Raw genomic sequence first — 112,177 nt, forward strand, 5'->3', positions numbered from 1 at the left:
CCGACCGGTCGCCTTTTGCGCGACGCCAAGCTCTACGAGATCGGCGCAGGCACCAGCGAAATCCGCCGCTGGCTGATCGGCCGCGAGATGATGGCGGAGAGCATTTGATAGCTCCTAGGCCGCGTGCACTTTCGTCGAAGCAGCATCGATGCGTCGCTTGGCCGCTTCGGCAAGCGTATCGGAAACCCATTGATTGATGGACTTTCCATCGCTGGCGGCTGCTCTGCCCAGCAAAGCGTGGATTTCAGGTGTCGTGCGCAATGCGAGCTTTCCAGAATAAGGCTTTCGAGGCGCCAGCCCACGTTCGTTGCAAAAAGCCAGATAATCATCGACGCTTTCATGAAACGCCTTGACCAGGTCTTCGGCATTTTCAGCTTCGAACGTAACGATATCCGGGATACCGATGATCCTGCCGTGAAAGACCATGTCGTCATCGTCAAATTCGATCGACCCCGAATAGCCCTGATAAGGTTTCATGGCTGCACTCCTACGTTCTGTAAAAACTCTCGAACAGCACGAACCGCCCATCGTCTCGTGTCCGGAGATGGATGCGGTCGATGAACGAACAATGTCTGCCCGTTCATGTCGAATCGCACTCGCGAGCCGCTTCCTTTGCTCATTTCCGCACCTACCGAAGAAAGAAGGGACTCGATATCTCGCCACTTGATCGAACCGCTGACAGGCTCCGAGAAAACGGCAACCAATGTTTTGCGGTTTCTTCCATTCATCGTCAGACCCTTGCTACCGTGATTGGCACCCTGCAAACTGACAGCAGGAGCATTAGCGGGGCCCGACTCGTCGCCCATCCAGTGGACCAACTTCCACCGGTATCTTAGTATCAAATATTGATATCAATACAGGTATTGTCAATGCCCGTCATCAACTCGAAGATTTCCACATCCTCCGACGCCTTCAAGGCGAATGCCGACCTCATGCGCGAACTTGTCGAGCAGATGCGCGACAAGGCCGAGGAAATCGCGCTCGGCGGCTCGGAAGAGGCGCGCGAGCGGCATGTGTCGCGCGGAAAGCTCCTGCCGCGTGACAGGCTGGCGCAGTTGCTGGACACCGGCGCGCCATTTCTCGAGATCGGGCAGTTCGCCGCGAACGACATATATGGCGGCGATATCGCCTCTGCGGGGCTGATCGCCGGGATCGGGCGGATCGAGGGGCGCGAGGTGATGGTGGTCGTCAACGACGCGACCGTGAAGGGCGGCACTTATTACCCGCTGACGGTGAAGAAGCATCTGCGCGCGCAGGAAATCGCGATCGAGAACAATCTGCCCTGCGTCTATCTCGTCGATTCCGGCGGCGCGAACCTGCCCAATCAGGACGAGGTGTTTCCCGATAAGGAACATTTCGGCCGGATTTTCTACAATCAGGCGAACATGTCGGCGGCCGCCATTCCGCAGATCGCCTGCGTGATGGGGTCGTGCACGGCGGGCGGGGCTTATGTGCCGGCGATGTCGGACGAGACCGTCATGGTCAAAAATCAGGCGACGATCTTTCTCGGCGGCCCGCCGCTGGTGAAGGCGGCGACGGGTGAAGTCGTCTCGGCCGAAGACCTCGGCGGCGCGGACCTTCACACGCGCGAATCCGGCGTTGCCGACCATTATGCGGTCGACGATGCGCATGCGCTCGCAATCGTGCGACGGATCGTCAGAAACCTCAATCGGAAGAAGGACATCGGGCTCGACACTCGCGAGGTTCTACCGCCGGTTCATGCGCCGGAGGAAATCTACGGCATCGTTCCGCAGGATACGCGCCAGCCATACGACGTGCGCGAGATCATCGCCCGCGTCGTGGATGGTTCCGAGTTCGACGAGTTCAAGGCGAATTACGGCACGACGCTGGTCACCGGCTTCGCGCATCTTTACGGCATGCCGGTCGGCATCATCGCCAATAATGGCGTGCTGTTCTCCGAAAGCGCGCAGAAAGGTGCGCATTTCATCGAACTGTGCTGCCAGCGCAAAATTCCGCTGGTCTTCCTCCAGAACATCACCGGCTTCATGGTGGGGCGCAAATACGAGGCGGGCGGCATCGCCAAGGACGGCGCAAAGCTCGTCACGGCCGTCGCCACGGCCAAGGTGCCGAAGGTGACCATGATCATCGGCGGCTCATTCGGCGCGGGCAATTACGGCATGTGCGGGCGCGCATATTCGCCGCGCTTTTTGTGGATGTGGCCGAATGCGCGCATCTCCGTCATGGGCGGCGAGCAGGCCGCGACCGTGCTTTCCATCGTCAAGCGCGAGGGCATCGAGCGGCGCGGCGGCACATGGAGTGCGGAGGAGGAAGCCGCGTTCAAGAAGCCCATTCTCGACAAGTTCGAGACGGAGGGTCACCCGCTCTATTCGTCCGCGCGGCTTTGGGACGACGGCATCATCGACCCGGCGCGCACCCGCGAAGTGCTTGCGCTGTCTCTTTCGGCCGCGCTCAACGCACCGACCCCCGACACGAAATTCGGCGTCTTCCGTATGTGACGGATTTTTTTGCGGAACCGGAACGCCGGCCATCCGTTCTGCACTGGCATGGACTCATTGTCAGCCCGTGCAGGGTGCCGTTCGGCATCGCAGGGGAGCCGACGCATAGCCGTGGGCTTGAATTTTTCATTGCTCACCGGGGCCGGCAATGTACCGCATCATTCTTTCCGCGATCATCCTCCTGATCGGAATTTCACTCGCAGGTCAGGGCGCGTGGCTCGCCTCGCTGGGCGGGTCCTGGTTCTACGTCATCATGGGCGTCGGGCTGATCATATCGGCCGGACTCCTGTGGGACCGCCGGCCGACGGGCCTCTCCGTCTATGCGCTGACGCTGCTTTTGACCCTTGGCTGGGCGCTTTGGGAATCCGGCTTCGACTGGTGGGCGCTTTCGGCGCGCGGCAGCCTGCTGGTCGCGCTCGGCGTGCTGCTTCTCCTGCCGCCCATGGTGCGCGCCATGCACCCGCCCGGCCTGCCGCAGGCCGTCTACGGTCCGAACAGCGCGACGCTCGCCTTCGCGCTTCTCATCAGCGGTCTGGTTGCAGCCGGTTCGATCTGGTTGGAGCCGCGCGATCAGGACGGCACGTTCTCCGCCCAGCAGATGGCGGGTCTTGCGGTCAATGAAAGCACTGTCGACGAGGGAGAATGGGTCGCCTATGGCCGCACCGCCGCTGGACAACGCTATTCGCCGCTGACGGACATAAATCCGCAAAACGTCGCCGACCTGGAAGTTGCCTGGACCTATCAGACCGGCGAAATTCGTAGCGGCGCAGACCCCGAAGAGACGACCTATCAGGTCACGCCGCTCGTCGTTCAGGACATGATGTATATCTGCACGCCGTTCGGCACGGTCATTGCGCTCGATCCGGTGACGGGTCAGGAACGGTGGCGGTTCGATCCGCAGCTCCAGCAACCACCGACGCCGACGACGCAGCACATGACATGTCGCGGCGTTTCCTATTTCGACGGGACGGATCTGGTCGCGGTTGCCGAAGAGCAGACCGAGGTTGCGCCCGCGCCACCCGCCACGGAAGGCGGCGAGCCGGCAGCGGACGCGGACACCGCAACAGACGAGACCGCTCAGGAGCCCGTTGTCGCCGACGAGGTCGCGCCTGCCGAAGAACGCCCGGCACTGTCCAACGACGAGCGGCTGGCGCTGAGCGTCGAATCCGTCACTCGGCAGGCTGCCGGCGTCGCGCAGAACGTGGTGACCGGCGAAGCGGAAGCAGGTGCGGAAAATCCGACCGTCACGCGCGAGGAGGATGGGTACGTCAATCAGGACGCTGCGTGCCTGCGCCGCATTTTTGCACCAACATCCGACGGTCGCCTGATTTCTCTCAGCGCCGAGACCGGCGAAATCTGCGCCGGATTCGGCGGTGAGGACGGCACCATCAATCTGTGGGCGAACATGCCGAATGTGACGCCCGGCTCGACCTATACGACATCGCCGCCGGTCGTGACGTCGTCCGTCATCATCGTGGGCGGTGCGGTCAACGACAACGATTCCACCACATCGCCCTCGGGCGTCATTCGTGGTTACGACATCTGGACGGGCGAACTCGTCTGGAACTTCGATTCCAAGAACCCCGACGCGACCCAGCCGATCGCCGAGGGCGAGACCTATATGGAAAACTCGCCCAACATGTGGAGCATTGCGAGCTACGATCCCGATCTCGACCTCGTCTACCTGCCGATGGGCAATGAATCGCCGGACCAGTACGGTGCGGATCGCGGCGAGGAAACGGAGCGGTTTTCATCGTCGGTGACCGCACTCAACGCGTCGACCGGCGAAGTCGCATGGGTGTTCCAGACCGTTCATCACGACCTTTGGGACTATGACGTTCCCGCGCAGCCCGCGCTGATCGACCTGACCATCGACGGCGAGACCGTGCCCGCTCTGGTGCAGCCGACCAAGCAGGGCGACATCTTCGTGCTAAACCGCGAAACCGGCGAGGCGGTTCATGCCGTCGCAGAAGAACCGGCGCCGCAAGGTGCTCTTGGCGACGATTGGACCGCGCCGACGCAGCCGCATTCCTCGGTCAGCTTCCGGCCCGAAGCGCTGCGTGAAAGCGACATGTGGGGTGCAACGCCGATCGATCAGGCCGCGTGCCGCATCGCCTATCGCCAGATGCGCTACGAGGGCGCTTTCACGCCGCCCTCCGAGGAAGGCACGATCGTCTATCCGGGAAATTTCGGCGTGTTCAATTGGGGTTCGGTCGCGGTCGATCCCGAGCGGCAGCTTCTCTTCGGCATGCCGGTCTATCTGGCCTTCACCACCACGATGGTCCCGCGTGAGGACGAGGAGACGCGCGTCGTCACCGACGAAGGCGGTCCTGTCTTCAACGAGAATTTCGGCGCGCCCTATGCCGCGAAGATGGGACCGTTCCTGTCTCCGATCGGACTTCCGTGCCAGCAGCCAGCCTGGGGATATATCGCGGCCGTCGACCTGACGAGCGGCGAGACGATCTACAAGCGGGTCAACGGCACGGTGCGCGATCTGTCGCCCGTTCCCCTACCCCTCAAGATGGGCGTGCCGGGAATCGGCGGACCGATCGTGACGAAGGGCGGCGTGGCGTTTCTTTCCGGAACGCTCGATTATTTCGTGCGTGCCTACGACCTCCAGACCGGTGTCGAAATCTGGCAGGACCGCTTGCCCGCAGGTGGTCAGGCGACGCCCTCGACCTATCGCGGCGCGGACGGCAACCAGTATCTCGTCGTCGTCGCAGGCGGCCACGGCTCCACCGGCACGAGGGCCGGCGACTACATCATCGCATACCGGTTGGGCGCCGGCTCCACTGCTCAATGACGTGACGCCTCCTTTCGGGACAGCTATAAGGCGGCGAGGTTTCGGCTTCGCCGCCTTACAGAGCATGATGCAGCCAAGTGGAATCACTTGGCGTCGCAGACATGTGGCAAAATAAGAGTTGGACCATGATGTCGCCCGAAAACCGGTCCCCACTTTTCGGCATCATGGTCTAGATTCGGAGGGTTCATGTTCACGAAAATCCTGATCGCCAATCGCGGCGAGATTGCTTGCCGCGTCATCGAGACAGCGCGGCGCATGGGCATTGCGACGGTCGCGGTCCATTCCGACGCGGACCGCAATGCGCGGCACGTCGCGATGGCGGACGACGCGGTTCATATCGGCGCATCGCCGGTTGGCGAAAGCTACCTCGTCGGCGCGCGGATCATCGAGGCGGCGAAAGAGACCGGCGCGCAGGCGATCCATCCGGGCTACGGGTTCCTGTCGGAAAATCCGGAGTTCGTTGATCAGGTCGAACGGGCTGGCCTCGTCTTCATCGGGCCATCGGCAGCTTCCATTCGCGCAATGGGCCTGAAGGACGCGGCCAAGCGGTTGATGGAAAAGGCCGGTGTGCCGGTCGTGCCAGGATATCACGGCGAAGCGCAGGAACTCGTCGTCCTGTCCTCCAAGGCACAGGAGATCGGCTTTCCGGTGCTGATCAAGGCGCGGGCGGGCGGCGGCGGCAAGGGCATGCGGCTCGTCGAGGACCAGGCGTCGTTTCCCGAAGCGCTGGCCGCAGCGAAGCGCGAGGCCAAGGGATCGTTCGGCGACGACCGGGTGCTGGTCGAAAAATACGTGTCCAAGCCGCGCCATATCGAGGTTCAGGTCTTCGGCGACAATCACGGCAATGTCGTCCATTTGTTCGAGCGCGACTGCTCGGCGCAGCGCCGTCACCAGAAGGTCATCGAGGAAGCCCCTGCCCCCGGCATGGATCAGGCGATGCGGGTGGCGATGACATCGGCGGCCGTCAAGGCGGCAAAGGCGATCCGCTATTCGGGCGCCGGAACGATCGAATTCATCGTCGATGCGTCCGACGGTCTGCGGCCCGACCGCTTCTGGTTCATGGAGATGAATACGCGGCTTCAGGTCGAGCATCCGGTGACCGAGATGATCACCGGCGTCGATCTGGTCGAGTGGCAATTGCGCGTCGCCGCCGGTGAAGCGGTTCCGATGCGCCAGGAGGAGATCGGCATCGAGGGGCATGCCGTGGAGGCGCGGCTTTACGCGGAAGATGCGAGCCGCGATTTTCTGCCGGCGATCGGCACGCTTCATCATCTGAAATTTCCCGAGCGGCTTCACGCGCCGGCCGAGTTGAGGATCGATACCGGCGTGCGCGCTGGCGACACGATCAGCCCCTTTTACGATCCGATGATCGCCAAGGTGGTCGTGCATGCGAAGGACCGGCAAACGGCGTTGACGGGCCTGGTCGAGGCGCTCGACGCCACGCAGGTCGCCGGCTCCATCGTCAATGCAAGGTTCCTGGCGGCGCTCGCATCCGATGCGGACTTCGCCGCCGGCAATCTCGACACCGGGCTGATCGGGCGCAAGCAGACCGAACTGACGCGCCCCGACAAAGCGAGCCCGCGCGCCGCAGCCATCGCCGCGCTCGCCGCTGCGGGGGCGCCTGCAAAGGTGAGCGGCGACCCGTGGTCGGAACTGGTCGGCTATGGGCATTTCGGCGGCCTTGCAAAATCCGTGCGCCTTCAGGCCGGCGAGAACACGCTTTGCGCCAGCGTCACCGCCCGCCCGGAAGGGCGTTACGAGACGGACATCGATGGCGAGCGCTTCGTGCTTTCCGAGGCTGATCGTGCGCGAGCTGCGCTCTGGAAGGGCCATGTCACCGTGTTCGACGAGGCCGGCAGCCATGATTTCATGCTCGACGACCCATTCGCCCGGGCCGAAGACGCGGCAGGCGGCGGCGATGCCTTGCGCGCGCCGATGCCCGGCCTCGTCAAGATGGTGCGCGCGAAAAGCGGCGAAGAGGTGCGCAAGGGGCAGGCCCTGCTGGTGCTCGAAGCGATGAAGATGGAACACACCATCGCCGCGCCGCATGACGGCATCGTCGCCGAGATCGTCGAGGAAGGCGCGCAGGTCACGGACGGCACCGTGCTCGTGCGGTTCGAGGAAACGGCGGCGATGACCGAGCCGGCCTGATCATCCGCAAATGTGATCGCCTCCGCTCCGTCTTCTCGGGAACGTGTGGAATTCATCGTCCGTTATTGCCGGTGACTTCAACGGAGGATTACCATGCGCACTCTTGTCCTGACGGCGTCAGCCGTCGCTCTGTCCTGTTCGTTTGCGTTCGCGCAGACGCCCCCGCCTCCGCCGCCTGACGCCGGCCCCACCGCAGAGGATCCGGGCGGTCCGCCTCCGCCGCCACCAGGCGAAGACATGCCTGAATCGGAGCTCGATGCGGGCGGCGACGGCGGTCCCGGCCATGAAGCACGAGGCGGCGGTCCGCGTCATGAGATGCGCGGCGGTCCCGGTCCCCGCCATCACATGAGACCTGGAGGACCGCGCGGCGGGCCGGGCTGGCGCGCGATGCGTGCGGGCCCCGAATTCAAGGTCGAGATCGATGAGGATGGCGGCGTGAAGGTCGAGGTCAAGTGCGGCGTGCGCGAGGAAGCGCGCGGCTGCGCGGACATCACCATGGAACTGCTCGATCGCGCCCTCGGCAACTGATCGACCGCTGTCATCGCTGAACGAAAAAGGGCCGCTGCATATTGCAACGGCCCTTTTTCATCGCTTCCCTGTATATGGCCCGGCGGGTTTTCCCGCTCTGTCGCCGAAAATCAGATCAGTGGGTGGTCATCCATTCGCGCGCCTCGCGCAGCGCCTTGGCAATGTCGCCCTTGGACATGGAGGCCGAAAGCTCCTGCCGCACGAGTACCGCACGGTTGCTGCCCTTGATGGCGGCGATGTTGAACCACTTGTGCGCGGCGACGACGTCGACGTCGCAATCGCGACCGGTCGCATACATCATGCCGAGTTCGAAGAGAATGTCGGCCTGGGCGGTGGAGCCGATGCCGGCTTCGATCATTTCGTAGCGTGCCATTTCAAGTCCCCTGTTTCGTCCCGAGAGCCGGATTTTTCCGTGCCGCTCTTGTTGCCGTGTGATGCTTCGAGAATGCCGGGGAGGCTTGAATCTGCCGTAAAAAGGCGTGCTTAACGAGCTTCAAACAAAGCTCAAATTTTCCGTAAACGAGGCAATTCGTTAAGCATGGAAAGCCCGCAACTGCGCGGGCGTTTAGAGAACTTCAAGACAATTGCCACATTTCATTTTTACCGCGCGCTAACCACGATGCAGGGTCGCGAATGTGCGATGTCGATAAAAGACGCCTCGCCGTTGTGAATTTCTCTTGGCCGAACGTGCAACCGCCCACTTTTCAGCGGGTCAAAACTCGTTTACGTTTACGTCTGCGTAAGCTTTCGGGGCACGCTTTTGGGAGGAAGCAATGAAAGTTCAGTTTTGGGCGGCGCTTGCCGTCTCGGCTCTCGTCACCGCACCGGCATTCGCCGCCGAGCCGATCGTGGGCATGTGGAAACGCGGCAACGGCACCATGATCGAGTTCGCGCCCTGCTCGGCCGGTTTCTGCGGCACCGTGCGCTCCGGCGAATATAACGGTCAGGCGATCGGGACGATGGCGGGATCGGGCGGCACTTATGAAGGCACGGTCAATGTGCTCGACGAAGGCAAGACCTACAGGGGCAAGGCAACCGTCAACGGCAACGCCATGAAGATGAGCGGCTGCGTGATGGGCGGTCTGATCTGCCGAGGCGAGGATCTGGCGCGCCAGTAGCGGCCTCTTTCGTTTCGCCTTTTCGAGGCCCGGCTGTGTTGCCGGGCCTTTTCTTTTGGCCACAGCTGCCCGGAGCATTCCCCGTGCCATTTACCGGCCGTTAACCTGGATGAAGCCCCGATGAACACGCGTCTCAGGACGCGTTCAGCGCCAGCCTGCCATGATCCGGCCAACATTCGAAACGGCAAGGGGCGCGGATATGTTGGCACGCAGGTTCTCAATCGTCTGTCTGATGGTGATGCTGTTTGGGATGGGCCTGTCTGTCCTCGTCGCCGAGGCAAGCCGACCGGCGCGCGGCCTCGACGTCAATGCGCCATCCACCTGCCTTTTCAAGCCATCGACCCTTTGCGACGAGAACACCCGGTTCTGAGAAAGGAGCTTCGCCATGTCCCGTCATGCCTTCACACCGAAACATTCGATCGGCATGGCGTTGCGCGCGCTTTTGCTTGCCATGGCGCTCACCCTTCCATTCGGATACGCGACACAGGGCGAAGCGGGCGGCCAGGTGTTCATCGAGGACGCATCGAGCCAGGGCGGCGGCATCGGCTTCGTGCTCCTGATGAGCCTTCAGCGCGCCTGAGCCGGCGAAAAGTCGAGTTTCGCAAGGCCGGCCCGTCTCGCAACCGACATCAAGACTCTCTATAATGGGTCATGGAAAAGAGAATCTACCCGACCGCCATCGAACATGTTTCGAGCCCCCCGCCCTTTTCGCCGAAAAGCTTCACCGATGCCGGCGAGGCGATCGCGGAACTGAAGGCGCTTTATCAGCGCAACACGCAGTTCCTGCGCGACAGCTTCGCCAGCCTTGCCGAGAGCGAGAGCGACCACAAGCGTTTCCGCGCCTACTATCCCGAAGTCGGCGTCACGACCTCGTCCTTCTCGCTGGTCGACAGCCGCCTTGCCTACGGGCATATGCCCCAGCCGGGACACTACACCACGACGATCACCCGGCCCGATCTGTTCGAGAGCTATCTCACCGATCAGCTTACGCTTTTGATGAAAAATCACGGCGTGCCGATCATCGTCGGCGAATCCGAAACGCCGATCCCGCTGCATTTCGCCTTTCTGGAGGGCACCTATGTCGAGGCGGCCGTCGCGGACCGGATCAAGCGGCCGCTGCGCGATCTGTTCGACGTGCCGGATTTGAACGCGACCGACGATCACATCGCCAACGGCACCTATGAGCCGCTGGCCGGCGACCCGATGCCGCTTGCGCCGTTTACCGCACAACGCATCGACTATTCGCTGCACCGCATGACGCATTACACGGCGACGAGCCCGCAGCATTTCCAGAACTACGTGCTGTTCACGAACTACCAGTTCTATATCGACGAGTTTTGCGTGCATGCGCGCAAGCTGATGGCCGATGGCGGCGGCGGGTACGAGAGTTTCGTCGAGCCGGGCAATGTCATTACGAAAGCCGGCGAGACCATGCCGCATGACGGTACGACGCCGACGCGCATGCCGCAGATGCCCGCCTATCACCTGACCAGAAAAGGCCATGGCGGCATCACCATGGTCAATATCGGCGTGGGTCCGTCCAACGCCAAGACGATCACCGACCATGTCGCCGTCCTTCGCCCGCATGCCTGGCTGATGCTGGGCCATTGTGCGGGTCTGCGCAACACGCAGGCGCTGGGCGATTACGTGCTGGCGCATGCCTATGTGCGCGAGGACCACGTTCTTGACGACGATCTGCCGGTCTGGGTGCCGATCCCGGCGCTGGCGGAGATTCAGGTCGCGTTGCAGGAAGCGGTCGCCGAAGTTACCGGGCTTTCGGGCTATGAGTTGAAACGGATCATGCGCACGGGCACCGTCGCCACGATCGACAACCGCAACTGGGAACTGCGCGAGCAGCGCGGACCGGTGCAGCGTCTGTCGCAAAGCCGCGCCATCGCGCTCGACATGGAATCGGCCACGATCGCAGCGAATGGCTTCCGCTTTCGTGTGCCCTACGGCACCTTGCTGTGCGTCTCCGACAAGCCGCTGCATGGCGAACTGAAGCTGCCGGGCATGGCGACGGAGTTCTACAAGACGCAGGTCGCCCAGCATCTGACGATCGGCATCCGCGCGCTGGAAAAGCTGGCGGAAATGGCGCCCGACCGGCTCCATTCGCGCAAGCTGCGCAGTTTCTCCGAGACGGCGTTTCAGTAAACCGGATGCGGAAGGCGTGGCCCATTCTGCTGCGTCTGGCGGCATTGGCAGGCGTGGCGGCGCTGGCCGGGGCGCTCAGCTTCGGCTATCTGGGCTGGTTCCACCCCGCTTTCGACTCGTTCTCGCATTTCCGTCTCCATCTGGCCGCGCTGCTGCTCGTCGCGGTCCTGCCGCTTGCCGTGCTGCGCTATTGGCCCGAAGCGGTCTTCGCGATGGTTCTCGCCATCGGTGCGATCGGCAGCACCGTGGATTTTGCCGAAGACGACGCAGCGATAGCCGGAATCGACATGCGTTCGACGCCGGTTTTCCGGCTGTTCCACCTCAATTTGAGGTTCGACAACGATCGCCCCGACCTCGTTTTGTCGGCGATCGGCGCGCATCGGCCCGACGTGATCACCTTCACAGAAGCGTCGATCGAGTGGCGCGAATGGCTCGAAGTGCTGGAAGGCGCCTATCCCTATCAGGTCATCTGCCCGCCCCCCTCGCGTATCGGCGGCGTCGCGATCCTGTCGCGGCGGCCGTTTCTGTCGGAAAGTGCCGAGGCATGCAGCGATCGCGGCTCCTTCGCGCGCGTCGATATCGACTTTGCCGGCCGGCCCGCCAGCGTCATCGCTATGCATCTGGGCTGGCCGTGGCCGTTCGGTCAGCAAAGCCATTTCGAACGCATCGCGCACGATCTGTCAGTCCTGTCGGACAGGACAATTCTTGCCGGCGATTTCAACGCCGTGCCATGGAGCCAAACGGTCAGGCAAATCGCCGATATGGGCCATTTTCAGGTGCTGCGCGGCATAGGGCCGACATGGCTGCATCGAAGCCTGCCCGATGCCTGGCTTCCATGGGTTGGATTGCCGATCGATCAGGTAATGGTCAAGGACGGTATCCGGGTTGAAGGCGCGCGGACGCTGGATGCCGTCGGCTCCGACCATCTGCCTATCCTCGTCGAGTTCTCCGTCGACGCTGCGCCACAGAGCCAAAGCGTCGAGTTCGCATTGCGAAACTAGAACTGGATCGCGCGCTTGAACGCCGGGCGTTCCGTCAGCCGCGCCACATAGGCGCTGATCGCATTGCTCTCCTTCAGCCCCGGCGCACCGAAACTCATCGTCCAGGCGAGCATGGCGCCCATATAGACGTCCGCCGCAGAAAACCGATCGCCCACTAGATATGTGCGGCCGGCAAGCCCCGTTTCGACCGTCCGCAGGGCATCGTCGTAACTGCCCCACCCGACCGAGACCTTCGGCAAGGGTTCGGCATCCTTGCGCATCATCTTTTCGAGCAGTGCGGGTTCGAACACGGAGCCGCCGAAGAACAGCCAGCGATAATAGGTTCCGCGCTCGGGGCTGCCGGGCGCCGGCGCGAGCCCGGTATCGGGATAGGCATCGGCAAGCCACGCACAGATCGCAGCCGATTCCGTGAGCACCGTGCCGTCCGGCAGGACGATGGTGGGAACCTTGCCCATGGGATTGACGGCGACCAGCCTCGGGTCACGCTCGCCGTTCGGGCCGAAATCCACATGGACGATCTCGTAATCGGCTTCGACCTCTTCCAGCATCCAGCGAACTGTGGAGGCGCGGCTTTTCGGATTGTAGAAGAACTTCAGTCGATCGGACATGGTGCGATCCTTTTGACGCGGCTGTGACCCGAACTCGCCAAAAGGAGCCTATCGCAACCACGGCGACAGGCAACTCGCAATACCGTCCTGCCGCCAGTCTCCTGACAGCAGGCCGGCCAAACATTACATGTTCGGATAGACCGGCCCTTCGCCGCCTTGCGGGGGAACCCAGTTGATGTTCTGGTTCGGGTCCTTGATGTCGCAGGTCTTGCAGTGGACGCAGTTCTGCGCGTTGATCACGAACCGGGCATCCGGTTCGGTGTGGGAAACCTCGCCGCCCTTGGTCGGCGAAGCGGGGCCGCCTGCCAGACCGTTGCCGTCCGCATCGACCCATTCGTAGACGCCTGCCGGGCAGTAGCGCGTCGAGGGACCGGAAAACACCATGTATTCGGAGCGCTTCTGCAACTCCATGTCCTTCACCTGAAGGTGGACCGGCTGGTCTTCCTCGTGATTGGTGTTGGACAGGAAGACCGAGGACAGGCGATCGAAGGTCAGGACGCCGTCGGGCTTCGGGTACGCGATTGGCTGGTGCTTGTCGGCAGGCTCCAGCGAGGCGGCGTCGGTCTTGCCGTGCTTCAGCGTGCCGAAAAAGGAGAGACCAAAGAGCTGGTTCGTCCACATGTCGAGCCCGCCGAGCCCGACGCCGATCCAGGTTCCGAACCGCGACCAGAGCGGCTTGACGTTGCGCACGCGCTTCAGATCGTGGCCTATATCGCCGTCGCGCCATTGCGCCTCATACGCGCTCAGTTCGTCGGCCGAACGGCCCTCGGCGAGCGCTGCGGCGGCCGTTTCGGCGGCAAGCATGCCGGACAGCACGGCGTTGTGCGAGCCCTTGATGCGCGGCACGTTGACGAAACCGGCCGAACAGCCGATCAGCGCGCCGCCGGGGAAGACCAGCTTCGGCACGGATTGATAGCCGCCCTCGGTGATCGCGCGCGCGCCATAAGAGACGCGCTTGGCGCCTTCGAACGTGTCGGCGATCGCCGGATGCGTCTTGAAGCGCTGGAACTCCTCGAAGGGGGAGAGATAGGGGTTCTTGTAGTTCAAATGGACGACGAAGCCGACGGCGACCTGATTGTCTTCCAGATGGTAGAGGAACGAACCGCCGCCGGTGTTCGACTTCAACGGCCAGCCGAAGGAATGCTGGACCAGGCCGGGCTTGTGCTTTTCCGGCGCGACTTGCCAGAGTTCTTTCAGGCCGATGCCGAATTTCTGCGGCTGCGAATCCTTTGCGAGGTCGAATCTCTCGATCAGCTTCTTGGCAAGCGAACCGCGCACGCCCTCGCCGATCAGCACATATTTGCCCATCAGCGCCATGCCGGGTGCATAGGCCGGACCATGGCTGCCATCACGCTCGACGCCCATGTCGCCGGTGACGACGCCGGTGACCGCGCCCTCCTCATTGTAGATGAGATCGGCGGCGGCGAAGCCGGGGTAAACTTCGACGCCGAGCGCCTCGGCGTGGCCGGCAAGCCAGCGGCACACATTGCCGAGCGAAACGGCGTAGTTGCCGTGATTGTTCATCAAGGGCGGCATGAAAATATTGGGGATGCGCACCGAGCCCGCCGGCCCCAGGAGCAGGAACTGGTCGTCCGTGACGGGCGTCTTGAACGGATGATCGCTTTCCGAGCGCCAGTCCGGCAGGAGCCGATCGATGCCGATCGGATCGACGACAGCGCCCGACAGGATATGCGCGCCGACTTCGGCACCCTTTTCCAGAACGACGACCGAAAGGTCGGGATTGAGCTGTTTCAGGCGGATCGAGGCGGCAAGGCCGGCAGGTCCGGCGCCGACGATCACGACGTCGAATTCCATGCTCTCGCGTTCAACTTCACTCATATGCGTCTCCCACCCGCTTGCTTCATGCTGGCTTGCGGCCGCCGGCGCGGCCTTCAATCGATACTGCCGTGCTTATCGCATCGGTTTCCCGTGCGAAACCTCAACTCGAGCGCACACCACGATTGCGGACCAGATTTATATTCCGTTGACGTAAACGTCAAATATAGAGGTGCTTGGCCATGTGGCAATGCACCGATATAGAAGGGCATGGCCGACACGATCAACCTGCGCGAACTTCTGCTTTTCTACGCCGACAGCGGCGTGGACGATGCGCTGACCGACGCGCCGGTGGACAAGTTTTTGCCGGTCGAAGCCCCCGCCCGGCCCGCGACATCGCAAGCCTCGCAAGAGCCTGCGGCACGGATGGATCGCCCTTCATCCAAAACCGCCGCCCCTGCTCCGACCCCGGCAAGGCCGCAAACGACCGTCCCGGATGAAGGCCAGAGCGAGCGCGCGCGGCTGCTGGCGCGTGAAACCGGTTCATTGGACGAGCTGCGTGCATGCCTCGAACAGTTCGATGGCTGCAATCTCAAATTCACCGCGAAGAGCCTCGTCTTCGGCGACGGGAACCCCGAAGCCGACATCATGCTGGTCGGCGAGGCGCCGGGACGCGACGAGGATATCGAGGGACTTCCCTTCGTCGGGCGCTCGGGGCAGTTGCTCGACCGGATGCTGACTGCGATCGAACTCGACCGGACGCAAGCCTACATCACGAACGTCATTCCCTGGCGACCGCCCGGCAATCGGACGCCGACCCCGATCGAAACGGAAATCTGCCGCCCGTTCATCGAGCGGCAGATCGAACTGGTGAAACCGAAGGTGTTGGTCGCGCTCGGCGGGCCGTCATCGAAAATCCTGCTCGGCACGAGCGACGGCATCATGCGGTTGCGCGGGTCTTGGAAGGAACACGAGACGCCTGCCGGGGTCAAAATTCCAACGATGCCGCTCCTGCATCCGGCCTATCTTCTGCGCAACCCCGCGCACAAGAAGCTTGCATGGCGCGACCTTCTGGAAATCAAGGCACGGCTGCACCAGCTACGCGGCGATCTGCCGTCCACCGCGTAGCGCGCCAAACTGAAGCGTAGCGAAGCCGGCGACCGCGAGCGCCTGTGCGACGATGAACGCCGTGCCCAGAAGGTTGGGCTCGACGAGCCGCGACAGCAAAAGCGCGAAGCTCGCCACGACCCATGCTCCGTTGATGAGGACGATCTCGCGCAGCCATCCGACCGGAATGACGGGCTTGCGAGCCATCACCACCAGAAACGCCGCGATGGGCAGAAGCGCGATGCCGGCCCAAAAGATCAGCCCCTCCGGCAAGCTCAGAAGGGTGGACAAATAGCCCGCAGCGAAGATCGTCGGCACGGCGGCGGCGACGCCCATGGCGGCATCGGCTTGCAGGACCCTCCGAAGAAATGGCGTGTTTTCGATCGACATGTTCTTTTCCTTTCGTTGACAGCTTGCTTCGATGCGTCAACGAATGCCGCAAGCCGTGCATCCGCGCGATTACCTCGCAGGTAATGGCCGCGCATAAAGTGTGGAGCCAGATTGAGGCATGCAGACACAGATTGCCGTCTCGTCGTTCAGCGACCTTTTGAAGGAATGGCGTTCCCGCCGCCGCATCAGCCAGCTCGATCTGGCGCTCGAGGCCGAGATTTCGCAGCGCCATTTGAGTTTCATGGAGAGCGGGCGGGCAAAGCCTTCGCGTGAAATGGTGCTGCGTCTTGCCGAAGGGCTCGACATGCCGCTCCGCCGTCGCAACCAGATGCTTCTCGCGGCCGGCTTCGCGCCCGGTTTCACCGAGCGCAAGCTGGACGATACCGCGCTCGCGCCTGCCATGCTGGCAGTCGAACAGGTGCTGAAGGGACATGAGCCGAACCCGGCGATTGCGGTGGACAGGCAGTGGAATCTCATTGCCGGCAATCGTGCGATCGGTCCGTTTCTCGCCGGCGTGGAAGACGCCGAACTTCTCAAACCACCCGTGAACGTGCTGCGGCTCAGCCTCCATCCCAGGGGGCTTGCGCCGCGCATCCGCAATCTGGGCCCATGGCGCGCGCATCTGCTCGACCGTTTGCATCGGCAGGTCGAGACATCGGGCGACGAGGGACTGGAGCGGTTGCTGGGTGAATTATCGGCTTATCCCGGGCAGCCCGGTATTTCGAAATCGAGGCCGCATGAGGGACAGGACATCGCGGTGCCGCTTCAGATTTCTATCGACGGTGAGGTTCTGTCGTTTATCTCCACGATCACCGTCTTCGGCACGCCGCTCGACATATCTTTATCGGAGCTGGCGATCGAATCCTTCTTTCCCGCAGATGCCGCTACACGCGCGATCCTGCAGCGGATGGTCAGGACGGCGGCGTGACCTTGCGGGCCTTGCCGCGCTGCAGGCCGAGCCGTTGCTCGCGCCAGATGATGAACAGGCCCGCGCCGATGACGATCGTCCCGCCGACCAGCGTATAGATCGTCGGCACGTCTCCGAAGGCGAAATATCCAACCAGAATGGCAAGCATCATCGAGGTGTATTCGAACGGCGCGATCGTCGACAGCGGCGCGTGGCGATAGCTTTCCGTCATCAAAATCTGGCCGACGCCGCCGCAGATGCCCGCACCGACGAGGCAGGCCGTCTGCATCGGCGACAGCGCGATCCAGCCGAACGGAATGGTTCCGAGCGCCGCGACGGTGGAGGTGAGCGAGAACCACAGGACGATCGTCGCCGTCCTTTCCGAATGCACGAGCCGGCGCACGAGGAGCATCGCGATTGCGGACACGGCGGCCGCGAGAAGCGCGGCCGTCACACCGAGCGCCTGGTCGCTCTCAAGCCCCGCGCCGCTGGTGAAAAGCGTCAGGTTCGGCCATGAGATGATGATGACGCCGACAAGTCCAACGATGACGGCGCTCCAGCGATAGAGCCGCACGACCTCGCCGACGAAAACCGCGGAGAACAGGACGACGAGAAGCGGCTGGGCATAGTTCAACGTAATCGCTTCGGGCAGCGGCAGACGGGTGAGCGCGAAGAAGCCGAGGCCCATCGACGTCACGCCGACCAGTCCGCGCAATATGTGGCTGACCGGCCGCGACGTGTGCAACGCGGTTCGCAATTCGCGCCGCCATGCAAGCAGGATGAAGATGGGCAAAAGGGCAAAGGCAGAGCGAAAGAACACGATCTCGCCCGCCGGGACGCGGCCTGCCGCCTTGATGAGCGAAGCCATGCCGACAAAGGCGGCGACCGAGACGACCTTGAACATGATCCCCGTCAGCGGATTTCGATCCGCGTAAAGGGCGTCCTGCTCGTCTTCGGTCATAGCATTCGTCGCTACGGCAAGCCGTAACCCTTCCTCCGCTCGAATCGCAATCGCTTACCGGGTTAGCCTATTTCGCGGCCTGAATCGCCTGCCAGATGCGCTGTGGCGTAGCAGGCATTTCGATGTGGCCGATACCGTAGGCACGCCAGAGTGCGTCCGTCACCGCATTGAGGGCGGCGGGCGTCGAGCCGATCGTGCCCGCCTCGCCCGCACCTTTGATGCCGAGTGCATTGGTGGTGGACGGCACGTTGCGGGTTTCGAAATGGAAATTCGGAATGTCCCCGGCGCGCGGCACGGCATAATCCATGAAGCTTGCCGTGATCAACTGGCCGTCCTCGCCATAGACGGCCTCCTCGCACAGCGCCTGGCCGACGCCCTGCACCACGCCGCCATGGACCTGGCCGGCAAGAAGCATCGGATTCACCGTCGCGCCGAAATCGTCGACGATCGTGTAGCGCGTGATCTGCGTCTCGCCGGTCGCCGGATCGATCTCCACTTCACAGACATGGGTGCCGTTCGGATAGGTCGCCTCGTCCTGAACAAACTCCCCGACCCCCTTCAAATCGGATTCGTTTTTGGCAGCGCGCGCAATGCCAGCGAAGTCGATGACGCGGTCGGTGCCGACGATCCGCGCCGTCCCGTCGGCAAGCTCGATGTCTGCGGACGACGCTTCGAGTTCGTCGGCCGCAATGCGCTTCAGCTTATCGGCGAGGTCCTCCCCGGCGCGCGCGGCCGAGACGCCGCCGAGCGGAATGGAACGCGACCCGCCGGTGCCGCCGCCCTTTTCAAGCCTGTCCGTATCGCCCTGATGCACCTTGATCTTCGACGGATCGAGATTGAGCTTGTCGGCGACGAACTGCGCATAGGCCGTGGCGTGGCCCTGCCCGTTCGACTGGGTGCCGATCGAGAGCGTGACCGTGCCGTCCTTGCCAAGTTCGAGATGGGCGGGCTCGGAGCCTGCAAAGGCGCATGCCTCGACATAGGTGGCGATACCGACGCCGCGTATACGCCCGCGCGACTTCGCGTCTGCCGCGCGGGCCTCCAACCCGGACCAGTCGGCACGTTCGAGGGCGGCTGTCAGGTGGCCGTCGAACTCTCCGACATCGTATTTGCGGCCAGTCGGCGTCGTATAGGGGAACTGTTCGGGGCGGATGAAATTGCGGCGGCGGATTTCCGGCGTCGACAGCCTCATGTCGCGCGCGCATTGATCGACCAGCTTTTCCAACTGGAATGCGGCTTCGGGCCTGCCGGCGCCGCGATAGGCATCGACGGGCGTGGTGTTGGTGTAGACGCCGGTGATCTCGACATCCAGCGCGGCGATGTCGTAAACGCCCGTCGCCATGGTCGCGCCCACCCAGGGAATGAACGGCCCGACCTGCGAGCAATAGGCCCCGATATTGGCCTTGGTGTTCACGCGCAGCGCAAGAAACCGTCCGTCTGCGTCCATCGCCATTTCGGCGATCGCGACATTGTCGCGGCCATGCGCGTCGGCAAGGAAATGTTCGGTGCGGTCGCTCGTCCACCTCACCGGCACGCCGAGACGCTTTGCCGCTTCCAGCACCAGCGCATATTCGCGGTAGGTGAATATCTTGGTGCCGAATCCGCCGCCGACATCGGGCGTCACGACGCGAAGCTTCGCGTGATCGACCTTGAAGACCTGATCGCACAGGATGCGGCGCATGGAATGCACGCCCTGCGAGCCGGTCGTCAGAGTAAACCGGTCCTCGGCCTCAATCCATTCGCCGATCGCCGCGCGCGGCTCCATGTAGTTGGAGACGAGCCGATTGTTGCGAAACTCGATGCGCGAGACGTGAGCGGCCTTGGCGAATGCCGCTTCCGCCTTGTCCCGATCGCCCAGCAGATAGGTGAAGGCCGTGTTGGAGCCCCGCTCGTCCCACACCAGCGCGGCGTCGTCGGCAAGGGCGGCCTCGATGCCGGCGACCGGATCTTCGGCCTCGTAGTCGATCTCGATCAGGTCGGCGGCGTCCTGCGCCTGCGCGCGCGTCTCCGCGACGATGAACGCGACCGCGTCGCCCACATGGGACACGCGGCCGTCGCACAGGATGGGAATGTCGCGGGAGGGCGCACGCGTTCCGTCCGGCTGCTCCTGCATCCCCACCGTCTTCAAGGCGCCGAGATGAACGAGGTCGCTGCCCGTCAGGACGAGACGGACGCCGGGCGAAGCGAGCGCATCGTCAAGCGAGCCGATCGAGAACGACCCCTTCGGTATCGGCGAGCGGACGACATAGGAATGCAGTTCGCCTTCGCGCGTGATGTCGTCTGTATAGCGTCCCGCGCCCCTGATAAAGGCGTCGTCCTCGACGCGGCGGACCGATGCGCCCATACCGAATTTCGGCGTCATGACATTCATGGAAATATCCGGAGCTTTTTAAAGGATCGCCAATGAGCGGCGCGATGCGGCAGTGTTGTCGACGGCCGCCATCGTGTAAAGACCGGCCAGTCATTTTAAGCGGAGGGCATTGTTGGCGCTCCGCCAGATCAAGGGGCATGCCATGACCATCGACACCGGCAAGGTCTATCGTCTCGAAGATTATCGCGCGAGCGACTACCGGATCGACCGGACGACGCTTGCCTTCCGGCTCGATCCCGACCAGACGCGCGTCACGGCGACGCTCGACATCGCGCGCCGCGACGAGGCCGCGCTCGACGCGCCGCTGGTGCTCGACGGCGACGGGCTCAAGCTGATCTCGGTTTCGCTCGACGGCACGCAGCTTTCGCCCGATCGCTATCAGGCCTCGCCCGACGAACTGAAGCTTGAAGGACTACCGAAGGGCGCTTTCACCCTGACGGTCGAGACCGAACTCGCGCCGGCGGCCAATGGCGCGCTGATGGGACTTTATCTTTCGAACGGCGTCTACTGCACCCAGTGCGAAGCCGAGGGCTTTCGCCGCATCACCTATTTTCTCGACCGGCCGGACGTCATGTCCGTCTACACCGTGCGCGTCGAGGCACTGAGGGCCGCGGCTCCGATCCTGCTGTCCAATGGTAATCCGGTCGAAAGCGGCGACCTTGGCGATGGCTGGCACTACGCCGTCTGGCATGATCCGCATCCCAAGCCCTCTTACCTCTTCGCGCTGGTGGCCGGCGACCTGGGCCTTCTGTCGGATCGGTTCACGACACGGTCGGGGCGTGACGTCGCGCTCGGCATCTATGTCGAGCGCGGCAAGGAGGCGCGGACGCCCTATGCCATGGACGCCCTGAAACGCTCGATGATCTGGGACGAAGAGGTCTTCGGGTGCGAATATGATCTCGACGTTTTCAACATCGTCGCCGTGTCCGATTTCAACATGGGCGCGATGGAGAACAAGGGTCTCAACATCTTCAACGACAAATATGTCCTGGCCGACGAGGAAACCGCGACAGATGCCGATTTCTCCAACATCGAGGCAATCATCGCGCATGAATATTTTCATAATTGGACAGGCAACAGAATCACTTGCCGCGACTGGTTCCAGCTTTGCCTGAAGGAAGGGCTGACCGTTTTTCGCGACCATGAATTCTCGGCCGACATGCGCTCGCGCCCGGTCAAGCGCATCGCGGAAGTGCGCATCTTGAAGGCGTTGCAGTTTCCCGAGGACCAAGGCCCCCTCGCCCATCCGGTGCGGCCGCGCCGCTATCGCGAGATCAACAATTTCTACACGGCGACGGTCTATGAAAAGGGTTCGGAAGTCGTGCGCATGATCCGCACGATCCTCGGTGCGGATGTTTTCCGAAAGGGAATGGACCTTTATTTCGAGCGCCATGACGGCGACGCCGCCACGATCGAGGATTTCCTAAAGGTGTTCGAGGACGTGTCCGGGCGCGACCTGTCGCAGTTCGCGCTCTGGTATCATCAGGCCGGCACGCCGCATGTGAGCGTCTCGGCCGCCTTCGACGAGGCGCGCGGGGAACTGACGCTCGACATCGAGCAATCCGTGCCGCCGACACCTTTGGAAAGTCGCAAGCGGGTGATGTATATTCCGATCGCCTTCGGGCTCGTCGGAGCGAACGGTGCCGACATCGAAGCGGCGGCGGTGGAAGGTGCAGTCGTCGAGAACGGCGTGATCCATCTGAAGAAGCGCAAGCATAGTGTTCGCTTTTCCGGCCTGTCCGAACGGCCGGCCATTTCGCTCAATCGTGGTTTTTCCGCCCCCGTCACGCTGTCGTGCGAGCAGAGCATCGACGACCGGTTGTTCCTTGCCCGTCACGACAGCGACGAGGTCGCGCGCTGGCAGGCGCTGAATGGTCTTTTGACGGATCATTTGATCAAGGCGAGCAAGTCGCAGCAGGCGCGCAGCAATATCGCGCCCCGCCTTGCCGAGGTGCTTGGCGACATAGCCGGCGACGACACGCTGGAGCCGGCCTACCGGGCGCTGGCGCTGACCTTGCCCGGCGAGGCCGATATCGCACGCGAGATCGGCTCAGACATCGATCCGAACGCGATCCATATCGCGCGCAATGCGCTGATCGACACCATCGCCGCTGCAAATCGCGAGTCGTTTCAAGCGCTTTACGCACGTTTCGAAGAGAGTGATTCATTTTCGCCGGATGCGGAGAGCGCCGGACGGCGTGCCTTGCGAAACGTGCTGCTCGACTATGTTTCGGCGGCGGGGGCCACCCCTGACAGGGCGGCCGACCAATATCGAAACGCCACCAACATGACCGAACGTGCAGCGGCCCTTGCCGTGCTTGCCCATCGCTTCGCCAGGACGCAAGCCGCCACCGCCGCGCTCGCCGATTTCGAGAACCGCTACGGCAACGACCCGCTGGTGCTCGACAAATGGTTTCAGATCCAGGCGACGACACCTGGAGAGGGTGCATTGTCGAGAGTGTCCGAACTGATGAACCACAAGGGCTTTTCGATCGGCAATCCCAATCGCGTCCGCTCGCTCGTCGGCACCTTCGCAAGCGGCAACCAGACCGGCTTTCACCGCGCGGACGGAGCCGGCTATGCACTCGTCGCCGACGCGATCCTCGATGTGGAAAAGCGCAATCCGCAGCTTGCCGCACGGCTCGCCACGGCCTTCCGGTCATGGCGTTCGCTGGAGACGGGACGTCAGGCGCTGGCGCGCAAGGAACTGGAGCGGATTGCCGCCACGCACAACCTTTCGACCGATCTCAAGGACATCGTCGAACGCACTCTCGCCTGATTGTCGCCATCGACGCGTCAATAATTTATCAAGATTCGGCCTCACGCTCTAGACAGCGCGAATCAGCTCTGATTCCTTATAGACGATTCGGGAGTGCGGCGTTGCCGGATCGATTCGTCAAGTCGAAGGTTTGGAGAGCCATTCATGGCACTAACGGACGCGTGGGGCGCGACCGCAGGACAGTTCTTTGCCTGGCGCACGAAACCGCGCCGGCGCGAGGTCCGTCTTGCCGGACATGCGCGCTTCCTCGCCGCGCCGGCCTATCGGCGGTTGCTCGCCGCCGAACCTTATCTGCGCCGCTCGATCCCCACCCTGATCGTCTGCTTTCTGCTCCTGATCGCGGCCATGCGCGCCACGACGCTGATTTCGGATCGTGCCGAGCTGGAAGCGACGGCCAAGGGAATGCTCGGACTCAGCGCCAGCCAGATCTACCACGCCATGCGCACGAGCCACGGCGAAACGCCGCCCGATCCGCTCATCTCGGAAGCCGTGCTGCGTGATACGACCCGTCATTCCGTCATCGCCGACGAACAGGTTCTGATCATCACCGACGCCGATTTCCAGATCGTCGCGACGACCGGCCAGCAGCAACTCATCGGCCAGGCTCTCGACAATCTCATCACCGGCGGCCAGCCGCTCTATATGTTCGGGCAGCGGGCCGGCATCCAGGAAGTGACTGTCGGCGGCGGGACATGGTATGCAGCCGCCGAGCTTCTGGAGGGCCGTGTCGGCGCGGTGGTCACGCTGATTTCGCGCGATACGGTTCTGGAGGAATGGCGCAAGTCGCTGGCGCTCAACGTGACGCTGTTCGTGATCACGGCCGGAGTGCTGCTCCTCGTGCTTTACGCTTATTTCACGCAGGCCGCCCGCGCAGAGGCCGCCGACCGCATCTATGATGACGCCAAGATGCGCAACGAGATGGCGCTGACGCGCGGCCGCTGCGGCATCTGGGACTGGGATCTGGTGCGCGGGCGCATGCACTGGTCGCGCTCAATGTATGAGATGCTGGGCTACGAGCCGTGCGAGGGAATGCTCTCCTTCGGCTCGATCTCGCAGATCATCCATCCCGAGGACGGCGACCTGATGGCAATCGCCCAGCGCGTCGCCGAAGGTGAAACCGACCAGTTCGACCAGATTTTCCGCATGCGCCACGCCAATGGCGGCTGGGTGTGGATAAGGGCCAAGGCCCAGGTCAACGATCCGGACGCCGCCGACATCCACCTCGTCGGCATCGCCGTCGACATCACCGAGCAGCGCCATCTGGCCCAGCGCTCCGAAACGGCCGATCTGCGGCTGCGCACCGCGATCGAGAACATCAACGAATCCTTCGTGCTGTGGGACGCCAACCAGAACCTCGTGATGTGCAACTCGAAATTCCAGAAGGATCACGGCCTGTCGGACGCGGACATCTTTCCCGGCACCAGCCGCGACACGATCGAAAATCGCATGACGGCGTTCGCCTATGAGCGGAAACTTGCCAACGCGAACGGTCCGGCCGGCGGCGTGACCTATGAACGGCAATTGGCGGATGGGCGCTGGTTGCAGGTCAACGAACTGCGCACGCGCGATGGCGGCACGGTGGCGGTCGGCACCGACATCACGCCGATCAAGCAGAATCAGGAAAAGCTGGTCGATTCCGAACGCCGCCTGATGGCGACGATCCACGATTTGTCGCTTGCCCGCAAGGCCGAAGGCGAGCGCACGCGCGAACTGACCGAACTCAACCGCGAATACATGAAGGAAACCGAGCGCGCCGAGGCGGCCAACCGCGCCAAATCCGAATTCCTCGCCAACATGTCACACGAGCTGCGCACGCCGCTCAACGCGATCATCGGCTTTTCGGAACTGATGTCGACCAAGCTGTTCGGGCCGCTCGGGTCGGATAAATACGAGGAATACACCCGCGACATCCACGGTTCGGGCACCTATCTGCTGGGCGTCATCAATGACATTCTCGACATGTCGAAGATCGAGGCAGGCCAGTTCTCGATCGACCGCGAAGGCATCGAACTCAATCCGCTGATCGACGAGGCGGTCCGCGTCGTCGCTTTACAGGCCGCCAAGAAGCAGATCGCGCTCGAGACCGAGATTTCCGATACGATGGAGCTTTTCGCCGACCGCCGCGCCATCAAGCAGATCATGCTCAACCTTTTGTCGAACGCCGTGAAATTCACGGGCGAAGGCGGGCGTATCTCGATGCGCGCGCGCAAGATCGCCAATTCGGTCGTCATCAGCATCGACGATACCGGATGCGGCATTCCGAAAGATGCGCTGAAGAAGCTCGGCCGCCCATTCGAACAGGTACAGAACCAGTTCTCGAAAAACCATACCGGTTCGGGACTGGGGCTTGCGATCTCGCGTTCGCTCGCCGAGCTTCACGGCGGCGCGCTGAAAATCCGTTCCAGGGAAGGCGTCGGCACCATCGTGTCGGTCCGCATCCCCGCCCGCGAGCAGCTTGCGGTGAAGGTCGCCGCTTGATTTTGATTTGAGTGCAGTGGAGGTGGCGAGGCATGGATTCCTGTGACGAGCACAGGAATGACGGCGGAACGGTTAAAGCAGACCGTCAACATTGGTGATTTGCATCGCCGTCCTTGCAGTCGTCATTCCTGTGCTCGTCACAGGAATCCATGCCTCGACGGCACACCACACGCAACGCCGCCGATTCTCCCTAAGCCCGCACGATCTTTTTGAAATGCGCCGACACCGCCTTCGACGTCTCCTTCAAATGCGCTTCCAGCACTTTCAAATCCGGCAGGTCGGTCGTGCGCAGGAGAATATCGGCAAGGCCGGGAGGAACGTCGTCCGGCTCGAACGGGCCGGTGAGGGATAGTCGAAGTATCTGCGTCAGGCTGGTGTAGAGATCATGCGCGGAAACCAGTTCCTCGCGGATGTGGCCGTCGCAAAAATCAGACGACAGGTGCTGGAGCGTTTCGACGGTCGATGGTGAAAACCGCCCTTCGTCGATGCCGCCGGTAAGCGTGGCGACCTGCGCGATGAATTCCAGATCGATAAGCCCGCCGGGGACCAGCTTGACGTCCCATATGTCGCGCGGCGGCTTTTCCGTTTCGATGAGCTTTCGCATCTCGGCAGCGTCGTCGAACACCTTTGCGGCATCGCAGGGCGCAACAAGCACGGCCGCGATGTCATCGTCGACGCTTTTGGCCAGCGTCTCGTCGCCGGCGATCACGCGGGCGCGGGTCAACGCCATGTGCTCCCACGTCCACGCCTCCTGACGCTGATACTTGCGAAACGCCTCGACATGGGTTGCAACCGGCCCCTTGTTGCCCGACGGACGCAGTCGCAGGTCGAGTTCGTAGAGGACGCCTTCGGCGGTCGGCGCCGAGACGGCGGCGATCAGGCGCTGGGTCAGCCGCGAGAAATAGTGCGAAGGCGCGAGCGGCTTTTCGCCGTCCGATTCGTCGGCCTCGGCGTCATGCTCGTAAAGCAGGATGAGGTCGACATCCGACCCGGCGGTCAGTTCGCGGCTTCCGAGCTTTCCCATGCCGACGATGACCACGCGTCCGCCCAGCACGCGGCCGTGACGCTGGGCGAACTCGTCCTCCACCGCTTTCAACGCGACGCTTATCGCAAGATCGGCCAGATCGGAAAACGCCTTGCCGGCGCGGCGGTGGTCGATCGCGCCGGAGAGCAGGCGAATACCGATCAGGAATTTCTGCTCGGCGGCGAAGATGCGCAACCGGTCGAGCAGTTCCTCATGGAGTTCGACACCGGTGAGGAAGCCTTCCAGCCGCTCGGACAGATAAGCCTTGTTCGGCAGTTCGGACAAAAGGCCCGGATCGAGAAGACCGTCGAACACATGCGGGCGGCGGGTGATGATCTGCGCCAGACGCGGCGCAGCGCCCATGATCGTGGCAAGCAGCTTGAGCAGCGACGGGTTCGACTGGAAGAGCGAGAAAAGCTGAATGCCTGCCGGCAACCCCTTCAGGAATTCGTCGAAACGCAGGATCGCCTCGTCGGCGCGCTGTGTCTGCCCGAACGCTTCGAGAAGCGCAGGCGTCAGTTCCGTCAGGCGTTCCCGCGCCTCGGCCGATTGCGTCGCCCGGTAGCGACCGAAATGCCAGGTGCGGATCAGGCGTGCGATGTCGCTCGGGCGCTCGAAGCCGAGTTCCGACAGCGTCTGCATGGTATCGGGGTCGTCAACGTCGCCTGTGAAGACCAGATTTCCAACACCGCGCGACAATTCAGGGGCCGTCTCGAACAGGGCCGCGTAGTGGCTTTCGACGAGTTGAAGGGAAGCGCGGAAGGTCTGGGAGAACTCCGCCTCGTCCGTAAAGCCCATCATCAGCGCGATGCGTCGCAAGCCCTCGTCGTCTTCGGGCAAGGTATGCGACTGTTCGTCGGCGATCATCTGGATCGCATGCTCGACATCGCGCAGGAACCAGTATTGACGCGCAAGCGCGTCGCGGGCGTCCGTCGTGATCCACCCGCGCTCGGCGAGCGCGCCGAGCATCGCCACGGTCTGGCGGCCGCGCAACTCGCGGAACCTGCCGCCCGCGATCAATTGCTGCGTCTGCACGAAAAACTCGATCTCGCGAATGCCGCCGCGACCGAGCTTCACGTTATGGCCCTTGACCGCGATTTCGCCGTGGCCCTTATGCGCGTGGATCTGCCGCTTGATCGAGTGAACATCCGCGATCGCCGCGAAGTCCATATATTTGCGCCAGATGTAAGGGGTGAGCTCGGCGAGGAACGCCTCGCCCGCCTCGATGTCACCGGCAAGCGGACGCGCCTTGATCATCGCCGCGCGTTCCCAGTTCTGGCCGCGCCCTTCATAATAGTTCAGCGCCGCCTCCGTAGGGATCGCGAGCGGAGTCGAGCCCGGATCGGGACGCAGGCGAAGATCGGTGCGAAAGACATATCCGTGTTCGGTTCGATCCTGAAGGATCCGCACCAGACGCCGCGCGAGGCGGGAGAAAAGATCGGTCGCATCGAGCCGATCGAGGATCGCCGGCGCGTCCACATCGACGAACAGGATCAGGTCGATATCGGACGAAAAATTCAGCTCAAACGCGCCCAGCTTACCCATGCCGAGCACGACCAGCCCCGAACCGCGTCCCGGCGCGGCGCGGTCAGGCAGCTTGATCTTGCCCTTGTCGTGCGTTTCGACCAGCAGAAAATCGATCGCGGCCGCGATGCACGCATCGGCGAGCTTGCTCAAATGAACGACGGTGGATCGTGCGGATGCCCGCCCTGCCAGTTCCATGAAAGCCAAAAGCGCATGCGCTTCGCCCTTCAGGAGCCGCAGCGACCGCATCAGATCGCCTTCGCTGTCCGATCCTTGCGCGGCATCGCCGATGTCCGTGAGAATGTCCGCCAACCTGTCTTCGACGGATCGGTCGATCAGGTTCTGCAGAATATCCGGCCGCCGCCTTATGGCATCACGAAGGAAGGGGGAAAGATCGAAAGCCGCGCCTAGAAAAGCCTGCAACCCGTTATCGGCTGACACGAGATCGGCAAGGCCGGCACAGTCATCCTGCCGCGCCGTTTCGATGAAGTCGGCGACGAGTTCTGTCGCGTTGTCCGGCCGCAAGGGCGTCAGCGGTGCGTGGGCGAATTCTACCAGCGTTGTCGGACCTTGCGTATCGTCTTTGGTCATCAGCCTTGGGAATCGCCTGCCGGGAAAATCATCGACACGCATAATCCGGGGTTTTCACCCGAAAGTTCAAGTCTGCCGCCATGAAAGGTCATGACCGCCTTGGCAAGACTGAGACCGAGCCCCGAGCCAGGCTGTGTACGGCTTTGTTCCAGACGCACGAAACGCTCGGTCGCCCGCGAACGGTCCTGCTCGGATATGCCCGGCCCGGTGTCGGTGACGCGGATGGCAATCGTCGCGCCGTCGCGTGCCGCCGTCACCTTGACGACGGTCCCTTCGTTCGAACCTGCGGAATATTTGATCGCATTGTCGACAATGTTCGACAGGGCCTGACCGATCAGTTCGCGATTTCCGGTGATGGGAAATTCGTCCGGCGCGTCGGCGAAGAGCGTCACGCCCACTTCCTCGGCAGCCGGTTCGTAGAGCTCGACGACATCGGCGACGATCGCGGCCAGGTCGATCGCCTGCGTATGCTCGGCCGAATAGCCCGATTCCAGCCGGCTTATCATCAGGATCGCGTTGAACGTGCGGATCAGTTGATCGGATTCGGCGATCGTCGCCTCGAGCGCGCGACGGTGCTGGGGCTGATTGTCCTTTGCGAGCGCCGCCTCGGCCCGGTTGCGAAGGCGCGTGAGCGGCGTCTTCAGATCGTGCGCGATATTGTCCGAAACCTGTTTCAGCCCTTCGTTCAGGGCGGCGATGCGAGCCAGCATCTCGTTGAGGTTCTGCGATAGCCTGTCGAACTCGTCGCCGCCGCCGGTCACAGGAAGGCGCCGCGACAGGTCGCCCGCCATGATGCGCCGGCTTGCCTCCGAGATATTGTCGATGCGGCGCAGTGCCCGCCGTCCGACGAGGAACCAGATGACGAGCGCGCCAAACCCCATCATCCCGAACGCAACGGCAAGCGCGCGTCGGATGACATTTCCGAAGCGCTCCGGTTCGCCTAGGTCGCGTCCGACAAGCAGGATCATCTGGTTGGGCAGACGCATCACGATCGCCATCGCCATATGCGGCCCCTGCCGTGCGTCGGGCATGTCGCCTGAACGCGCATCGATTTCGCCATAGCGTTGATAGGCGAAGGGACGCTCGGTCCAGCCCTCAGTGGACAGGACGGCGGTTTCGATGCTTTCCACATTGCCGCCCAGGATCCGGCCCGTGGGATCGGCGATGGTGTAGAGATAAGCGCCGGGCTGGCGGGAACGGCCCTCCACCACACGCACCAACGTCGTCAGCCCGCCGCGCTGGTAAGCACGGCCAAGGCTTTGCACCTCTTCCGACACCGTATCCTGGATCTGGCTTTCCAGCATGCGCATCGTCAGCGAGCCCATATAGAAAACGAGGCCAAGCGCGCAGATCGCGAACAAAAGCAGATAAAGCGCGGAAAGCCGCGCCGCCGTGGTCTTCATCAGCGCCGAAACGGAGCTCAGCATCACGCCTTCAACATGTAGCCGGCGCCCCGGACCGTGTGGAGCACGGCGCTGTCGAAGCCCTTCTCGATCTTGGATCGCAAACGCGAGATGTGCACGTCGATGACGTTTGTCTGCGGATCGAAATGGTAGTCCCAGACATTTTCGAGCAGCATCGTGCGGGTCACGACCTGGCCCGTATGGCGCATCAGATATTCGAGAAGCCGAAACTCGCGCGGCTGGAGAACGATTTCCTTACCCGCCCTGCGTACGGAATGCGACAGTCTGTCGAGTTCAAGATCGCCGGCGCGATAGATCGTCTCGACGTCCTTGGTCCCACCGCGTCTCTTCAAAACCTCGACGCGCGCCAGAAGCTCGGAAAACGCGTAGGGCTTGGTCAGATAGTCATCGCCGCCGGCTCGAAGCCCCGTGACGCGATCGTCCACCTCCCCAAGTGCCGAAAGAATGAGGACCGGCGTGTCGTTGCCGCGTGCGCGCAGGCCGGCGACGACCGACAGGCCGTCGCGGCGCGGCAGCATGCGATCGACGACCAGCACATCGTAATCGCCCGAACTCGCCAACGCGAAGCCTGTCTCCCCGTCGGCCGCAAGATGCGCCTGATGGCCGGCTTCGTCGAATGCCTTTTCAAGATATTCGGCGGCTTCGCGATCGTCCTCGATGACCAGGAGTTTCATGTGGATGCCCATCCCTGAAAGAAAAGGCGACGGCAGGTATGGAGAACCCGCCGTCGCCGGAACCAGCCTTAGTTTGGATGCCTGCCGGCTCGTCGTCCAGTCACCCGCTCAAATCAGCGTCAGCCCTGCGCGATCGGCAATGCGACGAAGTGGTTCGCATTGTCGCGGTTGACCTGAAGCAGAACCGCGTTCCGACCGGCCTGTTCTGCCGACGCGACCGCCGTTTCGACATCCTGCTGCGAGTTCACCTCCTGGGAATTCACCGAGGCGATGACGTCGCCGGCCTGGATGCCACGTTCGGCGGCGGCGCTGTCGGGATCGACATTGGTGACCAGCAGCCCGGCACCGTCTTCGCTCGGCACGACCGTCAGGCCCAACCCGGCGAGCGAGACATCGCCCGACGGTGAGGTCTGCGACGGCGTGGCCGATGCGAGTTGTTCGTCGCCGGGCAAGGTGCCAAGCTCGACCTGCATCTCCTGTGTCGCGCCGTTGCGCCAGACATCGACCGTGACCGTGTCGCCGGGGGTCAGATTGCCGACAAGACGGGCAAGCTCACGCGGCGATGCGACCTGCTCGCCATTGACCGCAGTGACCACGTCACCCGCCTTGATACCTGCTGCAAGGGCCGGCCCATTGGCCTGCGCTTCGCTGATCAAGGCCCCCTTGGCACCATCGAGGCCAAGCGAATCGGCAATATCTTCCGTCACGGGCTGGATCTGAACGCCGAGCCAGCCGCGAACGACCGATCCATTGTCGATGAGGCTGGTCACAACGGATTCGGCGGTCGAGGACGGAATCGCAAAGGCAATGCCCACATTGCCGCCGGACGGCGAGAAGATCGCCGTGTTGATCCCGACGACTTCGCCGTTGAGATTGAAGGCAGGGCCGCCCGAATTGCCGCGGTTCACCGCAGCGTCGATCTGGAGGAAGTCGTCATAGGGGCCAGCGCCGATATCGCGTCCGCGCGCCGAGACGATGCCGGCCGTCACGCTGCCGCCGAGACCGAAGGGATTGCCGACGGCGACGACCCATTCGCCAACGCGCACCGCACTGTCGTCGGCGAAGGACACGTAGGTGAAGTCATGGTCCGCCTCATCGACCTTGAGGACGGCCAGATCGGTGCGCGGATCGGTGCCGACAAGGTTTGCGGGCAGTTCGGTCCCGTCATCGAGGACGACGGTAAACGAGGTGCCGCCCTGCACGACGTGATTGTTGGTGACGAGATAGCCATCCTTCGAAATGAAAAAGCCCGACCCCTGAGAGGTCGGCATCGCGCGCTGCGCGCGATCCTGCTGCCGCCCGCCGCGAGGGCCTTCCTGCCGGTCACCGCGGAACTCGCGGAAAAAGCGGTTCAGGGGATGATCGCGCGGCAGATCGTCGAAGCCGGGAATGCCCTGCTGACCGCCGAACTGGTTATCTGACACGGGAGCGACATCGGACGTGACGCGCACGGAGACGACGGCCGGCGAGACACGCTCGACGACATCTGCGAAGCCGGGGTTCTGCTGCGTCGTCTCGACGCGAACGGCATCGGCCCTGACGGGCAGCGTGCCACTGGCGATCGCGCCGAAACCGATCGCACCAGCGATCGCCAGGGACGCTGCCGTCGCGACGAGCCTACGCTTGCTCGTCTTGAGGGGAGAGTTGCGGGTGGTTTCCATTTTTGCAAACCCTTGTGGAATTTTTGCGGCGCGTGATTGCACCGTTCCCACAAGAGATAAGCGCCCTCACATTACGGCGCCATTTCCGACGAATGAAACTTTCGTAACGTTCAATCGGAGCGTTTCAGGATGGCATCGAGCTTGCGCGCTTCGGCATCGCTCAGCGCCGCGCCTGCCGTCCGCCGTCGCCGTGCCGACATGACCAGAACCGCCCCGCCGATGCCCAGCAAGAGAACCGGCGTGGCCCACAAAAGCGCGTTGCGCGCCGTGAAGGTCGGGCGCAGCAAAACGAATTCGCCATAGCGAGAAACGACATAGTCCATCACCGCCTCGTCGCTGTCACCCGCCACGATGCGCTCGCGTACCAGCACGCGCAGATCGCGGGCGAGTTCCGCATCCGAATCGTCGATCGACTGGTTCTGGCAGACCATGCAACGCAATTCCGCCGAGAGCGCACGGGCGCGCGCTTCAAGCGCGGGATCGTCCAGCATTTCGTTGGGCGCCATCGCGGCCTGCCCGGCCGTGACGGACAGGAGCATCAAGAACGCCGTGGCAAGCCTGACGATCATGTCGCCACCTCGACGGCACGGGCCGGTTTCGAGCGCTTCGCTGCGGGCGCGCCGACGCGCAAACGCCGGTCGAGCAGCGAAACGCCGCCCCCGACCATCATGAAGATGCAGCCGATCCAGATAAACAGCACCTGCGGCTTCCACCACGCCCGCACGACGATCCCGCCATCAGGTGCGCGGTCGCCGAGCGCCACGTAAAGCTGGCTGAAGCCGTGCGAGGTGATGCCGGCTTCCGTGGTCGGCATCTGGCGCGCGGGATAGAAGCGCTTGGAGGAAACGACCTCGCCCCGCTCCCTGCCCGACCTGTCGGAATAGGTGAAGCGCCCCTGTTCCTCGGTGAAGTTCGGTCCGTCGAAAGGAACCAGCCCGTCGAAACGCAGTTCGTAACCGGCGACATCGAGCGTATCGCCCGGCTGCATGACCGCAATGCGCTCCACTTCGAGCGTGCTGACGGCGACGATGCCAAGCGTGGTCAGACCGAGGCCCGCATGGGCAAGGGCCGTTCCGAAGACCGAGCGCGGAAGGCCGACGAAGCGCCTGAACATGACCGATGGCGACGCCTTGCCGATGCCGGCCTTCAAGGCAAGGTCCGTCAGCGCGCCGAAGACGAGCCAGAAGGCCACCGCCACGCCGAACGCCGCGACCACGCTGATCCGGTCGATCATGAACAGCGTGACGAGGCCGATCAGAAGCGCGAGCGCGAAGGCGACGAACAGGCGCTGGCTCGCCGCATAAAGATCGCCGCGCTTCCATGCCAAAAGCGGGCCGAACGGCACCGCCAGAAGAAGCGGCACGATCAGCGGGCCAAACGTCATATTGAAGAAAGGCGCCCCGACAGAGACCTTTTCGCCCGTGACTGCTTCAACGAGCAGCGGCCAGAGCGTGCCGATCAGCACGGTTGCGGCAGCGGTGGTCAGGAACAGATTGTTGAGGACGAGGCCGCCTTCGCGCGAGATCGGCTGGAACAGCCCGCCCGATGTCAGCGTCGATGCCCGGAACGCGAACAGAGCCAGCGAGCCGCCGATGAATACGATCAGGATCATCAGGATGAAGACGCCGCGCGTCGGGTCGGTCGCGAAGGCGTGCACGGATGTCAGCACGCCCGAGCGTACGAGGAACGTTCCCAGAAGCGACAGGGAGAAGGTCAGGATCGCAAGAAGCACGGTCCATATCTTCAGCGCCGAGCGTTTTTCCATCACGATCGCGGAATGAAGAAGCGCAGTTCCCGACAACCAGGGAAGGAAGGACGCGTTTTCGACCGGATCCCAGAACCACCAGCCGCCCCAGCCGAGTTCGTAATAGGCCCAGTAGGAGCCCATGGCGATACCGCCCGTCAGCGCCGCCCAGGCAGCCAACGTCCACGGCCGCACCCAGCGTGCCCATGCAGCGTCGATCCGCCCTTCGATCAACGCAGCGACGGCGAAGGAAAAGCAGATCGAAAAGCCGACATAGCCGAGGTAGAGCAGCGGCGGATGGATCGCCAGACCGATGTCCTGCAGGATCGGATTGAGATCACGGCCTTCGATCGGCGGCGGACTGATGCGCGCGAAGGGGTTCGACGAAGCCAGCACGAAAAGCAGAAAGGCGGCCGCGATCATGCCCTGAACGGCCAGCACATTGGCGCGAAGCGTTGCCGGCAGGTTCGATCCGAACAGCGCGACGAGGCCCCCGAAGGCGGCGAGGATCAGGATCCACAAAAGCATCGAGCCTTCGTGGTTTCCCCAAACGCCCGTGATCTTGTAGAGCATGGGCTTCAAGGAATGTGAATTCTCCCAGACATTCGCCACCGAGAAATCGGACTGCACATAAGCGACGGTAAGCGCGGCGAAGGACAGTGCAATCAGTCCCAAAATGGCGAAGGAGGCCGGCTCAGCCACGGCCATCAAACGCTGATCGCCGATCCGCGCGCCGACGATGGGCACGATCGAGAGCACCAGCGAGAGCGCGAAGGCAAGAACAAGCGCGAAATGTCCGATCTCGACGATCATGCCCGCGTCAATCCTCTTCCTGCCAGATGCCGCGCGCCTTCATGCTGTCGGCGACCTCGCGCGGCATGTAGTTCTCGTCATGGCGCGCCAGGACCGTATCGGCCACAAAGCGTCCCGAAGCGTCGAACGCGCCTTCGGTGATGACGCCCTGCTCCTCGCGGAAGAGATCGGGAAGAATGCCGCTATACGAAACGGTGACCGTTTCGATCCGATCCGTCACGGCGAAGCTGACATCGGTGCCGCCCGCTCTTGCAATCGACCCGGTCGCGACGAGACCGCCAAGCCTGATGCGCTCGCCGGGCGCAACGCCCTTTTCGCTGATGTCGGCCGGCGTATAGAAATAGGAGGCTTTCTGGCCGAGCGCGAAGAGCGTCAGCGTCGTCGCCAGCGTCAGGAAGGCGAAGGCTCCACCGATCACCGCCAGCCTTTTCTTCTTTCGCGTCATCGCCATCTCAGTCTTCCACATTCAGTCCGAGCGAGAGACCATACGCCGCCAGATGCCCCGCTTCGGGCGAGCCTGCCCCATATGCGTTTCGCGCACGGTCCAGTGCATCCTGCGCATCGTCTTGCCGATCGAGCACCATGTATGAACGGATCAATTGCTGCCAGCCATCGACATCATCGTGATTGGCTTCAAGGCGCGTCGCCAGACTTGCAACCATGCCTTCGATCATTTCGGCCTGATCGTTTGCGCCTTCCGACGGCTCCGCCGTTCCGTTCATCGCCTGCGCGATCACCCCATGCCATGGAGACTCGTCCGGCAGGTCCGAGAGCATCTGTCGCCAGACGCGTTCTGCCGCCTGTTGGTCGCCGGCCTGCGCCGAAGCCAGCGCGATGAAATAGCGACCGCGGATATTTCCCGGTTCGATGTCGAGCGCCTGGGAGAAGAGCGCCTGCGCTTCCTCGCTCACGCGACCGTTCGCCGCCGCCGTCAGCGCCTCGCCCTGCCCTGCAAGGCGCGCGGGGGTAGGTTCATCCAGGCGAATTGCGTTTGCGAATGCGCCCGCCGCATCGTCGAAGCGACCAAGCCGAAGATAGATCGGCGCCAATACGTCCCAACCGCGCGCATCGCCGGGATTTGCGGCCAGATGTGCCTCGGCCCGCGCGATCAGTTCTTCCGGCGACTGCTGCGACGGATCTCGATCGAGCCGCGCTTGCAGCGGTTGACCCGGATAGTCGGGCGAGCCGGTCGCGGCATACAGGCCCCAGCTCACCAATGGCAGCGAAAGCACCGCGATCGCGCCGACCCAGCGCCCAAGCGCGCGAGAAGAGGCTGTCCCGGTTTCCTCACCGTCCCCTTCGGACAGCCGGATGACCTTGCGGCCGATCTCGGCGCGCGCCATCTCGGCCTCGCCATCCTCTATCAGGCCCCGCGCACGATCCCTGTCGATCTCGCGAAGCTGGTCCTTATAAACCTCGAGCTCGTGTTCGCGGCTGTTACGCACGCCCGCTCGCTCGCGCGCCAAAGGCGTGAGCAGCAACAGACAGACGGCGAAGGTCATTGCCGCGGCGACAATCCAGAAAAGCATGCCCGTTCCTATCGACAGTCATGCCGAAAGCCAATCGCCGCGCGATGCGGCCTTTCGTATCGGCTTCAATAGTGGACGTTTCAGACGAGCGGCGTCCAGCTTCCGTCATCATTGCGGCAGGCCGTGCCCCTGCCGACCCGTTCGGTGCCATTCTGGCTGACGGTGTGCGTATATTGGCGGCAATTTTGCGAACCGACGCGATAGGGCGGCGCAGCCACTACCTGTCCGGAAAGACGTCCGCCGCCCTGCCAGGCGACCGGCTGCCCGGATGCCGCATATTCGAGCGCGCGGTACTCGGCTTCGAGCGCGCGCTGACTGTCGGCGCGCTCAAGATCGCCGCCCAGCGTCCGCCCGATAAGTCCGCCGGCCATCGCCTCTGCGATATCAGCCGACATCGGCTGAGCCGCACGGGTGCCCGTTGAGCTCGCGAAAGCGCCAACGAGCGACGATCCGCCACCTGACGTGGAAGACATGCATCCGGCCAGCAACATTGCCGCGGCCGCAACTCCTGCAAAGCGAAAGATCATCTACGAAACCAGGTCCTGTACAAAACAACGCTTGCGCGTTTCCCTAAGCTAGGGTCTTGGCCGAACTTTGTCATCGGCTGCGCCGTCAATCGTCGCGTTCGTCGTGCTGGCGTTGCAAACGGATCACTGCCTTGAGACCACCGAGTTCGGAACGGCCAAGCTCGAAATGGCCTCCATATTCCTTGACCAGATCGGCAACGATCGACAGTCCGAGCCCCGTTCCGGGCTTCGTCTCATCCAGCCTGTGTCCGCGTTTCATCGCCAGCTTCGCCTGATCGTCGGGAATTCCCGGCCCGTCGTCCTCGATCGTGAGAACGAAGCCTCTCGCCTCTTCCGCGTCCATACGGCCAACCGAGACCGATACGACCGACTTCCCCCATTTCGTCGCATTCTCGAGAAGGTTGCCGACAAGTTCCTCGAAATCCTCCTTCTCGCCGCTGAACATGATTTCCTCGTCCGGCGTGTCGAGCGAGATGTCGAGATGGCGGTTCAGCTTGGACATAACGCGCACGAGCCGTTCGAGCGTAGCCACGACGGGCGTGCGAAACAGGATGCTGTCGCGCTGGGCGGCAACGCGCGCGCGCTGGAGATAGTGCTCTACCTGCGACTGCATGGCCGTCGCCTGACCGACGATCAGCGATCCTTTCTGCCCGCCCATCGCTGAACCTTCGTTGAGGAGCACGGCCAAAGGTGTCTTGAGCGAATGGGCGAGATTTCCGACCTGCGTTCGCGAGCGTTCGACGATTCGCCTGTTGCTCTCGATCAGCGCGTTCGTCTCGTCGGCAAGCGGCGCGATTTCCGCGGGAAAGCGGCCGTCGAGGCGCGTGGCATTTCCCGAACGGATTTCGGCCAGAGCACGCCGGACACGGGATAGAGGACGCAAGCCCACCCAGATTGCGATGGCATTGATCGCAATCATGCCCAGCCCGAACAAAGCAAGGTAGAAATAGAGCTGCCGCTCGAAATCGGCGATTTCTTCTTCCAGTTCCGACCTGTTGCCCATGACACGGAAACGGCCGACGCGATCCGCATTGTCGAGAACGAATTCGCTTTCGAACACTTCCAGCAATTCGCCATTGAGCCCCACCGTCACGTAGCGTCGCTGGAATTCCCTGTCGAAAGGCACTTCCGCCGTGGATGGTGCCTCCACGGTCTCTATCATCGAAATGGACCGCAGCGATCCACGCAATCCTTCGGAAATCGGCTCGACCGACCAGTACCAGCCCGAGCGCGGAATGGTGAACCGCAGATCGCCCAGATTCGGCGCCCCCTGCAACCAGCCGTCATCGGTCACGCTGACCGTGCTGATCAGGTTGAACAGATGCGCCGAAAGGAGACTTTCGAACCCGCGTTCGCTCGCCTGACGAAACAGCGTGGAAATCACCGTCGCGATGATCACGAGCGTCAGGAGTGCCCAAAGCGTCGACAACGCAATGACGCGTACCGTCAGCGAACCGAGCCGCAGCCGGCGCGGGATCATCGATGCGGGCGTCGCCATCGATTTCTCACGGAGCTGGCTCGCGCATGCGATAGCCCATGCCACGCACCGTTTCGATCATGTCGACGCCGAGCTTCTTGCGAAGCCGCCCGACGAAGACTTCGATCGTGTTCGAATCCCGGTCGAAGTCCTGATCGTAGAGATGCTCGACGAGTTCGGTGCGCGAAACGACCTCTCCCATATGATGCATCAGATAGGCGAGCAGGCGGAATTCGTGCGAAGTCAGGCGCAGCGGCACCCCGTCGAGATCGGCCTTGGAGGATTTGGTATCGAGGCGCAGCGGGCCGCAGGAAATTTCCGACGAGGCATGCCCGGCGGCACGGCGGATCAGCGCGCGCAGGCGCGCAAGCACCTCCTCGATGTGGAAGGGCTTCGCGACATAGTCGTCTGCGCCGGCATCGATACCGGCGACCTTGTCGCTCCAGCGGTCGCGCGCGGTCAGCATCAGCACCGGCATCTTGCGCCCGTCACGGCGCCAGCGCTCGATGACGCTGATGCCATCCATCTGCGGCAGTCCGATATCGAGAACGACTGCGTCGTAAGGCTCGGTATCGCCGAGGAAATGACCCTCCTCGCCGTCGAACGCGCGGTCGACGACATAGCCGGCATCGATCAGCGCTTCGCTGACCTGGCGGTTCAAGTCCTTGTCGTCTTCAACGACCAGTATGCGCATATTTCGGTCCCGTGATTTGGCGAATCGATGCGCGAGATTACATCGGCACGACGAATTCGGCACGGCGCGGACGCTGGCCGTCCTGGCCGGGCACCAGCACCACGATCACGCACACCCTTTGCCCTCCACGATCCTCCGGCGTCGCCATGGCGAGCGTGCCACCGTTCTGTGCGGCGATCTGCTGGCCGATGGCATAGCAATCGCCCTGCACGAACAGCGCACGCTCGGGTGCCGCTGGGGCAGTGGACATCGCAGGCACAGACGAGGCCGGGACGATTGCGCCCCAGGTCATCAAAGTGGCCAGCGCCAAAGTGAGGATGTACGTGTTCTTCATGGATGACGTTTTATTACAGCACGGCTGAACATGGAATGAACAATGCCATGCGAAGTTTTGGCACCTTCACCTGATCCGCGTTCGCGCGGCCAACCGGCCGAAAATCGCGACCAGTCCCGAAACGGCCGCTACCGTCTGGAGAATGGTGTCGGTTAGAACGGCGCTGTCCGCCGGATCGATCGGGACGCCGAGGGCGGCCGCACCAGCACTTGCGACAGTGATGATCGACGCCCAGATCGTTCGCGACATGTACCAGGGCTTGATTATATCCATCTGATTTTCCTCTAGATGTTGAAGTTGAATGCGCGCGTCGCCGCGACGCCTTCGCCCACCGCCCGGCTCATCTGGCTGACGCGCAAGACGATTTCGCCGTGGCCGGCGATTTCGGTGGCCGGGACGAGCCAATGCGGTTCGGCACGTTCCGCCGACGCAAAGACATTCGCGCCCTGCATGAGTTGAACGGCGTAAAGTTCCTCGTCCTCGCCCAGCGGAATTTCACTCGCCAGCCAGCTATCAGCGTCGACGCGCCCGCGCCGGGTCCAGCCGAACTCGAGATCGCCGTTGGCCATCCATCGGCTTCGCAGATGGACCGGCGAGAGCGGGCGGAGCGCTCGTATTCCGCCTGCCATGGCGATGGAGGTTGCATACCGATCCGACAGGTCGTAGCCGACCGGCCCGCATCGCCAGTTCAGTTCACGGCCGATCTCACCGGATCGTAGTCCGGCCGGCACAACGGCACCGTCAAGCATGACGAACCGCGCGCCCGCCCTAGCGCCGGATGCAGACGCGTCTTCGGTGCCCAGTTGGCCACGCAGCAGCTTCGACAAGACCCAGATGCCGGGCTCGACCTCTTCCGCGCCGGCAAACTGCAAAACCTCCCAGTTCCCGTCGGCAGCTTCGAGCGCCGCCGCATTCGCGCCGTTGAGCATGTCGAGCATCGCCACCGACTGAAGCGCGCCCGCGCCCATTTCCACGCGCAACGTTCCTGCACGATCGATTAGCCCGCTTCGACCAGTGGGCGCATCCTCGACCAATCTCCCGATCCGGGCCACACGATCGATCCGCGCACGCGGCGAAAACCCGCTCTCGCCAGTGCCTATGTGAAGCACATGACTGCGCCACGGCCGCGCGGCCACCGCGATGCGGACATGCGTCGCCGCATCTTCACTGTCGGGCGTGACCGGAAGATCCAGCAGGATCGCGTCGGGTGGGCCGGGCATGAGCGGCGGCTGGCGTTCCGGCGGCGTCGCCGGTTGCCACCCCTGCGCTGCGCGCAGTCCCGTCCGCCGCGCGAGGATGCGCGCCGTCAACCCCTCCTCCACCGTCTCGACACGATAAAGGCGATCGCCGCGTCGTTCGGGAAGGCGGATGATATCGCCGGCGCCGACGCTGTCGGATGAAACGGAAAAGCTGACGACCTCGCGGCTATGCCTGTGACGATCGAGCCAGTTCCGCGCAAGCGCCGCGGCTTGCTCGCCCTCCAGCATGCCTGGAAAGCTCAGTCGGACGCGGTTGTCGCTGCCCGGTTCATCGATAATCGCACGCTGTTGGGCGCTTTGATAATCGAGAAACGGATCGCGATAGGCGACTTCGACCTCGCTCGCCGTCTGCGTCGCCGCATCCATCGTGATTTCAACCACGACGCCGCCATCGTCGGCCAGTTCGATCAGGTCGGTCCGGGGTCCGGTGATGTCGGGATTTTTGAACGAGACGATTCCGTCCCGCTCCACGACCACCAGACCGAAGAGGTCAACGAGCGGCTGCAACGCCGCGCGCGCGGTTCCCGGTTCGTCGACGACGTAACCTGACGCCGTCTGGTGAACGTCGCTTATATCGGGCGACGGCAGGCCATGCCGCTCCATGATCGCCTCGATCAATGTCGCGATATCGACACCGCTTGCCCGGCCGTTCAACCAATGCCCGAGAAGCCAGTTCGCCCCATCGGCCCAGACCGAACCAAAGCTTGGAAAGGCCGGAAAAGGTCGCGCATCCCATGCCCAGAGATAGAGCCTGTCCGGATCGACCATCCGGCTTCCTTCAAGATCGGCGACGGGGTTGCGACGCGCGTCGAAGAGCGGGTTTCCGGGTTGCCACGCCGCATGATGCGCCTCGAGATATCGCACCGGTGCGATATCTCTGCGTGATCCGTCGGAGAAGTAGGGTGAGGCATTCTCCGAACTTTTGGGGTCGGGAAAGACGTTCGGCTGGTTCGCCCCTTTGTCGATGGCCGGACAGCCGATTTCCGTCATCCAGACCGGCTTGGAACGCGGCACCCAAGCGGTCGGCTCCGTCAGTTCAACGCCGCCGATTCGGTTGAAATGAGGGTTTTCCCACCAGGACCGGATATCCTTGTAGCGGAACACCCAATCCTTGCCGTAGGCGCCATCGCTGATCGGTGTTCGCCGACGATCCAGCCGATCCCCGATCGAGGCATAGAAATAGTCGTACCCTTCGCCGCGCGTGACGCCGGCAAGCAGGCCATCCCGGTCGCATGAATTGGTGAAGCCGTCCGGATTGACGCCCGCCTCGTCGCCGTCGCGCCAATCGGAAAGAGGCATGTAATTGTCTATGCCTACGGCCGATATCGCGGGATGTGCCCAAAGTTCGTCGAGATGGAAAAAGACGTCGCCATATCCATCGGCCGGCTGATGACCGAAATATTCGCTCCAGTCGGCTCCATAGCTGATGCGCGCTTCCGGCAGCATCGCTGACACTTCGCCGGCAAGTTCGCACAATGTTTCGACGAACGGAAAGCGATTGGCGCCGTCGCGCAGCGTCGTCAGCCCCCTCAGTTCGGAGCCGAGCAGAAATGCCTCCACGCCGCCCGCCCGCTGCGCGAGCTTCGCATAATGCAGGACGAGCCGGCGATATCCCCAGTCACCCGGACGCAGGCACCCGATACCCAGCGCGGTGGTGACGATGTCACCGGGCGCAACGGCTCCGACGAAATCGGCGACCGCAACGCGTGCGCTCTCAGACTTGTCCGGCGTGCCAGGCAGGTCCGGTGCGGGGTGGCAGGTGATCCGTCCACGCCAGGGATAGGGCGGCTGGAACGCTTCGCCATAGGGATCGGGGAACGCATTCCCGGCCGGCACATCCATCATGATGAAGGGATAAAGCGTGACCTTCAGGCCGCGTCGTTTGATCTCTGCGATCGCATCAATCACGGATCTGTCGCTTGGCGTGCCGCCATAGGCTGCCGCGCTTCCGATCTGCGACACGCGATATGCAGTCCCGCGCGATACACCTGACACGCTCCAATCCTGCGAGAACCCGGCCGGATTGTTCTGCGTCACGCCTGGCCGAACGCGGCAGCTACCCGCACGCAGATCGTCACCGAACCATGTGACAACCAGCGCGACATGTTTCAGACCGGGAAACACCGCCTGCAATTCGTCGAGCGATGCTTCGATGTCGCTTCCCGCATGAAGAATGTGGCGATTGACGGCGTCCGTCTGCCCGGCAACGCCGCCGCGCGTGATCTCCACCGGCGACAGTCCGTATTCCGTCGATCCGGGGATGAGACAGACCGCGCGCACATCCTTTTGATAGGCGCCGACCGGACGGATCACCTCGAACTGAAACTGCGGAAGCCGATTGCCGTAGTCACTGACGGGAAACCGGTCGAACACGACATAAGCGACGCCGCGATAGGCGGGCGTGTTCACCTGCCTAGCGGTGATCAACGGATCGGGCTGCTGGGTTTCGCTTCCCGTATGGATCCTGATGTCGAAGCGTTCGCGCTCGATCTCCCGCCCGTCCGCCCAGATGCGCCGGACGCCGGCGATCTCGCCCTCGCAAAGCGCGAAGGCGGCATTCGCGAAATAGCTGTACGTGGTCGCCTTCGCGCCGCCGCCTTTTCCGCCCTGGCGTTCCGTCCGGCTTTCCTCCTCGAAACGCGTTGCCCAGATCAGATTGCCGCCGATGCGCGCTGTGCCGTAGACCTGCGGCAGCGGAACGCCTTCTTCGGCCTGAAACGGACGCATTGCCGACAGGCGCGGGCCTTCGAACCTTTGCGTGCCGTTGATCAGCGCGCGGTCGATCAAATAACCGCCAAGCGCGCCGGCGGCCGAACCGATCGCGGCCCCGACAGTGCCGAGATAACCGCCGAGAAACGTCCCGGCAGCCTGAAGAACGATAGTCGCCATCGAAATCCTCGATCAGGATGGAAAGATGAAAGCTGCGGCGATCCGCGACCGCCAGCTTGGCACCAGCGGCGAAACCGCCACCGAATGTCCCTCATAGGCATGGATCAGCGCATCGTTTTCGGCCGCGATGCCCAGATGCTTCGCCGGCAGGTGACGGCGCCATCGAAAGACGAGCAGATCGCCGGGCTGCGCCGCGCACGGATCGATCTCCGCCATGTGACGCCGCGCCGCCTCGATCAGCGGATCGTCGGCGCTCGCTTCAGCCCAATCGGGCGAATAAACGGGCAGCGCCTCCGGCTCGCTCCCGTAAAGCGCGCGCCAGATACCCCTGACGAGGCCGAGACAATCGCACCCAACGCCAAGACGCGAGCCTTGATGTCGATAGGGTGTGCCGATCCAGCGCATCGCCTCGGCAAGCGCGTCGTCACGCCTCATGGCACGAATGCTCCGCCATCGAACACGCCGTCTTCGTTTACATAGCCATAGGCCGCGTCGTTGCCCGGCAGATGCGGAAATCCGCGAAAATTCGCCGTGTTGGAAAACTTGTCCCGGCAGGTCGCGAAGCTCTTGTCGCATCCGACCCGAATGGAAAATACCGCGCCCGCTTCAAGTTCGCGGCCCTTCGCGAGGCTCACCAAGACCCCCGCCGTCGCGCGGCGGTGATTGGTGACGCGCACTGACATGCTGCCGGCCTTCAGATGACCTGCCGTGAACCAGCCATCGGCAAAGCCGTCCAGCCCGGCTACTTCATAGGTTGCATCACCCTGCCGCGCGATGACGGTCCCTTGCGCCATCATCGAGGCTCCGGACATTTGTACGCCGCAACGCACGTCGCCGAGTTCGGCATCGCAACTGCGTCGCAAATATCGCCCCGCGGGCCGGTCGAGATTGCGGGTCAGGCTTTCGAGTTCGGCAACCAGCGTTCCGTCGCGGCGTATGATTTTACCGATCGCCGAAACGCGGATCAGCTTCGCCGCATCGGGATCGCGCCAGTCCACTTTGAAGGTTTCCACCTTCGCCCCGTCGAACAGCCCGGCATCGATATCCTGTTCCGAAAGCCGGTCAGAGGAAAGCGCACCCTCAATCTCGGCGGTATCGACCGCCAGCCCGAGCGATGACTGTGCCTCGCTTTGCGAAAAACCCGATTGCGGCTCGAATGGCGTGTCCTGAAAATCGAGCCGCCGATCGTGATCGGTGAAGCCCAGGACCTGCCCGTCGGTCTTCGTCACGCGCCAGCAGAAGCAGAAGGTTGTGATCATATCGCTCATGCGAACACCTCCACGATCGGGATCGTCGGAATCTGCCCGGCCTTGAACGTCGACAGGCTGACCTCAAGCCGGTCGGCATCGAAACGCGCGGCAAGGTCGAACAGGAACCCGGCCGAAACGACGGCATTCGCGGCAGGCGGCTGCGCCAGCGTGACCGTGCCCGATAATTCATCCACACTGAATCCTATGGGATCGAGCGCGAACCCGTCGACTGCCACGCTCACTGATCCGACCACCGGAAGCGTGATATCGCGCAGATAGGCATCCGCATCTCGCCCATAGGCTTTGGTCAGCCGAAACTGCGTCCGCTCCCCGTCGCCGAGCCCGATCACCTGATCCGTTGCCAAAGGCTCCACGCCCGGCCCGCAAGAGCGGTGGTCGAACGGATCGCGAAACCTGAAGGCGTGAAAGGCGCCGCGCCTTGCTTCGAAGAAGGCGACGATCTCGGACAGATCGTCGAGCGCACGCACGCCCGTTCCGGCGTCGAATCTGCGGCGTGACCGGCTTTGCCGCAAATTGCGTTGCTCTCGTCCCGATGTCATGGTCACGATTTCGACGCGGCGCTCGGGGCCGCCCGTTGCACCGAATGAAATCGCAGTCGGAAACTGCACGTGGTGAAAACTTTCCATCGCCGCCTCACATGCTCCGCGCGCCGCGCGAAACGGCGCGAGCGAGCATGCCGGTGATCTGCGCTTCCGACTTGCGGAAGGACGCCGCATCGTTTGCGGTCACGTTGAAGACGACGTTCACGCCGCCGCCACCGCTTGCGGCAATGCCCAGCCGTCCGTCGGCGGATCGCTGCAAGGGCAGGATCGCTTCCGCGCCCGCCTCGCCCATCAGCCCGGTCTGCCGTCCCATCGGGAACAGCGTCGGGCTCGAAACCACCCCGCCCTGTGCGAAAGGGGTGATCGAGCCCGGCACGCCACCTCTGGCGAACGGCACGATGCCGCGCAACCCGCCGAAAATACCGGACAGTGCGCTCGAAGCCACGCCACCCAGCGGCTTCAGGCCCTGACTAAGCGCCATTCCGGCAAGGTTGAGGCCGATCCGACGAAGGATGTCGTCGAGCGAACGCCCGCTGACGGTCGCCGACCGCAGCGCGCCGCTCAGTTGATCGCCGAAACGCGACGACAGTTTTTCGAGATTGGAAAGGGCCGCGGCAAACGGCGCGGTATCGGCGTTGATCGACACGGTGAACTTGTCGTCCATCGGTGAAGCACTCCTCAAATGTCGGGAAAGCGGGCCATGAGCGCCTGCAAATCATCGCGTTCCGGTGCCGGCGTCCGCTTGCGGACCAGCCCGGCGCTGAAGGCGAATTCACGCGGCGTCATCGCCCAGAAGACCGCCGGGCTCAGCCGCAGCAGGCCGAGGCCGGTTTCCAGAACATCGTCCCACGGAAACCAGCTCGTCGGCGCTGCTGCGGCGATCAAGGGTTTGCGGCAGTCTGCTCCCCGCCGAATGTGGCTGTCAGGAGATCTGTGACGACCGTGGCGAAACCCGTCACGCCATCTTCATGCTGCATGGCGAACACCTCGTCGTCCGCGACCGCGTTCCCCGCTCCACGCAACCCCGCGCCGATGATCTTCGCCATATCGGTCGCAGACAGCCGGCCGGTGGTGAAGCGCTCCACGAGCATGCCCAGATCACACGCCTCGAAGCACGTTTCCAGTTCGGCCAGCGCGCCCAGCGTCAGGCAAAGCCGCCACTCCCGGCCGTCGAACGTCGCGACGATCTCGCCCCGTCGATGGTTCGCGCTCATGCCGCCTCCGTAAAGGCAAGCATGCCGGCCGATTCCAGCGCCGCCTCGAAGGTCACTTCACCGTCGTGGTTACCCGCATATTCGAGCGAGGTGATCTGGAACGATCCTTCGATTACGCCGAAGCTTGGAATGGCGAGTTGCCAGACCGAGATCGCACCGTTGAAGAAGCGCTCGCGCAAGAGCGTGTCGGACGCCTGGTCCTTGAATATCCCCGAGCCGCTGACCGAAGCCCGCTGCACGCCCGCGCCGGCAAGAAGCTCGCGCCAGCGCCCGGCTGAATCGGCATTGGTTACGTCGACCGTTTCGGAATTGAACGCCAGCCGCTTGGTACGTAAACCCGCAATCGTGACGAACACGCCCTCCCCATTCGGGTCGAGCTTCAGCAAAAGGTCCTTGCCCTTTTGAGCAACCATGAAGGTCTCCAGGTCTTGAATTTTAAGATGTGATTGAAGATCAGGCGGTGTCGATCAGCGCGCGAAAGCGTGCGAGGCCGTGATTGACGTCGTGATCGTCCTCATAGCGAACCTCGCCATATTCGGCGCCGAGCCGAACAAGGACATGCCCGTCGATCGCCAGTGCCGCATCGTCCAGCGCGATGCGCACGGCATCCAGAAGCGCATGGCACTCGGACTTGCCGCGTTCTTTCGACCACGCATGGATGGTGACGAGATGCTCGCCGCCGCTTTCCGTATCGGTCGACCAATCGTAGACGCTCGTCCGTCCGAAGGTCAGGTAAGGAAAGGGCGCATTGGCCGGTGCCTGATCATACAAGCGCACCTCGCCCATGAGGGTTGCAAGTTCCACATTTTCGACCAGCTTCGTGAAAATCGCCTTTTGCAGTTCAAGTGCGGCGGCGGTCATCGTCTGCCTCCTCCCGGTCGCGCTCGCGTCGGTACCCGCCGCGACGGTAGCCCGTCGCAACGTCGTCCGCCATCCCGTGAAGGGTGGAACGCAGGCTGCGGATCAGGTCGTACATGGTGATATGGATCGCGGTCTTCATCACCCCACCTCGCGCGTTTCGAAAACCAAATAACGCCCGGTCTCGTCGGGATCGACAAGCGATCTGATCTCAAAAATGCGATCCCGGTTCCGAAACCGCATGCGCCGCTGAATGCCGTCGCGATGGCGGATCGTTATTCGATGCGTGACATCCACCTGATGCTGATCGGCCCCGAAGCGCGGCCGCGCCCGCATCGGCTCGACATGGGCGAAGAGCAATGCCACTTCCACCCATGTCTCCACCACACCACCGGCGCCGTCGCCGGTTGCGATGACGTCCTCAACCGCCAATTCCGTTCGCAACCTGCCCGGATCGATGAATTCGGTTTTCATGCGATCCGCCTTTGCCTGAACGGCGCGATCAAGCGGTCATAGCCGGATGGATATGACATCGGCTGTGCCGACGCTCCGCCGACACCGCGAAACTCGTACCAGTGCGCCACGAGCACCAGCATGGCGCGCTTCAAAAGATCAGGCACGTCCGCACCCGCCTCTCCGTGGCCGGCGGCGTAGTCGATCTCGATACCGTTGAGCGCCGCGCGCGGCGCCAGCGGCTGGCGAAACACGACGCGGGCGGGGCGCGACGCCATATCAATAGCAAAGTGCGCCGGTTCGACGAGCGAGCCTTCGCCGTCCTCGCCGAACACCGTCACGGACAGAACCTCGCGCACCGGCGACGGCGTCAGCCTGACGACGCGGTCGCGCGGCAGCGCATCGAGCACCTTGCGCCATGTCTGGTTCAAAAGTGCCAGCCCCGTCGCCCTTTCGACCTCCTCACGCGCCGCGCGGATGAGGCCGCTCACCAGTTCGTCCTCGCTGTCATGCTGGAGGCGCAGATGCGCCTTCGTCTCGGCCAGCGTTACCGGTTCGGCCTCAGGGCCGGTCGTTCGAAATGCGGTCATCGCCACCTCGATTGTCGAAAGTGAAAAAGCCCCGGCAATCGCTTGCCGGGGCTCGATTGAGCAAAAGAAAACCGCTTCACGCTGCGGCGAACTTCACCAGCTTGATCGCGTCGAAGTCCTGAACGCCGCCGCCGACGCGCTTGGTCACGTAGAACAGAACATACGGTTTGGCCGAATACGGATCGCGCAATATGCGCACACCCGCCCGGTCGACCACGAGATAACCGCGACCGAAATCACCAAAGGCGATCGGCGTTGCTTCACTGCCGATGTCCGGCATATCCTCGGCCTCGACCACCGAGAAGCCCATCAGCAGGGCGCGCGCACCAGCCGTCGCCGGCGGCTGCCACAGATAGTTGCCGTCGGCGTCCTTCAGCTTGCGGATCGCGGCCTGCGTGCGCCTGTTCATCACCCAGTTCGCGTTCTGCCGGTAACCGCTCTTCAGCGCGTAGATCGTGTCGATCAGCACGTCGGAGGCGTCGTCCGCAGGCAGCGTGCCGTCGATACCGGTTGCGATGTGGCCAAGGCTGCCCCACTGCCAGTCCGCTTCCGCGACGCTGCCATAATCGAGGAAGCCGCGCGGCTTGTTGACGCCGGCACCATTGACGAAGGCAGCGCCTTCCTGCTCGGCAAACGCCGTCTCGACCTCGGCCGTGATCCAGGCATCGAGATCGACGACCGAATCCTCCAGCAAGGCCGCCGTCGCCGCCGGCATGGCGTAGAGTTCCATCGTCGGGAACTGCAACTCCTGCAATGCCGCCGTATCCGTCTGCGGACGCGCCGCCGTCTCACCGACCCAGCCGACCGCCGGGCCGTTCACCGCAAACGGCTTTTTAAGAACGGCGCCCGACACCTGCCGAACCGTCGCGATCGAGCGGATCGGCGACAATTCACGCAGCCGCGCGCCGATCGCCGTCTCGATCTCGTCGGGCACGAGATAGCCGCCATCCTGGCCCGACCCGTAGCTCATCGCCTTCTGTTCGAGCGTGCGCAGGCTGCGATCCTCGCCGCCGCGCACATAGGCCTCGAAGGCATGCTTGTGCTCCAGCGACGCCGCCGTCGCGCCCGCACCGCCCAGATGCGGCCGTGCCTTCTTCAAGGTCAGTTCGTCCAGCGCACGCTTCTGCTGATCGAGCGCGCTCGACAGGCGGTCGACCTTGTCGGTCGACAAAACGTCGGCGCTCATGCGCTTTTCGATCTGCGCCAGCCGACCGTCATTGGCTTCGCGAAACGCGCCGAAAATGGTCATGAATTCGTCGAAGGCATCCGCGATCTCGCCGCCGGCCGCCTTGGTCTCGATGGAATGGTTCATCGAAGATTTGTCCTTTCGTTGATCTGATGTGCGGCCCTGCGGATCGCCTCCGCCAGTGCCGTCGTTCCCGCCGGCGCAGCGTCCCGCTCGCGCCGCAAACTGGCAAAGCCGTGGGAGACCACATGCCTTGCCTCCTTCCGCGTCAGCCGCGCGTCCCGCGTCAGCCAGCGCTCGAATTCCCGTGTGGTCGGCAGTCCCTCGCCATTGAGGGAAATCCGTGCACCTTCCTGCATGGGGAAAGTCACGACGGAAATCTCCCACAAATCCGCTTCCCTGATGTGCCGGATGCCCGTCTTCGGATCGGTACGCCCACGCGCCACCTTGAAGCCGATCGACAAGCCGTCGAGCGCCCCGTCACGGATCAGCGCGCGCACCTCGCGCGCCTTATCCGATCCGGGCGACAGGCGACCCCGCACCTTCAGCCCGTATTCGTCTTCCGCAATCGATGTCCACGCGCCGATCGGCTGTGCCGGGTCGTGCTGGAACAGCATGCGCACGCCGCCCGCGCCCCGGCGCGCAATCGCCTTGGCGAACGCGCCTCGCTCGACGATGTCACGGCTCATGTCGACCCTGTCGAACAGGCTCGCATAGCCTTCGAACCTTCCGTCGTCGCCGACGCTGTCGATCGAAACGTCGATCAGCTTTCGCTCAAGCTCTATCTTGCCGTATTGGCTCATATGATTGCTTTCGTTTAGGAACTGATCCTGCCCAATGGCGAGGCATGGACCCCTGTGACGAGCACAGGGGTGACGGGATGACTGGTTGTGCCAATCGCCGACGCTGACGGGCTCCATCACCCTTCCCGCCCTCACCCCTGTGCTCGTCACAGGGGTCCATGCCTCAACCTTCCAAACCCGCGCGGTCCAAACTACCTCTCACCCCGCGCCCCGCCGCGCTCGAACATCCGCATGACGAGGCCGAGCGCCCACCAGGCGCTGAGGCTGGAGGCGGCCGATCCCATCAGCATGATCTCGAACACACCGAGCCCGGTCCCGACATCGAGTTCCGATGCGATCTTGAGCCCCGCCGCACCACCGAAGATCAGTCCGCTGACGACACCGACCGTAAAGCGCAACGCCGCCTCGCGGCGACCGCGCGGCAGAACATAGGCGACCGATATCGCCGAGCCGGCGATCGCGCCGGCAAGCTTTGCGGCCCACAACCAGGCCGTCTCATACCCTTGAGTCATATCGGCCTCCTCAGCCGAGCGCGCGCGGCCCATAGCCGACCGCCTCGCGCTTTTCGTCATCGGTCAGGAAATCTGCGCCGCTGATGCGTGCCCACAGCGCCTCGCGTTCGACCGACAATCCCTCGATCCGGTCGGCATCGTAGCCAAGCTTGAGCCGCCGTCCGAAGCGCGGTCCAAGCCAACCGCCCAGTTCCTGCGCGATGCGCTCCACCAGCGGCAGCACCGTCAGGCGATAGAACGCCCGGTTCGCCTCCTGATAGTTCGCATAGGTATTGTCGCCGGGAATGCCGAGCATCATCGGCGGAATGCCGAAGGCGAGCGCAATGTCGCGGCTAGCGGCGTTCTTGGCTTCGATGAAATCCATGTCCTTCGGCGTCAGGCCCATCGCCTTCCACTCGAGACCGCCCTCCAGAAGAAGCGGCCGCCCGGCCCGCACCGCGCCCGAATACCCGTCCTCAAGCTCGCTCTTCAGCCGCTCATACTGCTCGTCGGTCAGGTTGCCGCCATCCTTCGGCGCATAGACGAGCGCACCGGAAGGCCGGGCGGAATTATCCAGCAGCGCCTTGTTCCAGCGCCCGGTAGCGTTGTGCACGTCGAGTGCCATCAAGGCCGCCAACAATGGCGGGAAGCCGTAGTGATCGTCGAGCGGATGGAAGAGCGCGAAATGATGCGATCCGCCATTCTCGCCCAGACCCAAAGCCACGCGCCGCAATCCGGCACTCTGCCGCTCTTCGAGCGCCACCGGCCAACCTGCCGCATCTGCGGCAACCGTCACCCGGTCGGGTCGCAGAAGGTGCAACTCCCGCGCGCTGCTCGCAGTCTCCACGAGCTCGGCATAGGCGTTGCCGGCCATCAGCAGATGTCCGTAGAGACTTTCGAGAAAACTCGGTCCCGACTGGCGCGTATTTGGGCGTGCGACGAGATCGAGAAGCGGGTGATCGCTCAGTTCCTCGCCGTCCTCGTAAAGCAGGAATGGGATCGTCGCGGCCGCCTGCGCGATCATCCTGACGGATCGATGGACGACCGGGTTGCGCATGAAACCTTCGCGCGCCAGCGCCGCATAGTCGCCGCGCGTCCACACCGCATCGCCATGCAGATGAAGCGCCACGAACCCCGGCGACATCCCCGCCGAACGCGTTTCCAGGCGCGCGCCGCCATCCCCGGAGCGTGCCGCCCAAGGCCAGTTCCATCCCATATCGATGTCCTTCAGGTAAGTTTGCGGATGCGCGGCTCGTGGCCACGGCCCAAAAAGAGTTCGTTCAGCGCCCAGACGAGTGCGTCGAGACGATCCGGCGAACGCCCGTTCGACAACCCGTCCGGCCCGAAATCGCACATCTCGTCTTCGAGTTCGGGAAAGCGGCGCCCATGCACCACCTTTCCCTGATGGTAGAGCGCGGCGACCGGTTCGGCACGCAGCCATTTCCCACGCGTCGCCCGCACCGGCTTCACCGGCAGGGTCGCATCGATCGCGGAAAGCACTGCCCCGACCATGTCACCGCCCTGATTGACCTCGGCGACCACACAATCGGCCTCGTGGCGATGAAAAGCCTCGACGATGCGCGCGGCCCACCCTTGCGGCTTCAGCCCCTGCACCGTTGCATCCTCCAGCACCACCGCACGACCGTCTTCGGCCAGTCCGGCGACGACGATTCCGCACGCATCGGCCGCCTTTCCCGAACTTGCCGGCGGATCGACCGCGACGACGATCCGCGTCAGGCCCATCCGCTCGCCCGGCACCGCCGTTTCGATCTGTGCGCGCGACCACAGCGCGCCGTCGCGATCCTCGATCAGTTCGCCATCGAGTTCCTGGCGTTCGAGCCGCGAGCCCGCATAGCGCTTGCGGATTGCATCGATAAACCCGGACGCGAGGTTCGCACGATTGTCCGTCGTCTTCAGCCGCGTCACGGTCACGTCCGGGTCGGCGATCAGCGCCTTCACCAGAGGCAGCGGGCGCGGCGTCGTGGTGATGATCTGCGTCGGCCGCTCGCCGAGCCGTAATCCGAATTGCAGCATATCGAAACACGCCTGCGGATGCCGCCATTTGGCAAGTTCATCGCACCAAGCGGCATGGAATTGCGGCCCGCGCAGGCTTTCGGGATCTTCGGAGGAAAACGCATAGGCGACCGCGCCGGAGTCCCAGACGAGCCGTCGGCGTCCCGCTTCATAGCGTGGCCGGTTTCGCCGCGCCTGAGCGACAAGTCCCGATGGCCCCTCGACCATCACCTCGCGCACGTCGCCGAGGGTCTCACCGATCAATGCTATCCGCATGTCCCTGGTTTTTCGCCCGAAGGGTGGCAACCCCCTCACAAGCGCGTTCACCCATTCGGTTCCGAGCCGCGTCTTTCCCGCGCCGCGCCCGCCTAGCACCAGCCAGGTCGGCTTGAGCGAGCGAATCGGATACTGTGCCGGATGCGCTGTCGAAAACCATTCGCCCCGCGTCAGCGCCTCGCTATAGGCATCCAGATTCTCCTGCGCCCATTCCGGCTGCATGATACCGGGCGATTTCGTGGATTTTGTCGTCGATCCGCTTGAGAGCGGCTGCAAGTTCGGCATCGTCTTTTATCTGTTTGTCTTTTGCGTCCTCGTCGGAGCGCATGGTTTCGCCGATTTTTTCGAGCGCCTTCACCATCGCCATGATGGTGTCGACGCGCCCCTTGTCGAACGTCAGTCCCTCCCCTTCCTCGCTGCCGAGCGTCAGCCGCTCGATCTCGGAGATCAGCCGGTCATATTGGATCTCGATGCGTCGGCGTCGTTCCGTCAGGCTGCTTGAAGAGGCGACGCGCCAGGTTTCGGCCTGCGCCCGCGCCTCCAAGAAACGCACCGACCGGCCCGCGATCGTCGCAAGCCTTTCCAGGGTCGGCTCGCCGCCCTCATGGATATGCCTGATGGCTGCGAGAACGCGTTCCGCGCTTCCCATTAATCCCTCATATGGATTGTCGTGAGATGATGTGCGGCGAAGCGGTCCGCCCGCCGCAGCCGCAATAATGCGACCATGCACGAACACTATATCGGAACCGTCACGGTGTCAAGAATAAATTCCTATATTTCTGCAATCGACCTGCCGATAGGAGAGTGTTGCCGGAACGCGACGCAGGCACCGCGTCCGTTCACGATAGCGTGGCGAACCATGAGGCAGCCCTTGTGAGCGGCCCGGATTTGAACGACAATCCGTCTCGCAAGGGGCATATCGCTTTCGCGTCCTGGTTGCAGGATCGAGGAAAGCGATTTGGCGTGGGCGTAACGTGTCGATGAAGAACCTATTCAAAGAACGCAAGAAGAAGGCGCCGAGACCCGGCCGCCTGCTTGCGCTCGACGCATGGATCGATTCGTCGCTCTACGAAGCGGGCTTTCGTGCACGCGAGCGCTGGGAAAACGTCACCATCTTCTTTCGCCGTTTCAGGGTCACCGGCTGGCGGCGCGGCGTGGTCGAACTTTCCAGCGAAGCCTTCACGATGGGCACGGCCGGCGCGATCGTCATTCTGGCGCTTGCCATGCCCGCTTTCGAGGAAACGGAGCGCGACTGGCGCAGCCAGGGCGAATACGCCGTCACTTTCCTCGACCGTTACGGCGCCGAGATCGGCCAGCGCGGCATCATCCAGCGCGATTCCGTTCCGGTCGACGAGATGCCTGATCATCTCATCAAGGCGGTGCTGGCGACCGAGGACCGCCGGTTCTTCGAGCATTTCGGCATCGACGTGATCGGCCTCGGGCGCGCCATGTCGCAGAATGTGCGCGCCAATTCGGTCGTGCAGGGCGGCTCCACTCTCACCCAGCAGCTCGCCAAGAATCTGTTCCTGACCAACGAGCGCTCCATGGAGCGCAAGATCAAGGAAGCCTTCCTCGCGCTTTGGCTCGAAGCCAATCTGTCGAAGAAAGAAATCCTCCAGCTTTATCTCGACCGGGGCTATATGGGCGGCGGCACGTTCGGCGTGGCGGCTGCAGCCGATTTTTATTTCGACAAGCCGCTCAAGGATGTGACGCTCGCCGAAGCGGCGATGCTCGCAGGCCTGTTCAAGGCGCCGGGCAACTACGCGCCGCACATCAACCTGCCGGCCGCGCGCGGGCGCGCCAACGTCGTTTTGAACAATCTGGTCGACAGCGGCATGATGGCTGAGGGCGAAGTGCTTTCGGCGCGGCTGCGACCGGCAACGCCGGTCGATCGCGGCAGTCAGGACAGCCCCGACTACTTCCTCGACTGGGCGTTCGAAGAGGTCAAGAAGATCGCGCCGCGAGACGGCCCGCATGCACTCGTTGCGCGAACGACCATCGATCTTGGCATGCAGCGCGCGGCCGAGGAATCGCTCGAATTTCATCTTCGCCAGCACGGTTCGGACTATCGCGTCAGCGAAGGCGCGATCGTCCTGCTCGAAAACAACGGGGCCGTGCGCGCGATGGTCGGCGGGCGCGACTACGGCCGCAGCCAGTTCAACCGCGCAACGCGCGCCCTGCGTCAGACCGGCTCCTCTTTCAAGACCTACGTCTATGCCGCGGCAATGGAGGCGGGCTTCACGCCGCAATCCGTCATCTCCGACGGCCCGATCAACTGGAACGGCTGGTCGCCGCAAAACTACGCGCGCCGGTTTTCCGGCCGCATGACACTCACCGAGGCGCTGGTGCGCTCGATCAACACGGTGCCGGTGCGGCTCGCACGCGAGCATATCGGAACCGAACCGATCCGCGACATAGCCAATGCGATGGGTGTCGAATCCGAAATCAGCACGCACAAGACAATGGTGCTCGGCACATCGAGCATCACGGTGATGGATCAGGCGACCGCCTACAACACGCTCGCCGATGGCGGCTATGCCGGGACGCGGCATGGCGTCAACCAGTTGCTCACCCATTCGGGCGATGTGGTCTACGATTTCGGCCGCGACGCACCACCGCCGCACCGGGCGATCTCGCCCGAGGCACTGGCGTCTCTCAACTCCATTCTGGTCCAGATTCCCGAATGGGGAACCGCACGGCGCGGCGCCCTGCCCGGCATCCGGTCTGCCGGCAAGACGGGAACGACGCAGGGATACCGCGATGCCTGGTATGTCGGCTTCACCGGCAATTACACGGCCGCCGTCTGGATGGGGAACGACGATTTTTCCCAGACCAACAACATGACCGGCGGCTCGCTTCCGGCGATGACCTGGCAGCGCCTGATGGCCTACGCCCACCAGAATGTCGAACTGAAGCCGATCCCCGGCATCGCCGACCCGTTCATCGACCAGACGCTGGTGGCGTCGAGCGCTGCCGATCCATCGGATGGGCAGACCACTGAACAGGAAGAGCGTCCCGCCCTTCTGTCCAACCGGACGACAAGGGTTCTCGTCGACATGTCCGACGCCTTCCGGCAAGCGCCCGTCGTGCGTCTGCCCAATCGTCCCGAAACGCTTTCGTCGCTTTGATCCGCCGCATGATTTTCAGCAGTGTCTGGTGTAAAGGCGGACGGCTTGCCCCTGTCGCCCTTCGATTCTGCGAACCGTCAAAGCCATGCTGAAATCGCTTTTCCTCATCACGCTCACGCTCGTCATCGCCATCGGCGGCGGTGCGGGCAGCGTTTGGTGGATGATGGAGGAGGTTCAGGATTTCGGTGCGCTGACCGTCGGCCAGTGGACGGTCAATCCGACGGAAGGCACGCCCGAGGCCGATCCCTATGCCAAGGCCCGCTTTGCCCGTGAAGGCAAACTCGCGCTCGGCTCGTCCGAAGGCGCACAATTCGTGGCGGCGCGGGATTCGACGGGTGCGCTTCTCCGCGGCAATTGCGACTATGTCGTTGCGGGCAGCGTACCCGCGTCCCGCTTCTGGACCCTACACCCAATCGGACCGGGCATGTCGCCGACGACGCATTCCAGCCATTCGCTGGCTCTTCTTCGCGATTCGACCGGAGCCTCCACGATCACTGTTTCGCGTCATCCGGCACCGGGCAATTGGTTGCGGATCGAGACGGACGGCGCCTACCGCCTCGTGCTTGCGGTCTATGACACGCCGACGATCGGCACGGCCGACTTCGCCGATGTGGCCTTGCCGCGCATCGTAAGGGAGCGCTGCGATGGGTAGTTTCCTGCGCGCGCTCATCGTTGGCATCGTCGGCGCGGGTATCGTCCATGGCGTGATCCTGCTGCTCATTCCATATGTAACCGAGGGCGATGTCTGGGCACGGCTGGAAGGACGGGCCGATTTCTACGAAGTGGCGCGCATCGATCCGGCATCCGGCATCAACATGCTCCATCTTCCCGACCCGCTGTTCGAGGCGGCCGCCTGCCGTATCGATCTGTCGGAGGGGATCGTCCATCTTCAGGCGGACGGCACCGTCCCCTATTGGTCGATGTCCATCTACGATCGGTCGGGGCAGAACATCTTTTCGATCAACGACCGCACGTCGAGCGGGAACGCGCTGGATTTCCTGGTGGCGACCTCCGCGCAACTGACCGAGTTGCGCAACACGCCGGCGGACGATCTGGGCACGGCCGTCTTCGTCGAGACTAATATCGGGGAAGGCATCGTGGTCGTGCGCGCCTTCGTGCCCGATCCCACCTTCGAGCCCACCGTCGCGCGCTATCTTGCCGGACTGAACTGCGGCCTCAGAAGCTGACGGTCAGGCGTTCTTTCGGCGGCGTGCGATACGCGGCTTTCGCGTCGGACTGTCCGAAAGTCGTTCGTACCGAACTCCCGGAAACAGAATGATCCTCGCACCGTCCTTGCTGGTGTGCGGAGAATGAGCGGCAGATGGGGGCGGAAACTTGATGATCGTCGCCATGGTCGTTGCTCGCAATTTGTGAGCGTCGAACCGGCGATCTCGGTCGCTGGATGGCCCGATGCTCGATCTATCGGGGAGCTTACGCAACGCCTCCAAAGCCCGTATGCGGCCGGCACGGTTAATAAGTGCATAACGCATTTGCGCTAAGTTGAACGAAAGGGGCGCGTCTTGTTCGGCGTCCGAGAGTTCGAGTATCCGCAGATCGGGCGTAAAAATTGTCCAGCGTCGAGTTCAGGCAGTTCGCCTCCAGTTCACAAAGCACGAAGTCGGACAGGCTTTTGCGGGCGGCCGTCTCCGCCTTCTGCTCCATTCAAAGACCTTCGCGTCAGGAGATCGCCCAGATCGAGGATCTGGCGGAGCCGCTTCTGGCTGACGTCTCCCGCCAGACGCTGCGCTTCGTGGCCGCGGCGCTATCGGAATGCCTGCACCCGCCCGCCGTGCTCGTACGCCGGCTTTGCGCCGAGCCGGTCGATATCTGCGCGCCGCTTCTGGTGCGCTCGAACGCCTTGCGCGACATCGATCTTCTGTCGCTCATCGGCCGTCACGGCCTTGGCCATGCGCTTGCCATCGAGCGTCGGCGCGAGCTCGATCCGCGTATTGCCCGCCTGATCGAAACATTGAAGACAAGCCCGAAGGCGGATGAGACGGAGGCGACATCGTCCCCGCCGGCGATGCTCGATCGCCTGCGAGCGATGATGGTGAAATCACCCGAGCGCGATATGACGGCGCGCTGGCCGGAAGCTCCGTCAGCCTATCTCAAGCTGCGCGCGGCCGCCCTGACAGGCAATCCGTCGCTCGTGCGCCGGACCCTCGCCAGCCTTGCCGGGATCGATGAGCACGACGCCGCCGGCCTGATCGCCGATACGGACCAGTCGCGTTTGACGCAAGCGCTTAAAGGGCTGTCCCTCAGCGTCGAGCAGGCGTATCTGGTCGTATCCGCGTCGCAGCCCTATCGCTTCGGGACGGCCGCATCGATCCGCGCCTTCATCGAGGATTACGGCGATGCGTCCAGTTCTGCGACGCCCGCAGCGCCGATCCCCCTGCGTCGCAGTTCGAATTGATCACAAAAGCTCTTCGACCAGTCGCGCATCCGCTTCGATCTCGATGACCCACAGATCGGGGTCGAAACGTCTTTCCTTCTCCAGCCGCGCCTCGATGGCGTCGTCGTCGACATCCGTCAGAACGGGCGAAAACATGCGGTCGTCCGGACGCGCCTGTGCATAGTCGGATTGAGCACGCGGCGCATGAAGCGTTGCGGTCCCGAAGCGTGAACGGACGATGACGAAAACAGCGCCCGCCTCGCTTGCCCCGCGCTTGATCACGGCTCCGTAGCCGCCGGCAGCGAACACGCGCCTCAAAACGGCGGAAACCCAAAGATCGGTGGTGACGCGCATGGCAATGGCCTTAGCTGGTGAGGCCGATTTCCCTCATTTTTTCATAGGTCGCCTCATCCGGCATTCCCGTTTCCGGCAACCCGAACAGGCTTTGAAATTCGAGGATCGCCGATTCGGTGCGTGGACCGACCTGGCCGTCGAGATCGATGCTCTGATTGCCGAAGGCGCGCAGCCCGGCCTGTATCCGCATCACGCGCTGCTCGCCTGATGACGGCGCGGAGGCAGTCTGAATCTGATCTGTCCCCGAACGCGCTGCTTCGACCGGCGTGTTTTCCTGTTCAGCCTGTCCGTTCGTCCCCAGATGACGCAGAAGCTCGGAATCGATGCCGCCGTCCTCGGGCAGTCCGAGCGTCTGGCGATAGGTCGCGACGGCAGCGTTGGTCTGGGGGCCGGTCAGGCCGTCGATGGCGCCCTTGTAGAGATCGAGTTCGGCAAGCACGCGCTGAACCTCGGCCACCACAGCCGCACGGGCATCCGGTGCGGGGTCTTCAAGCCGGGGATCGGTTTGTGCCGGATTGGCCTGCGGTCGCGCGGCCGGCGACGGCGCGACCGTTTCGGCAGGAAGGTCGAGCTTGGGTGCGGTAGCAGGTGCCGGTTCGATTTCGAGCCGCGTCACATCGACCGGTTCGGCCGGCACGCGCGGCGACATGTGGCGTGTTTCGAAAAACGCGCTCTTGTGAGGATGCGGCTGATACCAGATAGCGTTCGCTGCGACGAAGGCGAATGTGATGGCAAAGGCCGTCAATCCACCGACCACGACGGGCCGCTCGGCGATCGCCCGGCCCGTCGCCGCCAATCCCGTCGCGAGCAGACCCGGGCTCTGCTTGCGCTTACGCGATTTTGCGGAACGTGCCATGTGTCTTCAGTCCATTTCCAGTCATCAGAGTGTTTATGTCGGTGACGTCCGCGCTGTCGCATGCAAGGGGCAGCCGAACCGTCACCGTCGTCCCCTCGCCCGGCGCGCTTTCGATCGACAGGTCGCCATCGTGCAATGCGACGAGTCCCTTGACGAGCGACAGGCCAAGACCGGTTCCCTCGAATTTGCGGGTGTAATCGTTCTGAACTTGTGCGAACGGCTTGCCGAGCCCTTCGAGATCGGTGGCCGCGATCCCGATGCCCGTATCGGCGACGGTGATCGACATCCGGTCAGCCATGCGGCTTGCCGAAACCGAAACGCTGCCGCCCTGCGGCGTGAACTTGACCGCATTCGAGACGAGGTTCAGCAGGATCTGGTGCACGGCGCGCTGGTCGGCGTCCAAAAGACCGGCATCGCCGCACGCCATGTTGGCCAGCGTCACGCCTTTTTCGGTCGCCTGTCCGTCGAGCAGCGCCAGCGCAAGGTCGATGGCGCCCGCCACTTCGAACGGTTCGGGATGGATCTTGTAGGCCCCGGCCTCGATCTTGGAGACATCGAGGATCGAGTTTACGATCGACAGAAGATGATGCCCCGCCTCGCGGATGAGCGTGACATGCTCGGCCTGCTTGACGGGAAGCGGGCCCGACACATCCTGATGCAGCAGCATTTCGGAAAAGCCGATGATCGCGTTGAGCGGCGTGCGCAGTTCGTGGCTGACCGCAGCAAGGAAACGGCTTTTGGCTGCTTCGAGCCCGGCCGCCTCGTCCATCGCATTGTCGAGTGAGGTCTGCAATTCACCCATCTCGCTCGCATCGCGCAGGATGACGGTCCAGCCGGTCGGATCGCGCAGCAATTCGAGGCCGACATGAAGATAGGCGACGTCTCCCGGCAGCGCGCCGGGTATACGAAGCGTTATGAAAAGATTTGGCGCGGCATCGCCGTCTGATGAGAGCGCGCATAGAAGCTTGACCCGGTCGCTCACTCGCACCCGTTCGAACAGGCCGGAGCCGGCGAGAATATCCGGGTCGAGCCGCAGGATCGTCCTTGCCTGATGCGATGCCGACAAAACTTCGCCCTCGCGCGTCATGCGCAGGACGACCGCATTTATGCGCTCGGCGAGATCTGGCTCGATTTTCGCCTGCGCCGCCCCGCCCGCAGCCGTCACCCAAGCCATCTGTCCGGCGAGCACCAAGCCAAGAAGCAGAAGAACCGCGACGGGCGCGCCTCCGACGACCGTCAGCGCACCGACGCCAAGCGCCAATCCAACCCCGGCCCAGGCGACCGGGCGGAAATACCGGCCGCTCGCCAGCATGACGACATTGACAAGGCAAAGCGCGAAAATGGCCGCAGCGGCCGCCAGTGCAGCATTCGGTCCCCATGACGCGAATGCAGCGGGAGCGGCGATGGCGGACAGGAGGAAAGGTGCGCCAAGCTGCGTCGCGAGCAGCCTTGACTGGCGTGGCCGCGTCACGTCGTCCGTCAGGCGTCTGTCGACCAGCCGGTCGCAGGAGCCGAGGATTCGGCCCATCCAGTCGCAGGAACGGCTTTCGCTTGATTTCAACGCAACGCACTCGCACACGGGGGGCCCGCTTCTCGCGGGTCGACATCATTGCCTGCACAGTCGCATCCAGCGTTTAAGGAAAGGATAAAGCACGCGATTTCCGCGCATCCCGACGGGCAGCGGAGACGTGCGAGTTCATCTGATTGACGACGTGGTAAACCGACCGTAAGCGCGCCCGGGCTCTGCGAAACCGCGAGCTTTCGTTCCGTCAATCCGATGAAATTCCAGCGTTTTCGGTGATCGCAACCCAATACGAGGCCCCATACCGAACGCTGACCATTACAATTTGAATCGAAACTGTTGAAAATTGACCCGGCACCCTCAAGCAGCCTTTTTCGTCCTCATGCTTTGATACCCATGAACGCCGGCATGAGACGCCGGTGACGGGGAAAGACCATGATCGGATTTTTGTTCAAGAGCGCGTTCTGGCTCTCCATCGCTCTTCTCTTCATCCCGCTCGCGCCTTCGGGCGAGACGGACGAGCCGCAGGTCGGCGCTGTCGACGCCTTTTTTGCCGCACGCGACGCGATCAGCGACGTATCGGGCATCTGCGAGCGCAAGCCCGAAGTGTGTGAAGTCGGCGGTGCGCTCGTCGGCTCGCTCGGCATGCGGGCACGCGAAGGCGCGCGCATTGCCTATGAGGCACTCGACGGGCAGTTCGGCGAAACGCCGGCGGAAAGCCAGCTCGCCGCGCCAACGCCGGCAATCGGCACCTATGACGAGACGGTCCTCACCGGCAGCGTGCCCGCCTCGGCCGAGACCACCTTTTGACGTGACGGCGGCGGTGCGGAGCCCTATATCCCGTGTCATGACAACGACCATCGACCAGATATTCGACGACTTTGCCTTTCTCGATGCATGGGATGACCGCTACCGGTACATCATCGAGCTTGGCGGCGACCTGCCGCCCTATCCCGAAGCCGCGCGCGACGCCGCGCACAAGGTTCCCGGCTGCGTCAGTCAGGTATGGCTGAATTCCACGGTGGGCGATCAACCGAACCCCCCCATCTCCTACGAAGGCGATTCGGATTCCCACATCGTGAAGGGGCTCGTGGCGATCGTTCTTGCTCTGTATTCGGGCCGACGCGCCTCCGAAATCCTCGCCGTCGATCCTGAGGCCACGCTGAAGCGTCTCGGGCTGGATGAACATCTGACGCCGCAGCGCGCCAATGGCCTGCGTTCCATGATCAAGCGCATTCGCATGGAAGCCGCCGCTCTTGCCGAGAACGCGCCGGCTTCCTGAACCGGCAGTCACTCCCCGACGCGTGGCCGATAGTCCGGCGCGCCCCAATGGACGACGCTACGCCGTCCGTCGCCGCGCTGCTTCGGTCGATAGTGCCGGTCCAGCACACCCAGCGCCGTCTTCAGCATCAGCTTTGCCGACCGCCTCGGCCAGCGCCGTTCCGTCTCGACCTCTTCCAGACCCTTCAGGAAGCAGCAGACGTCGACAAGCACGCCGGAAAGCTCGGGGCCGACGGCCTCTATGGCGGCGTTGACACGCTGGCGCGCGGCGAGCGCGTTGTCGGAAAGATCGGCCTTGGTGTTGCCGCCGCCGCGCCGACCCGCCGAAACCGCCGCCTCCCAGTTGGCGCTCATGCGTGGCATGAGTTGGCCGAAATCGTAGTCGGCCCGCAAACGCTCTCCCGCCTCGATCTCGAAAGCCGAAAGAAAGGCCCGGCCGTCGCGGCCCTTTCGCTGCGCGAGCGCGGCGAGCGGGCTTTCCTTCAGATTGACCATGACGAATTCGCGCGCGCCGGCCAGTTCGACCGCACGAATGTCGCGATCCTGGTGCTGGGCCTGAAACCGATCCTCACCGGAGCCGGCGCGCGCCATCCAGGCAAATCCGGCCTGCGCTATGGATATGTCGCCCTCCGCATCGATTATGAGGCCGCGCGCGATGGCCTGCCCGATTGCTTCCCCGGGCACGGCGATGGTCCCCCGGTCGCCTCCCTGCAGCAGGGATGTGCCCGGCTTGCCGGCCGGTTCGCACCGCGCGGCGCCGCGCGCAAGAAACGTCAAAATCCGCAACAAATGTCGATCGGTCATGCGTGCCTCACACCGCCTCGCGGCGAACCAGAACCCGAACGAGCCGATCCACCTGATCCATGATCCCGTCGAACTCTGCATCCTCGCGCAGATCCTCGATCAGCGTGACCGCATGCTGAACCGTCGTCCGGTCGCGCACGAAACATCGCCCGACATGCTTCATCGGAATCTGGAGTACCGTGTGAGCGACATACATGCCCACCTGCCGCACGCGGGCCACAGACGCGATCGAACGGGTCGAATTGCGAATATCCTTGCTCGACACGTTGAAGAAGGCCGAAACGATGTCGATCACCGCTTCGCAATCGCTCATCCACCGCTCGTCGGCCTTTTTTGACGATGGGAATGACGACGGCTCATCCGGTCCGTCATCGTCCTCGACTTCCCATCTTTTCCCCGCACGCGCCACATTCACCTCCGATATAGGAATAAATGCTTTTATCGTGGATCAGCGCGCATGAGAACAAATATCGAACATAAAAATTTATCCCGCCATCCAATCTACTGGTTTCGTTCAGGATTTTTTCTTGCTGCAAATTCCGGCCGGTAAACTTATCCACGCCGTCGTCACGGCGTTCACCATCGCGGTCCTCATCAACAGGGGTGCCGGACGTGGACCTGAAAAGCGAAATCATCGCCTACAAGGCGGAAAGGGACCTCGAGCAGCGCCGTGCGGTGCAGCGGGTGGCGCTACTGTGCAATGCCGGCATCGACCTCGACCATCTTGCAAAGACGGGCGAAGCGGGACGAAGGCTGATCGTGAAGCGCCTGAGGCGCCTCCTCGAGCGCGAACGGATACGTGGCGCGATGCGGCACTGGAGCTACGATCTCAACAGGCACATCGCACTCAAGCAGGCGCTCGATGAATTTTGTCCCGATGAAATCCAGGCCCGCAAAACAAAACCGGCGCCTGTGCGGCGCCGGTTTCGAAGTGTGAGTCGATGAAGGTCAGCGCGGCTTGCGCTTGCGCCCGAGACCCATCTTCTTCGCGAGTTGCGAACGTGCCGCGGCATAGTTCGGCGCAACCATCGGATAGCTTGCGTCGAGGCCCCACTTCTCGCGATACTGCTCGGGTGTCAGCCCGTAATGGGTCATCAGGTGGCGCTTCAGCGACTTGAACTTCTTCCCGTCTTCCAGACAGATGATGAAATCGTCATGAACCGACTTTTTCGGATTGACCGCCGGCTTCTGCTTGTCGACGGGCGCCGCTTCGGGCGTTGCTCCCACACGGCCAAGAGCCATATGTACATCGGCGATAAGATTCGGAAGCTCACCTACCGGCACAGGGTTGTTGCTGACATAGGCTGCGACCACATCGGCCGTCAGTTCGATCAGCATGTCGCCGTTTTTCGGGAGATCGTCGGAAAGTTGCATTTCAAGGCCCCAATTCAAGGTCATTATTCAAGCGCCGGACTTATTCTACCGGTTCTACCAACGTGCCGCTCACGGCCCCGGAGTGCTTGAGCAACAGATGGATCGAATATTTATCCAAGTCAATCAATCTAGCGGATTAGCCGGGATACTTTTTGAGCTACCACAGCTTTATGTCGTTCTCGACCTCGTAGAAGACACTTTGCTACCACTTCACAAAATGTAATCGACGGTTGCATTGTTCTATTATTGGATAACTCCCGAAATTCTATGGCGGATTGATGACGTGAAGGAACGTCACGTCGAAGATGACAATCACCGAACGGCTGCCTACATGTAGGCCAACCCTTTCTGAGACAAGAAGAGCAGGATCATGCCAAAGGTTGAGAAGTCGGATGCCGAATGGCGCGAACAATTGACGCCCGAGCAATATCAGGTCACCCGCAAGCACGGAACAGAACGCGCCTTCACCGGCCCTTATGTGGATAACAAAGAGCCCGGTCTCTATCGGTGCGTGTGCTGCGACCGGCCGCTCTTTCGCTCTGAAACAAAATATGAATCGGGATCGGGCTGGCCGAGCTTCACCGCCCCCGTGGCTCCCGAAGCCGTAGCCGAGCACAGCGACCGCTCCTTCATGATGACGCGCACGGAGATTCGCTGCGCCGATTGCGATGCCCATCTCGGCCATGTGTTCGAAGACGGGCCGGCACCGACCGGCCTGCGCTATTGCATGAACGGCGTCGCGCTGACCTTCGACCACGACTGATATGTTCGACGCGTCAACGGCGCGGGCGTTCCTCGTCCCGCCGTTCTTTTCCCTTTTGCATTCCGGGATTTCATGACCAGCCTCCAGCCTGCCCTCTCGTCCGCCCCGATCGCCGACAGGCGCGACCATGTTCACACCCATCACGGCATCACCGTATCCGACCCTTATCACTGGCTGAGGGCGCAGAACTGGCAAGAGGTTTTCAAGGACCCCGCGACGCTGGCGCCCGACATTCGCGCCCATCTGGATGCCGAAAATGCCTATCAGGCCGATCTCATGGCCAACACGAAGGAACTGCGCGCCGCTCTCTTTGCCGAGATGAAGGGCCGGATCAAGGAAGATGATTCCTCCGTGCCGATGCCAGACGGCCCCTTCGCCTATGGCTCGTCCTACAAAAAGGGCGGCGAACAGCCACGCTTCTTCCGCACGCCGCGCGCCGGCGGGCAGGAGGACATCGTCCTCGACGGCGACAAGGAAGCGGAGGGCCAGGCCTATTTCCGTCTCGGCGGCGTCGACCATTCGAGCGATCACGCGCGGCTGATCTGGTCCTATGACGAGAAGGGTTCGGAGTTCTATACGCTCAAGGTGCGCGACATCGCATCGGGGAGCGACCTTTCCGACCTCGTCGCCAATACCGGCGGATCGGGCGACTGGGACGCCTCGAACACGGGCTTCTTCTATACCAGCCTCGACGATAACCATCGCCCATCGAAAATCTTCCATCATCGTCTTGGCGACGACCAGTCCGCAGACCGCCTGATCTACGAGGAAACCGATCCGGGCTTCTTCATGAATGTCGGCGGCACCCGCACGGGCGACTGGATCTTCATCGGCATCAACGATCACGAAACGACCGAGTACCGCATCCTCCCGGCAGGTGATCCGGCCGCCGAGCCGCGCCTCGTTGCCGCTCGCCAGACCGGCGTGGAGTACGAACTGGAAGAAGGCGGCGACGTCTTCTTCATCCTGACCAACTCTGGAGATGCCAAGGATTTCCGGATCATGACGACGCCCGTCGCCGATCCGCGCCCCGAAAACTGGAGCGAACTCGTCGCGCACGAGCCCGGCCGGCTGATCCTGTCGATCATGGGCTTCAAGGATTATCTCGTTCGCCTCGAGCGCAAGGACGGCTTGCCGCGCATCGTCATCCGCGAGCGCGGATCGGGCGAAGAGCATGTGATCGCCTTCGAGGAAGAAGCCTATTCTCTCGGGCTGATCGGTTCGCTCGAATACGACACGGATGTGATCCGCTTTACCTATTCGTCGATGACGACGCCGTCGCAGCTTTTCGACTACGATATGCGCACGCGCGAACGCACGCTCTTGAAAACGCAGGACGTCCCCTCCGGCCACAACCGCGACGACTACGTCACGCGCCGCCTGATGGCGCCTGCCGAGGACGGCGAACTCGTGCCGATCTCGCTGCTCTACCACAAGGACACGAAGCTCGACGGCTCCGCGCCCTGTCTTCTCTACGGCTACGGCTCCTACGGCATCACCATACCCGCATCGTTCAACACCAACTGCCTGTCGCTTGCCGATCGCGGCTTCGTCTATGCGATCGCCCATACTCGCGGCGGCAAGGACAAGGGCTTCGCCTGGTACGAACAGGGCCGGCGCGAGCACAAGGCGAACACCTTCAACGACTTCATCGCCGCCGCACGCCATCTGGTGACGGAAGGCTACACCGCGCATGACCGGATCATCGCGCAAGGCGGCTCGGCAGGCGGCATGCTGATGGGCGCAGTCGCCAACATGGCGCCCGACGCCTTCGCGGGCATCGTCGCCGAAGTGCCCTTCGTCGACGTGCTCAACACGATGCTCGACGCCTCGCTGCCGCTCACCCCGCCCGAATGGCCCGAGTGGGGCAATCCGCTCGCCTCGCCCGACGACTATGCGCGCATCGCCTCATGGTCGCCCTACGACAACGTCGCCGCGCAGGACTATCCGCCGATCCTCGCCCTCGCCGGGCTGACCGACCCGCGCGTGACCTATTGGGAACCGGCGAAATGGGTCGCCCGGCTGCGCCAGATGAAGACGGACGACCATCCTGTCCTGTTCAAGATCAATATGGACGCCGGCCACGCCGGCGCGTCCGGCCGTTTCTCCCGGCTGGAGGAGATCGCCTATGTCTACGCCTTCGCGCTGAAGGTGGTCGGGAAGGCGTGAAGCGGCACGTCGAGGCATGGATTCCTGTGACCCCCGTGACAAGCACGGGGGTCACAGGAATCCATGCCTCGACCTTCTCACCACGATTTCGCCTGCCACCGACACTACAAAATCGACCGTCCGTCGAACTCCACGCGCGGGACCGACGCCAGATCCACCTCTTCGAGGCATCGAATGTTGACGTAGGCCGAGCGGCCGGGTTGCTCGGCCGCGTCCTCGCCATAGGGGTGCATGCCACATTTCGCGCAGAAGCGGTGGACGATGACGTGATTGTTGAAGAGGTAACGCGCCGGCTCCTCGACCGCGCGCACCTTCAGACGGTCGTGCGGGACAGCCCAAAGCAGCGCGCCCTTCTTCGAACAGATCGAGCAGTTGCACGAAAGCGCCGCCGTCAGTTCTCCGTCGATTTCGATCTCGATATTGCCGCAGTGGCAACCACCCATGTAGCGCATGAAACCGGTCCTCCGTTCGCCGTCGCTTCTGCCGAAACGACGAAACGGCAAGCCTCGAACCGACAAAGAGGCGAAAATTCAGTCGGCGCGGAACGCGTCGTCGCTCTCGGGCTCCGCGACGCTCTCCACCGCCGGTATCGCCTTCAGATAGGCCGCGATCGCCTCGCGATCCTCGGCCGGCACTTGCGCCATGTTGCGGATGACGGCGGCCATGCGCCCTCCCGCCGAATCGAAATCGGGCGTAAATCCGCTTTCGAGATAATAGGCGATGTCGTCCTCGCTCCAGTCCGCGATGTCACCGCCCGGCGTGATGTTGGGCCGGCCACCGAGCCACGCACTCGTATCCAGCCCGCCGGTGACCGCACGCGGCGTATGACACTCGCCGCAATGGCCGAGCGCCTCGACGAGATACTGGCCTGCAAGCACTTGGTCGACCGCCCCCGCAAGGTCCACCTGCGGTTCGTCGTTCAGATATAGCCGCTTCCACAACCCGATGCCGCGCCGCACGGTGAACGGGAACGAAACCTGATGGCCGGGCGCGTCGGACGCCACCGCCGGCAGCGTCTGCATGAAAGCGAAGAGGTTCGCGACGTCTTCGTCGCGCATGCGGCTGTAGGACGTGTAGGGGAAGGCAGGATAGTAATGCGTGCCCTCCGGCGATACGCCCTGCTTCACCGCATTGGCGAAATCGCCGAGCGTCCATCCGCCGATGCCGTGCTGCGCGTCGGTCGAGATGTTCGGCGCGATGAACGTGCCGAATTCGCTTTCCAGTTCCACGCCGCCGGCCAGTTCCAGCATCGCCTCGCCGCTCGAACCGGGCGCGGCATGGCACGACGCGCAACCGGCCGCCCAGAAGATGCGCTCGCCCGCAGCCGCATCGCCGTCCGGCAATGCGGCGAGTTCAGCCGCATCGAGACGAACCGGTTCGGTCAAATACCAGAAGGCCGCACCACCGAGCGCCGCCGTCAGCGCGAGGCCGGTCGCGAGTTTCGCCCCGACGCCCATGCGCGATCAATCCGCCCTGTAGGTCTCGTGGCAGGTGCCGCAGGAAGCGCCGATCGGCTGGAAAGAGGCGCGGAATACCTGCTGGTCTTCCGGCGCGGCAGCGACGGCCGCCTGCACCGCCGCGCGATATTCGGCATCGAGTTCGATGAAGCCCTCGCGATCGCTCCATACGGCTGCCGTGGCGTCGCCGCCCTCGCTGCCTTCGGGATAAAGCGCCTCGATATCGTGTGCCTGCGCATTCGCGTTGAGCTCTTCCAGCGCAGCCAGCACCGTATCGGCATCGAAAGGCGTCCTGCCCTGTGCGATTGGCCCGAGCGTACGCAGGATTTGCGAGCGCTCTTTCATGATCGCCTCCCGGTCCTCGATCGGATCGGCCGAAGCGAACGGGACGAACAGCATGATCGCTGCGGTGGCTGGGAGGATCGATCTCATGGGGCTCTCCGGGCTTCCTGAACTGATGGAACAGTAGCGATCAATGTTCGACGCGATACCGCGTTCCGACCATATCCCGATAAAGCTTTCGTGACAGAGCGACCCCATACAAACAAAAACCCCGGCGCGAAGGCCGGGGTTTTCGTTGATCTTGCGAAGCTCAGCGCGTCGCTTCCTCGTACATTTCCAGGACGTGGTCCCAGTTGATGAGGTTGTCGATGAAGGCTTCGAGGTATTTCGGGCGCGCATTGCGGTAGTCGATGTAATAGGAATGCTCCCACACATCGACGCCGAGAATGGGCTTCGCGCCATGAACCAGCGGGTTTTCGCCGTTCGGAGTCTTCTGGATCTCGATCTTGCCATTCTTGACCGCAAGCCATGCCCAGCCCGAGCCGAACTGGCCGACGCCGGCCGCGATGAAATCGGTGCGGAACTTGTCGTAGCCGCCCAGATCACTGTCGATCGCCTTTTGCAGCGCGCCCGGCAGGCTTTTGCCGCCGCCGCCCTTCTTCATCCACTTCCAAAAATGAATGTGGTTGTAGTGCTGGCCGGCATTGTTGAAGAGCGGCTGGTTCTTGCCGAAGCTCTGCTTGACGATCTCTTCAAGCGAAAGACCGTCCATGCCGGCTTCCTTGGCGAGTTCGTTGCCCTTGTCGACATACGCCTTGTGGTGCTTGTCGTGGTGATATTCCAGCGTCTCCTTGGACATATAGGGCTGGAGCGCCTCATAATCATAAGGCAGTGCGGGCAGTTCGAAAGCCATGTCGGTCTCCCTCTCGAGAAATGAATATCGATAGTTGCTTACATAGGCAGTTGGTCACATCACGCAACCGGCCGGATCAGACATTTCCGCCGATCAGGCGTGCGCCCACTCCCAATAGAGCTTGCGCGCCTTCGCCGCGACGGGGCCGGGCTGAAGGTTGCGGTTCTCGATCTTCGTGATCGGTATGACCTTTGAATGGTTGCCGGTCGAGAAGATTTCGTCGGCCTCCAGAAAATCCTTCACGGTCAGCGTGCGCTCTGAAACCGAATAGCCCGCATCCTTAAGCAAACCCATGGTGCGCGAGCGCGTGATGCCGGGAAGGAACGTCCCGTTTTTGGTCGGCGTCAGCACTTCGCCGTCCTTGACCATGAAGATGTTGGACGAGCCCGTCTCGGCGACGTTGCCGAGCATATCGAGCACCAGCGCATTGTCGAAGCCGCGGCTTTTGGCTTCGAGGATCGCACGGCCGTTATTGGGATAAAGGCAACCCGCCTTGGCGTTGGTCGGCATGGTTTCGATCGTCGGGCGGCGAAAGGGCGACACGGTGATGGAGAACCCGTCCGGTCCCTGCATCGGCGATTCGTAGAGGCACAGGCAAAAACGCGTGGAGGCCGGATCGGCCGGAACGCCCATATAGCCGCCATGCTCGGCCCAATACATCGGACGGATGTAGACGGCCGTCTTGCCGTCGAACTTCTTCAGCCCTTCCCAGGTCAGGTCGATGATCTCGCCGGCCTCTTTCGTCGGCTTCAGGCCGAGCGCCGTTGCGGACGCGTTGACACGCGCGGCGTGGAGATCGAGATCGGGCGCGACGCCTTCGAACCAGCGCCCGCCGTCGAAAACGGATGAGCCGAGCCACATGATATGGCTGCGCGGCCCCACCAGCGCGACATTTCCTTCGTGCCATTCGCCATCGACAAACGTCCAGGTCAGCGACTGGGCGGGTACTGAAAGTGTCATCTCAAGCATTCCTGTTCTTTTGTATCGCGCGCATGCAAGATGGGCCGAGGCTGCGGGTCAACCGGCAGATGCGTCATTCGATGGGTCCAACGCGCGTTCTGCTTGACCGGAAATCGCGTTTTCGGTCAAGTCCCGGCCAAAAGAGGCCGATCCATGAAATACGCCACCTATGTCTTCGACGCCTATGGCACGCTTTTCGACGTGCATGCGGCCGTGCGCCGCCATGCCGGCGAGATCGGGCCGGAGGGGCAGAGACTTTCGGAAATCTGGCGCGCCAAGCAACTCGAATATTCGTGGACCCTGTCGCTTATGGGCGACTATCGCGACTTCTGGGAACTGACCGAGCGCGCCCTCGACGCCGCCTTCGCGCTCGTTCCCTCGGCCGACAGGGCCATGCGCCAGCCATTGCTCGATGCCTACTGGAAGCTCGACTGCTATCCCGAGGTCCCCAAAGTGCTCAAGGATCTGAAGGCGAACGGCGCCCGACTTGCGATCCTGTCGAACGGTTCGCCCGCAATGCTCGAATCCGCCGTTAAAAACGCAGCGCTCGACACCATCATCGACGAGATCTTCTCGGTCGACCGCATCCGCCGCTACAAGCCCCACCCTGACGTTTACGATATGGTGACGACGCAATGGCGTCTTTATCCGAGCGCGATTTCCTTCCAGTCATCGAACCGCTGGGACGCGGCCGGCGCGGCGAGGTTCGGCTACCGCACCATCTGGATCAACCGCTCGCGACAGCCGAACGAATATCCCGACCATCCCGCAAAGCTCGTCCTTCCCTCGCTCGAAGGCCTCATCACGGCTTCTTGACAGCGCATGGTCTGTGGCCGCAACGCCACAGATATGCGGGAAGTCCGAGGGAAACACAGACTGAACTTCCCGGTTCGCGCAGCTTGGGTTAACTCCAATGCCTCATTCGCCATTGACCCGGCGGAACCTGCCGGATGATCTTGCGTTGCACGGCAAGATCCGCATTGGAGCCAGATTTTTGAAATGATTGAGCATGTCTCCCGCCGCCGGTTTCTCGGCGTGGCTGCCGCCGGTGCCGCATCGCTCGCGCTTTCGGCCTGCACCAGCGTTCCGCGCCGCGACACGATAGGCTCCGGCTCGGCGATCAGCTATGCACCGCCCCCGCCGGAACCGGATTATTCGCCAGCCTATTATCAGCAAGCCTATGCGTCGGTTCTGGATGAGGGATACCAGATTCCCGCCGTTCCGTTCGAACGTATCAATCCCCGGCTTCTGCGCCGCCGCGTCCCCGATCCGACCGGCGAGGCTCCCGGCACCGTCGTCGTCGACGTGGGCAATCATTATCTCTACGTCGTCGAGGCGGGCGGCCGGGCCATGCGCTATGGCGTCGGTCTGGGGCGTGCCGGTTTCGAATGGTCGGGCCGCGGCGAGATCGACTGGAAGCAGACCTGGCCGCGCTGGTTCCCGCCGGACGAAATGATCGACCGTCAGCCCGAACTCGAACCTTATCGCGCCGAATACAACCCCTCGACGCGTAGCTGGGACGGCGGCATGCAGGCTGGCCTCGGCAACCCTTTGGGCGCCCGCGCGCTCTATATCTATCAAGACGGCAAGGACACGCTCTACCGTCTGCACGGCTCGCCTGAATGGTGGTCGATCGGCCTGTCGGTCTCGTCCGGCTGCGTTCGTCTCATCAACCAGGACGTGATCGACCTCTACGACCGCGTGCCCGCAAAGTCGCCCATTCTCGTCACGTCCGGCCTCGCGACCGTCTGATCGGAAAGGGCGGCTTTAACGGCCGCCCTTCAAACTCCCCAATATGCCGCGAACCAATGCGCGGCCGACCGACGATCCGACCGAGCGCACCACCGACTTCATCGCCGCCTCGGCCACCGATTGCCGGTTCGAGGCGCGTGGTGCAGGCTGGCGGCGCTCGCGCGGCGCTTCGGCTCCATCGGGCAGCGTCCAGCGCGGGCGCTGCGCGACCTCCTTTTGCTCTGCCTCCCGGCGGCGCTGGTCTTCCTCGGCGCGCATCTTCGCCTCGGCCTGCTTTGCCAGCATTTCGTGCGCCGATTCCCGGTCGACGGCCGTGTCGTACTGGCCGGCCACGGGGCTTTGCGCGATCACCGCACGCCGCTCTTCCGGCGTCAAAGGACCCAACCGTGACGATGGCGGGCGGATCAGTGTTCGCTGAACCATCGAGGGCACGCCCTTTTCTTCCAGCGTCGAGACCAGCGCCTCGCCGGTGCCAAGCTGCGTGATCGCCACGGCACAGTCGAAATCGGGATTCGGCCGGAACGTCTCGGCCGCCGTCTTCACCGCTTTTTGCTCGCGCGGCGTATACGCGCGGAGGGCATGTTGAACCCTGTTACCCAACTGCGCCAAGACGGTTTCCGGCACGTCGAGCGGGTTCTGCGTGACGAAATAGACGCCGACGCCTTTGGAGCGGATCAACCGCACGACCTGCTCGACCCGTTCCACCAGCACCTTCGGCGCGTCCGAAAACAACAGATGCGCCTCGTCGAAGAAGAACACCAGACGCGGCTTGTCGGGATCGCCGATCTCGGGCAGTTCCTCGAACAGTTCCGACATCAGCCACAAAAGAAACGTCGCGTAGAGACGCGGGTTCATCATCAGCCGGTCTGCGGCCAGAACGTTGATGGCGCCGCGTCCGTCGCGCGAAGTTCGCATCAGGTCCGCTATCCGCAAGGCCGGCTCGCCGAAGAAATGGTCTCCGCCCTGCTGCTCCAGCACCAGAAGCGCGCGCTGGATCGCGCCGACCGACGCTTTCGTCACATTGCCGTAGCGACCGGACAGTTCGCTCGCCCGTTCCGACATATTGGCGAGCATCGACTGAAGGTCCTTCATGTCGAGCAGGAGAAGCCCTTCCTCGTCGGCCAGACGGAAGGCGATGTTGACGATCCCTTCCTGTGCTTCTGTGAGATTGAGGAGGCGGGACAGCAAGAGCGGCCCCATTTCCGAAACCGTCGCCCGGATCGGATGGCCCTGCTCTCCGAAAAGGTCCCAAAAGACGACGGGAAATTCCGTAAACTCGTAATTTTGGAGTTGCACCGCTTCGGCACGCTTGGTGAGGAAGTCCTTCGGCTCGCCTTTCGCCGCAAGCCCGGCGACGTCCCCCTTGATGTCGGCGCAGAAGACCGGCACGCCGGCCTCCGAAATCCCCTCGGCGAGGATCTGTAGCGTCACCGTCTTGCCGGTGCCGGTCGCACCCGTCACAAGCCCGTGGCGATTGCCGTATTTGAGCAGCAATTCCTCAGGCCGCTGATAGGTGTCGTCCGGCTTTCGACTGGCGCCAAGGAAAATGCTTTCGGCCTGCCACATGATGCCCCTCCGTTCGTAAAACGCGCCGCGAGATTCGGCTGAACCCGCGCCATCGTCAATAGGCGCATGTGCAACAACACATTGCAAAAAGTTCTCAGGCGGGCGACCGCGCGTTGCGTGTGTGTCCATGCCACCTTAAGTTCAGTGCAAAGGCTGCGGCGAGGCGGCCAAAGAAAGGGCGGAAATGGAAGCAGCAAGTGTCGGCACCCGGTCGTTTCCCGCGATGAAGCGGGACGTCTGGCTTGAACGGCTGGCGGCGGAGCCGGCACGTTCGGAACGCCTCCACTACGAGGTCGATGCGTCGGGCCTTCAGGCACGCGCGGGCGGCGTCGCGGACTGGAAGATCCTGCAGCGCGTGGACGATTCCGATCCGGCGCGCGCCAATGCGCAGGCGCTGACCGATCTCGAAAATGGCGCCGACGGGCTTGCTCTGGTCTTCGAAGGCGCCCCGAATTCCTTCGGATATGGCCTCCCCGCCTCACCCGACGCGTTGCGCATCGCGCTTGCCGGCGTTCCGCTCGACAAAATTCATCTGCGCATCGACGTCCACCCGATGAGCCGTACATCGGTCGACTGGATGGTCGACATCTTCTCGCGCTGGCCGAACGTCGATCCGGCAAAGCTCAGCCTTTCCTTCGGCGTCGATCCCGGTGCGGTTTTCGCCGGCACCGGCCGCCTGCATATGTCGATCGAGGCGCTTCAGGCTTCGATGCCGCAGTCGCTCGCGCACTTCTTCTCGGTCGGCGCACCGGCAGTGCTTCTGGAAGCCGACGGCCGCGTCGTCCACAATGCGGGCGCGACCGACGCGCAGGAACTCGGCGTCATGCTGGCTTGCGCGGTCAGCCATCTGCGCATGTTCGAGGAGGCGCGCCAGCCTCTGGTCTACGCCGCGCCGCATATGGGCTTCGCTCTCGCTGCCGGGCAGGACCCCTTGTCGACCATCGTCAAGATCCGCGCGCTTCGCAAGCTTTGGGACGCGGTCGAGGAGCATTCCTCGCTGCCGCACGTTCCCGCGAACATCCATGCCGAGACATCGTTTCGCATGATGAGCCGGCGCGATCCGGAGACGAATATCACCCGCAACACGCTGGCAGCGGCAGCGGCCATCGGCGGCACGGCCAATTCGGTCTCGATCCTGCCCCACACCATGCCGGTCGGCCTTCCCGAGCGCGCGGCGCGGCGCATGGCGCTGTCCTGCCAGACGGTGATGAAGCGCGAGGTGCAGTTGCGGCCGATCTCCAACCCGACGCCCGCGCCGGACCTTCAATATCATCTCATCGCATCGCTGTGCGAGACTGCATGGGAAGAGTTTCGCCGCATCGAGAACGAAGGCGGCATCCTGCGCTCGCTTCTCGACGGCCGACTTCAGGAACGCGTGCTGGAAGCCCGTCAGGCGCGCATCGAAAGCGTTCGCGGCGGCCAGAACGTCATCGTCGGCGCAACCGTTTTCGAGCCGCCGGTGCCCGTTTCGCAGGCCACCCTCGATGCGCCGATCAAGCCGCTGCCGGAAACGGGAACGGTCTTTTGCGAAAAGCTCCTGCCCCGCAGGCTGGAACAGGATGTCGTCGGGTAGGAAAACCCCGCTCGCAGCGAAATCTACGGCGCGGACACCGGAACGTAGGTTAGTTTGATCACGTCCTCGCCCATCGGTTCATGGGCCGCCAGGCGAAGCGGCGGCCGCGGGCCGGCGAAAAACGGCTTGCCGTGCCCGACCACGACCGGGTGGATGTAGAGCCGATATTCATCGATGAGACCGCTTTCGGCGAGGCTTTGCGCCAATTCCGATCCCCCAACCTGCATTTCTCCGGTAAGCTCACTTTTCAGCTTGCGGATCGCCGCCTCGACATCCCCTTCAATCAGCGCGGCGTTGGGACCGACGGATTTCAAAGACCGCGACACCACCCATTTGGGATGCCCGCGCCAGGCATTTGCGAAATCCCATTCGTGCGCAGTCCACTCTGGGTGGTCTTCGTCCCAGTAGCGCATGATTTCATACAGGCGGCGGCCATAGATGCTGGCCGACAGTCCTCGCACTTCCTCGATAAAGTGGCGAAACAGAACAGGCCCCGGCGCGAACCGGTCATGGTCGATATAGCCGTCGAGCGACTGGTTCATTCCGAAATAAAGCTTCGCCATGCCGATATCCCCTCCAAGGTTTTTCAGCATAGCATGAACCGCTGCGATCAGCAGTTCTGGCCCGCTACGCAAGTTCCCCGGCCGGGCGCACGATTCCGACCTCGATGCCGTTCCAGTTCTTCATGACCTGATGCGAAAGCGCGCCGACTTCCTCGCCCAGCGCATCCTTCGACAGGCGTGCGATCAGCGCCGCGACCATCGTTTCGGCAGCACGAACCGCGCCGTCGTCGCATTTCAATGCAAAGCCGAGACCCAGTTCCGGCAGCGCGCCGCAATAGACGCCCTCCGCGCCGACCTTTACGAAAATTCTGCCCGCCCCGAGGGTCATCAGCTTCGTATCGAAGCGCTCCGTGCCGGCCACATAGAACGGCTCGGCCATGCACGCTTCGAAAATGCGCGACGCGGCCTTGGCCCTGCGCTGCCCTAGTCCCTGCCCCGTCGCCATGCGGGCAAAGCCCTTCGCCAGATTCGACAAGGGCACAGCATAGGTCGGGATCGAGCAGCCATCCGTGCCGCAGGAATCCTCGCCATGCGCTGCGCCCGTCACCGCCTCCATCGCCTCACGCACCATCTCCTGCGACTTGTGCCCGGCCTTCACATAGCCGCGAAGGTCGATGCCCATATGCCGGCAGGTGCACACGAAGCCCGAATGTTTGCCCGAGCAATTGTTGTGAAGCGCTCTCGGCTGTCCCCCGGACCGCGCCAGTTCGATGGTCGCCTCCTGCCGGGTCGGCCAGTGCGTGCCACATTCCAGATCGTGCGCCGAGAGCCCGGCCTTTGCCAGCATCGAGGCCGCGCGGTCGGCATGCGCGGCCTCGCCCGAATGCGAAGCGCAGGCGAGCGCGATGTCGGCCCTGGAAAATTCGTAGGCATCGGCCGCGCCGCTCTCGATCAGCGGCAGCGCCTGGATCGACTTCACGGCCGAGCGCGGGAAGACCGGCCGGGCGACGTCGCCGACCGTCATCACTTCGGTGCCATCGCCGTCGAAGACGGAGATCGCGCCGCGATGACGGCTTTCGATCACATTTGCGCGGGTGACTTCGACCAGAACCGGATTTACCATTATCTGTCCTCATGAAACTGCCCCGCAGATAGCCCGTCCGTTCCCCGAAAGAAAGCTTGCCGATTGTCGATCGCATTGCGCCTGTCAGGCTTCGTCTTCCTGATCTTCATCCTGCCGGCTCTCGCCACACTCGGCTGGTGGACCTTCGCCGACCGTCCGCAAACTTGGCGCATCGCCAACTGGTCGTCCGCCGGTCTCCTGCCGCCGCCTCAAGCCGAAAACGCCGCGATCTACGTGCTGGCGGCGCGCACCGGTGGCCTCAAGGGAGCGCTTTCCGTCCATAGCTGGATCGTTCTCAAGCGCCCCGGCGAAACGAGCTACGAGCGCTACGACAAGGTGGGCTGGGGCTCGCCCATCCGCCGCAACCATCGCGACGCCGACGGCTACTGGTACTCGAACCCGCCCTATGTCGTGCATGCCGTGGAGGGCGACGCAGCCGAGAGGCTGTTGCCGCAATTCGACGCAGCCATCGCCGCCTATCCCTACGCCCAGCAGGGCGGCTATCGCATCTGGCCGGGACCGAACTCCAACAGCTTCGTCGCCAATGTGATCGAAGCCGTGCCCGATTTCGGCGGCCGTTTGCCGCCCAACGCGGTCGGGCGCGACTATGCAGCGGGCCTCGGTGCATTCGGCATGACGCCGGACGGGCGCGATTTCCGCATCAATCTGGCCGGTTATGCCGGCATCACCATAGGTGCATCGAGCGGCCTCGAATTCCACCTTCTCGGCCTCGTCGCCGGCATCGACATCAAGCGTCTGGGCATCAAGGTGCCGGGATATGGAACGATGGCTATTTTCTGAAGAAGGCTGACCTATCCAGCCTTCGACCGCCCGCCGTCCACGACGAGGGTGTGGCCGCTGACATAGCTCGCTTCCGACGACAGCAGGAACGCCACCGCTGCGGCGATCTCCTCGACATCGGATGGGCGGCGCAGCGGCACGTTCTCGATGGCGGCATTGCGGCGCCACGAAACGCAATTGACACGCACTGCCTTCGGCCCAAGCTCGGCCGCCAGCCCTTCGCTAAACGTCTTCAGCCCGGCGCGCGCTGTGGCTTCGGCGATTCCCGCGTCGCTCTCGGCCAGAAGATTGACGATGGAAAGGTCGTCGCCGCGCCGCTCGATCGCTTCGCGGCAGGCGATCTGCACCGCCACCAGACCGAACTCCAGCGCCTGACGCAGGTGCTCCGCTGAAAGGTCGTCCGATGTGGGTTTTTCCCCGGTCGGTCCTGCGTTCACCAGCGCGGCGATCGGGCCGAAGGCATCGACACACTGGTCGAACGCCTCCGAGATTTCCTCATCATCGGTCGGATCGGCGCGGATGAAGATCGCGTCCTCGCTGTCGAGGCGCTCTTCGGCCTCCGCCAGCGCTTCCGCCTCGGCATCGATGATAGCGACCGGCCATCCGTCGTCGAGCAGGCGCTCGGCAACGGCCAAGCCGATGCCGGACGCGCCGCCGGTGACGACGGCCGGGCGCTTCACTTGATGCGCTCGAGGATCGACACGTAATTGGCGACGGCCGCGCCGCCCATATTGAAGATGCCCGCAAGCTTGGCGTTCGGCACCTGTATGCCGCCCGCCTCGCCGGTCAGTTGCATGGCACTGAGCGCATGCATGGAAACGCCGGTCGCGCCGATCGGATGGCCCTTGGCCTTCAGCCCGCCTGAAGGGTTGACCGGCAGGCGGCCACTCTTCTCGGTCTGCCCTTCGAGCGCGATCCTGCCGCCCTCGCCACGCTTGGCTAGTCCCATAGCCTCATACTCGATCAGTTCGGCGATGGTGAAACAGTCATGCGTTTCGACCAGCGAAAGATCGTCGAGCGTCACACCGGCGCTCTTCAACGCGCGCGACCAGGCTTCCTCGGCACCCTCGAACAGCAAAATGTCGCGCTTCGACAGCGGCAGGAAGTCCTGCACATGCTCGTTGGCGCGGAAGGCGACGGCGCGCTTCATGCGCAGTGCCGTGCGCGTATCGGCCAGCACGATCGCCGCCGCGCCGTCCGAGACGAGCGAGCAATCGGTGCGCTTGAGGGGGCCTGCGACGAACGGGTTCTTCTCGCTTTCGTGGCGGCAGAAATCGAAGCCGAAATCCTTGCGCATCTGCGCGTAGGGGTTGTCGACGCCGTTCTTGTGGTTCTTCGCGGCGATCGTCGCCAGAGCGTCCGACTGATCGCCATGGCGCTGGAAATAGGCTTGCGCAATGCCGCCGAATACGCCCGCGAAACCGGCCGGCGTATCGCCTTCCTCCGGCAGATAGGACGCCTTCAAAAGGTTCTTGCCGATCTCGGGTCCAGCCGTCGTCGTCATCTGCTCGACGCCGACGACGAGCACGATCTTCGCAGCATTGGCATCGATGGCGCGGATGCCTTGGCGCACGGCCGCCGAACCGGTCGCGCAGGCGTTTTCAATGCGCGTCGCCGGCTTGAAGCGCAGCCGGTCGTCGGCCTGCAAAACCAGGCTCGCCGTGAAATCCTGGGCTGAGAAACCCGCGTTGAAATGGCCGAGCACGATCTCGTCCACGTCGTCCGGCCCGATCCCGGCATGTTCGAGCGCCTCGTTCGCAACCTTGGTGATCAGGCTTTCGACGGTCTCGTCCGCCAACTTGCCGAACGCCGAATGCGCCCAGCCGACAATGCATGCAGTCATTTGCGTTCAATCCTCCATGAATGCGCGATCCTACCATGCGTCAGCGCAGCGCCGGAACCCGAAAATCACTCACCGAAAATCGGGTGTGTTCCGGTTCTTGATTGACCAGTCAATTAACGTTAAATCTGGAACATGCCGAAACTTGGAATGGAACCCGTGCGCCGCAAGGCGCTGATCGATGCAGCGATCGCCGCTATCGGCGAGCGCGGTTCGCTCGACGTCACCATGGCGCAGATCGCCAGCCGTGCTGGCGTCTCATCCGCGCTCGCGCATCACTATTTCGGCGCCAAGGACGATCTTCTCCACGCAACGATGCGCCATATCCTGGCGGAACTCGGCCGCGACGCGCGCGAAGCGCTCGTCCAGGCCGCGACGCCCGAGGCGCGCATCCGGGCCGTCATCTCGGTTAATTTCTCACCGGACCAGTTCACGTCGCAAACGGTCGCCGCATGGCTGACCTTCTACGTCGCGGCGCAGCGGTCCGATCCGATGCGCCGGCTTTTGCGCATCTATGCACGCCGCCTCCATTCGAACCTGATGAGCGGCCTGCGCCCGTTGGTCAGCGACGCCGAGCAGACCGCCGAAGGCATCGCCGCGATGATCGACGGCCTCTATATCCGCCGCGCGCTGAAGGACGGCGCGCCGGACGCGGGCTCCGCCATCGCCCTCGTCAACGACTATCTCGATCTCAAACTCGCCGGAGCGGCCAATTGAAGCCCAACATCCTCATCATCATGGTCGACCAGCTTACCGGCACGCTCTTTCCTGACGGGCCGGCGGATTTCCTCCATGCACCGCATCTGAAGGCACTTGCGGCGCGGTCGGCCCGCTTCGCCGCCAACTACACCGCCTCGCCGCTATGTGCGCCGGCGCGGGCGTCCTTCATGAGCGGGCAATTGCCGTCGCGCACGCGCGTCTACGACAATGCCGCCGAGTTCTCCTCTTCGATCCCCACTTTCGCGCATCATTTGCGCGCCGCCGGCTATTACACCGCCTTGTCGGGCAAGATGCACTTCGTCGGACCAGACCAGCTTCACGGCTTCGAGGAACGCCTGACGACCGACATCTACCCCGCCGATTTCGGCTGGACACCGGACTATCGCAAGCCCGGCGAGCGGATCGACTGGTGGTACCACAACCTCGGCTCGGTCACGAATGCCGGCATCGCCGAGATCACCAACCAGATGGAATATGACGACGAGGTCGCCTTCCTCGCGAACCAGAAGCTCTATCAGCTTTCACGCGAAAGCCAGGACGCCGAGCGCCTCCCATGGTGCCTGACCGTGTCCTTCACCCATCCGCACGACCCCTTCGTCGCCCGCCAGAAATACTGGGATCTCTACGAGGGTTGCGACAAGCTCCAGCCGGAAATCGGCTTCATCCCGCTGGAAGAGCAGGATCCGCATTCGCAGCGCCTCTACCACGCCAGCGACTACCCCTCCTTCGACATCACGAGCGAGGACATCGCCAAGTCGCGCCGCGCCTATTTCGCCAATATCTCCTATATCGACGACAAGGTCGGCGAACTTCTCGACACGCTGAAACGCACACGCATGGCAGACGACACCATCGTCGTCTTCTGCTCCGATCACGGCGAGATGCTCGGCGAGCGCGGCCTGTGGTTCAAGATGTCCTTCCTTGACGGCGCGTCCTGCGTGCCGCTGATGATAGCCGGGCCGAATATCACCGCCGGCAACCACGACACGCCCACGTCCAATCTCGACATCTGTCCGACGCTGTGCGACCTCGCCGGCATCGACATGAGCGCGATTGCGCCATGGACGGACGGCACGTCGCTAAGGCACATGATCGACGGTGTCGAACGGCACGAGCCGGTGCTGATGGAATATGCCGCCGAAGGCTCCTACGCCCCGATGGTCGCCATCCGCGACGGGCGCTACAAGTTCGTCCATTGCGAGATCGACCCGCCGCAACTCTTTGATCTGGAATCGGATCCGGCCGAGCTGACCAACCTCGCGGAAGACTCCGCGCACGAACAGCTCGTCGCCGGTTTCGCCTCCCGCGTGCGGGAGCGCTGGGACATGGCACGCTTCGACGCGGATGTGCGCGAGAGCCAGGCGCGCCGCTGGGTGGTCTACCCGGCGCTTCGCAACGGTTCCTACTACCCGTGGGATTTTCAGCCGCTGCAAAAGGCGTCCGAGCGCTACATGCGCAACCACATGGATTTGAACGTGCTGGAAGACCGTCAGCGTTTTCCGCGAGGTGAATGACCATGCTCGAAGCCGATTACGTCATCGTCGGCTCCGGCTCCGCCGGCAGCGCGCTCGCCTATCGGCTGTCGGAAGACGGCAAGCATTCGGTCGCCGTCGTCGAATTTGGCGGGACGGATATCGGGCCGTTCATCCAGATGCCGGCCGCCCTCTCCTTTCCGATGAGCATGAGCCTTTACGACTGGGGCTTTCAAAGCGAAGCCGAGCCGCATCTTGGCGGAAGGCGGCTCGCCACACCGCGCGGCAAGGTCATCGGCGGCTCGTCCTCCATCAACGGGATGGTCTATGTGCGTGGCCATGCGCGCGATTTCGACCATTGGTCCGACGAAGGCGCAACCGGCTGGGCCTATGCCGATGTGCTGCCCTATTTCAAGCGCCTCGAAGCATCGCATGGCGGCGAAGCGCAATGGCGCGGCACGGACGGACCGATGCACGTCCAGCGCGGCCCGCGCGCCAATCCACTCTATGCCGCTTTCGTCGAAGCCGGCAGGCAGGCCGGTTTCGAGACGACGGACGACTATAACGGCTCCAAGCAGGAAGGCTTCGGGCCGATGGAACAGACCATCCATCGGGGCCGCCGCTGGTCGACCGCCAACGCCTATCTGCGTCCTGCCCTCAAACGCAAGAACGTCAATCTCGTCAGTGGTTTCGTTCGCCGCATTGTCATTGAGAACCAACGCGCCATCGGTGTCGAATACGAGGTGCGCGGGCAAATCCGTTTCGTGAAGGCCAAGCGCGAGGTGATCCTCGCCGCCTCCTCGATCAATTCGCCCAAGCTTCTGATGCTGTCAGGCATCGGGCCAGCCGCGCATTTGCGAGACAACGGCATCGAAATCGTCGCCGACCGCCCCGGCGTCGGCCAGAACCTGCAAGACCATATGGAACTTTACATCCAGCAGGAATCGACGAAGCCCATCACGCTCTACTCCAAGCTCAATCTTTTCTCGAAAGGGCTGATCGGCGCTCAATGGCTGTTCTTCAAGTCGGGGCTCGGCACGTCCAACCATTTCGAAGCGGCCGCCTTCGTCCGCTCCAAAGCCGGCGTCGACTATCCCGACATCCAGTATCACTTTCTCCCCGTTGCGATCCGCTATGACGGCAAGGCAGCGGCAAAGGCGCACGGCTTTCAGGCGCATGTCGGGCCGATGCGCTCGAAATCGCGCGGCTCCGTCACGCTGCGCTCGCCCGATCCGAAGGACAAGCCGGTCATCCGCTTCAACTACATGTCGCATCCCGACGACTGGGCCGATTTTCGCCACTGCATCCGCCTGACGCGTGAAATCTTCGGCCAATCCGCCTTCGACGAGTTCAGAGGCCCCGAAATCTCGCCCGGCGCGGACGTCCAAAGCGACGACCAGCTCGACGCGTTCATCCGCGAACATGCCGAAAGCGCCTATCATCCCTGCGGCACCTGCAGCATGGGCAATAAGGACGATCCGAATGCCGTCGTCGATCCCGAATGCCGCGTGATCGGCGTCGAGGGGTTGCGCGTCGCCGACTCCTCGATCTTCCCGCGCATCACAAACGGCAATCTCAACGCGCCGTCGATCATGGTCGGCGAAAAGGCGGCGGACCATATCCTTGGCCGCCAGCCGCTCGCACCCTCAAATCAGGAACCTTGGATCAGTCCGCGTTGGAAAACGTCAGACCGCTAGCCTCATCGGACGAAGAACGTTACAGGCATCGGATCGTCATTATTTTCAGGCAAAACCAACATGACCAAGGACAAGCTCTACATCGTCATCGGCGGATTGGCGCTCGTCGCCCTCGCACTCGGCCTCTACGTTTACCGCGAAGAGACCAAGCCGTCCGGCGTCGAAATCCAGATCAACGAGAGCGGCATTTCCGTCGAAGAGAACTAGGCAGGACAGACATATGAAAGCACAGCCGAAGGCATCCCACTTCATCAACGGCTCGTTCGTCGAGGACGAAGGCGGCCGCGCCATCGACGTGCTTTATCCGGCGACCGGCGAGACGATCGCAAAGCTGCATTCGGCAACCGAAAACATCATCGAACTCGCCGTCGAATCCGCCCGTTCGGCGCAAGCCGAATGGGCTGCGCTGAAGCCCATCGAACGCGGTCGCATTCTGCGCCGCGCGGCCGATCTCCTGCGCGAACGTAACGAAGAACTGTCCCGCTTGGAGACGCTCGACACCGGCAAGCCTATTCAGGAAACGCTTGTCGCCGACGCCGCCTCGGCGGCCGACGCCCTCGAATATCTCGGCTCGGTCGTTGCCGGCTTCAACGGCGAGTTCATCGAGCTCGGCGGCCCCTTCGCCTATACGCGCCGCGAGCCGCTGGGCGTCTGCGTCGGCATCGGCGCGTGGAACTACCCGATCCAGATCGCCGCATGGAAGTCCGCGCCTGCGCTCGCCATGGGCAACGCCATGGTCTTCAAGCCGTCCGAGACGACACCGCTGTCCGCGCTTGCCTTGGCCGAGCTCTATATCGAAGCCGGCATTCCCGCCGGCCTCTTCAACGTCGTGCAGGGCTATGGCGATGTCGGCGCATCGCTCGTCTCGCATCCCCATGTCGATAAGGTCTCGCTCACCGGCTCGGTGCCGACCGGTCAGAAGGTCATGGCGCTCGCCGGCGGCCATATGAAGCACGCCACGATGGAACTCGGCGGCAAATCGCCGATCATCGTCTTCGACGATTCCGATCTCGAAAACGCCATAGGCGGCGCGATGCTCGGCAATTTCTATTCGTCCGGCCAGGTCTGTTCCAATGGCACGCGCGTCTTCGTGCAGGATGGGGTCTATGACCGCTTCCTCAACCGCCTTGCCGAACGCACCAAGACGATCCGTATGGGCGATCCGCTGGACGAAGACGTCCAGATGGGACCGATCGTCAGCCGCGCGCAGCACGACAAGGTCATGGACTACATCCGCATCGGCCGCGACGAGGATGGCGCCCGCCTGATCACGGGCGGCAACGCGCCGAAGATGCAGGGTTTCGAGAGCGGCAACTTCATCGAACCGACCGTCTTCGCGGACGTGACCGACGATATGCGCATCGCGCGCGAGGAAATCTTCGGCCCGGTCATGAGCGTCCTGCGCTTTTCCGACGAGGACGAAGCGATCGCCCGCGCCAACGACACCGAGTTCGGCCTGGCCGCCGGCGTCTTCACCGCCGACCTGTCACGCGGCCACCGCGTCGTCTCGCGCCTCCAGGCCGGTACCTGCTGGATCAACGCTTACAATCTGACTCCGGTCGAAATGCCCTTCGGCGGCTACAAGAAATCCGGCATCGGCCGTGAAAACGCACTCGCGGCGCTCGGCCATTACAGCCAGGTCAAGTCGGTCTACGTCGAAACGGGGGACGTAGCGTCACCCTACTGACGCAACCTTTTCCCGCGAAAGGGAGGCGCGGGCCTTGCGAGGCACCGCGCCGCCGGTTATAAGCCCGCCGTCTGGTCGCGGAGTGTAGCGCAGCCTGGTAGCGCACCTCGTTCGGGACGAGGGGGTCGCAGGTTCAAATCCTGCCACTCCGACCAGCCAGACCAAGGGTTTCCAGAATTATCTGACGATTACCCTACCAATAACCCCACAGAAACGACTTGAAAGCCCTGGCGCCTCGTTAGTCGTGTCAGCCCGATGGGAAAGCGGACACGCGAAACGCGCGCCCGCTTTTTCCCGGCAGCTATCTTCCGGAGAACAGATCCGGCAGGAACGTCACGATCCCCGGAAAGATCACCAGAAGGACGATGACGAGCAGGATCGGGATGATGAAGGGAGCGACGGCCGCGACCACCTTCTCGAACGGCAGTCCCGTTATCTCGATCAGCACGAACAGGACATTGCCGAACGGTGGAGTGATCACGCCGACCGATAGCGCCAGCACCATGAGAATTCCAAAATAGACTGGGTCGATGCCAAGCGCCTGAATGGTCAGCATGAAGATCGGTGTGAAGATGAGGATGGCTTCGACCACGCTCATGAAACAGCCGATCGCCAGGAAAAACAGCACCATCGCGAACAGGATCGTCATGTTCGAAACGTCGAGGCCGCTCAGGAGCATCGCGAGTTCCTGCGGTATCCTCAGCCTTACCAGCAGCCAGCCATAGAAGGTGGCAATGGCGATGATGAACAGGATGATGGAGCTGAAGCGCACCGTCTGGGACAGCACCTCCATCAGCGATTTCCAGTTGAGGTCGCCATAGACGACGAAGCCGAGGAAAAGCGCGTAGATCGATGCGATCGCGCCCGCTTCGGTCGGCGTGAAGATGCCCGACCAGATGCCGCCGACGATGATCATCGGGGTCATCAGAGGCGGAAAGGCGGCCCAGAACAGGCGCAAGGTCTCGCGCATGCCGGGCCACGGGGAGCGCGGAAGAGGAATCCAGAAGGACACGACGAAGCTCGTCATCATCAGGCTGAGACCGACGAGGACGCCCGGCACGAGGCCCGCTATGAAAAGCGAGGCGATCGACGTGCCAGACTGCCAGCCATAGACCACCAAGGCGATCGAGGGCGGGATCATCGGGCTGATGATCGAGCTTGCGCCGGTGATGCCGACGGCAAAGCGCCGTGGATAACCGCGCTCGCGCATGGCTTTGAGTTCGAGTTGGCCAAGGCCGGCGACATCGGCGACGGCGGTGGACGACATGCCCGAGAAGATCATGCTGGCCATGACGTTCACATGGCCGAGACCACCGCGTATATGGCCGACCAGCGCATTGGCGAAATTGAAGATGCGGCTGGCGATCGTGCCGACATTCATCAGACTCGCGGCGAAGATGAAGAACGGGATCGCCAGAATCGGGAAATTGTTTAGCCCGCGCATCATCTGCAGGGCGAACAGTTCGGTCGGAATGGCCGACCAGCCGCCGCTGATGACGAGGACGACGAGACAGGTCAGGCCGATCGAGATGGCGATGGGAATGCCGATCGCGAACAGCACGACCATCAGCCCGAAGAAGATCGTCAGGTATTCCATTCGGGCACCTCAGCGTAATCGGGCAGGATCGACGTGCCGTGAATGAACAGGCGCGCAAGATAGGCCAGGCTGAACAGGATCATCGATCCGAGCCCGATCACGAGGCTGAGATAGAGATAGCTGTAGCTGATGCCGAGCGCCGTGGTGGAGTTGTGCGCGCTGACGCTCATCATCGAGACGGAACCGATGAAGGCGGTCGCGAGAAGCACGACCGACGCGATCTCGACGAAGATCGTCATGACGAGAAGCGTGCGCTTGCCGACGCGGCGCATGACGAGGTCGACGACCAGATGACGGCGATGATACCAGGCGGCCGCCGACCCCAGCATGACCATCCACATCAAGGTACCGGCCGCGACCTCTTCCGACCAGGGCACCGAGATCCGAAAGAATTGCCGGCCAACCACCGAATAGGCGATGACGACGACGAGGACCATCATCAGCGCCATTGCCGCAAGTTCGAGGGTTCGCGCGGCGAGCTTTTCGACGCGTTCCATTGTTCTCAATGCCTCCGTATGGGACAGACCGAGCCGACCGCGGCAGTGCCGCGACCGGCTTTGGCGCCTCGTCCTTATCCGCCGGTCGCGGCGATCGACGCCTCGATGTCGGCCTGAACCGTATCGGCCATGGTCTCGAGCGCTCGCGCCACGGCCGGTTCGGCGACGGCACGGAACGGCGCCTGATCGACATCGATGAACGTCATGCCGTTCTCGATCAGGGCCTCGCGATAATAGGCGTCACGCTCCTGCTCGACCTCGTAGCCGTAGGCGCGGGCTTCTTCGACCGCCTCCCTGATCAGTTGCTGATCGGCTTCGTCCAGTCCGTTCCACCAGCTTGCCGATGCAACCCAGTGCCACGGAAAGGAAAGATGGGCGGTGGTGATGATGTAATCCTGCACCTCCCACATCTGGCGCGTGTAGGGCGAGGCGAGCGAGTTCTCATGCGCCTGAATCTGCCCGGTGCGCATCGCGAAATAGATATCCGGCGCGGGAATGACGACCGTCTGGACGCCGAGTTCCTCCCAGACATCCATCCAGACGGGAACCTGCGGCATGCGCATGGGAAGCCCCTGAAGATCGGCCGGCTCGTTGATCGCCCGGTTCGACGTCATGTGGCGGAACGCGCGCATCTGCGGGCCGAGATAGACGAGGTTGCCGCGCTGGAGCGACTGCTCCTGCATCGCCTTGCCGGATTCCGTTTCCATCAGGAAATGCTCGACCGATTCCCAGGTCGGGAAAACGAACGGGATGGTCACGGCATCATATTCTTCCGCGTACTGGCTCATGAAGAGCCCGCCGGTCAGCGCCATCTGCGTCTGGCCGAGATTCATCAGTTCGAGAACGTCGGTCTCGCCGCCGAGCTGCCCGCCGAGATAGGGCGCGATCTCCAGCCGCCCGTCCGAACGTTCCGAGACGATTTCCGCGAAACGCTGGATCGCGGCTTCCTCCGAACCACCGGGACCCATCGTGTTGTGAACCTCGATCTGCTGCGCTCCTGCAATGGCGGTGCCTGCCAGCAACATCGAGGCGGCGACGAACGCTCGCCCCATCCTTCTCAATCCAAATCCTGCATCCATTTGCCTTCTCCTCCCTGATAATCTGGCTTCAGGCCGTTTGCCGCATCTTGCGCCGCAGCGGCTCCAATATCTCGTCATTGTGGGCGCCCAGCTCCGGCGCCGGCATGCGCACCATACAGGGCGTATCGCTCAGCTTGACGGGAAAACCCGTCATGCGAACCGTCCCCCTTCCCGGGTGTTCGACGTCGATCACCATGTCCTGCGCGGCGATCTGCGGATGGGCCAGCGCTTCGGCGATGTTCTGGACCTTGCCGCTCGGCACGCCTGCGCCGTTCAGCCTCTCGATCCAGAACGCCTGGCTTTCGCCCATCATCCGCTCGTCGATCAGCGCATTGAGTTCGTCGCGACGCTCGAACCGCTTCGCGTTGTCGTCGAAGCGCGGGTCGTCAAGAAGACTTTCCAGATCGATGGCGCGCATGAACCGGCGCAGCACGACATCGTTGCTGGGAGCGACCGCCACTTCGCCGTCACGCGCGCGGAAAAGACCGTAGGGCGCGACGAGCGGGTGATCGTTGCCGGTGCGAGCGGGAAGCTCTCCCGTCATGAGATGTTCGCTCGCCAGATAAGCCATGAAAGAGACGATGCCATTCAGCATAGCGCTTTCGACATGCTGGCCCTCGCCGTTCGCGTCGCGCGCCCGCAGCGCATTGACGACGCCGAAGGCGGCATAGAGCCCGGCGACGAGATCGGTAATGGGCTGGCCGCTGCGCAACGGCTCCTGATCGGCACGGCCGTTGATGCTCATGAAGCCGCTCATGGCCTGCGCGATGAAATCGAAAGCTGGCCTGTCCGCATAAGGGCCGGTGCTGCCATAGCCATTGATGGCGCAGGTGACGAGGCGCGGATTGAGCCGCTTCAGCGCATCGGTGCCAAAGCCCATGCGTTCGAGCACACCCGGCCGGAAATTCTCGACCAGCACGTCGGCCGTGCGGATCATTTCCGCCAGCAAAGCCTTGTCGCCCTCCTCGTAAAGATCCAGCTCGACCGACTTCTTGTTTCGGTTGAAGGCGGCGAAGTACCAGCTCAGCCCGTTGCGAATCCCGCCCTGTTGGCGAACGACGTCACCCTTTTGCGGCGGCTCGATCTTGATGATCTCGGCGCCCATGTCGCCAAGCAGCATGGTGCAGAACGGGCCGGACAAAACGCGCGTCAGATCGACGACGCGAATGCCTTCGAGCGGTTGTTTCGCCGTATGGCTCATCCGACCGCCGTCGCGACCGAGTCGAGCGCGCTGGTCTGAAGCCGCGGACCCGCCTTCATCACCTGCCCCGGCAGTTTTCTGCCGATGACCTTCTCGACATGGAGCGCGACCTTGCGAAGCTTTTTGAGGTCGATGCCGGTCTCGATCCCGCATTCATGCAGCAGATAGACGAGATCTTCGGTGCAGATATTGCCCGTCGCGCCCGGTGCAAAAGGGCAGCCGCCGAGGCCCGCGACGGAGGATTCGAACGTCGTCACACCCGCTTGCAGGCCGGCATAGACATTGGCCAGACCGACACCGCGCGTATTATGGAAGTGCAGCGACAATTCGATATCGGGCACGGCCTTGCGCAGTGCCGCGCAGCGCTCGAACACCAGCGGGGGCGTCGCCATGCCGGTCGTGTCGCCAAGGGTCAGATGCGTGATGCCGAGCGTCCGGTAGGCGGATGCGATCTCGACGACCGATGCGACATCGATCTCGCCTTCGAAGGGGCAGCCGAACGCTGTGGCGATCGCGCCATGGACCGGCGTTCCGGCCGCATCCGCAAATGCGCAGACCGCTTTGAACCCGGCCAGCGTCTGCGCACGCGTCGCGTTCATGTTCTTGAGGTTGTGGCTTTCGGACGCCGAGACGAACAGGACGATGGCGTCGACGCCGGAAGCGACCGCGTCGCGCGCGCCGCGCTCATTGGGCGTCAACGCGGTCAACTTCGCACCGGTCGTCCGATCGACGGCCGCCATGAGTTCGGCAGCGTCCTTCAACTGGGGGACGGCGCGCGGCGAGACGAAAGACGTGGCTTCGAACTGCGGAATGCCGGTATCGATCAGCGCATTGAGGATGCTAATCTTGTCGCTCGTGGCGATCCAGTCGCGCTCGGACTGAAACCCGTCACGGGTTCCGACCTCGACGACGCGCACGCGGGACGGAAGTGTCGTTCGTTCGGTTTGCCGCATGACTTCTCCTCCCTGATAAGTCATGCCATATGTGGTGCACCAATTTGGTATACCAAGTCAAGCGGAGGTGTGATGGAGGGCGGAAAAGGCATTCGCGGCGCGGCGGACGCGGCTTTCGCAAAGAGCGGAAACGGCAGCGTCTACACGCAGTTGCGAGAGGCGATCCTGACACTGCGGCTTTTGCCCGGCGCGCGGATCGCGGAGCGTCAGTTGGAGAAGATGCTGGGCAGTTCGCGCACGCCGATCCGCGAGGCGCTGCACCAGCTCGAGGCAGACGGGCTCGTTGTGCGCGGCGGGCGCAGCCATATCGTCGCGCCGGTCGATCTGGCGGAACTGATGGAGGTGTTCGAATACCGCGAGCATATCGAGAGCGCGATCGTCCGCCTCGCCTGCCAACGCGCACAGCCGCAGGATATCGAACGCATACGCGCCATCATCGACGTCGCGCTCCACGATGACGGCCAGGAACTCTGGTTCGAAATCGGAACCGACTTTCATTTGGAACTCGCGCAGCTTTCGGGCAACCGCTTCCTGATCCGCGCGATGAACGACATCATGACCCGCGTGGCACGGGCACGCTGGATGATCGCGAGCGTGCCCGAAAACCGCAGCACCGCGCATCGGGAACACAGCCATATCCTCGACCTGATCGCCGCGCGCCGTGCCGACGAGGTGGTGGAAGTCATCGTGAAGCATACGCGCTTCGTTCAGGAAAACCTGGCAAAGGCGATCCGGGAGACGCGGTTGCGGTTCCGCGCGGAAGGGCTCGACATCATCGACGGGAGTTGAAGATCATCGTCGGAGAGGAAGCCGCGCACCGCATCGAGGCCAGCCTACCTTATTCTGTTGATTGCGTTAGCGGCCTCGACCGCCAGCGGCGCAAAGCGGGTACGAAACGCATCCGGCGTCCATTCGCTGAGGGAACCGGCGATATGGATCGCTCCCAAAGGCCGCCCGCCCGGCCCGAGCACGGCAACGCCGAGCGCGACCTCGCCGACCAGCACCTCCTCGACCGTCAGCGCATATCCGAACTGACGCGCCTCCCGCACCATTTCGCGCACCTCATCGGGGGCCGTGATCGTCTTGTCGGTAAAAGGGCGGCGATCCGAGCGGGCGATGATGTCATCGACTTCCCAATCGCTCAGATGCGCCATGATCGTCCGTCCGCCCGAGGTGCAGAATGTCGGCACGCTATGCCCGACCAGCGTTGCGAAGAACGTCTCGCGCTTGCTTTGCAGCCGTGCCGCATAAACCACGCGAAGATCGTCGAAGAGGCTGAGATCGACACGCTCGCGCGCATTCTTGCGCAAATCGAGCAGGACTGGTGTCGCCCTTTCGATCAGCGCGTTCAGGCGCAGATAGTCGAGCGTGTGGTCGAGAATGCGGATGCCGGGCACATAGCCGCGCCCCGCTTCGTCGCGCTCGATATAGCCGAGCGTCCTGAGCGTATGGACGATGCGCTGCGCCGCGCTGCGGCCAATTCCACTCGCTTCGGCGATGCCTGAGAGACTGAGCGGCTGCTCTGCGCGATGAAAGGCGGACAGGACCTGCAAGGCACGCTCGATCGCGTTGACGAAAAGCGGATCGTCGGCTGCATCCGGATCGCGCGCGCGCATCCCGTTTTCGCCGCGAACGACGCTTCTCTTTTTCATAGCTGCCCCCGCAAGCCTGTTGACGACGCGTCGCACCGCTCCTACTCTCATGGTTCGATATAACTATATCGCTCAGCGATACAAGTCGATCCAATCTCCTGAAAAGGCGCACGGCGGATGACGAAAAGGGTGGCGATTGCCGGTTTCCTGCATGAAACCAACACATTCGCGCCGACCCCTGCCCGCTGCACGAATTTCGAACAGGGCGGCGGTTATCTGCCATTGAGCCGCGGCAGCGAAATCATCGAGCGCTGCGGCGGCGTCAATCTCGGCATCTCCGGCTTCGTCGATTATGCGCGCCGCGCGGGCTGGGAACTCGTGCCGCTCTTGTGGACAGGCGCCATACCGTCCGCGCATGTGGAAAAGGATGCGTTCGAGCGCATCGCCGGCGAGATCGAGGATCGGCTTCGCAAGGCCGGCCAGATCGACGGATTGCTGCTCGACCTGCACGGCGCCATGGTCGCCGAGCATCTCGACGACGGTGAAGGCGAGCTTCTTGCCCGGCTGCGCGCCGTCGTCGGACCGTCCGTGCCGATCGCCGCCAGTCTCGACCTTCATGGAAACGTGACCCGGCAGATGGTGGACGAGGCGGACGTTCTCGTGGCCTTCCGCACCTACCCGCATGTGGACATGGCCGAAACCGGCGAGCGCGCGGCCGAACAACTCGAACGGCTGATGGCGCGCGGCCGGCCATTCGCCAAGGCTTTCCGGCAATTGCCGTTTCTGATCCCGATTCCGTGGCAATGCACCATGATCGAACCGGCCGGTTCGCTTTACCGCGAAGTCGCGGAAACCGAAGGCGGCGCTGTGTCGAGCGCGTCGATCCTGATGGGATTTCCGGCCGCAGATTTCGAGGACTGCCTGCCGTCCGTGCTGGCCTACGCCGATACGCAGGAAGCAGCCGATGCGGCCGCCGATGAACTGGAACGTTCCTTTCTGGACCGCGAAAACCGCTTTTCGGGCAAGGCATGGGAACCCGGCGAAGCGGTTGCAGAGGCCATGCGGCTGGCGTCCGGGGCAACGCGGCCCGTCATAATCGCCGACACGCAGGACAATCCCGGCGCGGGCGGTGATTCCGACACGACGGGCATGCTGCGGGCGCTGATCGCCGCGCAAGCGACGAATGCCGCCATCGGTCTGATCGTCGACGCCCAATCGGCCATGCTGGCGCACGCCGCCGGCGAAGGCGCCGAGGTCGAACTGGCGCTTGGCGGCAAATCGAACATACCGGGCAACGCGCCTTTGACCGGACGTTTCCGTGTCGAGAAGCTTTCGGACGGCCGTTTCAAGGCGACCGGTCCCTATTATGGCGGCGCGGACATGAATCTGGGACCGTCCGCATGCCTTTCGATCGACGGCATCAAAATCGTCGTGGCGTCCTACAAGGCGCAGATGGCAGATCGCGAGATGTACCGTTTCGTCGGCATCCAGCCCGAGGAGCAGGCCATTCTGGTCAACAAGAGTTCGGTCCATTTCCGCGCTGATTTCGAGCCGATCGCCGAAACGATCCTCGTCGCCACCGCGCCCGGGCCGATGGCGCTCGATCCGGCCGATCTGCCCTTTACGCGGCTGAAAACGGGCACGAGATTGTCGCCGGGCGGATCGGCCTTCGCGGCGAAGGAGGCGACCCGGCGCGTCGGCTGACGGCCAAAGACGAATTTGCGAAGTCGGCGCCAAGACCGGCATCCGAGTACAGGCGAAATCAACGAAGAGGGTTATCAAATGACATTCATTCCACGCGATTTTTCGCATACGGTCTTCAAGAAGGGCCGCGCGGCCATCGTGGCCGCCGCGCTTGCCGCCTCGACGGCCATCGTCCCGTCCGGTACGGCGCTGGCGCAGGACGGCCAGACGATCACCGCCGTCATGCATTCGGGCCTGCGCGTGCTCGACCCGATCATCACGACCGCGCACATCACCCGCAACCACGGATACATGATCTACGACGTCCTGATCGCGATGGACGACCAGTTTCAGGTCCACCCGCAAATGGCGGAGTTCGACGTCTCCGACGACGGACTGACCTACACTTTCACCCTTCGCGACGGGCTGACATTCCATGACGGCGAGCCGGTTACGGCCGCCGACGCCGTCGCTTCGCTACAGCGCTGGGGCGAGCGCGATTCGGGCGGCCAGCTCATCTTCGACGTGACCGAAAGTCTCGAGGCGAGCGACGACAAGACGATCACCTGGACGTTGACCGAGCCATTCGCCCCGCTTCTGGATGTCGTCGGCAAGCAGTCCGCGGTGCCGCCTTTCATCATGCCCGCGCGCGTCGCCGAGACGCCGTCGAGCGAGGCGGTGACGGATTATACGGGCTCCGGCCCGTTCGTTTTCGTGGAAGAGGAATTCGAGCCGGGCGTCTCCGTCACCTATGCCAAGTTCGAGGATTACGTTCCGCGCGATGAACCTGCCAACTGGATGGCCGGCGGCAAGATCGTCAATGTCGATACCGTGCGCTGGGTGACGATGCCGGACGTGCAGACGGCCATGAACGCGCTCGTCTCCGGCGAGATCGACTATCTGGAACAGACGCAGATCGATCTTCTCCCGATCCTCGAGGCAAGCCCGGACGTCGTCACCGAAGTCCGCGATCCGCTCGGCTTCCAGACGATGGGACGCATGAACTTCAAGCATGCGCCCTTCGACAACGAGCAGATCCGTCAGGCCGCCCTGATGGCGATGGGTCAGGAAGCCGTTCTGGCGACGCTGGTCGGCAATCCCGACTTTTACGATCAGTGCGGCGCGATCTTCGGCTGCGGAACGCCGCTGGCGACCGAAACCGGGGCCGAGACGCTGACGAGCGGGGGCGACCCGGAGGGCGCGCGCGCGCTTCTGGAAGAAGCGGGCTACGACGGCACGCCGGTCGTTCTCATGCAGCCGACCGATGTCACGACACTGACCGCACAGCCGGTCGTGGTCGCCCAGCAGCTTCGCGACGCCGGCTTCACGGTGGATATGCAGGCGATGGACTGGCAGACGCTTGTCACGCGCCGCGCGAGCCAGTCCGCACCGTCCGAGGGCGGCTGGAACATCTTCTTCACCAATTGGGCGATCCCGGAGATCAACACGCCTATCGTCAATCCGATGGTCAACGGACGCGGCGACGATGCGTGGTTCGGCTGGCCGGAAGACGAGCCGCTCGAAGAGCTGCGCGCCGAATTCATCGCGGCCGGAACGCCGGAAGCACAGGCGGAAGTCGCCGACCGCATCCAGGCGCATGTCATCGACGTGGTGAATTACGTGCCGCTCGGCCAGTATCTTACCGTGCAGGCCAGACGCACCAACCTCGTCGACATGATCCAGTCTCCGGTGCCCGTCTTCTGGCAGATAGACAAGAGCGAATAACGCTTCGACGACAGCCTCCGGCCGCACGGCCGGAGGCGTTCTGCGCATGACATCCAAGGGATAATCAAGCCGATGCTGGGCTATATCATCCGGCGCATTCTCGCCGTCATTCCGGTGATGGTGATCGTCGCGATCTTCGTCTTTCTTCTTTTGCGCCTGACGCCGGGCGACCCTGCCGCCATCATCGCGGGAGATTCGGCGACACCCGCACAGATCCAGCGCATCCGCGAGTCGCTTGGCCTCGCCGATCCGCTCCACATCCAGTTTATCACCTGGATGGGTCAACTCGCTCAAGGCGACCTCGGCACCTCGATCATCTCGAACCAGCCGGTCACGCGGCTGATCGGCCAGCGCATCTGGCCGACGCTTCAGATCGGCACGCTCACCATCATCCTTTCGGTGCTGATCGCCGTGCCGCTCGGCGTTCTGGCGGCGTGGCGCCACCGGACATGGGCCGACTACGCCGTGATGACCTTCTCGGTTCTGGGCTTTTCCATTCCGGTTTTCGTCATCGGCTATATCTTCATCAAGATCTTCGCCATCGACCTGCGCTGGCTTCCGGTGCAGGGCTACACCCCGCCCGGCCAGGATCTGCAGGCGTTCTTCACCCGCGCGGTCCTGCCATGCCTGACGCTGGCGACGATCTATATCGCGCTGATCGCGCGGATGACGCGGGCGAGCCTGCTCGAAGTCCTCGGCGAGGACTATGTGCGCACCGCACGCGCCAAGGGGGTGAAGGAGCATGTCGTCCTTTTCCGTCACGCGCTGAGAAATGCCGCCGTCCCGATCATGACGATCATCGGCACCGGCTTCGCGCTTCTGATTTCCGGAGTGGTGGTGACGGAGAGCGTCTTCAACATTCCCGGCATCGGCCGTCTTACCGTCGATGCGATCCTGGCGCGCGACTATCCGGTCATCCAGGCGATGATCCTTCTGACGAGCGCGATCTACGTCTTCATCAACCTGCTCATCGACATCTCCTACACCTTCTTCGATCCGAGGATTCGCTACTGATGGCCGCCCAACCGCAACCGACCTCCGCCATGCAGGTCGTGCTGGGCGCGATCCAGCTTCCGCGCCGTTGGCGCCTCGGCTTCGGCCCGATTCTCGCGGCGCTCGTGCTTATCGTCATCGTCGTCGCCACCGCGAGCGCCTATCTCTACGTTCCGCACAACCCAATGAGCATGGATGCGCTCCAGCGCCTGAAAGGACCGAGCGAGACCTACTGGCTCGGCACCGATCCCTATGGCCGCGATCTTTTCTCCCGCGTGATGGTGGGCGGACAGGTTTCGCTTTTGATCGGCGTTGCGGCCGCGATCGTCTCGGTCCTCATCGGACTGGTGATCGGCCTGATCTCGGGCTTCTTCCGCATGGCCGATGCATTGATCATGCGCGTCATGGACGCGCTGATGGCGATCCCCTCGATCCTGCTCGCCATCGCGCTCGTCGCGCTCGTCGGCCCCAGCGTCGGCTCGGTGATCTTCGCCATCACGATCCCCGAGGTTCCGCGCGTCGTGCGCCTCGTGCGCTCGGTCGTCCTTTCTGCCCGCGAGGAGCCTTACGTCGAGGCGGCCATCGCGCTCGGCTCGTCCATGCCGAAGATCTTGTGGAAGCATCTGATGCCGAACACGCTCGCCCCGCTCATCGTGCAGGGCACCTATATCTGCGCTTCCGCGATCCTCACCGAAGCGATCCTCTCCTTTCTCGGAGCGGGCGTTTCGACGGAGATTCCGACCTGGGGCAACATCATGGCCGAGGGACGGATGTTCTTCCAGATCAAGCCGGAACTGATCTTCTGGCCGGGCCTGCTTCTGTCGCTGTGCATCCTGTCCATCAACCTTCTCGGCGACACCGCGCGCGACCTGCTCGATCCGCGCCTCAAAAAGCGCGAGGCCTGAGCCATGCAGTTCCGCAACCGTCCTTTCGATACGGCGCCCGTCGCGCTGAAGATCGAAAAGCTTACCGTGCGCACGGCGAACGACGACGATGCCGTCAAGATTCTGGACCAGATCGACGTGACCATCCGCGAAGGCGAGACGGTCTGTCTCGTCGGCGAAAGCGGTTCGGGCAAGTCCGTCACGTCGCTCGCAATCATGGGTCTTTTGCCCAAGGGGGCGCTGGAAGTGGCCGGCGGACGTGTCGAACTCGACGGCATGAACCTCCTCGACCTCGACGCCTCCACCATGCGCAAGCTGCGCGCCAGCCGGATCTCGATGATCTTCCAGGAGCCGATGACGGCGCTCAACCCGGTGATGAAGGTCGGCGACCAGATCGAGGAAGTGCTGGACAGCCACACCAAACTGCCCGCGCGCGAGAAGAAGAAGCGCGTGATCGACATCATGGAGCAGGTTCACCTGCCCGATGTCGAGCGCATCTACGGCTCCTACCCACATCAGCTTTCGGGCGGACAGCGCCAGCGTATCATGATCGCCATGGCGCTGATCCTCGAACCGAAGCTTCTGATCGCCGACGAGCCGACGACCGCGCTCGACGTGACGACGCAGAACCAGGTCCTGAAGCTCATCGCCGAGTTGCAGGAGCGGCACGGAACGGCCGTCCTTTTCATCACGCACGACATGGGCGTCGTCGCCGAGATCGCCGATACGGTCTATGTCATGCGCCACGGCAAGATCGTGGAAAGCGCGCCCATCGAAACGCTTTTGCGCTCGCCGCAGAAAGACTATACGCGCAACCTTCTTGAAGCGGTGCCGAGCCTCATTCCGCGCGATGCACGCCCGCTGGCGGACGGCGCCCCCGCGCTCGACGTCGAGGGCCTGACCAAGGTCTACGATACGCGCAGCTTCTTCGGTCGCGGGCGCGAAACGCGGGCGGCGCAGGATGTGCGCTTTGCGATCCGGCCGGGTCGCACGCTCGGCATCGTCGGCGAAAGCGGCTCGGGAAAATCGACGGTCGCGCGCTGCATCATGCGGCTGATCGACCCGACGGACGGTCGCATCACGGTCGGCAAGGCGGATATCGCCAAGCTTGGACGCGCCGCGCTCCAGCCGCATCGAAAGCACATCCAGATCGTCTTTCAGGACCCGTTCCGCTCGCTCAATCCACGCTGGAAGGTCGGCGACAGCCTGATCGAGGGACCGCTGAATTTCGGGCAATCGCGCAAGCAGGCCCTCGATCATGCGCGCGAACTGATGGAACTGGTCGGCCTGCCGCCCGACGCGCTCGGGCGCTATCCGCACCAGTTCTCCGGCGGCCAGCGACAGCGCATCGCGATCGCCCGCGCCATCGCCATGCGGCCCGACGTTCTCGTCGCGGACGAGGCCGTCTCGGCGCTCGACGTTTCGGTGCAGGCGCAGGTCCTGAAGCTTCTCGACGATCTTCAGGAAAAGCTCGGCATCGCGATCCTTTTCATCACGCACGATCTGCGCGTCGCAGCTCAGATCTGCGACGATGTCGTCGTGATGCAGCATGGCAGGATCGTCGAGCACGACACCGCCGGCAATGTGCTGTCGCGCCCGCAGCACGAATATACGCGCGCGCTGATCGACGCGGCCCCCGGCCGTCGCTGGGATTTCGCGAATTTCCGCGAACTGGCCACGGCCTGAAAGACGACGCATGCAACTTTCCGAAGACATTCGCTCAAAGATCATCGAGGCCGTTAATGCGGGGTTCGACGATCAGATCGCGTTCACGCGCGAACTGGTCGCGTTTCCCTCGCAGCGTGGCGCCGAACACGCGGTTCAGGATCACATCTTTCGGCAAATGCGCCAGCGCGGCTATGCGATGGAACGTTTCGAGATGGATCGCGCAGCGCTCGAAAGCCATCCGGGCGGCGGCGCATGGTCCGACACCCATTCGTCCGCGCCCATCGTCGTCGGCATCCATCGACCGCGCGAGGAAATGGGCCGGTCGCTCATCTTGCAGGCGCATGTCGACGTCGTGCCGGAAGGCCCGCACGCAATGTGGGAGCGCGCGCCCTATGCCGGCGAGATCGACGGCGACTGGATGTATGGCCGCGGCGCGGCCGACATGAAGGCTGGCGCGGCGGCGAACCTCTTCGCGCTCGATGCGCTGCGCCGGATCGGGCTTCAGCCTGCCGCCACCGTCTACATCCAGTCGGTGGTGGAGGAGGAATCGACCGGCAATGGCGCCCTGATGACGCATCTGCGCGGCTACCGGGCCGATGCGGCGCTCATTCCGGAGCCCGAGGACGAGGAACTGGTCCGTGCCAATATCGGCGTCCTGTGGTTCCGCATCGAGGTCAGCGGCCTGCCGGTCCACGTCTCCGACATGGGAACGGGATCGAACGCCATCGACGCCGCATGGCGTGTGATCGGCGAATTGCGCGCGCTGGAGGCCGAATGGAATGCGCGTGCGAAGGACGACCCCCATTTCGGCGACGATCCGCATCCGCTCAATCTCAATATCGGCAAGATCGAGGGTGGAGACTGGGCGTCGTCCGTGCCCTGCTGGTGCGCGGTCGATTGCCGGATCGCGATCCTGCCCGGCATGGACGCACATGAAGCGGCGCGCGAGATCGAAGGCCGCATCGCCGCATTCACGCGCGCTGACAGCTATCTGGCGAACAATCCGCCGAAGGTGATCTTCAACGGCTTTCGCGCGCAAGGTTATGTGCTCGAACCTGGCTCCGACGCCGAAGCGGTTCTGGCAAAAGCGCATCGCGAGGCCATCGGCAAGCCGCTTAACCTGCGCACGGCCCGCGCCTATCTCGATGCGCGCGTCTATGCTCTTTACGACCGCATCCCCGCGCTCTGCTACGGGCCGACGGGAAAGAACGTCCATGGCTACAACGAATGCGTCAGCCTGCCTTCTGTGAGGCGCATCACGGCGGCCATGGCGCTTTTCATCGCCGAGTGGTGCGGCGTCGAGTCGATCGAAACCTGAATTTCAAAATCTGGGAGAATGACAATGCCGACCTTGCCGCGGATCGAGGAATATACCGACGAACTGACAGCGATCCGGCGTGATCTGCACGCGCACCCGGAAATCGGGTTCGAGGAAACGCGCACCTCCGGCATCGTCGCCGACAAGCTGAAATCCTGGGGCATCGAGGTGCACACGGGCATCGGCAAGACCGGGGTCATCGGCGTTCTCGAAGGCAAGCGCGAAGGACGCACCATCGGCCTTCGCGCCGATATGGACGCGCTGCCCATGGACGAGGAAACGAACCTGCCGTGGCGCTCGAAGACGCCGGGCAAATTCCATGGCTGCGGCCATGACGGGCACACGACGATGCTGCTTGGCGCTGCTCGCTATCTTGCCGAAACGCGCGATTTCGCCGGCAAGGCCGTCTTTATCTTCCAGCCGGCCGAAGAGGGGCTCGGCGGCGCGCGCGCCATGCTCGCCGAAGGGCTTTTCGAGCGCTTTCCCTGCGACGAAATCTACGGGCTTCACAACAACCCGCTGGCCGGGCCGAACGAAATCGGCGTGAAGCCCGGACCGGCGATGGCCGGTTCCACCTTCTTCGACATCGTGGTCAAGGGCGTGGGCAGCCACGGGGCGATGCCGCATCATTCGCGCGACCCGATCGTCGCCGTCACCTCGCTCGTCCAGTCGCTCCAGTCGATCGTCTCGCGCAACGTGCCCGCGATCAAGCCGGCGGTGCTGTCGGTAACGCAGATCCATTCGGGCTCGGCCTATAACGTCGTTCCGGATCGCGCGACGATCGGCGGGACGATCCGTTACTTCGACGACGAGGTGAAGGATTTGATCTTGCGCCGTGTGCGTGAGGCTTGCGAGGGCTGCGCCAAGCTCTTCGACGTCGAGGTCGAGGCGGATTTGCGCGACACATTCACCGTTCTGATGAACGACGCGGACCTGACGGAAGCCTATCTCGATGCCGCTCGCGACATCGTCGGCGAGGCGAACGTGTCGACCAAGAACGACCTCGTCATGGGCTCGGAGGATTTCGCCGACATGCTCAAGGCCGTGCCCGGCGCCTATTGCACCATCGGACATGCAGGCGACGTCCCGGTTCACAATCCCGCTTTCGTTCTCGATGACGGCATCCTGCCGGTCGGTGCCAGCCTCATGGCCCGCATCGTCGAAAAGCGCCTGCCACTTTGATCCGGGGAACCAGCATGAATATCAACGAACTTCCCTTCGACGCCGACGCGATGCTTGCGGGGCTGAAGCCCTGGGTCGAATGCGAAAGCCCGACCTTCGAAGCCGCCGCCGTCGACCGGATGATGGATCTGGCAAGCTACGACCTCGCCGCCGCCGGGGCTGAAATCGAACGCATCCCCGGCCGCATGGGATTTGGCGGGTCGGTGCGCGCGCGCTTTCCGCACAAGAATTCGGGAGCGCCCGGCATTCTCATATCCGGCCATCTCGACACGGTTCACCCCGTCGGCACGCTCCAGAAACTGCCTTTCCGGCGCGAGGGCAACAAGGCTTATGGGCCGGGCATCCAGGACATGAAGGGCGGAAACTACGTCGCCGTCGAGGCGATCCGGCAGCTTGCCCTTGCCGGCATCGAAACGCCCCTGCCCGTGACCGTCCTCTTCACGCCCGATGAGGAGGGCGGCACGCCGTCCACGCGCGAACTCATCGAGATGGAGGCGCGGAAAAACAAATATGTTCTGGTGCCGGAACCCGCGCGGCCGGACGGCGGCGCGGTGACGGGGCGCTATGCGATCGCGCGCTTCAATCTCAAGACCGAGGGACGGCCGAGCCACGCCGGCTGGGCATTGAAGGAGGGACGCTCGGCGATCGCCATGATGGCGCGCAAGCTGCTCGAGGTCGAGAAGATGACCACGGACGACTGCACCTTCTCGGTTGGCGTGATCCACGCCGGGCAGTGGGTGAACTGCGTTTCATCGCAATGCCACGCCGAAGCGCTGTCGATGGCAAAGCGCCAGGACGACCTCGACAAGGGCGTCGAAGCGATGCTCGCTTTGTCGACCGAAGAAAACGACGTGACTTTCGAAGTGACGCGCGGCGTCACACGCCCGGTCTGGGAACCGGATGCGGGCACGATGGCGCTGTACGAGATCGGCAGGCAGGTCGCCGCCGAGATCGGCTTCGACCTGACCCATGGCAGCGCCGGCGGCGGATCGGACGGCAACTTCACCGGAGCGCTCGGCATTCCGACGCTGGACTCGATCGGCGTGCGCGGCGCGGGGCTGCATACTCTGAACGAGCATATCGAAGTGGACAGCCTCGTCGAACGCGCCCGCCTGATGGCCGGGCTGATCGCCAGGCTGGACTGAAACCGGCCTGTCGGGGCGAAAACTGCAAGGTCCGCCGGGTGTCGCCATGGCGGACCTTTACCGTTTTTAGACGCCGCGGAACCGCAGTTCCTTCATTGCCTATGCCCGCTTTCCGAACTCCGCCGTGGCGACCGTCCAGGCGTTCGCCTGTTCGCTCAGCGTGAAGCCGAGGCCCGGCCGCGACGGCACGATCATCCGGCCATTGCGGATTTCCAGCCGCTCATTGAACATCGGCTCCAGCCACTCGAAGTGCTCGACCCACGGCTCCTGCGCATAGGCGGCTGCGAGATGGAGATGGATTTCCATGGCGAAGTGCGGCGCGAGTTTCACCTGGGCCTCTTCGCCCAGCGACATGATCCTCAGAAACGGCGTGATGCCGCCGACGCGCGGGGCATCGGGCTGGATGAAGTCCACGGAACGATTGCGGATTAACTCGCGATGCTCGGCGACGCTGGTCAGCATCTCGCCCGTCGCGATCGGCGTATCGAGCATGGCGGCGAGCGCAGCATGCCCCTCCGCGTCATAGGCATCGAGCGGTTCCTCGATCCAGAACAGGTTGAACTCTTCGAGGATGCGGCCGAAACGCGCCGCCGTGGTGCGGTCCCATTGCTGGTTGGCATCGACCGCTATCGGGAAGCTGCTGCCGACATGCTCGCGCACGGCCTCGACGCGGCGAAGATCGATCATGGGATCGGGCTGGCCGACCTTGATCTTGACGCCGCCGATGCCCGCATCGATGGAGCGCGAGACGTTGTCGAGCACTTCTGCAATGTCGCTCGACAGGAAGCCGCCGGACGTATTGTAGCACTGCACGCTGTCGCGATGGGCGCCGAGGAGCTTTGCCAGCGGCAGGCCCGCGCGCTTGGCCTTCATGTCCCACAGCGCGATGTCGAAGGCGGCGATCGTCTGCGTCGTCAGGCCCGAGCGCCCCATGGACGCGCCCGCCCAAACAAGCTTGTTCCAGATGCGGGCGATGTCGTTGGGGTCCTCGCCGATGAGTTCGCCGGCAATCTCCTTGGCATGGGCGAACATGCCCGCGCCGCCCGCCCGCTTCGAATAGCCGAATCCGATGCCGCGATGGCCTTCCCGGCTCTCGATCTCGGCGAAGGTGAAGGAGATCTCGGTCATCGGCTTTTGACGGCCGGTCAGCACCTTGGCGTCGCTGATCGCCGTCTTCAGCGGCAGCACGATATGGGAAATCCTGACATACGCGATCGTGTCCGTCGTCGCCTCACCCGCTTCGAGGCCGCCCTGCTTGTGCATGGGCGCAACATGGCGCTGCCGTTCGGTGGTGATGGTCATGATGTGTCTCCGGCTGGTTGGCGATGTTGTGCGGCAGGCCGGCGTTCGGATCGCCGGCCCGCCGCAGTGGATTAATCGGCGATCTGGTCGTGGACGTTTTCGAAGAACATTTCCTGCCAGGTTTCCGGGCGCGTCTGCAGCATTCCCGAATCGTTCATGAATTCCCAGACCGGCATCGCGCCGGCCGGGTTGGTCGAGAACACGGTGCCCTCGCCCGTCAGCACGGCGACGACCTCCTCCTCGGTGATCGGATCGCCGCTGACCTCAAGGTAGAGCCGCGCGGCTTCTTCGACATTGTCGTTGATGAAGTCGTGGGCTTCCTTGAGGGCAGCGATCATCGCCTGGGAGGCTATCGGGTTGGCTTCATGCTGCTGCGTGGTGGTGAACAGGATATTGCTCGCCACCGGCTCTTCGAACAGTTCTGAGTAGCTGAAGATCTCGCGGATGTTCGGGTCGCGCAGCGAGACGAGATAATAGGGCGCTGACGAGAAGTGGCTGTTGACCTCGTGCTGCGGGTTGGACAGCGCCTGCGCCGCATCCGGGTGCGACAGTTGCACCGTCTGTTCGTTGAGCCGGTCGCGCCCTTCCGGTCCATACGCCTTCTCGAGCGCGATCGAGAGCATGATGGCCTGCACCGAAACGCCGATCGTCGGCACGGCGATGCGGTCGTTCGGGCCGAAATCCTCGATCGTCTGAATATCGGGGTTGCGCGTCAAAAGCGGGAACGGGATGCCTGAGACGCTCGATACGCCCTTTACGTTTCCACCGCTGCGCTCCCACAGGATCGCGAAATTGGTCAGACCCACCGCGACGAATTCGACATTGCCGGAGATCAAGGCATCGGTGGTGGCGCTGCCGTTTCCGAAGGTGATGAACTGGGCCGTCATGTCCGGCGCACCCAGTTCGGCGGCATGTTTTTCGAACAGGCCCTGCTGCTCGATCACGGTGAACGGCAGGTAGTTGATCTGGCGAAGCTGGGCGATGCGGATTTCCTGCGCGTAGGCGCTCGTGGCGAATGTCGACACGACGACCGCGGCGGCGGCTGCAAGCTTTAGCAGTTTCATTTTGGTTTCCTCCCTGTTGAATGACGGATCGATCAGCCGAGCCGTCAGCTCTGCACACCCCATTTTTGGATTGTGTGACGTTCGATGGTCTTGAAGACGAGGCTTTCGACGATTAGGCCGACGACGATGACCGTCAAAAGCCCGGCGAAGACCGACGGTATGTTGAGCATGTTGCGGCTTTCGAAGATGAACCAGCCGAGGCCGCCCTGCCCCGACGAGACGCCGAACACGAGTTCGGCCGCGATCAGCGTGCGCCAGGCGAATGCCCAGCCGATCTTCAGGCCGGTCAGAATTGTCGGAAACGCTGCCGGTATCAGGATCTTCGCGACGTAGCGCAGGCCGCGCAGCTCATAGTTCCAGCCGACCATGCGCGTCGTCTGGGAGACCGATCGAAAGCCGGAATGGGTATTGAGCGCGACGGCCCACAGCACCGAGTGAATGAGCACGAAGACGAGGCTGCCGATGCCAAGGCCGAACCAGATCAGCGCCAGCGGCAGAAGCGCGATGGCGGGCAACGGGTTGAAGGTGGCGGTCAGCGTTTCGAGAAGGTCGGTTCCAAGCCGAGTGTTGATCGCAACGATGGTCAAAACGGCCGCTAGCAGAACCCCGCTCGAATAGCCGATCGCGAGAATTTTGAGGGATGCCCATGTTCGCGACGGCAAGACGCCGGACGCGATCGAGGAAACAAGCGCCTTTATCGTATCCGTCAGCGTCGGAAACAGAAGCGGATTGCCCAGATAGCGCGCATAGCTTTCCCAGATGACGGCGAGCAGAACCAGTATCATGGTCTTGCGAAAGGCAGTGTTCGACCAGATCGCCTCGAGCGTGCCCATGCGCCGGGGTTCGATCTCGGGTCCGGCGGACAGCGCCGCATCCGGGTTGAGGTGTATCATTGCACTCATGGCTCAGCCCTCCACCGCATCGTTGAACAGGAGATCGTGGATCTGCTGCTCGAGTTTGCCTGCACTGCCGTCGGCGATATTCGTGGTGTCCACGTCGCTGACCGCGGCCTTGACCCGGCCCGGATGCGGCGAAAGCAGGAGGATGCGATTGCCGATCTTGATCGCCTCTGCGATCGAATGGGTGACGAACAGAACGGTGAAACGCGTGTCTTCCCAAAGCCGCAGCAACTCGTCCTGGCAGGTGCGGCGGGTCAAGGCGTCGAGCGCGGCGAACGGCTCGTCCATCAGCAGGATGTCCGGCTCCATCGCCATGCCGCGCGCGATGGCGACACGTTGCTTCATGCCGCCGGACAACATGTGCGGATAGCTGTTGAGCACGTCGGCCAGACCGACCTTTTCGATATAGTGCGTTGCGCGGGCCTCGGCATCCTTCGCAGACATCTTGCGGGCGTTCGTCAACGGGAACACCACGTTGCCGAGCACCGTCTTCCAGGGCAGCAACTGGTCGAATTCCTGAAACACCATCATGCGGTCGGCACCGGGGCGCTGGATTGTGCGTCCCTTGATGGTCATCGTCCCTTCGCTCGGCTTGATGTAGCCGCCGACGGCCTTCAGAAGCGTGGACTTCCCGCAGCCTGACGGTCCCAGCAGAACGAAACGGTCGCTCTGGTTCACGTCGAAGCTCACGCCGCGCGTGGCGGTGATGACGGCGCCGGGCGTCTCGTAGCGCAGCGTGACGTTTTGCGTGCGCAACAGCGGTTCGGGCGCAGGCGACGCCGCTTGCACAGGCCTGCCCGCGTCGATCGGCGATACGGCATTCATGGACGTCCTCCCTGACATTCGATGCGCCTGCCCGATTTTCCTCCGCTCAGGCGCGTTTGCCGATTTCGATCTTCTGAACGACCCACCCGGCGGCGCGCTCACTGAGGCTGAAGCCAAGCCCCGGTCGATCCGGCACCAGCATCCGGCCGCTGCGTATTTCCAGCCGTTCGTTGAACATCGGTTCAAACCATTCGAAATGTTCGACCCATGGTTCGCGCGGATAGGCGGCCATCAGATGCACATGGATTTCCATGACGAAGTGCGGCGTGATCTGAAGGTTGAACTGGTCGGCCAGCGCCATGATGCGCAGGAACGGCGTGATGCCGCCGACACGCGGCGCATCGGGCTGAAGGTAATCCACCGATCCCAATTGCATCATGCGAAAATGTTCGCCGACGCTGGTCAACATTTCGCCCGACGCGATGGGTGTCGAAATCAGGTTCGACAGCATCGCATGGCCTTCCGCGTCGTCGGAGGCGAGCGGTTCTTCGAGGAAGACAAGATTGAATTCGTCCAGCGCCCGGCCGTTGCGCTTGGCGGCCGGCCGGTCCCATTGCTGGTTGACGTCCACCATCAGCGGAAAGTCGTCGCCGAGGAATTCGCGCGCGGCCTTCACGCGGGAAAGATCGGCCGAGAAACTGGGGTTGCCGACTTTCATCTTCAGCCCGCCGATGCCAGCGTCCAGTGCACGCCCCATATTCTCAAGCACTTCCTCGGTGGACGCCTGAAGATAACCGCCCGAGGTGTTGTAGCAGCGCAGCGAGGTGTGGTGCCTGCCGAGAAACCGCGAAAGCGACAGGCCCGCACGCTTCGATTTCAGATCCCACAGCGCCGTATCCAGCGCGGCGATCGCCTGCGCTGCCAGCCCCTGACGACCGATCGAAATGCTCTGCCACATCAGCCTGTCCCAGATGCGGGCGATGTCGCCCGCATCCTCACCGATGAGCAGCGGCGCAAGCTCGGCGGCGTGGGCGAATTGCGCCGGACCGCCGGAGCGGAGCGAATAGCTGTATCCGAAGCCCCGGTGGCCGCCCGCCGTCTCGATCTGCGCACACAGGACAGCCACATCCGTCAGCGGCGTCTGACGGCCCGTCAGAACCTTCGCGTCGCTGATGGGGCGATCGAGCGGCAGCTTGATCGACGACAGCTCGATCCAGGCGATGCGATCGTCCTGCGCGACGGCAGGCTGCGACACTGCGATATTCATTGCCGATACCCCATGCTTGCAATCCCCGACATTCGAAACCGACTACGCGGTGCGGCGCGCGGCTTGCCTGGCGGGGGCGACTTTCTCGATAAGTGCGCCGAGCATGTCGCGCTCCTGCGAGGTCAGGCTCGTCAGCGGGGGGCGGACCGGCCCCGATCCGTAACCGACCAGATCGACACCGGTTTTGATGATGGAGACCGCATAGCCGACCTCCCGGTCACGAATCTTTGCGAAGGGGAAGAAAAAGCCGTCGAGGATACGTGCCATGGTCGCCGTGTCGTCGGCACGCATCGCATTGTAGAATTCAATCGCGAGATCGGGAACGAAGTTGAAGACGGCCGAGGAATAGGTCGTCACGCCGATCGCGTTATAGGCCTCCGCGAAAAGCTCGTGCGTCGGCATTCCGCCGATATAGCAAAGGCGGTCGCCGAGCTTGGCCGTCACTTCACGCACGAGCCCGATCTGCCCCGTGCCGTCCTTGAAGCCGATCAGGTTCGGGCACTCGTCCGCCAGCCGCGCGATCGTGTCGGCCTTGGCGATCATGTTGGCGCGGTTGTAGAGGATAACACCCAGATCCGTCGACCGGCAGACGTCTTTGACGTGCTGGTAAATGCCTTCCTGCGAGGCAGGCATCAGATAATGGGGCAGCAGCAAAAGGCCATCGGCGCCGGCATCGGCGCTGCGCCTTGCGATGTCGCGGGCGATGGCACCGCCATAGCCGCAACCCGCGATGATCGGCGTGTCCCCCGACGCGTCCTTGGCAGCCTTCGTCACGCTGCCGACCTCTTCGGGCGAAAGCGAGAAGAATTCGCCCGTGCCGCCCGCAGCGAAAAGCGCCGCCGCTTCGAAGCCCGACAGCCACTCGACATGCGCCTGATAACTATCGAGATCGAGCGACAGATCCTGCTTGAAGTGGGTGACGGGGAAAGAAAGCAGACCCGAGGAAAGGCGGGCCTTCAACTGCTGGGGTGTCATCCGAATTACCTCATATTATGTATTTTGATATTCGTAGTATGACTAATATGACAAGTCAATGACGAAACGCCCCGCAACTACCCCGCCTCCTCGACACTCGCGAACTGACGCTTGCGTCGGCGCAGCGACGAGATGATTGTCCAGGCTACCAACAGCACCGTCAGCGCAAGAAAGGTCGCGCTGATCGGGCGTTCGATGAAAATGCCCAGTTCGCCGCGGCTGATCAGCAGTGAGCGGCGGAAGTTCTCCTCCAGCAACGGGCCGAGGATGAAGCCGAGCAGAAGCGGTGCGGGCTCGAACTTGAGAAGATAGAGCCAGTAGCCCATAGCGCCGAAAGCGGCGACCAGCAGCACGTCAACATGCGCGTTGTTGATGCTGTAGACACCGATGACGATGAACAGGATCACCGAGGGAAACAGGATCGTGTAGGGGATGCGCAGAATGCTGACCCACACGCTGATGAACGGGATGTTCAGCACCAGAAGGATCAGGTTTCCGATCAGGAAGCTGGCGACGAGACCCCAGAAGATTTCAGGCGTTTCCGAAATCACCGTCGGCCCCGGCGCGATGCCGTGGATCATCAGAGCACCGAGCATCAGCGCCATCACCGCGTCGCCCGGAATGCCGAGCGTCAAGGTTGGGATGAACGCGGACTGCGCGGCGGCGTTGTTGGCGCTTTCCGGCGCCGTGATGCCCTCGATGGCCCCCTTGCCGAAACGCGACGGATCGCGTGCGACGCGCTTTTCGATCGCGTAGGCCATGAAGGACGCGATCGCAACGCCCGCGCCGGGAAGGATGCCGACCCCGCTGCCGACGGCAGAGCCCCGCAGCATCGGCGCAAGGCTGCGCTTCACGTCGTCGCGCGTGGGCAGCATCGAACGCAGCGTGATGCGCTTGGTCGCGTTCGAATTATCGACGCGGCCTACATTGGCGATCACTTCGGTAATGCCGAACAGGCCCATGGCCAGCGCGACGATGTTAATACCGTCATAGACATAGGTCACGCCGAACGCGAAACGCTGCATGCCCGTCGTCACGTCGGTTCCGACAAGGCCGAGTACCAGTCCGATGATGACCGACGCGACGCCCTTGATGGGCGAGCCCTGCGCCAGCAGCGACGCACCGACCAGGCCGAGAACCATGATGGCGAAATATTCGGCCGCCCCGAAGCTCAATGCGATCGAGGCGAGCGGCGGTGCGAAGGCGGCCAGAAGGACGATGGCGAAGGCCGAGCCGACGAAGGACGCGATGGTCGTCATGAACAGCGCGACTCCCGCGCGACCCTCACGCGTCATCGGATAGCCGTCGAGACAGACCACGGCAGCGGCCGGATGTCCGGGCAGGTTCAGGAGGATCGAGGCCGTCGACCCGCCATATTGCGCGCCATAGTAGATGCCGGCCAGAAGAACCAGTGCCGTGGTCGGCTCGACATAGAAGGTCAGCGGCAGCAGCATCGAGATCGCGGCCAGATTGCCGACGCCCGGCAGCACGCCGATCAGCATGCCGATGGTGACGCCGAGCAGGCAGTACATCAGGTTCTGGAAGCTGAGCGCGGTGGCGAAGCCGAGATAGAGATTGTCGATCAGTTCCATCTGGTCATCTCCACGGGAAGACGCGGAAGGGGATGCCCAGCACGGCGATGAAGATCACATAGACCATCGCGCTGAGGACAAGCAGCAGCAACAACGTGCCGAGCCACGGCAAACCCGGCTGCGCCAGGCGCGCCAGGATGACGAGCAGGCTCGTGGCGACGATGATGCCGTAAGGCTCGATGGTGAGGCCGAAGACGACGACGCTGACCAGCACGAAGAAAAGCGGTCGCAGCCGGATTTCATCGAGCGGCCCTGTCGTGAATTTGAACGAGACGACCATCATCAATCCGCCCGCGCCGATCAGCAGCCAGCCCAGCGCGGTGGGAAAGAAGCCCGG

At 63.1% G+C, this 112,177-nt stretch carries 110 protein-coding genes and 1 tRNA gene (2 of these 111 running past the window's edge); 42 read left to right on the forward strand and 69 right to left on the reverse strand.

Annotated elements, in window-relative coordinates; all coding sequences use genetic code 11:
- Positions 1 to 108, forward strand: the 3' portion of a protein-coding gene (locus GTW25_RS00285; RefSeq protein WP_252909977.1) for an isovaleryl-CoA dehydrogenase. The gene continues 1,056 nt to the left of window position 1, outside the view; the window shows 108 of its 1,164 coding nt (coding positions 1,057-1,164); the start codon falls outside the window, past its left edge; its stop codon occupies positions 106 to 108.
- A 6-nt stretch (positions 109 to 114) separates the two neighbouring features.
- Here the strand turns inward: GTW25_RS00285 and GTW25_RS00290 are convergent, their stop codons facing one another.
- A complete protein-coding gene (locus GTW25_RS00290; protein WP_252909979.1) occupies positions 115 to 426 on the reverse strand; it encodes a type II toxin-antitoxin system HicB family antitoxin in 312 nt (103 codons plus the stop codon).
- A 47-nt stretch (positions 427 to 473) separates the two neighbouring features.
- Positions 474 to 806, reverse strand: a complete 333-nt coding sequence (locus tag GTW25_RS20405) for a type II toxin-antitoxin system HicA family toxin (protein ID WP_308206215.1) — start codon at positions 804 to 806, stop codon at positions 474 to 476.
- A gap of 63 nt (positions 807 to 869) precedes the next feature.
- Here GTW25_RS20405 and GTW25_RS00300 point away from each other — a divergent pair, with 63 nt between their 5' ends.
- From GTW25_RS00300 to GTW25_RS00315, 4 genes are all read left to right on the forward strand, one after another.
- Positions 870 to 2,477: a carboxyl transferase domain-containing protein gene (locus GTW25_RS00300; protein ID WP_252909981.1), complete on the forward strand. Its 1,608-nt coding sequence runs from the start codon at positions 870 to 872 to the stop codon at positions 2,475 to 2,477.
- 148 nt (positions 2,478 to 2,625) lie between these two features.
- Positions 2,626 to 5,280: an outer membrane protein assembly factor BamB family protein gene (locus GTW25_RS00305; RefSeq protein WP_252909983.1), complete on the forward strand. Its 2,655-nt coding sequence runs from the start codon at positions 2,626 to 2,628 to the stop codon at positions 5,278 to 5,280.
- 186 nt (positions 5,281 to 5,466) lie between these two features.
- Complete coding sequence (locus GTW25_RS00310) at positions 5,467 to 7,431, forward strand: acetyl-CoA carboxylase biotin carboxylase subunit (protein WP_252909984.1); 1,965 nt, start codon at positions 5,467 to 5,469, stop codon at positions 7,429 to 7,431.
- A 237-nt stretch (positions 7,432 to 7,668) separates the two neighbouring features.
- Positions 7,669 to 7,959 (forward strand): hypothetical protein, encoded by a 291-nt coding sequence (locus GTW25_RS00315; protein ID WP_252909985.1) that lies wholly within the window; start codon positions 7,669 to 7,671, stop codon positions 7,957 to 7,959.
- A gap of 115 nt (positions 7,960 to 8,074) precedes the next feature.
- On the opposite strand, the gene GTW25_RS00320 is transcribed toward GTW25_RS00315, so the two are convergent.
- A complete protein-coding gene (locus tag GTW25_RS00320; protein ID WP_252909986.1) occupies positions 8,075 to 8,332 on the reverse strand; it encodes an SEL1-like repeat protein in 258 nt (85 codons plus the stop codon).
- A gap of 400 nt (positions 8,333 to 8,732) precedes the next feature.
- Between GTW25_RS00320 and GTW25_RS00325 the strand changes: the two genes are divergently transcribed.
- The 5 genes from GTW25_RS00325 to GTW25_RS00345 all read left to right on the forward strand — a co-directional run bounded on the left by GTW25_RS00325 (position 8,733) and on the right by GTW25_RS00345 (position 12,232).
- Positions 8,733 to 9,077: a DUF2147 domain-containing protein gene (locus GTW25_RS00325; protein WP_252909987.1), complete on the forward strand. Its 345-nt coding sequence runs from the start codon at positions 8,733 to 8,735 to the stop codon at positions 9,075 to 9,077.
- Between the two features lie 199 nt (positions 9,078 to 9,276).
- On the forward strand, positions 9,277 to 9,447 hold the full coding sequence (locus tag GTW25_RS00330) for a hypothetical protein (RefSeq protein ID WP_252909988.1): 171 nt from the start codon (positions 9,277 to 9,279) through the stop codon (positions 9,445 to 9,447).
- A gap of 15 nt (positions 9,448 to 9,462) precedes the next feature.
- The gene (locus tag GTW25_RS00335; protein WP_252909989.1) at positions 9,463 to 9,657 is read left to right on the forward strand and encodes a hypothetical protein; all 195 of its coding nucleotides are present in this window, start codon (positions 9,463 to 9,465) and stop codon (positions 9,655 to 9,657) included.
- A gap of 71 nt (positions 9,658 to 9,728) precedes the next feature.
- Positions 9,729 to 11,231: an AMP nucleosidase gene (locus tag GTW25_RS00340; RefSeq protein ID WP_252909990.1), complete on the forward strand. Its 1,503-nt coding sequence runs from the start codon at positions 9,729 to 9,731 to the stop codon at positions 11,229 to 11,231.
- A 5-nt stretch (positions 11,232 to 11,236) separates the two neighbouring features.
- On the forward strand, positions 11,237 to 12,232 hold the full coding sequence (locus tag GTW25_RS00345; protein ID WP_252909991.1) for an endonuclease/exonuclease/phosphatase family protein: 996 nt from the start codon (positions 11,237 to 11,239) through the stop codon (positions 12,230 to 12,232).
- Here GTW25_RS00345 and GTW25_RS00350 read toward each other — a convergent pair.
- Together GTW25_RS00350 and GTW25_RS00355 are read right to left on the reverse strand one after the other, a co-directional pair.
- Positions 12,229 to 12,840 carry a glutathione S-transferase family protein gene (locus GTW25_RS00350; RefSeq protein WP_252909993.1) on the reverse strand — a complete coding sequence of 204 codons (612 nt, stop codon included), beginning with the start codon at positions 12,838 to 12,840 and terminating at the stop codon, positions 12,229 to 12,231. The genes GTW25_RS00345 and GTW25_RS00350 overlap by 4 nt on opposite strands.
- A gap of 123 nt (positions 12,841 to 12,963) precedes the next feature.
- On the reverse strand, positions 12,964 to 14,679 hold the full coding sequence (locus GTW25_RS00355; RefSeq protein ID WP_252909995.1) for an electron transfer flavoprotein-ubiquinone oxidoreductase: 1,716 nt from the start codon (positions 14,677 to 14,679) through the stop codon (positions 12,964 to 12,966).
- 207 nt (positions 14,680 to 14,886) lie between these two features.
- Between GTW25_RS00355 and GTW25_RS00360 the strand changes: the two genes are divergently transcribed.
- A complete protein-coding gene (locus tag GTW25_RS00360) occupies positions 14,887 to 15,744 on the forward strand; it encodes a uracil-DNA glycosylase (RefSeq protein WP_252909996.1) in 858 nt (285 codons plus the stop codon).
- Here the strand turns inward: GTW25_RS00360 and GTW25_RS00365 are convergent.
- On the reverse strand, positions 15,715 to 16,113 hold the full coding sequence (locus tag GTW25_RS00365) for a hypothetical protein (protein ID WP_252909997.1): 399 nt from the start codon (positions 16,111 to 16,113) through the stop codon (positions 15,715 to 15,717). The genes GTW25_RS00360 and GTW25_RS00365 overlap by 30 nt on opposite strands.
- A 118-nt stretch (positions 16,114 to 16,231) precedes the next feature.
- Between GTW25_RS00365 and GTW25_RS00370 the strand changes: the two genes are divergently transcribed.
- Entirely contained in the window at positions 16,232 to 17,041 is an 810-nt protein-coding gene (locus GTW25_RS00370) for a helix-turn-helix transcriptional regulator (protein WP_252909998.1), read from the forward strand.
- On the opposite strand, the gene GTW25_RS00375 is transcribed toward GTW25_RS00370, so the two are convergent.
- Complete coding sequence (locus GTW25_RS00375) at positions 17,025 to 17,981, reverse strand: DMT family transporter (RefSeq protein ID WP_252909999.1); 957 nt, start codon at positions 17,979 to 17,981, stop codon at positions 17,025 to 17,027. The two genes, GTW25_RS00370 and GTW25_RS00375, sit on opposite strands and share 17 nt — an antisense overlap.
- A 67-nt stretch (positions 17,982 to 18,048) precedes the next feature.
- Positions 18,049 to 20,352, reverse strand: coding sequence for a xanthine dehydrogenase family protein molybdopterin-binding subunit (locus GTW25_RS00380; protein WP_252910000.1), 2,304 nt, complete (start codon positions 20,350 to 20,352; stop codon positions 18,049 to 18,051).
- 142 nt (positions 20,353 to 20,494) lie between these two features.
- Between GTW25_RS00380 and pepN the strand changes: the two genes are divergently transcribed.
- Positions 20,495 to 23,131, forward strand: a complete 2,637-nt coding sequence (pepN, locus tag GTW25_RS00385) for an aminopeptidase N (protein WP_252910002.1) — start codon at positions 20,495 to 20,497, stop codon at positions 23,129 to 23,131.
- Between the two features lie 144 nt (positions 23,132 to 23,275).
- Positions 23,276 to 25,609: a PAS domain-containing sensor histidine kinase gene (locus GTW25_RS00390; protein WP_252910003.1), complete on the forward strand. Its 2,334-nt coding sequence runs from the start codon at positions 23,276 to 23,278 to the stop codon at positions 25,607 to 25,609.
- A gap of 190 nt (positions 25,610 to 25,799) precedes the next feature.
- On the opposite strand, the gene GTW25_RS00395 is transcribed toward GTW25_RS00390, so the two are convergent.
- The 31 genes from GTW25_RS00395 to GTW25_RS00545 all read right to left on the reverse strand — a co-directional run bounded on the left by GTW25_RS00395 (position 25,800) and on the right by GTW25_RS00545 (position 54,119).
- The gene (locus GTW25_RS00395) at positions 25,800 to 28,748 is read right to left on the reverse strand and encodes a bifunctional [glutamine synthetase] adenylyltransferase/[glutamine synthetase]-adenylyl-L-tyrosine phosphorylase (protein WP_252910004.1); all 2,949 of its coding nucleotides are present in this window, start codon (positions 28,746 to 28,748) and stop codon (positions 25,800 to 25,802) included.
- Positions 28,748 to 30,175 (reverse strand): sensor histidine kinase, encoded by a 1,428-nt coding sequence (locus tag GTW25_RS00400; protein WP_252910005.1) that lies wholly within the window; start codon positions 30,173 to 30,175, stop codon positions 28,748 to 28,750. Before GTW25_RS00400 ends, GTW25_RS00395 begins: the two co-directional genes overlap by 1 nt.
- Positions 30,175 to 30,846, reverse strand: a complete 672-nt coding sequence (locus tag GTW25_RS00405) for a response regulator transcription factor (RefSeq protein ID WP_252910007.1) — start codon at positions 30,844 to 30,846, stop codon at positions 30,175 to 30,177. The genes GTW25_RS00400 and GTW25_RS00405 overlap by 1 nt, the downstream gene beginning before the upstream one ends.
- A gap of 119 nt (positions 30,847 to 30,965) precedes the next feature.
- Positions 30,966 to 32,507: a Do family serine endopeptidase gene (locus GTW25_RS00410; RefSeq protein ID WP_252910008.1), complete on the reverse strand. Its 1,542-nt coding sequence runs from the start codon at positions 32,505 to 32,507 to the stop codon at positions 30,966 to 30,968.
- A gap of 110 nt (positions 32,508 to 32,617) precedes the next feature.
- Positions 32,618 to 33,076: a cytochrome c-type biogenesis protein gene (locus GTW25_RS00415; protein ID WP_252910010.1), complete on the reverse strand. Its 459-nt coding sequence runs from the start codon at positions 33,074 to 33,076 to the stop codon at positions 32,618 to 32,620.
- Complete coding sequence (locus GTW25_RS00420; RefSeq protein ID WP_252910012.1) at positions 33,073 to 35,064, reverse strand: heme lyase CcmF/NrfE family subunit; 1,992 nt, start codon at positions 35,062 to 35,064, stop codon at positions 33,073 to 33,075. Before GTW25_RS00420 ends, GTW25_RS00415 begins: the two co-directional genes overlap by 4 nt.
- A 7-nt stretch (positions 35,065 to 35,071) precedes the next feature.
- On the reverse strand, positions 35,072 to 35,509 hold the full coding sequence (gene ccmE, locus GTW25_RS00425) for a cytochrome c maturation protein CcmE (protein ID WP_252910640.1): 438 nt from the start codon (positions 35,507 to 35,509) through the stop codon (positions 35,072 to 35,074).
- A 7-nt stretch (positions 35,510 to 35,516) separates the two neighbouring features.
- Positions 35,517 to 36,593 (reverse strand): c-type cytochrome biogenesis protein CcmI, encoded by a 1,077-nt coding sequence (gene ccmI / locus GTW25_RS00430; RefSeq protein ID WP_252910013.1) that lies wholly within the window; start codon positions 36,591 to 36,593, stop codon positions 35,517 to 35,519.
- A gap of 80 nt (positions 36,594 to 36,673) precedes the next feature.
- Positions 36,674 to 37,120 carry a hypothetical protein gene (locus tag GTW25_RS00435; protein ID WP_252910015.1) on the reverse strand — a complete coding sequence of 149 codons (447 nt, stop codon included), beginning with the start codon at positions 37,118 to 37,120 and terminating at the stop codon, positions 36,674 to 36,676.
- A gap of 85 nt (positions 37,121 to 37,205) precedes the next feature.
- Complete coding sequence (locus GTW25_RS00440; RefSeq protein ID WP_290127835.1) at positions 37,206 to 38,618, reverse strand: ATP-binding protein; 1,413 nt, start codon at positions 38,616 to 38,618, stop codon at positions 37,206 to 37,208.
- A gap of 7 nt (positions 38,619 to 38,625) precedes the next feature.
- Complete coding sequence (locus GTW25_RS00445; RefSeq protein ID WP_252910016.1) at positions 38,626 to 39,291, reverse strand: response regulator transcription factor; 666 nt, start codon at positions 39,289 to 39,291, stop codon at positions 38,626 to 38,628.
- Positions 39,292 to 39,328: 37 nt separating this feature from the next.
- Entirely contained in the window at positions 39,329 to 39,541 is a 213-nt protein-coding gene (locus GTW25_RS00450; protein ID WP_252910643.1) for a hypothetical protein, read from the reverse strand.
- Positions 39,542 to 39,691: 150 nt separating this feature from the next.
- Complete coding sequence (locus GTW25_RS00455; RefSeq protein ID WP_252910018.1) at positions 39,692 to 39,898, reverse strand: hypothetical protein; 207 nt, start codon at positions 39,896 to 39,898, stop codon at positions 39,692 to 39,694.
- A gap of 11 nt (positions 39,899 to 39,909) precedes the next feature.
- Positions 39,910 to 43,773 (reverse strand): baseplate multidomain protein megatron, encoded by a 3,864-nt coding sequence (locus GTW25_RS00460; protein WP_252910020.1) that lies wholly within the window; start codon positions 43,771 to 43,773, stop codon positions 39,910 to 39,912.
- Positions 43,774 to 43,785: 12 nt separating this feature from the next.
- Positions 43,786 to 44,208: an NlpC/P60 family protein gene (locus GTW25_RS00465; protein WP_252910022.1), complete on the reverse strand. Its 423-nt coding sequence runs from the start codon at positions 44,206 to 44,208 to the stop codon at positions 43,786 to 43,788.
- Positions 44,205 to 45,041: a phage/gene transfer agent baseplate hub protein gene (locus GTW25_RS00470; protein ID WP_252910024.1), complete on the reverse strand. Its 837-nt coding sequence runs from the start codon at positions 45,039 to 45,041 to the stop codon at positions 44,205 to 44,207. The genes GTW25_RS00465 and GTW25_RS00470 overlap by 4 nt, the downstream gene beginning before the upstream one ends.
- Positions 45,038 to 45,670: a DUF2460 domain-containing protein gene (locus GTW25_RS00475; RefSeq protein ID WP_252910026.1), complete on the reverse strand. Its 633-nt coding sequence runs from the start codon at positions 45,668 to 45,670 to the stop codon at positions 45,038 to 45,040. The genes GTW25_RS00470 and GTW25_RS00475 overlap by 4 nt, the downstream gene beginning before the upstream one ends.
- 7 nt (positions 45,671 to 45,677) lie before the next feature.
- Positions 45,678 to 46,250, reverse strand: coding sequence for a phage tail tape measure protein (locus GTW25_RS00480; RefSeq protein ID WP_252910028.1), 573 nt, complete (start codon positions 46,248 to 46,250; stop codon positions 45,678 to 45,680).
- Between the two features lie 14 nt (positions 46,251 to 46,264).
- Complete coding sequence (locus tag GTW25_RS00485) at positions 46,265 to 46,471, reverse strand: rcc01693 family protein (protein ID WP_252910030.1); 207 nt, start codon at positions 46,469 to 46,471, stop codon at positions 46,265 to 46,267.
- On the reverse strand, positions 46,468 to 46,800 hold the full coding sequence (locus tag GTW25_RS00490) for a gene transfer agent family protein (protein ID WP_252910031.1): 333 nt from the start codon (positions 46,798 to 46,800) through the stop codon (positions 46,468 to 46,470). Before GTW25_RS00490 ends, GTW25_RS00485 begins: the two co-directional genes overlap by 4 nt.
- Positions 46,797 to 47,213 (reverse strand): phage major tail protein, TP901-1 family, encoded by a 417-nt coding sequence (locus GTW25_RS00495; protein WP_252910032.1) that lies wholly within the window; start codon positions 47,211 to 47,213, stop codon positions 46,797 to 46,799. Before GTW25_RS00495 ends, GTW25_RS00490 begins: the two co-directional genes overlap by 4 nt.
- Before the next feature lie 40 nt (positions 47,214 to 47,253).
- Positions 47,254 to 47,661, reverse strand: a complete 408-nt coding sequence (locus GTW25_RS00500) for a DUF3168 domain-containing protein (RefSeq protein WP_252910033.1) — start codon at positions 47,659 to 47,661, stop codon at positions 47,254 to 47,256.
- The gene (locus GTW25_RS00505) at positions 47,642 to 47,800 is read right to left on the reverse strand and encodes a hypothetical protein (protein WP_252910034.1); all 159 of its coding nucleotides are present in this window, start codon (positions 47,798 to 47,800) and stop codon (positions 47,642 to 47,644) included. Before GTW25_RS00505 ends, GTW25_RS00500 begins: the two co-directional genes overlap by 20 nt.
- Positions 47,800 to 48,132, reverse strand: coding sequence for a phage head closure protein (locus GTW25_RS00510; RefSeq protein WP_252910036.1), 333 nt, complete (start codon positions 48,130 to 48,132; stop codon positions 47,800 to 47,802). Before GTW25_RS00510 ends, GTW25_RS00505 begins: the two co-directional genes overlap by 1 nt.
- The gene (locus tag GTW25_RS00515) at positions 48,129 to 48,701 is read right to left on the reverse strand and encodes a head-tail connector protein (RefSeq protein WP_252910038.1); all 573 of its coding nucleotides are present in this window, start codon (positions 48,699 to 48,701) and stop codon (positions 48,129 to 48,131) included. The genes GTW25_RS00510 and GTW25_RS00515 overlap by 4 nt, the downstream gene beginning before the upstream one ends.
- A gap of 76 nt (positions 48,702 to 48,777) precedes the next feature.
- Positions 48,778 to 50,013 carry a phage major capsid protein gene (locus GTW25_RS00520; RefSeq protein ID WP_252910039.1) on the reverse strand — a complete coding sequence of 412 codons (1,236 nt, stop codon included), beginning with the start codon at positions 50,011 to 50,013 and terminating at the stop codon, positions 48,778 to 48,780.
- Positions 50,010 to 50,690 (reverse strand): HK97 family phage prohead protease, encoded by a 681-nt coding sequence (locus GTW25_RS00525; protein ID WP_252910040.1) that lies wholly within the window; start codon positions 50,688 to 50,690, stop codon positions 50,010 to 50,012. The genes GTW25_RS00520 and GTW25_RS00525 overlap by 4 nt, the downstream gene beginning before the upstream one ends.
- Positions 50,691 to 50,881: 191 nt before the next feature.
- Complete coding sequence (locus tag GTW25_RS00530) at positions 50,882 to 51,202, reverse strand: DUF6107 family protein (protein WP_290127836.1); 321 nt, start codon at positions 51,200 to 51,202, stop codon at positions 50,882 to 50,884.
- A gap of 10 nt (positions 51,203 to 51,212) precedes the next feature.
- The gene (locus GTW25_RS00535; RefSeq protein ID WP_252910041.1) at positions 51,213 to 52,397 is read right to left on the reverse strand and encodes a phage portal protein; all 1,185 of its coding nucleotides are present in this window, start codon (positions 52,395 to 52,397) and stop codon (positions 51,213 to 51,215) included.
- Between the two features lie 11 nt (positions 52,398 to 52,408).
- Positions 52,409 to 53,692 (reverse strand): DNA-packaging protein, encoded by a 1,284-nt coding sequence (locus GTW25_RS00540; protein WP_252910043.1) that lies wholly within the window; start codon positions 53,690 to 53,692, stop codon positions 52,409 to 52,411.
- Positions 53,652 to 54,119 carry a hypothetical protein gene (locus tag GTW25_RS00545; protein ID WP_252910044.1) on the reverse strand — a complete coding sequence of 156 codons (468 nt, stop codon included), beginning with the start codon at positions 54,117 to 54,119 and terminating at the stop codon, positions 53,652 to 53,654. The genes GTW25_RS00540 and GTW25_RS00545 overlap by 41 nt, the downstream gene beginning before the upstream one ends.
- A gap of 331 nt (positions 54,120 to 54,450) precedes the next feature.
- Here GTW25_RS00545 and GTW25_RS00550 point away from each other — a divergent pair, with 331 nt between their 5' ends.
- The 4 genes from GTW25_RS00550 (at position 54,451) to GTW25_RS00565 (ending at position 59,011) form a co-directional block, all read left to right on the forward strand.
- Complete coding sequence (locus tag GTW25_RS00550) at positions 54,451 to 56,598, forward strand: transglycosylase domain-containing protein (protein WP_252910045.1); 2,148 nt, start codon at positions 54,451 to 54,453, stop codon at positions 56,596 to 56,598.
- Between the two features lie 85 nt (positions 56,599 to 56,683).
- On the forward strand, positions 56,684 to 57,250 hold the full coding sequence (locus GTW25_RS00555) for a DUF1214 domain-containing protein (protein WP_252910046.1): 567 nt from the start codon (positions 56,684 to 56,686) through the stop codon (positions 57,248 to 57,250).
- The gene (locus GTW25_RS00560) at positions 57,243 to 57,785 is read left to right on the forward strand and encodes a DUF1254 domain-containing protein (RefSeq protein WP_252910047.1); all 543 of its coding nucleotides are present in this window, start codon (positions 57,243 to 57,245) and stop codon (positions 57,783 to 57,785) included. Before GTW25_RS00555 ends, GTW25_RS00560 begins: the two co-directional genes overlap by 8 nt.
- A gap of 380 nt (positions 57,786 to 58,165) precedes the next feature.
- On the forward strand, positions 58,166 to 59,011 hold the full coding sequence (locus GTW25_RS00565) for a hypothetical protein (protein ID WP_252910048.1): 846 nt from the start codon (positions 58,166 to 58,168) through the stop codon (positions 59,009 to 59,011).
- On the opposite strand, the gene GTW25_RS00570 is transcribed toward GTW25_RS00565, so the two are convergent.
- From GTW25_RS00570 to GTW25_RS00580, 3 genes are read right to left on the reverse strand one after another with little or no spacing between them, the layout of a single operon-like run.
- Complete coding sequence (locus GTW25_RS00570; protein WP_252910049.1) at positions 59,012 to 59,344, reverse strand: DUF1491 family protein; 333 nt, start codon at positions 59,342 to 59,344, stop codon at positions 59,012 to 59,014. It lies immediately after the preceding gene.
- 10 nt (positions 59,345 to 59,354) lie between these two features.
- Positions 59,355 to 60,200, reverse strand: a complete 846-nt coding sequence (locus GTW25_RS00575) for a peptidoglycan-binding domain-containing protein (protein ID WP_252910050.1) — start codon at positions 60,198 to 60,200, stop codon at positions 59,355 to 59,357.
- Positions 60,175 to 61,761 carry a sensor histidine kinase gene (locus tag GTW25_RS00580; protein ID WP_252910051.1) on the reverse strand — a complete coding sequence of 529 codons (1,587 nt, stop codon included), beginning with the start codon at positions 61,759 to 61,761 and terminating at the stop codon, positions 60,175 to 60,177. Before GTW25_RS00580 ends, GTW25_RS00575 begins: the two co-directional genes overlap by 26 nt.
- Before the next feature lie 396 nt (positions 61,762 to 62,157).
- Between GTW25_RS00580 and GTW25_RS00585 the strand changes: the two genes are divergently transcribed.
- The gene (locus tag GTW25_RS00585; RefSeq protein WP_252910052.1) at positions 62,158 to 62,532 is read left to right on the forward strand and encodes a DUF5330 domain-containing protein; all 375 of its coding nucleotides are present in this window, start codon (positions 62,158 to 62,160) and stop codon (positions 62,530 to 62,532) included.
- A 37-nt stretch (positions 62,533 to 62,569) separates the two neighbouring features.
- Complete coding sequence (locus GTW25_RS00590) at positions 62,570 to 63,004, forward strand: SufE family protein (RefSeq protein WP_252910053.1); 435 nt, start codon at positions 62,570 to 62,572, stop codon at positions 63,002 to 63,004.
- An 8-nt stretch (positions 63,005 to 63,012) separates the two neighbouring features.
- On the opposite strand, the gene GTW25_RS00595 is transcribed toward GTW25_RS00590, so the two are convergent.
- Together GTW25_RS00595 and GTW25_RS00600 are read right to left on the reverse strand one after the other, a co-directional pair.
- The gene (locus tag GTW25_RS00595; protein ID WP_252910054.1) at positions 63,013 to 63,807 is read right to left on the reverse strand and encodes a DUF6456 domain-containing protein; all 795 of its coding nucleotides are present in this window, start codon (positions 63,805 to 63,807) and stop codon (positions 63,013 to 63,015) included.
- A 7-nt stretch (positions 63,808 to 63,814) separates the two neighbouring features.
- Positions 63,815 to 64,120: a helix-turn-helix domain-containing protein gene (locus tag GTW25_RS00600; RefSeq protein ID WP_252910055.1), complete on the reverse strand. Its 306-nt coding sequence runs from the start codon at positions 64,118 to 64,120 to the stop codon at positions 63,815 to 63,817.
- 290 nt (positions 64,121 to 64,410) lie between these two features.
- On the opposite strand from GTW25_RS00600, the gene GTW25_RS00605 reads away from it, so the two are divergent.
- Positions 64,411 to 64,752, forward strand: a complete 342-nt coding sequence (locus GTW25_RS00605) for a cytoplasmic protein (RefSeq protein WP_372493026.1) — start codon at positions 64,411 to 64,413, stop codon at positions 64,750 to 64,752.
- 3 nt (positions 64,753 to 64,755) lie between these two features.
- Here the strand turns inward: GTW25_RS00605 and GTW25_RS00610 are convergent, their stop codons facing one another.
- The gene (locus GTW25_RS00610) at positions 64,756 to 65,181 is read right to left on the reverse strand and encodes a Ros/MucR family transcriptional regulator (RefSeq protein ID WP_252910057.1); all 426 of its coding nucleotides are present in this window, start codon (positions 65,179 to 65,181) and stop codon (positions 64,756 to 64,758) included.
- 370 nt (positions 65,182 to 65,551) lie between these two features.
- On the opposite strand from GTW25_RS00610, the gene msrB reads away from it, so the two are divergent.
- Both msrB and GTW25_RS00620 read left to right on the forward strand, forming a co-directional pair.
- Positions 65,552 to 65,944, forward strand: a complete 393-nt coding sequence (gene msrB, locus GTW25_RS00615; protein ID WP_252910058.1) for a peptide-methionine (R)-S-oxide reductase MsrB — start codon at positions 65,552 to 65,554, stop codon at positions 65,942 to 65,944.
- Between the two features lie 72 nt (positions 65,945 to 66,016).
- Positions 66,017 to 68,113, forward strand: coding sequence for a S9 family peptidase (locus tag GTW25_RS00620; protein ID WP_252910059.1), 2,097 nt, complete (start codon positions 66,017 to 66,019; stop codon positions 68,111 to 68,113).
- A gap of 104 nt (positions 68,114 to 68,217) precedes the next feature.
- Here the strand turns inward: GTW25_RS00620 and GTW25_RS00625 are convergent, their stop codons facing one another.
- The 5 genes from GTW25_RS00625 to GTW25_RS00645 form a co-directional block, all read right to left on the reverse strand.
- Entirely contained in the window at positions 68,218 to 68,565 is a 348-nt protein-coding gene (locus tag GTW25_RS00625) for a GFA family protein (protein WP_252910060.1), read from the reverse strand.
- Between the two features lie 78 nt (positions 68,566 to 68,643).
- The gene (locus GTW25_RS00630) at positions 68,644 to 69,570 is read right to left on the reverse strand and encodes a cytochrome c (protein ID WP_252910061.1); all 927 of its coding nucleotides are present in this window, start codon (positions 69,568 to 69,570) and stop codon (positions 68,644 to 68,646) included.
- Between the two features lie 6 nt (positions 69,571 to 69,576).
- On the reverse strand, positions 69,577 to 70,002 hold the full coding sequence (locus tag GTW25_RS00635) for a c-type cytochrome (RefSeq protein ID WP_252910062.1): 426 nt from the start codon (positions 70,000 to 70,002) through the stop codon (positions 69,577 to 69,579).
- 160 nt (positions 70,003 to 70,162) lie between these two features.
- On the reverse strand, positions 70,163 to 70,765 hold the full coding sequence (locus tag GTW25_RS00640) for a superoxide dismutase (RefSeq protein WP_252910063.1): 603 nt from the start codon (positions 70,763 to 70,765) through the stop codon (positions 70,163 to 70,165).
- Between the two features lie 93 nt (positions 70,766 to 70,858).
- Positions 70,859 to 71,725, reverse strand: a complete 867-nt coding sequence (locus tag GTW25_RS00645; protein WP_252910064.1) for a branched-chain amino acid aminotransferase — start codon at positions 71,723 to 71,725, stop codon at positions 70,859 to 70,861.
- Between the two features lie 153 nt (positions 71,726 to 71,878).
- Between GTW25_RS00645 and GTW25_RS00650 the strand changes: the two genes are divergently transcribed.
- On the forward strand, positions 71,879 to 72,541 hold the full coding sequence (locus tag GTW25_RS00650; RefSeq protein WP_252910065.1) for a haloacid dehalogenase type II: 663 nt from the start codon (positions 71,879 to 71,881) through the stop codon (positions 72,539 to 72,541).
- 183 nt (positions 72,542 to 72,724) lie between these two features.
- A complete protein-coding gene (locus tag GTW25_RS00655) occupies positions 72,725 to 73,477 on the forward strand; it encodes a L,D-transpeptidase (RefSeq protein WP_252910066.1) in 753 nt (250 codons plus the stop codon).
- Positions 73,478 to 73,492: 15 nt separating this feature from the next.
- On the opposite strand, the gene GTW25_RS00660 is transcribed toward GTW25_RS00655, so the two are convergent.
- Entirely contained in the window at positions 73,493 to 75,043 is a 1,551-nt protein-coding gene (locus tag GTW25_RS00660) for a helicase HerA-like C-terminal domain-containing protein (RefSeq protein WP_252910067.1), read from the reverse strand.
- Between the two features lie 184 nt (positions 75,044 to 75,227).
- Here GTW25_RS00660 and GTW25_RS00665 point away from each other — a divergent pair, with 184 nt between their 5' ends.
- A complete protein-coding gene (locus tag GTW25_RS00665) occupies positions 75,228 to 76,616 on the forward strand; it encodes a methylmalonyl-CoA mutase family protein (RefSeq protein ID WP_252910068.1) in 1,389 nt (462 codons plus the stop codon).
- Between the two features lie 23 nt (positions 76,617 to 76,639).
- Here the strand turns inward: GTW25_RS00665 and GTW25_RS00670 are convergent, their stop codons facing one another.
- Entirely contained in the window at positions 76,640 to 77,179 is a 540-nt protein-coding gene (locus tag GTW25_RS00670; protein ID WP_252910069.1) for a dihydrofolate reductase family protein, read from the reverse strand.
- A 64-nt stretch (positions 77,180 to 77,243) separates the two neighbouring features.
- On the reverse strand, positions 77,244 to 78,245 hold the full coding sequence (locus GTW25_RS00675) for an asparaginase (RefSeq protein WP_252910645.1): 1,002 nt from the start codon (positions 78,243 to 78,245) through the stop codon (positions 77,244 to 77,246).
- Positions 78,246 to 78,305: 60 nt separating this feature from the next.
- Here GTW25_RS00675 and GTW25_RS00680 point away from each other — a divergent pair, with 60 nt between their 5' ends.
- Positions 78,306 to 79,043, forward strand: a complete 738-nt coding sequence (locus GTW25_RS00680; protein ID WP_252910070.1) for a DUF3750 domain-containing protein — start codon at positions 78,306 to 78,308, stop codon at positions 79,041 to 79,043.
- 11 nt (positions 79,044 to 79,054) lie between these two features.
- Here GTW25_RS00680 and GTW25_RS00685 read toward each other — a convergent pair whose 3' ends face one another.
- Both GTW25_RS00685 and GTW25_RS00690 read right to left on the reverse strand, forming a co-directional pair.
- Positions 79,055 to 79,723: an SDR family NAD(P)-dependent oxidoreductase gene (locus GTW25_RS00685; RefSeq protein ID WP_252910071.1), complete on the reverse strand. Its 669-nt coding sequence runs from the start codon at positions 79,721 to 79,723 to the stop codon at positions 79,055 to 79,057.
- Complete coding sequence (locus tag GTW25_RS00690; RefSeq protein WP_252910072.1) at positions 79,720 to 80,886, reverse strand: acetyl-CoA acetyltransferase; 1,167 nt, start codon at positions 80,884 to 80,886, stop codon at positions 79,720 to 79,722. The genes GTW25_RS00685 and GTW25_RS00690 overlap by 4 nt, the downstream gene beginning before the upstream one ends.
- A gap of 132 nt (positions 80,887 to 81,018) precedes the next feature.
- On the opposite strand from GTW25_RS00690, the gene betI reads away from it, so the two are divergent.
- From betI to GTW25_RS00720, 6 genes are all read left to right on the forward strand, one after another.
- Entirely contained in the window at positions 81,019 to 81,600 is a 582-nt protein-coding gene (gene betI, locus GTW25_RS00695; RefSeq protein ID WP_252910073.1) for a transcriptional regulator BetI, read from the forward strand.
- Positions 81,597 to 83,117 (forward strand): choline-sulfatase, encoded by a 1,521-nt coding sequence (gene betC, locus GTW25_RS00700; protein WP_290127838.1) that lies wholly within the window; start codon positions 81,597 to 81,599, stop codon positions 83,115 to 83,117. The genes betI and betC overlap by 4 nt, the downstream gene beginning before the upstream one ends.
- Positions 83,118 to 83,119: 2 nt before the next feature.
- Positions 83,120 to 84,772: a choline dehydrogenase gene (gene betA / locus GTW25_RS00705; protein ID WP_252910647.1), complete on the forward strand. Its 1,653-nt coding sequence runs from the start codon at positions 83,120 to 83,122 to the stop codon at positions 84,770 to 84,772.
- A gap of 60 nt (positions 84,773 to 84,832) precedes the next feature.
- Positions 84,833 to 84,979 (forward strand): hypothetical protein, encoded by a 147-nt coding sequence (locus GTW25_RS00710; RefSeq protein ID WP_252910074.1) that lies wholly within the window; start codon positions 84,833 to 84,835, stop codon positions 84,977 to 84,979.
- Positions 84,980 to 84,992: 13 nt separating this feature from the next.
- A complete protein-coding gene (gene betB / locus GTW25_RS00715) occupies positions 84,993 to 86,459 on the forward strand; it encodes a betaine-aldehyde dehydrogenase (protein WP_252910075.1) in 1,467 nt (488 codons plus the stop codon).
- A gap of 78 nt (positions 86,460 to 86,537) precedes the next feature.
- Positions 86,538 to 86,614 (forward strand) — tRNA-Pro (locus GTW25_RS00720).
- 146 nt (positions 86,615 to 86,760) lie between these two features.
- Here GTW25_RS00720 and GTW25_RS00725 read toward each other — a convergent pair.
- The 5 genes from GTW25_RS00725 to GTW25_RS00745 all read right to left on the reverse strand — a co-directional run bounded on the left by GTW25_RS00725 (position 86,761) and on the right by GTW25_RS00745 (position 91,786).
- A complete protein-coding gene (locus GTW25_RS00725) occupies positions 86,761 to 88,056 on the reverse strand; it encodes a TRAP transporter large permease (protein ID WP_252910076.1) in 1,296 nt (431 codons plus the stop codon).
- A complete protein-coding gene (locus tag GTW25_RS00730) occupies positions 88,044 to 88,553 on the reverse strand; it encodes a TRAP transporter small permease (RefSeq protein WP_252910077.1) in 510 nt (169 codons plus the stop codon). Before GTW25_RS00730 ends, GTW25_RS00725 begins: the two co-directional genes overlap by 13 nt.
- Before the next feature lie 74 nt (positions 88,554 to 88,627).
- Complete coding sequence (locus tag GTW25_RS00735) at positions 88,628 to 89,632, reverse strand: TRAP transporter substrate-binding protein (RefSeq protein WP_252910078.1); 1,005 nt, start codon at positions 89,630 to 89,632, stop codon at positions 88,628 to 88,630.
- Between the two features lie 28 nt (positions 89,633 to 89,660).
- Entirely contained in the window at positions 89,661 to 90,833 is a 1,173-nt protein-coding gene (locus GTW25_RS00740; RefSeq protein ID WP_252910079.1) for a CaiB/BaiF CoA transferase family protein, read from the reverse strand.
- Complete coding sequence (locus GTW25_RS00745) at positions 90,830 to 91,786, reverse strand: hydroxymethylglutaryl-CoA lyase (protein WP_252910080.1); 957 nt, start codon at positions 91,784 to 91,786, stop codon at positions 90,830 to 90,832. Before GTW25_RS00745 ends, GTW25_RS00740 begins: the two co-directional genes overlap by 4 nt.
- A 72-nt stretch (positions 91,787 to 91,858) precedes the next feature.
- Between GTW25_RS00745 and GTW25_RS00750 the strand changes: the two genes are divergently transcribed.
- Complete coding sequence (locus tag GTW25_RS00750; protein WP_252910081.1) at positions 91,859 to 92,575, forward strand: GntR family transcriptional regulator; 717 nt, start codon at positions 91,859 to 91,861, stop codon at positions 92,573 to 92,575.
- Between the two features lie 44 nt (positions 92,576 to 92,619).
- Here GTW25_RS00750 and GTW25_RS00755 read toward each other — a convergent pair whose 3' ends face one another.
- A complete protein-coding gene (locus GTW25_RS00755) occupies positions 92,620 to 93,438 on the reverse strand; it encodes an IclR family transcriptional regulator (RefSeq protein ID WP_308206216.1) in 819 nt (272 codons plus the stop codon).
- Positions 93,439 to 93,555: 117 nt separating this feature from the next.
- Between GTW25_RS00755 and GTW25_RS00760 the strand changes: the two genes are divergently transcribed.
- The 8 genes from GTW25_RS00760 (at position 93,556) to GTW25_RS00795 (ending at position 103,976) form a co-directional block, all read left to right on the forward strand.
- Positions 93,556 to 95,082, forward strand: coding sequence for a M81 family metallopeptidase (locus tag GTW25_RS00760; RefSeq protein ID WP_252910082.1), 1,527 nt, complete (start codon positions 93,556 to 93,558; stop codon positions 95,080 to 95,082).
- A 78-nt stretch (positions 95,083 to 95,160) separates the two neighbouring features.
- Positions 95,161 to 96,786, forward strand: coding sequence for an ABC transporter substrate-binding protein (locus GTW25_RS00765; RefSeq protein ID WP_252910083.1), 1,626 nt, complete (start codon positions 95,161 to 95,163; stop codon positions 96,784 to 96,786).
- Positions 96,787 to 96,858: 72 nt separating this feature from the next.
- Entirely contained in the window at positions 96,859 to 97,800 is a 942-nt protein-coding gene (locus tag GTW25_RS00770; RefSeq protein WP_252910084.1) for an ABC transporter permease, read from the forward strand.
- On the forward strand, positions 97,800 to 98,684 hold the full coding sequence (locus GTW25_RS00775) for an ABC transporter permease (RefSeq protein WP_372493027.1): 885 nt from the start codon (positions 97,800 to 97,802) through the stop codon (positions 98,682 to 98,684). Before GTW25_RS00770 ends, GTW25_RS00775 begins: the two co-directional genes overlap by 1 nt.
- Before the next feature lie 3 nt (positions 98,685 to 98,687).
- The gene (locus GTW25_RS00780) at positions 98,688 to 100,349 is read left to right on the forward strand and encodes an ABC transporter ATP-binding protein (protein ID WP_252910085.1); all 1,662 of its coding nucleotides are present in this window, start codon (positions 98,688 to 98,690) and stop codon (positions 100,347 to 100,349) included.
- A gap of 10 nt (positions 100,350 to 100,359) precedes the next feature.
- Entirely contained in the window at positions 100,360 to 101,649 is a 1,290-nt protein-coding gene (locus GTW25_RS00785) for an ArgE/DapE family deacylase (protein ID WP_252910086.1), read from the forward strand.
- Positions 101,650 to 101,673: 24 nt separating this feature from the next.
- On the forward strand, positions 101,674 to 102,831 hold the full coding sequence (locus GTW25_RS00790) for a M20 aminoacylase family protein (protein ID WP_252910087.1): 1,158 nt from the start codon (positions 101,674 to 101,676) through the stop codon (positions 102,829 to 102,831).
- A gap of 14 nt (positions 102,832 to 102,845) precedes the next feature.
- A complete protein-coding gene (locus GTW25_RS00795) occupies positions 102,846 to 103,976 on the forward strand; it encodes a M20/M25/M40 family metallo-hydrolase (RefSeq protein WP_252910088.1) in 1,131 nt (376 codons plus the stop codon).
- Between the two features lie 99 nt (positions 103,977 to 104,075).
- On the opposite strand, the gene GTW25_RS00800 is transcribed toward GTW25_RS00795, so the two are convergent.
- The 8 genes from GTW25_RS00800 to GTW25_RS00835 all read right to left on the reverse strand — a co-directional run.
- Entirely contained in the window at positions 104,076 to 105,278 is a 1,203-nt protein-coding gene (locus tag GTW25_RS00800) for an L-talarate/galactarate dehydratase (RefSeq protein ID WP_372493028.1), read from the reverse strand.
- A gap of 71 nt (positions 105,279 to 105,349) precedes the next feature.
- Positions 105,350 to 106,342, reverse strand: a complete 993-nt coding sequence (locus tag GTW25_RS00805; RefSeq protein WP_252910089.1) for an ABC transporter substrate-binding protein — start codon at positions 106,340 to 106,342, stop codon at positions 105,350 to 105,352.
- Positions 106,343 to 106,386: 44 nt separating this feature from the next.
- Entirely contained in the window at positions 106,387 to 107,244 is an 858-nt protein-coding gene (locus GTW25_RS00810; protein ID WP_372493029.1) for an ABC transporter permease, read from the reverse strand.
- Positions 107,245 to 107,247: 3 nt separating this feature from the next.
- The gene (locus tag GTW25_RS00815; RefSeq protein WP_252910090.1) at positions 107,248 to 108,066 is read right to left on the reverse strand and encodes an ABC transporter ATP-binding protein; all 819 of its coding nucleotides are present in this window, start codon (positions 108,064 to 108,066) and stop codon (positions 107,248 to 107,250) included.
- Between the two features lie 46 nt (positions 108,067 to 108,112).
- Positions 108,113 to 109,273, reverse strand: a complete 1,161-nt coding sequence (locus GTW25_RS00820) for an L-talarate/galactarate dehydratase (protein ID WP_252910091.1) — start codon at positions 109,271 to 109,273, stop codon at positions 108,113 to 108,115.
- A gap of 42 nt (positions 109,274 to 109,315) precedes the next feature.
- The gene (kdgD, locus tag GTW25_RS00825; protein WP_252910092.1) at positions 109,316 to 110,248 is read right to left on the reverse strand and encodes a 5-dehydro-4-deoxyglucarate dehydratase; all 933 of its coding nucleotides are present in this window, start codon (positions 110,246 to 110,248) and stop codon (positions 109,316 to 109,318) included.
- 77 nt (positions 110,249 to 110,325) lie between these two features.
- Positions 110,326 to 111,840 carry a tripartite tricarboxylate transporter permease gene (locus tag GTW25_RS00830; protein ID WP_252910093.1) on the reverse strand — a complete coding sequence of 505 codons (1,515 nt, stop codon included), beginning with the start codon at positions 111,838 to 111,840 and terminating at the stop codon, positions 110,326 to 110,328.
- A 4-nt stretch (positions 111,841 to 111,844) separates the two neighbouring features.
- Positions 111,845 to 112,177, reverse strand: partial view of a tripartite tricarboxylate transporter TctB family protein gene (locus GTW25_RS00835; RefSeq protein WP_252910094.1) — the 3' portion only. It continues 111 nt past the right edge of the window; 333 of the gene's 444 nt are visible here — the last part of the coding sequence; the start codon falls outside the window, past its right edge; its stop codon occupies positions 111,845 to 111,847.

The sequence above is a fragment of the Aliihoeflea aestuarii genome (assembly GCF_024105665.1).
In the GTDB taxonomy this organism is placed as follows: Bacteria; Pseudomonadota; Alphaproteobacteria; order Rhizobiales; family Rhizobiaceae; genus Aliihoeflea; species Aliihoeflea aestuarii.

Excerpts from the sequence above, each read along its gene's own strand:
- GTW25_RS00290 (WP_252909979.1), bottom strand. The coding sequence starts at position 426 with ATGGTCTTTCACGGCAGGATCATCGGTATCCCGGATATCGTTACGTTC.
- GTW25_RS20405 (WP_308206215.1), bottom strand. The coding sequence starts at position 806 with ATGGGCGACGAGTCGGGCCCCGCTAATGCTCCTGCTGTCAGTTTGCAG.
- GTW25_RS00300 (WP_252909981.1), top strand. The coding sequence starts at position 870 with ATGCCCGTCATCAACTCGAAGATTTCCACATCCTCCGACGCCTTCAAG.
- GTW25_RS00305 (WP_252909983.1), top strand. The coding sequence starts at position 2,626 with ATGTACCGCATCATTCTTTCCGCGATCATCCTCCTGATCGGAATTTCA.
- GTW25_RS00310 (WP_252909984.1), top strand. The coding sequence starts at position 5,467 with ATGTTCACGAAAATCCTGATCGCCAATCGCGGCGAGATTGCTTGCCGC.
- GTW25_RS00315 (WP_252909985.1), top strand. The coding sequence starts at position 7,669 with ATGCCTGAATCGGAGCTCGATGCGGGCGGCGACGGCGGTCCCGGCCAT.
- GTW25_RS00320 (WP_252909986.1), bottom strand. The coding sequence starts at position 8,332 with ATGGCACGCTACGAAATGATCGAAGCCGGCATCGGCTCCACCGCCCAG.
- GTW25_RS00325 (WP_252909987.1), top strand. The coding sequence starts at position 8,733 with ATGAAAGTTCAGTTTTGGGCGGCGCTTGCCGTCTCGGCTCTCGTCACC.
- GTW25_RS00330 (WP_252909988.1), top strand. The coding sequence starts at position 9,277 with ATGTTGGCACGCAGGTTCTCAATCGTCTGTCTGATGGTGATGCTGTTT.
- GTW25_RS00335 (WP_252909989.1), top strand. The coding sequence starts at position 9,463 with ATGTCCCGTCATGCCTTCACACCGAAACATTCGATCGGCATGGCGTTG.
- GTW25_RS00340 (WP_252909990.1), top strand. The coding sequence starts at position 9,729 with ATGGAAAAGAGAATCTACCCGACCGCCATCGAACATGTTTCGAGCCCC.
- GTW25_RS00345 (WP_252909991.1), top strand. The coding sequence starts at position 11,237 with ATGCGGAAGGCGTGGCCCATTCTGCTGCGTCTGGCGGCATTGGCAGGC.
- GTW25_RS00350 (WP_252909993.1), bottom strand. The coding sequence starts at position 12,840 with ATGTCCGATCGACTGAAGTTCTTCTACAATCCGAAAAGCCGCGCCTCC.
- GTW25_RS00355 (WP_252909995.1), bottom strand. The coding sequence starts at position 14,679 with ATGAGTGAAGTTGAACGCGAGAGCATGGAATTCGACGTCGTGATCGTC.
- GTW25_RS00360 (WP_252909996.1), top strand. The coding sequence starts at position 14,887 with ATGGCCGACACGATCAACCTGCGCGAACTTCTGCTTTTCTACGCCGAC.
- GTW25_RS00365 (WP_252909997.1), bottom strand. The coding sequence starts at position 16,113 with ATGTCGATCGAAAACACGCCATTTCTTCGGAGGGTCCTGCAAGCCGAT.
- GTW25_RS00370 (WP_252909998.1), top strand. The coding sequence starts at position 16,232 with ATGCAGACACAGATTGCCGTCTCGTCGTTCAGCGACCTTTTGAAGGAA.
- GTW25_RS00375 (WP_252909999.1), bottom strand. The coding sequence starts at position 17,981 with ATGACCGAAGACGAGCAGGACGCCCTTTACGCGGATCGAAATCCGCTG.
- GTW25_RS00380 (WP_252910000.1), bottom strand. The coding sequence starts at position 20,352 with ATGAATGTCATGACGCCGAAATTCGGTATGGGCGCATCGGTCCGCCGC.
- pepN (WP_252910002.1), top strand. The coding sequence starts at position 20,495 with ATGACCATCGACACCGGCAAGGTCTATCGTCTCGAAGATTATCGCGCG.
- GTW25_RS00390 (WP_252910003.1), top strand. The coding sequence starts at position 23,276 with ATGGCACTAACGGACGCGTGGGGCGCGACCGCAGGACAGTTCTTTGCC.
- GTW25_RS00395 (WP_252910004.1), bottom strand. The coding sequence starts at position 28,748 with ATGACCAAAGACGATACGCAAGGTCCGACAACGCTGGTAGAATTCGCC.
- GTW25_RS00400 (WP_252910005.1), bottom strand. The coding sequence starts at position 30,175 with ATGCTGAGCTCCGTTTCGGCGCTGATGAAGACCACGGCGGCGCGGCTT.
- GTW25_RS00405 (WP_252910007.1), bottom strand. The coding sequence starts at position 30,846 with ATGAAACTCCTGGTCATCGAGGACGATCGCGAAGCCGCCGAATATCTT.
- GTW25_RS00410 (WP_252910008.1), bottom strand. The coding sequence starts at position 32,507 with ATGGAAACCACCCGCAACTCTCCCCTCAAGACGAGCAAGCGTAGGCTC.
- GTW25_RS00415 (WP_252910010.1), bottom strand. The coding sequence starts at position 33,076 with ATGATCGTCAGGCTTGCCACGGCGTTCTTGATGCTCCTGTCCGTCACG.
- GTW25_RS00420 (WP_252910012.1), bottom strand. The coding sequence starts at position 35,064 with ATGATCGTCGAGATCGGACATTTCGCGCTTGTTCTTGCCTTCGCGCTC.
- ccmE (WP_252910640.1), bottom strand. The coding sequence starts at position 35,509 with ATGACGCGAAAGAAGAAAAGGCTGGCGGTGATCGGTGGAGCCTTCGCC.
- ccmI (WP_252910013.1), bottom strand. The coding sequence starts at position 36,593 with ATGCTTTTCTGGATTGTCGCCGCGGCAATGACCTTCGCCGTCTGTCTG.
- GTW25_RS00435 (WP_252910015.1), bottom strand. The coding sequence starts at position 37,120 with ATGATCTTTCGCTTTGCAGGAGTTGCGGCCGCGGCAATGTTGCTGGCC.
- GTW25_RS00440 (WP_290127835.1), bottom strand. The coding sequence starts at position 38,618 with ATGGCGACGCCCGCATCGATGATCCCGCGCCGGCTGCGGCTCGGTTCG.
- GTW25_RS00445 (WP_252910016.1), bottom strand. The coding sequence starts at position 39,291 with ATGCGCATACTGGTCGTTGAAGACGACAAGGACTTGAACCGCCAGGTC.
- GTW25_RS00450 (WP_252910643.1), bottom strand. The coding sequence starts at position 39,541 with ATGTCCACTGCCCCAGCGGCACCCGAGCGTGCGCTGTTCGTGCAGGGC.
- GTW25_RS00455 (WP_252910018.1), bottom strand. The coding sequence starts at position 39,898 with ATGGATATAATCAAGCCCTGGTACATGTCGCGAACGATCTGGGCGTCG.
- GTW25_RS00460 (WP_252910020.1), bottom strand. The coding sequence starts at position 43,773 with ATGGCGACTATCGTTCTTCAGGCTGCCGGGACGTTTCTCGGCGGTTAT.
- GTW25_RS00465 (WP_252910022.1), bottom strand. The coding sequence starts at position 44,208 with ATGAGGCGTGACGACGCGCTTGCCGAGGCGATGCGCTGGATCGGCACA.
- GTW25_RS00470 (WP_252910024.1), bottom strand. The coding sequence starts at position 45,041 with ATGAGCGATATGATCACAACCTTCTGCTTCTGCTGGCGCGTGACGAAG.
- GTW25_RS00475 (WP_252910026.1), bottom strand. The coding sequence starts at position 45,670 with ATGGAAAGTTTTCACCACGTGCAGTTTCCGACTGCGATTTCATTCGGT.
- GTW25_RS00480 (WP_252910028.1), bottom strand. The coding sequence starts at position 46,250 with ATGGACGACAAGTTCACCGTGTCGATCAACGCCGATACCGCGCCGTTT.
- GTW25_RS00490 (WP_252910031.1), bottom strand. The coding sequence starts at position 46,800 with ATGAGCGCGAACCATCGACGGGGCGAGATCGTCGCGACGTTCGACGGC.
- GTW25_RS00495 (WP_252910032.1), bottom strand. The coding sequence starts at position 47,213 with ATGGTTGCTCAAAAGGGCAAGGACCTTTTGCTGAAGCTCGACCCGAAT.
- GTW25_RS00500 (WP_252910033.1), bottom strand. The coding sequence starts at position 47,661 with ATGACCGCCGCCGCACTTGAACTGCAAAAGGCGATTTTCACGAAGCTG.
- GTW25_RS00505 (WP_252910034.1), bottom strand. The coding sequence starts at position 47,800 with ATGAAGACCGCGATCCATATCACCATGTACGACCTGATCCGCAGCCTG.
- GTW25_RS00510 (WP_252910036.1), bottom strand. The coding sequence starts at position 48,132 with ATGAAAACCGAATTCATCGATCCGGGCAGGTTGCGAACGGAATTGGCG.
- GTW25_RS00515 (WP_252910038.1), bottom strand. The coding sequence starts at position 48,701 with ATGACCGCATTTCGAACGACCGGCCCTGAGGCCGAACCGGTAACGCTG.
- GTW25_RS00520 (WP_252910039.1), bottom strand. The coding sequence starts at position 50,013 with ATGAACCATTCCATCGAGACCAAGGCGGCCGGCGGCGAGATCGCGGAT.
- GTW25_RS00525 (WP_252910040.1), bottom strand. The coding sequence starts at position 50,690 with ATGAGCCAATACGGCAAGATAGAGCTTGAGCGAAAGCTGATCGACGTT.
- GTW25_RS00530 (WP_290127836.1), bottom strand. The coding sequence starts at position 51,202 with ATGACTCAAGGGTATGAGACGGCCTGGTTGTGGGCCGCAAAGCTTGCC.
- GTW25_RS00535 (WP_252910041.1), bottom strand. The coding sequence starts at position 52,397 with ATGGGATGGAACTGGCCTTGGGCGGCACGCTCCGGGGATGGCGGCGCG.
- GTW25_RS00540 (WP_252910043.1), bottom strand. The coding sequence starts at position 53,692 with ATGCAGCCGGAATGGGCGCAGGAGAATCTGGATGCCTATAGCGAGGCG.
- GTW25_RS00545 (WP_252910044.1), bottom strand. The coding sequence starts at position 54,119 with ATGGGAAGCGCGGAACGCGTTCTCGCAGCCATCAGGCATATCCATGAG.
- GTW25_RS00550 (WP_252910045.1), top strand. The coding sequence starts at position 54,451 with ATGAAGAACCTATTCAAAGAACGCAAGAAGAAGGCGCCGAGACCCGGC.
- GTW25_RS00555 (WP_252910046.1), top strand. The coding sequence starts at position 56,684 with ATGCTGAAATCGCTTTTCCTCATCACGCTCACGCTCGTCATCGCCATC.
- GTW25_RS00560 (WP_252910047.1), top strand. The coding sequence starts at position 57,243 with ATGGGTAGTTTCCTGCGCGCGCTCATCGTTGGCATCGTCGGCGCGGGT.
- GTW25_RS00570 (WP_252910049.1), bottom strand. The coding sequence starts at position 59,344 with ATGCGCGTCACCACCGATCTTTGGGTTTCCGCCGTTTTGAGGCGCGTG.
- GTW25_RS00575 (WP_252910050.1), bottom strand. The coding sequence starts at position 60,200 with ATGGCACGTTCCGCAAAATCGCGTAAGCGCAAGCAGAGCCCGGGTCTG.
- GTW25_RS00585 (WP_252910052.1), top strand. The coding sequence starts at position 62,158 with ATGATCGGATTTTTGTTCAAGAGCGCGTTCTGGCTCTCCATCGCTCTT.
- GTW25_RS00590 (WP_252910053.1), top strand. The coding sequence starts at position 62,570 with ATGACAACGACCATCGACCAGATATTCGACGACTTTGCCTTTCTCGAT.
- GTW25_RS00595 (WP_252910054.1), bottom strand. The coding sequence starts at position 63,807 with ATGACCGATCGACATTTGTTGCGGATTTTGACGTTTCTTGCGCGCGGC.
- GTW25_RS00600 (WP_252910055.1), bottom strand. The coding sequence starts at position 64,120 with ATGAGCGATTGCGAAGCGGTGATCGACATCGTTTCGGCCTTCTTCAAC.
- GTW25_RS00610 (WP_252910057.1), bottom strand. The coding sequence starts at position 65,181 with ATGCAACTTTCCGACGATCTCCCGAAAAACGGCGACATGCTGATCGAA.
- msrB (WP_252910058.1), top strand. The coding sequence starts at position 65,552 with ATGCCAAAGGTTGAGAAGTCGGATGCCGAATGGCGCGAACAATTGACG.
- GTW25_RS00620 (WP_252910059.1), top strand. The coding sequence starts at position 66,017 with ATGACCAGCCTCCAGCCTGCCCTCTCGTCCGCCCCGATCGCCGACAGG.
- GTW25_RS00625 (WP_252910060.1), bottom strand. The coding sequence starts at position 68,565 with ATGCGCTACATGGGTGGTTGCCACTGCGGCAATATCGAGATCGAAATC.
- GTW25_RS00630 (WP_252910061.1), bottom strand. The coding sequence starts at position 69,570 with ATGGGCGTCGGGGCGAAACTCGCGACCGGCCTCGCGCTGACGGCGGCG.
- GTW25_RS00635 (WP_252910062.1), bottom strand. The coding sequence starts at position 70,002 with ATGAGATCGATCCTCCCAGCCACCGCAGCGATCATGCTGTTCGTCCCG.
- GTW25_RS00640 (WP_252910063.1), bottom strand. The coding sequence starts at position 70,765 with ATGGCTTTCGAACTGCCCGCACTGCCTTATGATTATGAGGCGCTCCAG.
- GTW25_RS00645 (WP_252910064.1), bottom strand. The coding sequence starts at position 71,725 with ATGACACTTTCAGTACCCGCCCAGTCGCTGACCTGGACGTTTGTCGAT.
- GTW25_RS00650 (WP_252910065.1), top strand. The coding sequence starts at position 71,879 with ATGAAATACGCCACCTATGTCTTCGACGCCTATGGCACGCTTTTCGAC.
- GTW25_RS00655 (WP_252910066.1), top strand. The coding sequence starts at position 72,725 with ATGATTGAGCATGTCTCCCGCCGCCGGTTTCTCGGCGTGGCTGCCGCC.
- GTW25_RS00660 (WP_252910067.1), bottom strand. The coding sequence starts at position 75,043 with ATGTGGCAGGCCGAAAGCATTTTCCTTGGCGCCAGTCGAAAGCCGGAC.
- GTW25_RS00665 (WP_252910068.1), top strand. The coding sequence starts at position 75,228 with ATGGAAGCAGCAAGTGTCGGCACCCGGTCGTTTCCCGCGATGAAGCGG.
- GTW25_RS00670 (WP_252910069.1), bottom strand. The coding sequence starts at position 77,179 with ATGGCGAAGCTTTATTTCGGAATGAACCAGTCGCTCGACGGCTATATC.
- GTW25_RS00690 (WP_252910072.1), bottom strand. The coding sequence starts at position 80,886 with ATGACTGCATGCATTGTCGGCTGGGCGCATTCGGCGTTCGGCAAGTTG.
- betI (WP_252910073.1), top strand. The coding sequence starts at position 81,019 with ATGCCGAAACTTGGAATGGAACCCGTGCGCCGCAAGGCGCTGATCGAT.
- betA (WP_252910647.1), top strand. The coding sequence starts at position 83,120 with ATGCTCGAAGCCGATTACGTCATCGTCGGCTCCGGCTCCGCCGGCAGC.
- GTW25_RS00710 (WP_252910074.1), top strand. The coding sequence starts at position 84,833 with ATGACCAAGGACAAGCTCTACATCGTCATCGGCGGATTGGCGCTCGTC.
- betB (WP_252910075.1), top strand. The coding sequence starts at position 84,993 with ATGAAAGCACAGCCGAAGGCATCCCACTTCATCAACGGCTCGTTCGTC.
- GTW25_RS00725 (WP_252910076.1), bottom strand. The coding sequence starts at position 88,056 with ATGGAATACCTGACGATCTTCTTCGGGCTGATGGTCGTGCTGTTCGCG.
- GTW25_RS00730 (WP_252910077.1), bottom strand. The coding sequence starts at position 88,553 with ATGGAACGCGTCGAAAAGCTCGCCGCGCGAACCCTCGAACTTGCGGCA.
- GTW25_RS00735 (WP_252910078.1), bottom strand. The coding sequence starts at position 89,632 with ATGGATGCAGGATTTGGATTGAGAAGGATGGGGCGAGCGTTCGTCGCC.
- GTW25_RS00740 (WP_252910079.1), bottom strand. The coding sequence starts at position 90,833 with ATGAGCCATACGGCGAAACAACCGCTCGAAGGCATTCGCGTCGTCGAT.
- GTW25_RS00745 (WP_252910080.1), bottom strand. The coding sequence starts at position 91,786 with ATGCGGCAAACCGAACGAACGACACTTCCGTCCCGCGTGCGCGTCGTC.
- GTW25_RS00750 (WP_252910081.1), top strand. The coding sequence starts at position 91,859 with ATGGAGGGCGGAAAAGGCATTCGCGGCGCGGCGGACGCGGCTTTCGCA.
- GTW25_RS00755 (WP_308206216.1), bottom strand. The coding sequence starts at position 93,438 with ATGAAAAAGAGAAGCGTCGTTCGCGGCGAAAACGGGATGCGCGCGCGC.
- GTW25_RS00760 (WP_252910082.1), top strand. The coding sequence starts at position 93,556 with ATGACGAAAAGGGTGGCGATTGCCGGTTTCCTGCATGAAACCAACACA.
- GTW25_RS00765 (WP_252910083.1), top strand. The coding sequence starts at position 95,161 with ATGACATTCATTCCACGCGATTTTTCGCATACGGTCTTCAAGAAGGGC.
- GTW25_RS00770 (WP_252910084.1), top strand. The coding sequence starts at position 96,859 with ATGCTGGGCTATATCATCCGGCGCATTCTCGCCGTCATTCCGGTGATG.
- GTW25_RS00775 (WP_372493027.1), top strand. The coding sequence starts at position 97,800 with ATGGCCGCCCAACCGCAACCGACCTCCGCCATGCAGGTCGTGCTGGGC.
- GTW25_RS00780 (WP_252910085.1), top strand. The coding sequence starts at position 98,688 with ATGCAGTTCCGCAACCGTCCTTTCGATACGGCGCCCGTCGCGCTGAAG.
- GTW25_RS00785 (WP_252910086.1), top strand. The coding sequence starts at position 100,360 with ATGCAACTTTCCGAAGACATTCGCTCAAAGATCATCGAGGCCGTTAAT.
- GTW25_RS00790 (WP_252910087.1), top strand. The coding sequence starts at position 101,674 with ATGCCGACCTTGCCGCGGATCGAGGAATATACCGACGAACTGACAGCG.
- GTW25_RS00795 (WP_252910088.1), top strand. The coding sequence starts at position 102,846 with ATGAATATCAACGAACTTCCCTTCGACGCCGACGCGATGCTTGCGGGG.
- GTW25_RS00800 (WP_372493028.1), bottom strand. The coding sequence starts at position 105,278 with ATGACCATCACCACCGAACGGCAGCGCCATGTTGCGCCCATGCACAAG.
- GTW25_RS00805 (WP_252910089.1), bottom strand. The coding sequence starts at position 106,342 with ATGAAACTGCTAAAGCTTGCAGCCGCCGCCGCGGTCGTCGTGTCGACA.
- GTW25_RS00810 (WP_372493029.1), bottom strand. The coding sequence starts at position 107,244 with ATGAGTGCAATGATACACCTCAACCCGGATGCGGCGCTGTCCGCCGGA.
- GTW25_RS00815 (WP_252910090.1), bottom strand. The coding sequence starts at position 108,066 with ATGAATGCCGTATCGCCGATCGACGCGGGCAGGCCTGTGCAAGCGGCG.
- GTW25_RS00820 (WP_252910091.1), bottom strand. The coding sequence starts at position 109,273 with ATGAATATCGCAGTGTCGCAGCCTGCCGTCGCGCAGGACGATCGCATC.
- kdgD (WP_252910092.1), bottom strand. The coding sequence starts at position 110,248 with ATGACACCCCAGCAGTTGAAGGCCCGCCTTTCCTCGGGTCTGCTTTCT.
- GTW25_RS00830 (WP_252910093.1), bottom strand. The coding sequence starts at position 111,840 with ATGGAACTGATCGACAATCTCTATCTCGGCTTCGCCACCGCGCTCAGC.